The organism is Pseudoalteromonas sp. A25 (genome assembly GCF_009176705.1).
In the GTDB taxonomy this organism is placed as follows: Bacteria; Pseudomonadota; Gammaproteobacteria; order Enterobacterales; family Alteromonadaceae; genus Pseudoalteromonas.
On the sequence record NZ_AP021846.1, the window covers coordinates 3,437,843 to 3,525,000 of the forward strand.

The following is an 87,158-nucleotide window of genomic DNA, read 5'->3' on the forward strand; positions in this document are numbered from 1 at the left end:
ACATTGATCTTGGTGCGACTCGTTCAATTTTAAAATAAACACTTTATCCAGCTTTAACTCATCAATAGGTAGCATTTTCAGTCTACCTAACGAAGTTTGACCAACACCATAATCGTCTAACGAGATCATCACCCCCAGTGATTTTAGTGCTTTGAGCGTGTTGATCCCTTTTTCTTCATTCTCAATCATATCGCGCTCTGTCAGCTCGATGGTTATGAGATTGGCTGGCACTGAATACTTAACAAGCTGCGCTTCTAGATGCGGTAAAAAGTGACTATGTGCGATATCTTGCGCTGACACATTAATGGCCGCTTTCATAGTCAGTCCTTCTTTAAGCCAACTGCCAACTTGTGCAACAACCGTACATACTACCCACTGCGTTAACTCCACAATAAGTCCTGACTGTTCAGCTAAATCAACAAATAACTCTGGAGAAACCCACTCGCCATTTTCTCGCTGCCACCTTATCAACGCTTCCACTTTATCGATTTTGCCACTGTTTATATTAAGCTTTGGCTGATAAGCCATAAATAGCTGGCCATCATCATTTTGCAGTGCATGCTTAAGCTCATCAATAATTTGCAGACGCTCTAAGTGTGCTTCATCTTCACCATTTTGATAAAAATAAACTTCATGCCCATCTTGCGCTGCTGTATCTACCGCAATTAAAGCTCGGCGCACCATATCTTCTGGGGTTTGCGCTTGTTCAGGATACTGCACTACACCGATACTAAAGCGTAAAGTGATCTCTAGTTTTTGAATCATGTAATGTCGATTGAGTGCCTGCTGTAGTTGCTCAACACACTGCTGCTTTGAAGTGTTGGGTGATGCTTCTATCACGCTTAAAAATTCATCGCCACCTAAACGAGCATTGAAACCCACAAACGATTCAGTAGACTCTTTGATCCGTTGTGCAACAGCTTGGATACAACTGTCTCCAACTCGTGGGCCTAACTTATCGTTAATATGCCGAAGACCTTTGATATCAAGCGCTATCAAGTAGAAAGCACGCTCTTTATCAATATATTGTGGCAAAAGATCCAAAGCAGCGGTGCGATTATAAAAATCGGTTAAGGTGTCATGACGAGCTTGAAAGCGGATCTGCTTCTCTCGTGTTTGAATGTCTTCACCCATTTCCTGAAAAGCATCAACCAGTTCACACACTTCTTTGCTGGGCCGTGACTCTGAAATGGTTGCACGATAATTCCCTTGAGCAAACTGTTTTGCCATAACCGTTAATTGCAAAAGCGGTGTGGCTAAGTTGCTCGCTAAGATTCCACTGGTAATAAAACCCAAAATAATAGTACCAAATGACAGCAAAATAACGGTGAGCACGAGCTTATCAAACTCTTGATAATGCTCACTCAAATCGGCACTTAGCACAACACGAATTGGGTTAGCTTCTAGTCCTGGCAGTTCTAGCTTTGCACTTAGGTAGACAGGGTCTTCACTAAACCAGCGTTCCACAATTTGACTGTCTATGTACTCAAGTAGGGTCAAGTGAGGCGGATGGTCATCCAAAGTGGTTGCTTTGAGTCCGGTGTGCGTTGCGATAAAGCTAATTTCCATGCCCGTTAATTCTTTTAGCTCTTTAGCAACCGCACTATCAATTTTGAACCCTACCACGCTGTATGCGATGGTACGCGGTGCCTTAACGGGTAAAACAATTACTTGATACAAGTTCTCACTTATCACCATAAAAGAAGAACTACTGCCTTGTGCCAGTAATTGTTTTAACAACTTTGATGTATCGGTGGGCAGTGTAATGTCGCTTTTATCTGCCGATATCAACTTGCCGCGGGTATTAAATAACAGCATTAAATCAGCATCTATACGCTGGCTATGGTTATATAGCACACTGCTTATTGTATCCGCATCTTGGGTTGCAACAGCTTGTTTAAAACCAAAGTCAGCAGTTAATACTGTTGCAGCAGTCACCAACAGCCGCTCTTTTGCTTTTAAATATTGCTGATATACATTTTGTGCCACTTGCATGTCTTGCTGCACTTGGCTCTCATTAAAATGGCTGGTTGACCACCAAAAGCTTACTAAACTCGACACTGCAGTAAGCAATACTAGACCAACGCATAACATGATAATGCGATGTTTTAAGCTAGTTCCCATGATGTTCCTTAAACATTTCACCAAATGTATTACGAGGTAACGGCGCTGTTAGTTCAATTTCTACCTTGGCTTCACTCATATCCACAGGCCAATTGTGCTTAACACGCTCTGTTATTTCTTCTTTTTGCTGAGGGTGCCATACAAAGTAAGACCTCGTACTGTCTGGCAGAGTCACTTTTCCGCGCTTATCAGAAACAAAGTGAGCCGGTGAGTTTGCCACATAGATGTAGCCAACCATTGAATCATGAATATTACACCCTAGCACCACGACCCCAGGCTGCTCAAAAACGATGGGCGCTTTTGGTGTTCCTGCATATAGTTTAAGTTCAAACGGTTTTGCTGGCGAAAAAGAATAAACATGATGTCGAATATCATCACTATTAGGAAAAGACACCTGTTGCCCTTGAACAATTGTCAGTAGCTTGGGCTCAAATTGTTTTTGAACCTGATCCATAATTGCGGGTGTGTTCATAACCGACTTGTGCGGTTTACTTGCCGCAGCCCCTAGTAACTCAACCACCGCATTCTCTACTGGCTCGTCAAATTGATCGACTAACGTCAATGTCTTTGCCTGTATCGCGCTACTGAGGCAGCTTAATATCGACAAACCCAGTGCAGAAACGATGTACTTGTTAAGATTGTTACGGGGCATACCTTGCCTTTAGTTATTCTATATTAACTGTAAGTTAAATGGACTAATCAGACAATTGCAAGGCATTTAGTAGATAAGCACCAATAAACACCCAAACGGTGTTTATTGGCTAAGTCTTTGGCAAGTTAGCTATTTTCAATTAAACCATACTGGCTATCTAAAATAGCGATAACATCTGCGCGGGGGTCTTGCGGAATAACCAACTCTTTGCCAACTATTTTGCTGGCAATACCGACATAGGTATCAGATACAGACATCATCACATCGACAGGTAGCTGGTAATTTTTGGCTAACTCCTCTCGCTCCCCCATACGATCTTTATTCAACAGCACGTCCGAATCAGGCACATTATTGATCAACAATTGGCGAAAGCCTTCTTTAGAATTTTCAATAATCTTACCATCGCGATACGCAGGCCCATCCCAAATACGTGATGAGTCTGGTGTACCAACTTCGTCAATATAAATCAGCTTTTCTTGACCATCAGTATCTTCGATGTAGCCAAATTCAAACTTAGTATCAACAAAGATTTGGTCTAATTTTGCAAGTTCAGCGCTTATCAAATCGAAGCCTTGAGCCAAAAGCTTTTCATACTTGGCAACATCATCTTCTGACTTAAAGTTAAATGCACTTAAATTATCAGTGATGTTTTTTCTACTGATGTTTACATCATCAACCGCAGGTACATCATCAAGACCGGTGATAATTCCCTTCGTAGATGGTGTAATTAAAAGTTCAGGTAGTTTTTGGTTCGCCTGAAGCCCTTCAGGTAACTCAAGACCACAAAAGTTGCGAATGCCCTTGGCGTAGTCACGCCACATACTGCCAGTGATATACTGACGTGCTATGGCTTCGACTCTAACGGTACTAGCTTTGCGAACAATCCACACGTAAGGATGCGGAATATCAACAATATGATTACCAGCAAGGCCCGCTTCGTCAAACAGCTTGAACCAATGCGCCGCCACACTATTTAAGGCAATACCTTTACCTGGCACGCCGTTAAGGCCATTTTCGCCTTGCCAAATACAATCAAATGCTGAAATTCGATCAGAGATCACCATAATTGCCAGCTCGGTACCCTCTGGTACGTCATACTGTTTTTCAGCGATTAAACGCGCACTATCTTCATCAGTGAGCCAATATACTGAACGAACTTTACCGCTGTGCACAGCACCTTTGGTACGAATTGGTAGATCGTCATTAACGTCTAAAACTTTGTAGCTACTCATTATTTCTCCAAGGCCGGATGCACCTTGCTAAAGGGTGCAAAAAAATGAGGGGGTTAGGAGGCGTTATAATAATCGTTCAGCGACAAAATCACAATCGGCAACGCGACTTGCCGCACAAAGTTTAGGTTTCAACGACACAAGGTTTAGCCTCACGTTAATCTGATATACCATATCAATAAAGCAGCACTGGCGATGTACAATGATTGAAATTAATAACTTGATTTATTCGTGGCAAAAACAAGCAACGCCCACTTTGACCATCAAGAATTTACGCATTAATCAGGGTGAGCACATATTTTTACATGGCCCCAGCGGCAGTGGTAAATCAACTTTGTTAGGTTTGCTTGCAGGTATCAACTCGATACAGCATGGCGATATCGTTGTTTTAGGGCAGTCTTTTACACGCCTGTCACATGCGCAGAAAGACAAATTTCGCGCTGACCATATTGGCACTATTTTTCAAAACTTTAATTTATTACCCTACTTGAATCCGCTTGAAAACGTCATATTAGGGTGTGAATTTTCAATCGCGCGTTCCAATAAAGCGAAACAAGATGGGGGAGATATTCTCACCCAAGCTCGTCAGTTACTTATTGCTCTTGGCATTGAGCAAACGCAGTTACACTGTAATGTCTCAACACTGAGTATTGGTCAGCAACAGCGGGTAGCCGCCGCGCGAGCCTTTATTGGCCGACCTGAGATTATTATTGCCGATGAACCCACATCAGCTCTAGATACTGATAACCGTGAAGCGTTTATCAGCACCTTATTTTCTCAAGCTAGAAAATATCAGGCCACGGTGATTTTTGTTAGTCATGACAAAAGTTTAGCCAAGCTGTTCGATCGTAAAATTAGCCTCCCTAGTATTAATGGAGCAAACTAATGACCTTATTAAAACTGGCGCTCAAAAGCAGCTACAATCGTCGAACCAGTGTTATGCTCACACTGTTTACCATTGCAATCAGTGTCATGCTTCTATTGAGTATTGAACGTGTTCGAATGGATGCAAAAAGCAGTTTTAGTAATACAATCTCAGGGACAGATCTAATTGTAGGGGCCCGCACTGGAGACATTCAATTACTGCTCGCAAGCGTATTTCGCATTGGTCATAGTAATAACGCCGTTCTATGGCAAAGTTATCAAGATATTAAACATCGACGAGGCGTTGCATGGACTATACCAATCAGCTTAGGCGATAGCCATAAAGGCCACGCCGTGTTAGGCACCGATGATAATTACTTTAAACATTATCGATATGGGAAAAAGCAGCCTCTACAATTTGCTACTGGACGAGCATTTCATAACGCTCAAGAAGTCGTACTCGGTAGTGAAGTCGCCAAAAAATTGCACTATCACTTAGGTCAGAAAATTGTAATTTCGCATGGTATGGGCAATACGAGTTTTCACCATCACGATGATAACCCGATGACCATTGTGGGGATTTTAGAGCCAACCGGTACGCCAGTAGACAAAACCGTGCATATACCTTTAATTGCCGTAGAAACAATGCATGCCAAGACAAGCGCGCCCCGCGCCATCCAACGTAAGAAAAATGGCCACGATCAACATGAGACACATGACCATACTGATGATCACGGTCATCAACACGGTTCGTTAGAAAGCGCCCCTGGCGATTTAGTCGGCAGTCCCAAACAAATTACCGCGTTTCTGATGGGGTTTGACTCTCCGTTATATACCTTACAAGTTCGCCGTAATATCAATCAATACAAAGCGGAACCATTATTAGCAATCATGCCAACGGTAACATTAAAAGAGCTTTGGGAGATGCTCGATATTGTTGAAAAAATTCTACTGCTTTTTTCAATGGTGGTTGTTGTCATTAGCCTTTTAGGCATGCTCACTACATTGCTCGCCACGCTAAATCAACGTCGCAGAGAACTGGCTATTTTACGCTCTGTTGGAGCTAGGCCTTGGCATATTTTTAGTTTAATGAGCTTTGAAGCAATTATAATCACCTTGATTGGCTGTGGGTTAGGAACCCTTGGTTTTTATGTTGCACTATTTGCAATTGAACCTTTGTTACAAAGCCAGTTCGGTATTAGCCTAAGTATTAACCCTTTATCTTCCTATGAACTGACCTTGTTAGGCGTTATTATGATAGCCGGCACTTTGATGGGTCTCATACCTGCCGCTCGTGCCTATTTTTATTCATTGGCCGATGGCATGAGTATCAAAATTTAAGAGAGTATTTATATGCGATTTATATCCCTATTACTAATAGGTTTGCTTAGTTTGTCTGTACAAGCTGCTGCGCCAAAAGAAATATTTTGGGAAGATCTTATCCCTAAGGGTCACGTACAGATCAACAATCAAGATGCTGCCAGTCATGAAGGAAATGATCAAAACTGGGTGCAGCCTAACTTAGATGCCCCTGTTGTTAAAAACCTAGATGGGCAATCTGTGAGTTTACCGGGCTTTGTCGTGCCCCTTGAAGGAGATAACCAGCTTATTAGCGAGTTTTTGCTGGTTCCTTACTTTGGTGCCTGTATCCATGTTCCGCCTCCCCCCCCAAACCAAATTGTGCACGTTAAGATTAAAGGGGGCGTTCCGATAGAGAGCTTATATGATGCCATCACTGTAACTGGGGTTATCAAAGTCGAGACTTGGCAAGGTGAACTGGCTCAAACAGGTTATACCATGCAAGCCGTTGGCGTTTCTCCTTTTGAGCTGTAACTAAATAATACCTATGTAAGTGTGCCTGAATAGAGCACACTTACAATCAATATTTCCCTACCCCATTTATACATTTGTTTACATAATCCCAATAAAACAATGTGTTATTTATAGACATTAAAAAAATTACTCAGCTATAGTGTTCCTAAAATAACAACCAAAAAACAACAACTATGAAAAAAGAACTGCTTAAGTTATCTCTATTGAGTGTGGCATTAACTCATCTCAGTGGCTGTGACCTTTTTGACAATGAAGATAAGAACGTTGAACCTTATATTAAAGCTGAGCTAGCAAAGAATATTGATGAGCGCAGCCAAGTAATGGGGCAGCTACAAATCATCGACCGTGATGGTCATATAAAAACGAGCAGTGTATTACAAATAGATGGGCCCGAAGTTATTGATCTCAAAGTGAGTGATACACAGATAAGCTTTATTGCTCCCGAAGTATCCGAAGATACAGATATCAAGTTTGCCATTCGCGCAACCGATGATGACGGTGCAAGTAGCGAGCAAGTCATCATTAGCACAATCAAACAGGTTAACCGTTCACCACAAGCAAACGCACAAGTCCTCTCTTTGCAATACAATGACAGCATTGAGTTTAGCCTAACGGCTCAAGATCCAGACAATGATCAACTCACTTACTCGTTGCAAAACCCACAACAAGGTGAACTGACATTAATTAGCGAAGATAACCAAACCTATCGATATACCCCCAGTAAAAATGCCATTGCCGAACAAGTCCTCGAATTTCAGGTGAATGATGGCGAGCTTACAGACACCGCCTCAATTACACTGAGCATTATTGATACGAGTGCGCCATTATTACTTCAGAGCTACCCGAAAAACCAAAGCCCCACCTTTAATGTAGACGGCTCAATTGAACTGGCATTTTCCGACAATATGGATGCACCGTGGCTTACCAAGCAATCAGGATCACAATGCGACGGCCCTATTCAACTCAGTGCCAATGACTTTAGCAGCTGCGTAGCGTATGAGGTCACTGGAACACAGCAAGATGAGCAATATTTACTAACAATAACTCCCTCTGATAACTTAAATAGGGAAACGGTTTATCAACTCAAGCTCACCGAACAACTGACAAATTTCCACGGTACCGCATTAGCACAAGAGCAAACGATCCTTTTTAAAACTGGCTCGAAAGGCCTGCTGATCAGTGAGGTTTCAGCGTCACAATATCCGCAAGACAACCGTTGGATAGAAATTTACAATGGCACACCTCATGAGGTGGACTTAGCTAATTACAGCATTGTTGCAAACAGCGTAAAACTTGATGATTACTCACCACAAGGGGAGCGCAATTTTCCTCTGAGTTCTCAAATAATCGGCCCTGGTGAATTTATTGTTGTACAAAGTCAAATAGGCCCACATATTTGGCAAAATAGCGCCACGAGTTCAGCTCAACTTATGCTCATTGGTGACGGCGAGTACGCACCAGCTTGGGACAACTCTGGTTTTGTTGAGCTCACAAACGACATTGGCAGCATAGATTTTGTTCGTTTTGGAGAGTCCACTAAAGTACCAAACTCTGCAGAGCAATGGACTGATACTAGCTCGGCTGTTTCACTATCAGCTGCACTTGGGCAAAGTATAGTGAGATCTCAATTGCTCTCTGATACAAACTCTGCTGCTGATTGGCAAGTGGCCACCTTTATGACACCTGCTGGTCCCAACGATGTCAACTGCAGTGTTGACGATGATTTAGATGGTATTCCAGATTGTGCCGAACAACCTAACTCTACTTTTGCAGGGCTACCACTTTATGAATGGGGTGCGCGAGTTAATCAACCAGATATTTTTATTGAAGTGGACTATATGCAAAGCGATGATGCTGGTGTTCGACCACACAAAGCAGCATTAGATAAAGTAAAAGAAGCATTTGCCGAACAAGGCATTGCAGTGCACTTTGATAGTGGCGCACTTTTCCACGCAGATGAAGGGATAGCACCAAATCTTCATGACCTTGGGGGGGGGAATGAGGTTGAATTTGCTGCTAGTACCTCGTTTGCAGCCCAAGCCGATGCTCCTAGTATTTTAGATTACAAAGCAAAACATTTTGATTTGCGTCGTCGCCCTATCTTTCATTATATGTTGATGGCTAACAGCCAGCAGCCAGATGGTAGCCCTGGTTCTTCAGGTGTAGCTGAGCTATATGGAAATGACCTGATCATATCTATGGGTGGCTGGCGTTTAACAACCGACACTCCAGCAATGGAAAATCTTACTTACAACCTACAAGCTGGCACCATCATGCATGAGCTGGGACATAACCTAGGCTTACTCCACGGTGGCAACGATAATAATAACTTTAAGCCGAATCATGTTAGTGTTATGAACTATATGTACCAATTAGATGGCTTACCCACGATTGGTACAAACGAAGGAGATCGATACTTTAGAATGTTCTATCGAGGTAACGTCAATTGCTTCCCTGAGGGGGCATCGCTATTGAATGGTCCATTCGGCGCAGTTGAAAACTTTTCTATTAGCTACTCGCATGGTACCAATGAAGTGATCGATGAGACACGAATAGATGAAAGCAAAGGCCTTCATAATGCAAACTCTGGCAGTGTAGATTTTGACTGTAACGGCAGCCATGGCGATATCTTGAAAGACTTTGATGTTAATGGCGATCAAGACGGCGCAGGCATGCTAACAGATTTCGATGAATGGTCGAATTTAGTCCTTAATTTTGCTACTTACTGGAGCGGTGCAAACAGTGGTCACAATCACACACGAGATGCTAAAGTGACTCACTCAATTATGCACTCTGATAAACAACTTGTGCAAAAAGAACAGATGCCGCCCAAACATTTATTTGAATTAATAAAACAAGTGGCTAATTATGAAAAAAACTAGCATGTTGCTAGGTGTTACACTGGTAGCTGGGTGTCATCACCTAGCTACTAGCCAAGACCCATGGGCAATGACACAACAGGGGCTTACCTACCAAGGTGAGCTTATTGACCAACAACATGCTCAACAGCTTGTGTGCTCTAGATGCGAAATCAAACAACAAACCACATTAACGCCACTTGGTCCGAGCAACTATACAAAGCTATATATAGATGGTCAGTTAAAAGCACTTTGGGGAGAAACTTACAAACCGCAGTTATTTGTTCCAAATAACGTTGGTCGCACACTTATTCCTCTTAAAGCGGGCCTTCAAGCTAACAGCTGGCACGCACAATTTGGCGATAAACAGCTACACATATACAGTGCACAACCGCAACCAGTTACGTTGGGCGCTGCTGACTATACGATTTTTATTGCACCTACCACGCGCTCTAATCGCTTTACGTACACCTTACTCGTCAACTGATGCAACAGCATAGTTCACGAAAATGCTAGGATCTCAAAAATTAACAGCCCGTCTAATTGACAGCTGTACCCACTAATAATAAAAAATGCCAAATATCTGTTGCAATAACGAACAAAAAGATACATCCTGGTAACACCAAAGAGTTTTTTTTAACATCCCTGACATTGACTCAGAAATAAATCTGAACATTTTATAGGGTCATTCTCCAGACATTACTAAGGCCGCGCTTGCGGCCTTAGTTTTATCTTATATCTTTACTCTACCAGGATAGTGAATAACCGTCGGTTCAGAATAATTAGGTACATGATCATAACTAAATACTGCGTAGTATTTATCAATATCTGCATTGCCAAAATTATCAAGCGTATACTGATCTGGCCCACCGTACAGCTTTACCCCATCAAAAGGAGAGCGCGGCGGGTGAAAACGATTTCGCACAACAAAACTACCGACCAGATCATCGCTATCAGGGTTCAACCAAGTTAACTTAACAACCCCATTTTCAACTTGTGTCTGCAAGTGGCTGGGCGCAGGTAATGCCTCAACTCGCCTCTCAATATACTCAACATGCAACTTTGCTGGCTCTGCATCATGACTGTCTCGCCAACTCACAAGTGCATCACGCGCTTGTGATTCTGCTGTCGCGCGAATAATAAAGTATAACGGTGCCTGAGCTTTATGTAATCGGGCCAGCTCTTTTAAACTATAACTATCAAAAATAAAGTTATGTGCAGTGCGCTCTTTTAGTTGCTCATTGCTGATCTCATAACCGATATATTCAATTTTCTGTCTTTGCTTAACATGCTTAAAATCAACATCTTTCAGCTCCACCAACTCAACCGTAAATCGAACATCTTTGGCTGAAGTTAAACTATTGATATTGTATAAAGTTAAACAAGCTTGAGTAAATACCGTTCTATCTGGTGCTAAACATTCATTTAACTCAAATGCCAATTGCCCATAAACAATTTCACCGTCTGCATCAAACCCAGAAGCCAATTTATCTGCAACAACTTTGTCTTTGTATATGGTGTTACAACTGCTGGCCAATACTGTATCTGAGCGCTCAGGCAACTGATATATTAACTCCAAATTTGGACGATAATGTAACCCGCCACCAAATGAGCCATAGCCAATATCAAATTGCATCACTTGAGAATCATTACCTACGGGTAAACTTTGCGGCCCTTGAATACGCAGTAACAAAGTTTGCTGTGTTAGCAAAGACTCTAACAAAGCACGCTCAACCCCGTTAAATGACCAACGTAACCAAATCCCTTGAGTCATCTTATCTGATTCAATCGTCTGGCCGAGCGTATGCAGCGGTTTCGCCTCGTGAACTTTCGCAAAGTCATAAATATCATCTATCAAACTTGCATCCAAAATAGAGATAGACCATTCGCCATACTTTTCGATTTTAGCCGCAACCCGATTCATCGGGTATAAAAACAACTGCGCAGTGGCAATGTGTGAGCCTTCTGGGATAGTACTTAAATCAAAGGCCACAACCCCAACACTAACGCCTCGTTTCTTATCAACACCAATGAACATCGAGTTATAACCAAAATGCTCTTTATTTTTGCTTTGGTTGTTCTGTGATAAGTAACCCACTTGCTCACGGGCTGGAAACAAAGTTCGGCCACATTCATTGTCTGCCAAAGTGGTTTTTAAGCGCAGTTCTGGACTAAATGGTGACTTAATTTTAGTCACCTTATCTACCGCTCGGATGTTGTAAAAATAAAAGTGTCCACTCTTCAACTGCGTATCTAAAAAAGAGAGCGACTTTGTGATAGCAACTAGGTTTTCTTCTGTACACGGGCTTTTGTTATGCTCACTTCGATACACTTCAAAGTAAATATCATCACGGTCTTGATACTGCCACTCTAATTCAACGGTATCTCGACCCACATCCTTTATCGTAAATTCTGCTACGCGTGCAGGCGCTAAGGGTGAGTAGTTAATCGCTTCACTTAGCGCATATGCAACAGCGGGAATATTTTCAGCCACACTTTGCGCCATGTTTTTCATATAATCAGGGATATTGCGCGTACCAACTTCCACAACGGTGGCGATGATCCCTCTACGATAATAGTATTCGCGACCACTTCCGTGGATCAGCTGTGCCGGTGGTTTACCGCGATGAATACCATACTGACGCCCCGTTACCTTTTTTATCTCATTGTTCATATTGGCACATAGTACATTCAAGTCAGTGCCTTCAATCTCCACCTCATGGTTGAACTTATGAGCAGGGAAAAACACGTTTCCTTGGGAGTGGTAATCTAATGCTATACGAATATTTTCATGGCTTTCAACAAAGTCTCTAATCGCCGCAGTCTCTGGCTCAGAAAACGCGTGTGGCCCACCGTAGGTATTCGACTGTGTATTTTGGTTACGCATGAACTTAGCATCAAAGTTGCGATTTAAATCCACTCCAAACGTGCCGTCTGCGTTATTGCGACGGTTCTTTCTCCAAAACGAAAAGTGATTACGAGAATACTCAAAACCATCAGGGTTTAAACAAGGCACCATGTATAAAGTATTGCGTGTCAAAGCTGTTTGCAGCTTTGGGTTAAACCTGTAATTATCAATAACATATTGTATAAATGAAATAGCCAGTTCATTGCCTATCCACTCTCTGGCATGGATCGAACCGGTATACAATAGCGCAGGCTTGTCGTCGGCATAAGTCACATCTAACGACACGGTGACCAGCATAATAGGTCGCCCTTCCCACGTTTCACCGATACTCTGCAAGCGGATTAAATGGGGGTGCTCACTCATGCTTTTTTGCAAAAAATCAATGGTATCTTGATACGATGCATATTGGATTTTCATAGTATTTCCATACTGCTAGATTATTTTGATTACCGTCCTAGCATTGTCAATACATATGACAATGCTAGGAACATTGGGTAAATTCGTAATAGATAAAGCAAGTTTAGTGACAAGGCTTTGCGACTTGCTGCCAATGACTAACGATTTTCTCTAGCTTTTTATCTTTTAGATTTTTCACCACACACAGTTGCTCTGGTTTAGTATTCAACGCTTCAACAACACCATGCGCTCCAAAAGTAGTCATTATTTCGTCGACCATCTTTGCACCAACCCCTTTGACTTGTGACAAAATGTCACGGATCTGTGCATCATCAAATTGTACATGTTGATAGCTATTTAACTCCGTACCGACTTCATCACTCCCTGGCGCAACGCGTACTGCTTTAGCTGGTACCACTAGGCCTTTCAATTTAAAGTTATCTTGAAAATTCCAAACCTCACTTGGCCATTCTTCGCCCGGCTGATAAGTGGTGTCTAAAATGGGGTAGTTATGCTCATCCAATTGAGAGAATTGCTCGCCACAGTCTTGACTTGGCGTGTATTTTGAAAAGCCAATATGACGCATGGTACGTAGCAAACGGGAGTCTATTTTTCCAAGTTCTTCCCAGTTATAAAGCGGTATATTGGGCTTAGCGAAACGTCCATCACTTAATAACCACATGAGATATTGCCCAATCCAATCTCGTATGTAAGGGAATGCGGCAAAAGCCGTAGCACATTCCAATATCCGTAATTTGCCATCCTTACCCAATGCAATATCACATGCCCAGTATTCTGCATTTGCCGCTTTAGAAGCTCGCGTGGCTAACTCTAAAACATCTTTAGGCACATCTTGATAGTCCATGCTCCCGCCCTGACTGGTATTGGTTAACCACTCACCTTCAGGAGGGCGACGCCAAAATGCACATACGGGTTTGTGACCCACAAGCATGACTCGAATATCCGCTTCCATTGGCACAAAATCTTGAACATAAACAGGGTAGTAACGCTTTTGAGAAAGTAAACTGGTGGCCTCTTCATAACTATCTACTTTGTGAACAAAATAACCACCGTAGTTTGATGGACCATAAGAGCGCTTAATAATTTTCGGGTACTGAGCATGAGCTAAGTAATGCTTTGCTTTTTCAGGAATATAGAAAATCTCAGTATGCGGAGCAGGCAAATTATATTTACGGCAAAAGTGAGTGACATTTTCTTTTGACTTGTTTGAAAATTGACTATCAAGAGAAGGTAAAAAACGCACATCAGGTAAAGCCCTAGCGATTTCCCTGAACGTTTCGTAAGCTGTTGCTGGAATATTGCCTATCAGTACGTCGATCTTCTTGCGCTTTACTTCAGCAATAAAACGCGCTTTGTCGTTCCCCCAGTGATACGTGACTTGCTCGATTTTATCTGGCCAGCCTTTAAAGTTCGACTTATCAAAAAAGCGCAGTACATAGTCTAAGTATAAAAGTCCAATTTTTGGTAAAGAGGTTTTTGCAGTCATTGCCTTAAGCTACCTTAAATGAGTGAAGTGCTTGTTTTTGTTCTACGGTTTTTTCAATTAAATCCACCATGGCATCCAATTTGCTCTGATTAAAATTGATACCAAGTTGCTCTTGTTCTGGCGTTGCAAATGCTGGAATGGTATTCACCTCCAACACCACAAAACGTTCGTGTTCTCTGTCATAAATCAAATCTACACCTGCGATTTCCAATCCCAGCAATTGAGTGGCTTTAATAGCAAGCTCAACCACCTCATCACTTGGTTCTCTTACAAAAACCGAACCGCCACTGGTAATATTCGTTTTCCAGTCATCTTTGGGGGCCTTTCTGCCGTAACAACCAACACATTTTCCATCCACTACATCAATACGATAATCCGTATTGTCATAATCAATAAAACGCTCTACATAGAAGTAACGTAAGTCGGTACGACTTAAAAAAGGCAATAACATATCTAGTGCATGCTCTCCTTCAATTTTTACCACCCCGACACCGCCCCAGCCATCTGTCGGCTTGTATACCAGCTTGCCACCAAAGTCTCGGATGGCCGCTTTTAAGCCTGCAATATCATTTTTATGGCACAAGCGATAATCAGCCGTCGCAATACCATGACTGTTTAACAAATGGGAAGTACGAAACTTATCTTCTGCCAATGAGAATGCGTGAAAGTTGTTAAGTGTAGGAATAGACTCACTTAGCGCTTGATATAGGTAAAGCTGGTACTGGGTTTGCTGTCCTGCGTTATAACTCAAAAATGCATCCAAATGCTCCATAACGGTACCATTGCAGTATATTTGCCCATCTTGTGCTCTGGCATCTCGCAAGTTCAACCCAGTCGTCGTTTCAATGCCACGCTCCGCTAATGCGTGAACTAGTTTTTGCTCAATGGCTTTACCGCCACCGTTTTCGTACATCCAAATGCCAACATGAGGTGCTGTCACTGTATTCTCCTTGGTCCTAAAATAGGGGGGTATGATTACGTACTATGCCTATTGTAAAAGGATCTGTGTGACACATTTTTGACCAAATTGCGCGGACAAAATTTGTTCATAAAAGCTTCACTGAATTGCAATCGCTTGCCGCCACGATGAGCGCCAACTCAACCAAGGAAAACAGTGATGGCAACATTAAATTTCGACGAATTGGCTGCGCTGATAGAGTGCAACTCTCACAGCAAAAATAAATTAGGCATCGATCAACATGGTGAGCAGATGATCGAACTATTGGCACCATTAGGGTTTTCTCTTACGCGTTACCAAAGAGAGCACATTGGCGATCATTTACTGTTCCATACACCCAAAATCGAAGGCCGTAAGATTTTGCTACTCGGCCACCTAGACACTGTATTCCCCAAAGATACATTTACAGCATTTAATCAAGATGAACTGTGGGTTTATGGCCCGGGGGTGTGTGATATGAAAGGCGGCAATTTTGTTGCATTAAACGCACTTCGACAGCTGCGGACGCAGTTTGGCCCATTGCACAATATTGACTTTTTACTGGTAAGTGACGAGGAGACAGGCAGCGATGATAGTAAACACCTCACCTCTGAGCTTGCTAAAAACTACGATGCTTGTTTAGTGTTTGAAGCCGCAGGTAAAAATCACGAAGTAGTTATAGGCCGAAAAGGCATTGCCACCTTTGAAATTGAAATTACAGGTAAAGCCGCTCATGCGGGCAATCACTATAGTGAAGGCATTGATGCAAACTTTGCCTTAGCTAATATGCTTTTGGAGATGACTAGTCTCACCAATTTAAAACGAGGCAGCACAGTCAATGTGGGTAAAATTCAAGGTGGTATTGGTGCAAACACGATTTCACCTCATGCGAGTATGGTTGTAGAGGCTCGTTTTTCATCTTTAGAGGAGCAAAATCGCCTACTGCAAGGCATAGAAAATATTTGTTTTGCAATCGAGATAACCGGTGTAGAAATCAGCATACATGGCGGGTTGCAGCGTGGCGTGATGGCTCCTACCAAAGAGCAGCAAATATTGCTTGATGATATTGCTAAAATACTCGGTAGCCCTTTATCCACTGAGCAACGTGGTGGCGTATCTGATGCCAACGTGGTTGCCTCAATGGGTATCCCCACGCTGGATGGTTTTGGTCCATTTGGTGATGGCGACCACACTCGTGACGAACGAGCACTCAAATCCAGCTTTGCACTACGCATTGAGCAAGTGTCAAAAATATTAGCTGCTTGGTGCTTCGATACTTATGAATATGCGCCGTCACCTTCAGTCACGGATGATGCATTAGCGCAATAGTAATTACTTTTGACACTGTGGGCAGTACACGGTGCTACGCTGCCCTAAGCGGATCTCTTTTAGTTCAGACTCACAACTGACACATGGCTTGCCTTTGCGCCCATAGACCAACAGTTGCTGGGCAAAATAGCCTGGCTTTCCATCGCTTTGTGCAAAATCTTTTAACGTTGTGCCACCTTGAGTAATGGCTGCAGCGAGTGTTTCTTTAATAATGGGCGTTAATGCTTGATAACGCTTTAACGACACTTTACCAGCTTCTCGCTTAGGGTGGATCCCCGCTTTAAACAGCGACTCATTCGCGTAAATATTGCCAACTCCGACCACCACATGGTTGTCCATAATAAATTGTTTAACAGGTACTTTTTTTCCACGTGAGCGTTCAAATAATAACTGAGCAGTAAAGTCCTCAGTTAAGGGTTCTGGACCTAGCTTGGTGAATAAGACATGATGTTGCTCTGGCTCTTGCCACAAACAGGCGCCAAAACGACGCGCATCATTGAGCCTTAATGCTTTGCCATTACTGAAATGAAACTCAACGTGATCATGCTTTTTTAGTGGCTCGCATTGTTCAACCACACGTAAATGCCCTGACATGCCCAGATGCAGTATCACACTGCCTTTCTTGGTATCCAACAACAAATATTTGGCACGCCGACGTACCGAATTAATAGTAAGTCCTTCAATGCTTTTTACTTCATCAGGCACAGGCCAGCGTAAGCTTGCATTATGGATCAAAACCTTATCAACAGTTTGTTGCTCAATGTGAGGCGAAATACCTAAACGGCTTACTTCAACTTCGGGTAGTTCTGGCATACTTTACTCAATAAAAATTATTAATTCGACGAATTAAATAAGGGCAAGGGAGCGAACAATTGCGTTGCTTGCTCTGTACTTAATAGCAACCAGTGCTGCTGTTGTTTATCAAATAGGTAATATTGATCGTTGTCATAATACAATTGATAACTTAACGGTAACTCCTCAGAGGCTAGCCAAAAACGGGCTACACTGAGGGCTTTATCTGCACTTAACGACTCGTTTGCCACCTCAAGCTCGATGCTTTGCCACAAAGTGACCAAACCATGAAGCTGCTCAACACTGGCTTGCCATGGGCCATCAATACGCCAAGACGTACCAATTCGTTCAATTTTGTAGCCAGGAAATGCCAAAGTTAATACAAAACTTTGTTCTGGCAGTAAACGTTGTGGCCCAACGACGTGTTCTTCTGGGTTTAATTTATGATGTATTCCGTTTAGAAAGAATATCATTAGCAACATGGAAAAAATAACCACGTTGTTCCAAGCTTTGCGCGTTAAACCCATTACACACTCCTCGATGTCATTTTTAGAGTGTAACGGAAAATCTTGCCAAGCAGAATACACAGCTAATTTTGCTCAAAACATTTTTTATTTTCATAGATATAGCACTTATGTCTAAAATCCATGCAATTAGTATTTTATTAGCAACATTCTTTGTTAAAATAGCGAACAAAATTTTAAGGAGTTCCGTCTAATGGCAATGTACGTAGTGGGTCACAAGATCCCAGATTCAGATTCAATTTGTGGTGCAATTGCACTGGCATATTTAAAAAACCAAATCGGTGAAGAGGCTATCCCGACTCGCTTGGGTGAAGTTTCTCCAGAAACTCAGTTTATTCTTGAGCGTTTTGGCTTTGAAGCACCTGAACTAAAAATGAGTTACGCAGGTGAAGAGGTTTACATCGTAGACCACACAGAAAAAACCCAAGCACCTGATGACATCGACCAAGCCACTGTCGTAGGTGTCGTAGATCACCACAAACTAGGTGATCTAACCACGTCAACACCACTTGAGTGTTGGATCCGTCCAGTAGGCTGTAGTAACACCATCATTAAAATGATGTATGACTTCTACAATGTTGAAATTCCAGCAAACATTGCGGGCTTAATGATGTGTGCTATCTTGAGCGACACGGTTATCTTCAAATCACCAACGTGTACCACAGCAGACATCAAGTGTGTTGAAGCGCTTGCTGAAATTGCCGGTGTTGAAGACTTTAAAGAGCTGGGCATGGACATGTTCAAAGTAAAATCAGCTGTAGAAGGTACACCTGCACGTGATCTAGTAATGCGTGATTTTAAAGATTTCAACATGAACGGTAAGCTGGTTGGTATTGGCCAATTAGAAGTGATTGATTTATCAGTATTTGACCAGATCAAAGCCGACCTAGAAGCAGATATCGCGAAGCTTAAAGAAGAAGGTGGTCGCCACTCTGTGCTACTGCTACTAACTGACATAATGAAAGAAGGCTCGCAAATGCTGATCGCCTCTGATGATGAAGGCATCATTGAAACAGCGTATGGTGTGAAGCCAGAGCAAAGCCGCGTTTGGCTAGATGGCGTACTGAGCCGTAAAAAACAAGTCGTACCGCCACTGCAAGATGCGTTTGCTTAATATATTAAACGTTTAAATAAAAAGCCGAAGCACATGCTTCGGTTTTTTGTTATGGTCAAAACATGAAAACGCTATTTTTAGAGCCCGGTATACTCGCCATTCACACTCAAGTGCTAGACACAACAATGCACCAGCATGCGTTAATACAAGTCACTTTACCCGACCGGCAAAGCACTTTGAGCGTTGCAGAGCACCCTCCCATACATAATGTGATAAGCCTCTTAGAAGCGAATATCCCGCATCAGTTAACCATGCAACAAGGCTGGGTGATCCTCATAGAGCCAAGTACCCAGCTTGGCGCGCAGGCAAATAAACTGTTAGCAGACAATCACATAGTAACGTGGCCGCTCGACGCGCAAGACAATCATTCAGATAACCTCACCGACTTACTGGCACGCGTCAAACTCACTTATACCACCAGTACAGAACTGCACGATGCTCATTTAGACCCACGCATTGCTGCTTTGCTAAAACAGCTCAACCAGTGCTTTGCGCAAGACTGCCTCAAACCTGAGCACTGGCTAGCAAAAGACATTGCACAGTCATTGGGTTTATCCGAGTCTCGCTTTTTGCATATTTTTAAAGACAACATGCAACTACCATGGCGACCCTATTTACTGTGGCGACGACTCATATGTGCCATTCAGTCGCTCAGTCGCGGTGAAACAGCAACTCAGGCGGCGCATATTGCAGGCTTTTCCGATAGTGCACACCTTAGCCGAACTTTCAAAAAACAATTTGGTATCACGCTGAGAAGCGCACTAGCCGGTGTTAAAAAGCCAACTTCATAGCCAGTTTATTCAATTTTTTAGCGACACGCTCTGACATACTGCTCAAAAAATCGAGGAGTATAACTATGCAAGCGTACCTATCACACACACCTTTACTTAACTTTGAGCACCCTGATATTCAGGCACTTATCACATCACGCTGCTGGCACGAAATGGATAAACCCACAGCCCTAAAAGCCATCTATGACTTTGTCAAAGACGACATTTTTTTTGGCTACAGCGCCCAAGATACCTTAAAGGCGTCGGAGGTATTACAAGATGGGTATGGACAGTGTAATACTAAAGGCACCTTGTTAATGGCACTGTTACGTGCAGTGGGTATCCCATGCCAATTACAGGGTTTTACTATTAACAACAATCTCAAATCTGGGGTTATGCCAAGTTGGATTCTAAAGCTTGCTCCCAAAGAAATCGTTCACAGCTGGGTAGAAGTGTTTATTGAAGGTCAATGGCTTGAGCTAGAGGGCTATATTATTGATAAGCGCTACTTAAGTGCAATTCAACAGCGCTTCAAAAACCATCAAGGTCCGTTTATCGGCTATGGTATAGCAACCCCTTGCCTACAAAGTCCCAAAAATGAATTTAACGGCACAGATACATATATCCAAAAAGAAAGCATTATTAAGTCACTGGGTCATTTTAGCGAACCCGAATTGTTTTATCGCCAGTACAGTAACTTAACGGGTATTAAAAAATGGTTATATCAGGTCGCTTTTAGACACATTATAAACCTGAATATTAAACGCTTAAGGGCTGCATATACGAATTGAGTTACGGTATAGCGTATGAATTATTACATTCATGATTTAGCAGCTAAACTTACGATATCAAACATCAATTCGCATAGTTTATGGACTCTTTGCTGCGACTGCACATCATATTAAAACTTCTGCTTACCTACTTACTACTGGGCGCCCCTTTATTAGCGGCGCAACCATTGGTTTTAGTCAGTAGCGAAGGGCCACCTCATACTATTAACAACGAAGTACACAGCGGTATAGACCTTGATGTAACTAAAGCCGTTCTTAAGCGCATGGGGTACGATGTAAAGCTACTTTTTGTTCCCTTGGGTCGCGCTGAAGTGATGGTAAAAACCGCCGAAGCCGACTTAATGGCTCCTATATTTCAAACTCAAGACAGCAAAAATTTCTATATCAGCAACGCTATTGTGACCTATAAACCCATGGTGTTTTCTTTAAAAAGCGCACAATTAACACCTAATAGCATCGCCGATCTCAGTAATTATGCTGTTATCACCTTTCAAGGCGCACCTGGCTACTTTGGCGAAGAATTTCAAACAATGTCGAAACAAGCAGACTACGTAGAGTCAGCAAGAATGTCGGTGATCCCAAACTTATTGAGTAAAGGTCGCTTTGATTTCGCCGTGTTAGATAAGTATATATTTTACTACTTTTATCGTTTGAACAATAAAGAACGTTCAGTTGAGCGTTTTAAGGAGCATGCACTTATTCCGCCTGTTAACGCCAGCGTTGCTTTTAAAAGTGCAACGTTACGAGATGCGTTTAATCACGAGCTGATGCGCTTTAAAGAAGAGCAGCACTATCAAAAAATTGTAAAACACTACTTGGGCTATATTCCATTTTAACGCATACGATTAATGCCTTTCCAAATATTAACAGTAAGTATGAATACTCACAAAAATGTTCTTGCACGCACTCTATTTAACCTCAGCTGCGGATAAGAATTTTGATAGTTCACAAGAGAGACATTGCAACCCCTTCAATATCCAATGACGATATTTCGCTCACTATCAAGGCATTTTCGTGAAGTAATAGCGAGCTATTACAAATGAAAATAACGAAGAGAGTGAGCGAAATAGCTTTATTGGGCAAATTCTCTTATGTGCAGCTGAGGTTATTTACTAAAAAAGCCGCTATGCGGCTTTAACACTGGGGAAACATTCACGTTTAAAACGCAAACTTGTCTATATCTTTTATTCTCTCGCTAGCATATTCACCAGCGCTTCAATAACTGTCTCAGGGTGCTCAAACAACACTTGGTGGCTGGCATCTTCCAATGCGAAATAGTCGCCTTGTGTTTGTTCAACCAACATCTTACTCCACTGCGTACCATCGGTTTGCCACCTTATCAAACTTTGTTTTTGCTCTTCGGTTTCAGCTTTTGCGATGTCCAAACGCTCAAAGTCACTATCAATAATGCTTAGCGGTATAGTCAGATTGTCAGCGAGGTAGCGCGAAGCCTCTAAATCATCATAGTAATTCATCATCTCCTTTATACGCGTAACCTGTTTGCTAATTGCAACTCGCTGAGATGTCACCGCATCATAGTAATCCCAGTCCATTTTAAGCATATTACTTTGCGAAATAAGCCCCTCAATCTCTTCACGCTCCAGCGCAATTCGCTCAATCGTGCGCTCGGTCCATGGTCCCGCTGATACATGCTCAATAAACTCTTGTTTATACTCACGCATGTAAGACACGTACCCAGATTGATATTGACTGATAGCATCTGGTAGCAAAATATCAGGGTCAACCCAGATCATCCCTTTCGTTACTATCGATTCATTTGCAAGATTTTGGTACATAAGCGTTGCTAAATTACTGTTTGCAAATGCAATAAAAATAACTGATTCAACTTTCAAAGCATCTAACAGCTGGGGAAGATCGTGTGCAAATAACGAAAATGACGGCTCTTCAATATCACTACTCCAAGCATTGTTTAGCCTGTCTATCACATGCACCTTGCCATGCTCAGCTAGCATAGGGTGAATTAAAGCAGACCATGCAGAATCACTATGAAAAAACTTATTTGCACCCGACAACAGAACAATATCGCTTTTTCCATTACTGTGCCCCATGGTTCTTACATGGTAATCTCCTGAGTTGAGTCGGTATAGTGAAGAGTGAGCAGGCAACTGAACATCACTGCTCTGCTCAAAGAATGTAAGTACCTGCTCACTTGTATTGTAATTGTTGAAAGACCATGTGTGAAAACCACCTTGAATAGTGATGAGTTTATTCGTAATTGACATTTCATTGCTATAGGTACGAGCCTGTACTTTTTCTGCTACCATTTCATCCACATAAACGTCGTCTATTTGATTTTGCTTAGCAATTAAATCTATAGCTTTAGGGGCTGACAACAATGCAAAATTACTATGAACTAGGCCATCATAAGGAAGCGTGTTATCTCGCGTCCCCATAACCATCATATAATTTGTTGGCTCTGCAATATTGCAAACTAAAGATAGCTGCACAGACATCGGCGAAGCAACACTCGCTACTCCCTTAAATAGTTCACTGTGTTTACACAGCAAATTTTGACTGAATAAGCCACCTTGAGAAAAACCTACGGCATAGTTCTCCCCTGCTAATAAATTATACTGTCCATGCATCTCATTAATGATATCCACTACAAACTCAACATCTTTGGCATTCAGTCTATGAGCTACATTACACTCACACCCCTCATCCCATTCAACTTCTTTTGATTTTGGATAAACCACGATGTAGTCATCACTAAGCTTTTCAAACTGCGCCGCTCTTTGCATACCTTCAGCACTCCCACCAGAACCATGAAAAGCCAGCAGCAATTTATATGCTTTTTTCTCATTGAACCCGGACTCAGGAAATGCAATACGATAGTGTCGACCATCTCGCGATACTATTTTTGTCATATCATCAGGTTGACTCACACTCCCCTGTCCTGAGCCGCCACTATTATTACTTTGCGCAGAACCCGTTGTGCTGTTATTTTTATCGTTAACTTCTTTGCTACCCCCACACGCGGTTAAACAAATGGCTAAAACGACACTAGGTAATAGTCTTATCATGTTATCCTCCTCAAGTTTTGCCATTACCCTAGTTCGCTTGATACATTGATGCTTAACGGTTTTTAGATTTTATCGTTACCATTTCATTACCAAAAAATAAAAACATATTAATCATAAGTTTACAGATGAATTACCTAATAAATGACATTGAATTTGACACACTACAGCGAACGCTTAGACATCAAAATAAAACGATTCAGTTAGAAGCAAAATCGTATGAATTACTCATGGTGTTCATTGCGCACTCTAAAGAAGTGCTTTCGCGGGACAAATTAATAGCACTGGCGTGGCAAGGTAGCGTTGTCTCTGATGGGGCTGTAAATAAAGCCATTTCAAAGCTGAGGCAACACTTTGAGCAACTACGCCCCAATGTTGAATTTATTATTACTAAACCAAAGTTTGGTTATCAACTTAGTTTTGAAGCACAAAAAATTGACACAGGTGGAGATAATCATCCTGTGCACAACAACGATGTCAGCTATTTTAGTAACAAATATGCCGCGTGGTTGCTATTGAGTATGATAAGCATCACTATATTTATATTTGCGCTAAAGAGTGCAGATGATTCAGAACAATTTACCATACAACTAGAACGTATCACGGCTCGTGACGGACTTGAATATAATCTGAGCACCAGCAACCATGCCCAGCTGTTGTTTCTCTCTTCGCCTAGTGAAAAGCAGCCAAAGCAAGTTATTTTAAAATCGCTAAACGATAACGTACAGCAGGCCATTCCCATAGATAATGAACATTTAACTTTTGTCACGCTGAGCCCTTCAGGCTCAACTGTTGCATGGGTTGTACAAGACAATCAAACATGCCAAATAAAGCGATATGAACTTACTACCCACACTCAGCAATCCCTCTTTGATTGCACAGATATGCAAGATGTTAAGCTAAGCTGGCAAGCAAATGAGCAAGCAATTTTTATTCGTGCACGCAAAAATAACGCCTCTCCATATGTTATATATAAACTCATGCTAGCAACGCAGACGCTGCAACAACTGTCATTACCATTAAAACTTGCGCAAATGAAAGGTGACTTTTTACTCGCAGCTCACCCCAAGCATGATCTCATTGCCTATGCTCGCTATGTTGAATCAAGTCTCAGTGAAATACACATCGTTGATAGCCACACCTTAGAAACACGTGCAGTTTACCCGCTTAAGCACATGGTGAATGCGATAACATGGAGCAATACTACCAACGACCTCTATATTGCCGATAAAAAGTCTCTGTATCGTTTAAATTCAGACTCTGGCCAAACAGAGCTCCTTAAACAACTAAGTTATCCAATTGAATCAATAGCAGCGACAAGCCGTAAATCACAAGAGATGGTGCTCGTTAGTCAATATCAAGCCAGCTCATCAATTCAAGATTATCAGCTAAACACGCAAAATATCACTCGTATTTTTAGTAATGCCGCGCTTAATCGCCTACCAAGAAGCTATCAAAACGGTATGCTGTTTATCTCAGACATGGGCAAAGAGCATGCACTATGGCGCTATCAAGATGAGCAACTTACGCGTTTGCAGCTCCCCTTTGAGTTTGGTTTCAGCCGCTATCACCTCGCAGATAACGCAAGTAGCATGGTCTTTGAAAAACTCGGCGCCGTGTATGAATATAACTTTAGTAACAATAAGTTAGCTAAAGTGATTTCCTCCGAACACCAAACCTATTCACCCAATTATGGTATGAGTACCCAAGAGATCATCTACAGCAGTAATAAAACTGGTCAGTGGCAACTGTGGCAATACAAAAAAGAGAGCGATTCGCATCAGCAGTTAACACAACATGGCGGATATAGCGGATACGCTTACAACAACAAACTGCTCTTTAGCAAACGCAACCAAGCAGGGCTGTGGATGCTAGATGAAGGAAATGAGCAAAAGCTAATTGAAGGTTTCAGCAATATCAACTGGCTAAATTGGCAGCTTATCAACGATAACGTGTATTTTTATAGAAGAGGCTCTGGCATTTGGCAATACAACCTAAAGAACCAAATCGAGCAGTTAGTAATGAGCGAGCCACAAGGTTTTATTCATCAGTACTATGTTAGCGATGATGAAAAGCACATTCGATACGTACAGCTACAACCCATGCAAGGGGATGTACAGGCTCTGATACTCAAATAAATAATAGCCACCTAAGCGACGTTGTGATGAGTATTATACCAATTGCATTAAATTGGTGATCAGATATTGCGACAGATAAATGGCTTAGTAACAAGGCAAATATTTCGCTATGTAGTTATTCTACATGAGAAATATTTAACGCAGTTAATGAGTTATTTAGCTCGCTAGAATGATCAATGTATTAATAAAATTGGTATTAGTTAAGCTGATTGGTATTCGGTTTCGCTATGCTTATATCAGTTGAAACAAAAAACCCAGCCGAGGCTGGGTTTTTAGTATTCTGTAAAAGCAAAATTACTTGATTTTTGCTTCTTTGAAAACCACGTGCTTACGAACTTTAGGATCGTATTTTTTGATTTCCATTTTTTCAGGCATGTTACGCTTGTTCTTGTCGGTAGTGTAGAAATAACCAGTACCAGCAGTTGAAACTAAACGGATCTTATCACGCATGATTCAAGCTCCTTAAACTTTTTCGCCGCGAGCACGGATATCTACTAATACCGCGTCGATGCCTTTTTTATCGATAATACGCATACCTTTAGTAGTAGTACGTAATGTAACGAAACGTTTTTCGCTTTCAACCCAGAAACGGTGTGTTTGTAGGTTAGGTAGGAAGCGACGCTTAGTAGCGTTGCGCGCGTGTGAACGGTGGTTACCTACCACTGGGCGCTTACCTGTAACTTGACAGACTTTAGACATGTCTATGTATCTCCAATAACTTCGCTCGAGCTTAATTTTCCCTTGGACCTTAACTGCGTAGCCCCGGGGTAAATCAGAGGGCGCTCTTTATACAGCATCTACAGGCAGAGATCAAGGATCTGATCCTATCTAATCAGCTCATGTGTAAATTTGATAGCGGCCAATTATAATGATCGAATGCCCCTTAGGAAAGCAAAAACTGCATTTAAATTAAACTAATTTGTAAAAATCACTGCAAAGTGATGTTTTTTACAACTTTGTTGGCACAAGCGAGTCAAATTAGGCCTCGCTGTGCGAAAGAAATACATTGCTCACCGGCTACAATTAAGTGATCAAGCACATTAATGTCGACCAATGCCAGCGCATTTTGCAGTTTTTTAGTAATTAATTTGTCCGCTTGGCTTGGCTCTGCAATTCCTGACGGATGATTATGGGCAAAAATAAGCGAAGCCGCATTGTACTTCAAAGCCGCTTTTACTACCTCTCGAGGATAAACACTCGCGGCATTAATTGTTCCTCTAAATAGCACTTCATCCTTTATGAGTCGGTTTTGATTATCTACATACAGCGCCATAAACACTTCATGATCCAGCCCCCGTAACTGTATCGACAAATAATCGCTCACAGCATTGGGGCAACTGAATAAAGTATCTCTTTGGCAGCGCTCTTTTAAATAGCGTTTACTTAACTCCAAAACGGCTTGTAACTGCACATACTTGGCCTCTCCTAAACCTTTGAGTTCACAAAATTCACTTAAGCTGGCATTAAATAAGTTACTGAGTGTATGGTTTTGCGCTAATAATGATTGTGCTAGCTCAACAGCATTCATGCCACAAACACCTGTGCGTAAGAATATAGCCAACAGCTCTGCATCAGATAAGGCATCAGGTCCGAGATGGAGCAGTTTTTCTCGTGGGCGCGTATGTACTGGTAATGTGTGTAATTGCATCTCTAGTCCTTAGAGTCGGAGTTCCATAATCGATAAAGTGTAGTGCGCTTAGAAAAATAATCAAAACCCCTTTAGTGCCATCAATATTACTGCTGTGTTATCTTTAACGCTTATAAAAATAATTCTGGATTTAGGGTATGAGCCAACACCATAAAAAAATTGTGCTAGGGATCAGTGGCGGAATTGCAGCCTACAAATGTGCAGAACTCGTTAGACGCTTAAAAGAGCATGGCTGCATTGTAAAAGTTGTTATGACGGAATCAGCTAAACATTTCATCACACCTTTAACGATGCAAGCGGTATCGGCTGAACCCGTTGCTGACTCACTCCTAGATCCAAATGCTGAAGCTGCTATGGGCCACATTGAGCTGGCCAAATGGGCCGACCTCATTTTAGTCGCACCAGCCAGTTGCAACATTATTGCTAAAATGGCGCAAGGACTCGCGGATGATTTACTAACCACTTTATTGTTAGCCACCCCTGCACAAGTCGCTGTAGCACCTGCAATGAACCAACAAATGTATGCCCATGGTGCGACTCAAGCCAACTTAAAAACGCTTGCTTCTCGTGGTGTGAAGATCTGGGGACCTGGCAAGGGCGAACAAGCATGCGGTGATGTGGGCGCTGGGCGTATGTTAGAGCCGCACGAATTGGTAGAACTGTGCTTAGCGCCAGAACCGGCAACGGTATTGGCTGATGTCACAGTCACAATCACTGCAGGTCCCACGCGTGAACCGCTGGACCCAGTGCGTTTTATTAGCAATCACAGCTCAGGAAAGATGGGATACGCTTTAGCACAAGCTGCTTTATTACTGGGTGCCAAAGTGAATTTAATTTCAGGTCCAGTGACTATTTCCCCACCCTGTGGTGCCAAAGTTTTCCCCGTCGAAAGCGCGATACAAATGCGCGATGCGGCGCTTAAATTGGCGGGCGAATCGAATATTTTCATCGGCTGCGCAGCTGTTGCTGACTACCGAGTCGCACAAGTTGCTGAGCAAAAAATCAAAAAGCAAGGCGATGAAATGAGCATAACCATGGTCAAAAACCCAGATATTATCGCTGAAGTGGCTGCGCTGAGAAAAAACCGACCTTATACGGTAGGCTTTGCGGCCGAAACACAAAATGTTGAACAGTATGCTCAAGGTAAGTTGAAAAACAAAAACTTAGATATGATCTGTGCCAATGATGTCTCGCGCCAAGGGCTTGGGTTTAACGCCGACAACAACGCGCTCACGCTATTTTGGCCGAATGAAAGTCTCGAGTTACCTGAAGCTGATAAGCAAGCTCTTGCTATGAGCGTGTTAATGGAAATAACCAAAAGGCTTGATTATTAAGCAACTTTTTAAAGTGCTGGCACCAAGCTGAATAAAGCATTAACATAAGGCCCCGAGCAATAGGTGTGAGCTGCTTGGGGTTTGCACTGACCATAATAACGATAACGAAAGGAAAGTTCATGCCAGCGACTAAACGCAGTAATCGCAAAGAGCAAATACTACAATCTCTCGCACAAATGCTTGAAACTAGCCCAGGTCAACGCATCACCACAGCTAAACTGGCCGCTGAAGTGGGTGTATCTGAAGCCGCACTTTATCGCCACTTTCCTAGCAAAGCGCGTATGTTTGAGGGGTTAATTGAATTTATCGAAGATACCCTTTTGTCACGTATCAACCTCATTTTAGAAAACGAAAAAGAAACCCAAGGGCGCATCTACAATATCTTGATGTTGCTATTAGCGTTTGCAGAAAAAAATCCAGGTATTACTCGAATTTTAACCGGTGATGCGCTGCAAGGTGAGCAAGAACGCCTAAGAGAACGTGTACAAAGCTTGTTTGAAAAACTCGAAACGCAATTCAAACAAGTACTACGAGAGCGAAAGCTAAGAGAAGGCAAAGCGTTTGCTACCGAAGAAGGCGCATTGGCAAACCTATTTTTAGCTTACGTAGAGGGTAAAATGAACCAGTTTGTGCGTAGTGACTTTAAAGCGCTTCCTAGCAGCCAATTTGAAAAACAGTGGCTAGAGCTACAAAAGATCTGGCTTGCTTGATCTGACTTGCATAAATTAACCACCAAACAGAATAAGAGATAAACAGGACAAAGTTCCCTTTTTATCTCTTACAATACCACATTTGCCGCAACCTCCTTTAGCCATTTGACTCAGTTGTGTTACAACGAGGTATGGTTAACCACAAGTCCACACATATGAAATTCATACACTCAGTGCTCAGTGCTAGCATCGTTTTCGCTTGCACCACGCATGCTGCACCAACCGAAAAATCACTACAGTTCCAAGATATTTTTGATTTTCGTTATGCCCAAAATACTGTTCTATCTGACAACGGCCAAGTTCTATCTTTTTCCGCCAAGCCATACAGAGGCAACAGCGAAGGCCTAGTTTATGATTTAACATCCAATCAACTGATTGCAAGTGTCCCCCGAGGAGCTAAACCTCTCATCAACCAGTCTGCAACTTGGGTTACCTTTACCCAGCAGCCTTCTTTACTCGACAAAGAAACTGCATCTAAAAAAGAAAAGAAAACACTGCCAAAGAACCTGGTATTGGTAAATACCCAAACTAAGCAACAGCAAGAGTTTACAGATATTGTTGACTATCAAGTGTCTGATGACGGTAATTGGCTAGCTTATAGAGAAAAAAACAAAGCAGAAAAAACAACCGACCCAAAAAACTCTACACAACCGAGTATCCAGGCAGACAAAAAAGACCCGCTTCATACGTTAGTGATCGTCAACTTAAACGATGAAAATACACTTCGCATTGAGCATGTGGGTAACTACGCGCTAAGCCCCAAAAGCAAAGGGGTGTTGTTAAATCAACGCTCAGAAGATGGTAGTAAAAACCGTATTAGCTTTATCGAGCTGAACAACGCCAAACAACATATTTTATTTGATGAGCCAGGGATCACTATCAGCAGCTCAGCTTGGCATCCAGATGGAAACTTGGTGGCATTTTATCAGGGAAATTATGTAAATAACGACCCACTTCGTCGCGATTACCAGCTCACGCTATGGGATGCAGATAATAATTCAACACACATAATTGACAACCCAGATGGCTGGTTTAATGGTAAATCAGCTAACATCGAGTGGTCGCAAGACGGTGAACGCTTATACTTTGAAAATCGTCCTGAACTGCAAAGCAAAGTCGATGAACCGAAATATCACGATCAGGCCTCATTGACTGACTTCAATACAATTCGCGCTCAAAAAGGGTTAAAAATCTGGCACAACACAGACCCAGAAATAAAGCCTCGAGAGGTAAAAACGTGGGAGAAAACAGACAAACAACGTCATTATCAGGCGGTCTATCACGTAAATGGCCAGCGAGTATCGCAATTAACAGATGAGCAAGTCCCAAATTTAACTCTGAACACCGAAGCGCCATTCTTACTAGCAAGTAACGACCTTCCCTACTTAAAACAAATTATGTATAAGGGGTTTTATCAAGACTACTATGCAGTGCAAGTTGCAACCGGTGCTAAGCAATTGATTGTTAAAGAGTCACCTTTTAAGCCCAGCCTATCTCCCACCGGCACTCACGCCGTATATTTTGCAAATAGCCAAGTGTGGCTCAAAGATTTACATAAACAGAAAATCTCGCCGTTAACAGCCGCTGTGCGCGAGGCCATTTTTGCTGATGACAAACATGATTATCCGCAACCACAATCAGGCTATGGATTTGCGGGCTGGCAGCTTGATGGCAGCGTTGTTTATGTTTACTCCAAATATGACATATGGGCCTTTGATATCAACACCCAAAAAGCAACACGCCTCACCCAAGGTAGAGAAACAAACACCAAATACCGCGTTGTGCAACTAGACGACAAAAAGGTAGGCTTCACAAAAAATGAAACCCTTATATTAAAGGCACATAACCTTGAAAATAAGCAAACTCACATTGCCACTTTAGCACTGGCAAACGATACACTAACCACGGTACTGGCTGCTCAAGCGCGATTTGATGTCGTTAAAAAAGCTAAAAATGCCGATAAAGTTATTTTTACCAAACAAACCTATCAGCAATTCCCTGACTACTGGCAAAGTAACCTAAGTTTTGAAACACCAAAACAAATTACTGATTTAAACCCTCAGGTGAGTCAGTTTGCATGGGGGCAACAGCCCGAGTTGGTGAAATACAAAGGTTATAATGGTGAAGACCTACAAGGTGTACTGATAAAGCCAGCTGGCTACAAAAAAGGCGATAAAGTGCCTGTGGTGATTTACTTTTATCGCTACATGAGCCAACGCATGTATGATTTCCCTAAAATGGAGCTTAATCATAGGCCTAACTTCCCTATGTTTACCTCTAATGGTTATGCCCTATTTTTACCAGATATCCGCTTTGAAATCGGCCATCCGGGACCTTCATCAACGCAAACGATGATCAATGCAGCGCAAAAACTGATTGATATTGGCGTAGCACACCCGGATAAAATTGGTCTGCAAGGCCACTCATGGGCTGGTTATCAAAGTGCATTTATGGTCACACAAACTGACATGTTTAAAGCGGTTGTATCTGGAGCACCGGTATCTAACATGACTTCAGCGTACAGTGGCATACGTTTAAAGTCGGGGCTTGCACGTCAATTCCAATATGAAACGGGACAAAGCAGAATTGGTAAATCTTTAGTCGAAGCGCCTGAGCTCTACATCGAAAATTCACCAGTGTTCTTTGCTGATCAGGTAAATACCCCTATTTTAATCATGTTTGGGGACAAAGACGGTGCGGTGCCGTGGCAAGAGGGAATACAGTACTATCTTGCGCTACGCCGTCACAATAAAGATGCAATATTCCTGCAGTACGAGGGAGAACCGCATCATCTCAAGCAATTTCCAAATCAACTCGACTTTTCAATTCGCATGATGGAGTACTTTGACCATCATCTTAAAGGAAAACCAGCTGCTAACTGGATAAAACAAGGCGAAGCATATATCGCCGAATAACCCACTTCAGCCCAAGTAATTTACTTGGGCTTTTTATTGACTAGCTTATATGAAACGTAGCGTTTAAAATGTGCGTTTAGATTGATTTTAGCTGTGGCAACCCTTCGCCACTTTATATAAAGAGCAACTTCCTATGACGACAGCAACGCGTGGTAATCTTTTTATTCTTTCCTCTCCTTCCGGTGCCGGTAAATCTAGCTTAATTAAAGCGTTATTAACTAAACACCAAGACATAAAAATGTCTGTCTCACATACCACACGCGCACCACGTCTAGGAGAAAATGACGGTGAGCATTATCACTTTGTAACAGAAGCTGACTTCAATGCGCTGATCTTGAATGATGACTTTTTTGAGTGGGCCAAAGTATTTGATAATTATTATGGCACCTCTAAAGGTGCAGTTGAAACACAATTGAATGAAGGCCTAGACGTATTTTTGGATATCGACTGGCAAGGTGCCCAGCAAGTTCGTAAGCTAGCGCCTGAGGTTAAAACCATCTTTATCTTACCGCCTTCTCAGCAAGAGCTAGAAAACAGACTCAATGGCCGAGGTCAAGATTCCAAAGAAGTGATCGCTTCGCGTATGGCTCAAGCCAAATCCGAAAGCTCGCACTACAACGAATTTGACTATGTACTCGTTAATGACGACTTTGATACGACCTTAGAGCAATTAGAGCATATTGTAATGGCCGCGCGCATGGAGCTAAAAGCTCAGCAAGCACGTCATGGTCAACTTATTAGCGATCTTTTACGCTAATTTTTGATAAATTTTAACCATCCACTTGGCGAACTGCTTCCCTTGCAGTAAACTAGCCTTTTGGAAATGAATTTAACTTTGGAGTGCTTCGATGGCTCGCGTAACTGTAGAAGATGCAGTAGATGCAATTGGTAACCGTTTTGATTTAATCTTGGTAGCAGCGCGTCGCGCTCGTCAAATCGCTGTAGGTGGTAAAGACCCTATGGTTGATGCTGAAAACGATAAGCCAACGGTTATCGCTTTGCGTGAAATTGAAAAAGGTCTTGTGAACAACTCTTCATTAGACGTAATCGATCGTGAAGAACAGCAAAACCAAGAAGCTGCAGAACTTGCAGCCGTTGCAGCTATTGTAGGCGGCAACAACTAAAACGTATTTAGTTTTTATGACAATGCCAGCATTTTTGCTGGCATTGTTGTTTTATAGCCCAATAAATGCCGTACCTAAAAATAAAGTCTGGCCTAGTCGTTGGTTTCTCTTTCATTTCATCGTATATTCGTTACATATCGATAACTTCACCGGAACAATGGAGCGTGAATGTATCTTTTTGAAGGCCTAAAAAAGAAAATCTCTGAGTATTTATCGCCCGCCGACGTAGAGCTTGTACAAAAAGCGTATGTTGTAGCTCGTGAAGCTCACGAAGGTCAAACCCGCTCAAGTGGGGAACCATATATCACCCACCCTGTTGAGGTGACACAAATACTCGCGGGAATGCGCTTAGATCATGAAACGCTCATGGCAGCGCTCATGCACGATGTCATTGAGGATACTGACTTTAGTCAGCAAGATTTAGCGGAAATATTTGGTGATACCGTTGCTGAACTCGTTGAAGGCGTCAGTAAGTTAGACAAGCTGAGCTTTAAAGATAAAAAACAGTTTCAGGCTGAAAACTATCGCAAAATGATCATGGCGATGACGCAAGATATTCGCGTTATTTTGATAAAACTTGCCGATAGAACACACAATATGCGCACGCTTGGCGCCCTTCGCCCTGACAAGCGACGCCGCATAGCCCGTGAAACGCTAGAAATTTTTGCGCCTATCGCAAACCGCTTGGGTATTCACGACATTAAAAATGAGCTTGAAGATTTAGGTTTTCAAGCGCTCTACCCTATGCGTCACCGTGCGCTCAAATCAGAAGTTGCTAAGGCACGCGGTAATCGCAAAGAAGTGATCAGCAATATTCAGACCGAAATAGAATCTCGATTACAAGAATCGGGGATCCTAGCTTCTGTCAGCGGTCGAGAAAAGCACCTATACAGCATATACAAAAAAATGCTCAACAAAGAGTTAATGTTCAATGAAGTAATGGACATCTATGCTTTTAGAATTAACGTTGACAACCTTGATACCTGCTATCGAGTTTTAGGTGTAGTACATAACTTGTACAAACCGATTGAAACGCGATTTAAAGACTATATAGCCGTACCTAAAACCAACGGCTACCAATCATTGCACACCTCCTTAGTAGGGCCTCATGGTATCCCTGTAGAAATACAAATTCGTACCCATGATATGGACCACATGGCAGACAAAGGGGTTGCAGCCCACTGGATGTATAAAAAGGCAGGAGACAACGCGGGGCATACAGCCCAGCAACGAGCTCGACAGTGGATGCAAAGCCTACTTGAATTACAGCAAAGTGCCGGCTCATCATTTGAATTTGTTGAAAACGTGAAAACTGAGCTATTCCCAGAAGAAATTTACGTTTTCACACCTGATGGTCGTATTGTTGAATTGCCAATGGGTGCTACCGCTGTTGACTTTGCCTATGCGGTGCACACCGACGTTGGTAACACCTGTGTTGGTGCACGTGTAAACCGCAAGCCTTATCCTTTAAGTAAAGCACTTGATACGGGTCAAACCGTTGAGGTTATAACCAGCTCAGGCGCGCATCCAAATGCAACCTGGCTCAACTTTATAGTTACAGGTAAGGCGCGTTTAGGCGTGCGTAATTACCTAAAAAGTCAGCATCAAGAAGAAGCGATACAGCTCGGTAGACGTCTTTTGGATTCTGCCCTTGGCGAAAGTAAACTTGATGATATTCCGCAAGAAAATATCAATCGAGTTTTAGAAGAGCATAAGCTGGCTACCCTGTTAGAGCTTTTGGTTGAAATTGGCACAGGTAACATTATGAGTGTGCTGATAGCCAAGCGCTTACTGCAAACAGATGATGGTATCGAAAACGTTGCAAAACGGGCCAAAGCAGCCATCATAGGCACAGAGGGCATGTTGGTAAACTACTCGAAATGCTGCCGACCGGTTCCTGGTGATGCCATAACCGCTTATGTGAGCCAAGGTAAAGGGCTGAACGTACACCGCCAAGAGTGTAAAAACATCAAAGGTTGGGAAAATGAACGTTCTAAATACTTTGTTGTAAAATGGGAAGACAACCCAGAAAAAGAATATATTGCAGCGCTAAGAGTGGAAATTATCAATCACCAAGGTGCATTAGCAAAACTGACCAACGTGGTAGCCAGTACTCAAGCGAATATCGTTGAAATAGCTACTGATGAAAAAGAAAGTAACTTATACGTGATAGATTTAGGCATAACCGTAAAAGACCGTATTCACGTCGCTAATATTATGCGTCGCATTCGCGTAATGCCAGATGTTCAACGCGTATATCGTAAGAAATAGGATTAACAATGAATAAAGCGATTATCTCTACCGATCAAGCACCTGCTGCGATTGGTACATACAACCAAGCAGTTAAAGTGGGTACTGCTGTATACTTATCAGGGCAAATTCCTCTAGTGCCAGAAACCATGGAAATGGTGTCTGATGACTTTGCACAGCAAGCTCAACAAGTATTTAAAAATCTAACGGCTGTATGTGAAGCCGCAGGTGGACAACTGCAGGATATGGTGAAGGTTAATATTTTCTTAACCGACTTAAGCAATTTTGCCACCGTAAACGAAATTATGAGCCAACACTTTAAAACGCCATACCCTGCACGTGCAGCCATTGGTGTGAAAGAGCTACCTAAAGGGTCTCAAATTGAGATTGATGGCATCATGGAACTGCCATCCACTAACTAATAAAATTCATCCATTAGTATTATAAGCTGCATTTATGCAGCTTTTTTTATCTCTGTTCTTTGATCTTAAGCACTTGACTCTATAATATTTATTAAGCACTCTGTAACTAATACTTTTGTTTTTTGTCATAGCTAATGATTGGCTTGATACCAAATACTTAATAAGGTCGCGTAGTTTAGACGCATTACGTTTTGACCCATAACACAGGCAGGTTTTGATATTTAGTGGGTCTTTGTGATATTCATTAGACAGTTAACGCAAAGTGAGGCTTTCCAAACGCGTTAGGGGTTTATGGTAATTGGTATAACGGGTAAAGGGTGGTAAACGTGTTCAAATTGGCGCACAACGGTAATGTTTTATTAGAAGTTGCTAAACTTAATCCCCCAAATGCAGCCTTCATTGTTGAAGCGCTGGAACAATCTCCCTATGCCGACTGCGAAGTAGATCATGAATCAATCGATGCTTTTTTTAAAAGCGACCACCCAGAAAAGCAACTCGTGGTTGCCAAAAAAGTAGACGCACAACTCTCTGTTGAAGTATCTGAAGATAAAATGACCGCCACCGCACATCTCGTCACAGCCAAAGGGGGCGCTAAAATTAGTCTAGAGCAGGCAAAAAAGGTCATTATCAAAGCGGGTGTCAGTCGGGGCTATAAGCAAGCTTATTTAGAACAAGTTTTACAAAAACAATTTGAGCTCCCCCCAGGCTCAAATGCAAATGGTGTTATTGCCAAGGGCCGTCCACCCGTTGATGGTCAAGCCGCCAAACTTATCCCACACGTCACCACGATAAGAGAAAGACTAAAACAGCCAAAGCTTCGAGAAGACGGCTCGGTAGATATGCGTGACTTTGGCAAACTAGCAAGCGTAGCGCCAGGCACCTTATTAGCCTCAAAGCAGCCAGCAACACCAGGCAAAGAAGGGTATACCGTCACAGGAGATAGTATCCCAGCCAAAGACGGCGATACATTTGAATTAAGCGCGGGTGATGGTACAGAGATATCAGCAAGCAACCCGCTTGAACTTGTTGCAGCCATCGCAGGGTGTCCGTCAGATATTCAAAATGGGATGCGTGTCGATGATGTATTTACCATAGCCGATGTTGATGTACGCAGCGGGCACGTTGACTTTAATGGCAGCGTCATTGTAACCCATAATGTATCCCCTGGTATGAAAGTAAAAGCAAAGGGCGATATTACGGTCATGGGTTCAGTAGAGTCAGGCGAACTCATCAGTGGCGGTAATATTGACGTTAAACAAGCGGCAATAGGCCATGTTGACCATCAAAATAATAATCAAGGCTTAACCTGTCGATTAATTGCCGCTGGCAATATCCACTTGTCACACGGTCAATACAGTCATTTAGAAGCAAATAATATTTTTATTACCAAGCAAAGTAATCACTGCACTATTAAAGCCACGACCTTAGTACAAATTGGCGCTGATGATGCACCAAAGGGTAAGCTAATTGGCGGAGAAATACTGGATGCACAAATGGTGATTGCTGGTGAAATAGGCAGTGAGTCAGGTGCAAAAATGACCATACGATTGGCTCACACTGGTATTGATATTACCAAAGAAACCGACGAATGTTTAAAAACGTTAACTAAAACCAGTGAGCAATTAAATACTTTACAGCAAGCAATTGAGAAAGCAGATCAAGTAAAAGATGCTGAGAAAAAAAAGCAGCTTATGGCTAAGATTGGCGCAACACAAATACACTATTGTGAAGAAGCCGAAGCGCTTGAGAAGAAAATGTCTGATCTAGAGCTCAATCTAAACAACTTATTAGAAGGCACCAAGTTGGTTGCTAATCAAGCACTTAACCCTGGTGTTGAAATTCATATTTTTGATCGCGTCTATAAAACCACCCGCAGCTACCCACCATGTAGTGCCAGTCTTGTAGAAAACAAAATTGAGATAGAATTTAAAACTAGCTGATCATACTGTCTTACATTTATATACCATGGTGCCTGCAGCGTAGATAAAAAAGCGGCACACTAAGTCGTGTTACCGCTTTGCGCTACTCATTATAAAACAACACAATTAACGTAATACCTCTGAAACTTGCGCTTTGAGTTCTTCACTCCACACACCCACTTGTACTTGTGCGATATGTGCTTTTTGCAATAACAGCATTACTAAGCGAGACTGGCCAATACCCCCTCCTATGGTTTGAGGCATTTCACCGGCAAGAAGTTGTTGATGCCAGTCTTGGGCTAAACGAGCCTCATCTTCGGTGATCTTAAGCTGCCTTTGCAAAGACTCAGGACAGACACGGATCCCCATTGACGAAATTTCAAAAGCGTCTTCTAGTACAGGGTTCCACACCAGAATATCGCCGTTTAAGCCTTGATATTTTTCACACGTAGCACTTGACCAGTCATCGTAGTCAGGCGCACGCACATCGTGAATTTGACCGTCTCCCAACTCGCCACCAATACCAATTAAAAAGACAGCGCCATATTCTTGTGCAATCGCTTTCTCACGCTGCTTAGCACTAAAACCAGGGTACATTTGACGCAATTCTTCACTGTGTACAAAGGTAATCTCTTGAGGTAAAAATGGTGTTAAACCAAACTCTTGGGCAACCACTTGCTCGGTGCTTTTAATCCCCCGATACAGTGCCTCTACGGTTTGCTTTAATGTCGCTAAAGAGCGCTCTGACTTTGCACAGATAATTTTTTCCCAATCCCACTGATCAACATAAACAGAGTGAACAGGAGATAGCTTTTCCTCGTCAGGACGAAGCGCTTTCATGTGCGTATACAGCCCCTCTCCCACACTAAAACCGTAATCACCCAGAGTTTTTCGCTTCCATTTAGCCAGCGAATGAACCACTTCAAATTGCGCATCAGGTAACGTTTTAACTTTTACCGATACGGCTTTTTCAGTACCACTTAGGTTGTCTTGAATGCCATCACCTACTTTAGCCAGTATCGGTGCTTGAACCTCAATTAAACCCAGTTCACTTTCTAATTGTTGTGAAAAAACTTGTTTTACTCGGCTTATTTGCTGCTGTGTTTGACGATATGTACTTTGCATAATTAGGACCTCACTCCCAGTAAATTCTTCAATTTCATTGCCAGCGCTTTGTGGCTTGAACCTATCGTCAATAAAAAACAGGTAAATTACAATAACCATCAACAAAAATACCAAACAGCTGTATTTATCATAAAAAAATTGCGGTATATTTTGATGAATCAAAAATTAAAGTGGTAAATTTGCATGGAAAATTATCAAATCGATAATCTCGATAAATCGATTTTGCACGCATTAATGGACAATGCCCGCACACCTTACGCAGAATTAGCAAAAAGGTTTGCTGTCAGTGCGGGCACCATTCATGTGCGCGTCGAAAAAATGAAACAAGCCGGGATCATTCAAGGCACTAAAGTCACCATTAGCGCCAAAAAGTTAGGCTACGATGTTTGTTGTTTTATCGGGGTTAACTTAAAACACGCACGCGATTACCCAAGCACCATTGCACAATTACAAGAGTTTGAGGAAGTAGTGGAAGCGTATTACACCACGGGGAATTACAGCATATTTATCAAAGTGATGGCTCGTACGATAGACCACTTGCAGGATGTGTTGATCAACAAAATTCAAACCATTGAAGCCATTCAATCCACAGAAACGCTTATTTCATTGCAAAACCCCATTGCACGGGAGGTGCTTCCCTAACTTGGGCATCGTGCAATAAGTGGGTATAATCGCCGCAATTTTGATTAGATGAGCAGTAACAGATGACAGATTCGCGTTTTCATCGTGTAAAACGAGTATTAGACAGACGCCAAACCGACCTTACCGTATGTTTAGACGAAGTACACAAGCATCATAACTTGTCAGCCATTGTACGTACTGCCGATGCGGTTGGCTGTCATCATGTTCATGCAGTCTGGCCGCAAGAGCAACGACGTTTGACTAATAACACCTCGGGTGGCAGCAAAAATTGGATTGAAACGCATATGCACGATGATATTGATGCGGCCGTTGCTACAATTCGAAAACAAAATCCAGGTATTCAACTGCTTGCAACCAACTTAAGCGATGAAGCTGTGGATTATCGCGACATTGACTATACCAAACCAACCGCCATTATTGTTGGTCAAGAACGTCTCGGTATTTCTGATAAAGCGCTGGCTCATGCCGACAAGCACATCGTGATCCCGATGGAAGGAATGGTGCAGTCTTTGAATGTATCGGTTGCTGCTGCTTTGATCTTATACGAAGCACAACGACAAAGACAAGCTGCGGGGTTGTATGAACGCAACGACATGCTAGACGCGAACACCAAACATACTTTATTGTTTGAAGGTTGCCACCCAATCATTGCGAACCGTTGTGTAGAAAAGGGTTTACCTTATCCGGCCTTAGATGATGAGGGTGAAATAGTGGCTGACGAAGCCTTTTGGCATACCCTTAAATATAAAAAAGCGAAATAGCAAGGAATAGCATGACGACGCCAAACCTCTCAAACTACCCTATCACCAACCTTAAAGGCGTAGGGCCAAAGGTAGCTGAGCGTTTGGCCAAACTGGGGATTTTTACCGTTCAAGACATGCTCTTTCACTTGCCGCTGCGCTATGAAGATAGAGCACGAACCTACGCGATTGCTGAGTTAACACCACATAGCCATGTCAGCATAGAGGCGCAAATTGAACATAGCCAAATTACCTTTGGCAAAAGACGTATGCTTATTTGTCATGTAAGCGATGGCACGGGTAGGCTTACTCTGCGCTTTTTTAACTTTAATGCCGCACAAAAAAATGCCATGGCCACAGGCAAGGTTATTCGTTGCTTCGGTGAGGTACGTCGTGGTCAAGCAGGCCTTGAAATGGCGCACCCTGAATATAGCATTCGAGATTGTCACAGCGAGCCGCAAGATCCCACATTAGCAACGCTCACTGCGGTATACCCAACAACAGAGGGGTTAAAGCAACTGAGTATCCGCGCTATTGCAGACAAAGCTATTACACTGTTACAAAAGTATCAATTAGACGAGTACCTTCCACAGCAATACCGCCCTGCTGGGTTAAGCCTCAAAGAAGCCGTATTAACCTTGCATAAACCACCACAAGATACTGATTTGTCATTACTTGAACTAGGCCAGCACCCTGCGCAGCAGCGCTTGGCTTTCGAAGAGTTGTTGGCACAAAACCTAAGCTTGTTGCAACTGCGCAAACGGGGTCAGGCGGTGAAAGCGGTGCCTTTACCCCCTAACAACACCTTAGAACCTGAATTTTTGGCTAACTTGCCCTTTTCACCAACCAACGCCCAAAGCCGAGTGGTTGCAGAAATTAAACAAGACCTACAACACCCTTTTCCGATGATGCGACTCGTACAAGGAGATGTAGGCTCAGGTAAAACACTGGTTGCGGCTTTGGCTGCTTTAGGCGCTATTGCTAAGGGGTATCAAGTTGCGCTTATGGCTCCCACTGAGATCCTCTCTGAGCAACATGGTATAAACTTTACTAACTGGTTTAAGCACTTAGGTATTGAAGTGGCTTGGCTTGGCGGGAAAACCAAAGGCAAAGAGCGAGCAAGTACATTAGAAAGTATCGCCAGTGGTAAGGCTCAGATGGTGGTTGGCACCCATGCGCTGTTTCAACAGCACGTCGAGTTTTTTAATTTGGCGCTTATTATCATTGATGAACAACACCGCTTTGGTGTCCACCAGCGCTTAGCGCTCAGAGAAAAGGGTCAGTTTAACGACTGTTACCCACATCAGTTGGTAATGACCGCCACTCCAATCCCGCGTACTTTGGCGATGACGGCTTACGCAGATCTAGAAACGTCTGTCATTGACGAGTTGCCACCTGGGCGAACACCGATTACTACGGTTGCCGTCCCTGACACGCGTCGAGGCCAAGTAATCGATCGAGTAAAAACCGCTTGTTTGGATGATAAACGTCAAGTTTACTGGGTATGTACTTTAATTGATGAGTCAGAAGTGTTGCAGTGCCAAGCGGCAGAAGACGCGGCCACAGAACTCACCGAGCAGCTACCCGAGCTCAAAGTAGGTCTAGTACATGGCAGAATGAAAGCACAAGAAAAGCAAGATATTATGATGGCTTTCAAAAATGGTGATATTGATGTGCTGGTCGCAACGACGGTGATCGAAGTGGGTGTAGATGTCCCCAATGCCAGTTTGATTATCATCGAAAATCCGGAACGGTTAGGCCTGGCACAACTGCACCAACTGCGTGGCCGCGTAGGTCGTGGTGCCATTGCTTCACACTGTCTGTTACTCTACCACGCCCCACTATCTATCACGGCACAAAAACGTTTAGGTGTTTTACGCGATAGTAATGATGGCTTTGTCATTGCTGAAAAAGATTTAGAAATTCGAGGGCCTGGTGAAGTGTTAGGCACTAAGCAAACAGGCTTAGCAGAGTTTAAAGTGGCCGATTTAAATCGCGATAAAGCGCTGTTAAACCAAGTTCGGCCTTTGGCATGTAAGCTCATGCAGTCTCACCCTGAGGTTGTGGAGCCTTTGGTTATGCGCTGGCTTGGGACCAAAAGTGAACTGGCTATGGCTTAATACAGCAGGCAGATAAGCCAATAGCGCTTATCTGCCTCTGAGCTTTACTCTTTGTAACCATTAGGGTTATTGCTTTGCCAGCGCCACGTATCTTGCATCATGTCATTGATCCCACGAGCGGCTTGCCAGCCTAGATCTCGCTGTGCTTTTTCGGGAGCCGCATAGCAAGCTGCAATATCGCCTTCGCGGCGCGGTTTTATTTGATAAGGGACAGACTTACCTGAAGCCTTTTCAAATGCACTGACCATTTGTAATACCGAATAGCCAATACCAGTGCCTAAATTATAAATATGTGTACCGGCTTCATCATCTAGCTTATCTAACGCTTTTAAATGACCAATTGCCAAATCAACAACATGGATATAGTCACGCACTCCCGTACCATCCACGGTATCGTAGTCATCGCCAAAAACACCCAGTTGCGCTAATTTTCCTACTGCAACTTGCGCAATATATGGGAGTAAGTTATTGGGAATACCATTTGGGTCTTCACCAATTAAACCCGATTCATGCGCACCGACAGGGTTAAAGTAGCGCAAAATAGCAAACGCCCAACGTTCATCTGACTTAGCAACATCCTGTAAAAGCATTTCCACCATCAGCTTTGACGAACCATATGGATTGGTTGTGCCCCCTACCGGAAAGCTTTCTTTTATAGGCAAACTTTGAGGGTCGCCGTACACAGTTGCCGATGAACTAAACACCAATTTAAATACATTAGCATCGCGCATTGCATCAAGCAGCGTCAGTGTACCCTGTACATTGACCTGATAATATTCAATCGGTTTGCGTACAGACTCACCTACCGCCTTTAGGCCAGCAAAGTGAATAACTTGATTGATGTCATACTGTGCAAACACCTCAGCGAGGAAGTCTTTATCTAGAATATCCCCCTCATGAAAATGCACCGCTTTACCCGTGATTTTTGCAACTCGTGTGAGTGATTCCTGCGAAGCATTGCTCAGGTTATCGACCACAACAACCTCTTCACCTCGCTGCAATAACTCTAATACTGTATGTGAACCAATATATCCGGCTCCGCCGGTCACCAATATACTCATGGTTCGTTCCTTATCTAGAAAATTATCCTGCTATTTTAAAGTAGTTTAATAGTACTTTGCAGGGGGAAACTACGATTTCTCACAAACAAATGCTAATCGCCCATCATAATAGCTCAACCTTGAGATGCGGGTATCACAATACTGACTTAAGTTATGCCACTGAGATACCGCTTTAGGGCGTTCAAAATCACGCATATAAACACGGTTACCAATCGCATAAGCTACATGTGTATCATCTAGCCACGTGTAATCTTGCACCCCCGCAGGCATCACAAAATGATCATGTACTTGTTGTGTTTCAGCTGAAAAACTCGCAAACCAATGCTGACCGTTTTTATTGTAGGTAAATGAATATATTTGTTTTTTTTCATTAAATGCTAAAGTTCGCCCAATATTTTTTGCTATTTTTGATGGCAAATGCCCCGCCGTGTCGGTGTATTGTAAGGTATGAGGTTCGCCCAAGATAAACATCACCAAGTCATCTTTAACACCCCAAGCATGATAGCCCACAGGCTCTATATGATCGAAAATACGAGTTGCATTTTGCTGTGTATCAAAAGGATAAAACCACAACTTTTGCTTACCATCAGGCTCAACAACAACACTCGACAGACCTTCATCATGGGGGTACAAAGTAGGTGAAAACTCAGAAACAGGCGTATTGGTTAAGTTGCGACTTTTACCACTGGCAAAATCATAGAAAAACAAATCCGTTTGAGCTTGCTCACGCTCATTCACTTCTTGAGTAAAATAGACCCCTTTAGCAGTGACCAATGGTTGGTTGTGATAGCTATCCTGTGACGTTAGTGACACAACCTTAACCGAGTCATCTACTTCATTGGCGAGCAAAATTTGGCTTTTAGGCATGGCTGCCTGTACCGTATAAGTCATTGCAGAGCATAAACAAGTGAGCAGCGTGATAAGTGCTTTCATAGACAATCCTTATTATTTTTGTCTTATCATACTCGCTAGTGTATTAAACCACAAAACTTGCTATTCACCTCGCTTCGGGTAACAATCGATTTCAACAACTTTGTTAAATTTTTGAGATTATCGAGGCCAACTATGTCCCAAAAGCACCCAATTATTGCTATTACAGGTAGCTCAGGGGCTGGCACCACTACCACCACGAATGCTATCAAGCATATCTTTCGTAGTTTAAGTGCCAACGCTGCTTTTATTGAAGGCGATAGCTTTCATCGCTATACACGCCCAGAAATGGACAAGCTCAAACGAGATGCCTTACAAGAAGGTAAGCATATTAGTTACTTTGGCCAAGAAGCCAATGATTTTGCAGCACTAGAGAAGCTTTTTAGTCGTTATGGCGAACAGGGCGATGGCAAAATTAGGCGCTATCTACATACCTTTGACGATGCCGTGCCTTATAATCAATTGCCAGGGACTTTTACACCTTATCAAGATTTAGAACCCAATACCGATGTGTTATTTTACGAGGGCCTGCATGGAGGCGTAGTCACGCCTGAGCACGATGTGGCTAAGCATGTTGACCTGCTTATTGGCATGGTGCCAATTATTAACCTTGAGTGGATCCAAAAACTAATACGAGATACTAATGAACGGGGCCATTCTCGAGAAGCAGTGATGACCTCAATCGTTCGTAGCATGGATGACTACATAAACCACATTACCCCACAGTTCTCTCGCACCCATATTAATTTTCAACGCGTCCCCACTGTTGACACTTCAAACCCATTTAGCGCTAAAGACATTCCTTCACTTGATGAAAGCTTTGTTGTGATCCGCTTTCGTGGTATTGACGACGTCGATTTTCCCTACTACTTACATATGATCGATGGCAGTTTCATGTCTCGAATGAATACCTTGGTTGTGCCAGGAGGTAAGATGGGGTTAGCTATGGAGTTGGTGTTAACGCCACTGATTAAAGATTTATTGGTAAAAAAGCGCGCGCTTGAAAACATGGCTCCGGTTGACTTACCCATTTAAATTTGGGTTTAAATATGCCTTTGCTCTTTGAAAACACGCACTAATTCGGACCCAGATATTGGGATTATTTAGCTTGCGGGTATAGGCGCAGCAAACTAAACTAGTGCCCCTCTTTTTGCCGCAGTTGGAGGCGATTCATGGCCTTATCAAACATCATTAAAGTGCTAGTGGGTTCGCAAAACCCTGTCAAAATAAATGCTGCTAAAAGCGTGATCGCACGCTATTTCCCTAACCATCAGATTGATTGCCAAGGAGTACATGCCCCAAGTGGAGTGCCTGAACAACCTTTGGGAGAAGATGAAACTCGTATTGGCGCGCAAAATCGCGTCTCGCACCTACAAGCGCACCATCATGCAGACTTTTACTGTGCAATGGAGGGTGGCGCACACCAGTTTAGTTATGGTCCTGCCACATTTGCCTATGTGGTTATCGCCAATGATCAACACACCAGTGTCAACCGCAGCAGTAATTTACCCTTACCACAGCCGATTTATGATGCGCTGGTTGCAGGTGAGGAGCTAGGTCCGGTAATGGATAAAGTCTTCAACACCGAAAATATCAAACAAAAAGGCGGAGCGATTGGGCTGCTCACCAACCATGTCGCAACACGTGAAAGCACATACACCCAAGCGCTAACACTTGCTATGGCGCCATTTTTACACCCCAACTTATATAAGCACCAAAAGGCCTGTGATGAAGTATAGCCATATCCTGTTTGATGCCGATGAAACTCTGTTTAGCTTTAACGCCTTTTTAGGGCTGAAAAAATTATTTGCTCAATATGGCGTGGACTTTACCGAGCAAGATCACAATGAATACCAGCAGGTAAACGCCCCGCTATGGCTTGACTATCAAGCCGGTAGAATTGACGCCCAGACTCTACAAATTACGCGTTTTTCAAAGTGGGCTGAACGACTTACCGTGCCAGCCATCGAACTTAACGCAGGCTTTTTAGAGTCAATGGCGAGCATATGTGAACCCCTGCCTGGTGCTAGAAGCTTGCTAAAACATCTAAAAGGTAAAGCACACTTGGGCATTATCACCAATGGCTTTGCTGCCTTACAAGAAAAAAGGCTTGCCCACACCGGCTTAAGTGACTGTTTTGACTGCGTGGTGATTTCTGAATTAGTGGGCACAGCCAAACCCGACCCGTTTATTTTTGCTCATACCCTATCTTTGCTTGGCAACCCTGATAAAAGCAAAGTACTCATGGTAGGCGATACACCAAGCAGTGATATTTTAGGGGCGAATAAATTTGGTATTGATAGCTGTTGGCTACAGCACCCTGATAAAACTTGCCCTGAAGGCGTTAAGCCAACCTACACCGTGCAATCTTTACAAGAACTAGAAGCAATTCTTGGCACGGACCATTAAAACGCAAAAAGCGCAGACAATTTCTGCGCTTTTGCATATGTATCTGTGGTGACCCGTTATTATTGCAAAGCGTTACGCTGGCGTAATACTTCAAATAAACAAATACCCGTTGCCACTGAAACATTCAAACTTGATACCGTGCCTACCATCGGAATTTTCACTAGCACATCACAATGCTCACGCGTTAAACGACGCATGCCATCGCCTTCAGCCCCCATCACTATCGCGATTGGTCCTGTTAGGTTGGCATCAAAAACTCCTGTGTCGGTTTCACCAGCTGTGCCTGCAACCCACACACCCGCTTCTTTGATATCACGTAATGTGCGAGCAAGGTTAGTTACTTGAATAAGCGGAACCGTTTCGGCAGCCCCACACGCAACCTTTCGAGCTGTACCATTAAGCTTTGCTGATTTGTCTTTTGGCACAATGACCGCGTGTGCCCCCGCCGCATCTGCACTTCGTAAACAAGCGCCGAGGTTATGTGGATCGGTCACGCCATCGAGCACTAAAAAGAACGGGGTTGTTTCACGCGCGATGATCTCATCTAAATCTTTTTCGTTGTAAGTTCTGGCAGCTTTTACATTGGCAATAATACCTTGGTGTTGCTCGCCTTTAGCTTTGTTATCCAGTGCCTTTCTTTGCATAAACTGCACCGAAATACCGAACTTTCGAGCTTCATTGATCAACGGATTCAAGCGTTTATCTTCACGACCTTTAAGCGCATAAATTTCTAAAAAGCGCTCAGGTTCTTTGCCCAAAATGGCTTCGATAGAATGAAAGCCAAAAATTAATTCGTTACTCACTTTTTATGCTCCAGAGCTATTATTCTGTGTTTTACGGGCATTTTTACCAGGGCGTTTTGCCTTCACTTTTTTACCCTTGGTTTTTGACTGGCCTTTTTTCGGCGCAACACCCGCTTTTTTAGCTTTTTTCACTTTGCCTTTAGGGGTCGTCTTTTTACCCTTTTTTGGCTTACGTTCTTCTTTCTTCTCGCCTTGCTCAGCCTCTTTTTTACCAGGTATTTTACCTGCTTTGAGCTGCGCTCTCACACTTTGTGGCGCAGGCCTTGCTTGTGATTTCACTGACTGATTGCGACGCCGTGCGTATCTATCTGGAAGTTGCTCACCCGCCATAGCTAGATTGATACGTCGCTCATCTAAGCTTACAGACGCCACGACAACCTTCAGTTTATCGCCTAAACGATAGACTTGCCGACTGTGCTCTCCTACCAAGCAATGTTTGGCACCATCGTAGTGAAAGTACTCTTGACCTAAGCTAGAAATATGGATCATGCCATCAATTTGCAAGTCATCTAAGCGTACAAACAAACCAAAGTTTGTCACAGAAGACACCACACCGCTAAATTCATCACCCACATGATCTTGCATGAATTCGCATTTTAGCCAATCCGCAACTTCACGGGTCGCATCATCAGCACGACGCTCAGTGGTTGAACACTGCTCACCAAGCTGGTCCACCTCATCAGTGTCATACACATATGCACCTGATGTTTTTTGACCTTGAGTATCTAAAATACCTTTGATGGCTCTGTGTACTACTAAATCAGGGTAACGACGAATCGGTGATGTAAAGTGTGCATACGCATCAAGCGCTAAACCATAGTGACCGATGTTATCAGGCTGATATACTGCTTGCTTCATTGAGCGCAGTAGCATGGTTTGAATTAACTCTTGTTCTGGGCGTTCGCCCAATGAGTTGAGCGCCTCGGTCAACTCTAACGGTGACGGGTCGTTTGGTAATAAACTCTCAATACCCAAGTCATTTAAAAACTGCCTGAAATGACTCAGCTTTTCTTGATCTGGTTCGTCGTGCACTCGATACAACGCACTGGCTTCATGCTTTTCAAGCAACTTCGCTGCAGAGACATTAGCTAAGATCATGCACTCTTCAATTAGCTTGTGCGCATCGTTACGTACCAAGGGCACAATCGACTCAATCTTACGATGGGCATTAAATACAAAACGTGTTTCAATCGTTTCAAACTCAATCGCACCACGAGTTTGCCTAGCTGATTTTAGCGCCATGTACATTTGCTGCAAATCAGTTAAATGTGGCACTAACTGCGCGTATTGTTCGCGTAAGTGTTCATCACCTTGCAAAATCCCATGCACTTTAGTGTAGGTCATTCGCGCATGCGAATTCATGATCGCCTCATAAAATCGATAGCCTGATAAACGGCCCGCATCAGAGACGGTCATTTCAGCCACCATACACAAGCGGTCTACTTGCGGGTTGAGCGAACACAAGCCATTTGATAGCACCTTAGGTAACATGGGGATCACTTGCTCGGGGAAGTACACCGAGTTACCACGCTCTATGGCCTCTTTATCCAGCGGACTGCCTTTTGGCACATAGTGCGACACATCAGCGATAGCAACCCATAAACGCCAGCCACCTGACTTTTTACGCTCACAGTAAACTGCATCATCAAAGTCTCGGGCATCTTCACCGTCTATCGTTATCAATGGTAAGTCACGCAAATCTATACGCCCGAGCTTATCCGCTTCTTCAACTTCTTCACCGTGGCGAGCAACTTGATCAAGTACTGCTTGTGGCCAAACATGGGGAATATCGTGATTTCGCAAAGCAACTTCAATTTCCATACCGGGCGCCATATGCTCTCCGAGTACTTCTGTTACTTTACCCACTGCGTTCATATGCCTTGTGGGGCTTTGGGTTATTTGTATTTGCACCATTTGATTGTGGCGCGCGCCATTTTCACTGCCCGGCAAAATGATAATATCTTGCGTGATACGCGGATCTTCTGGCACCACAACCGCCGTACCGTACTCGACAAAGTAACGGCCAACCAACGGTGCCCGCTCGTTCTCTAACACACGCACTATACGCGCTTCTACCTTACCGCCAGAGCCTCGACTCGCCGCTTTCGCCAGTACGATGTCACCATGTAATACACCGTTCATTTGATGCTTGGCAATAAACCAATCTTTAGGCTCACCCTCAACGGCCAAAAAGCCAAAACCATCTCGATGACCTATAACCCGACCTTTAACCAAACCATCATCCGTTGGAATGACGTAGCGTTTAAATTTATTGAAGTGCAGTTGTCCATCACGCTCCATGGCGCGCAAACGACGTTTAAACGCCACTTGACGTTCATCATCTAACACATTGAGGCTATTGCAGAGTTGACTAAAAGTCGTCGCTTTATCGGCAGCTTTGATATGCTCTAAAATAAACTCGCGACTGGGTACTGGGTTTTCGTATTTGTCTTTCTCTCGACTGAGATAAGGATCCTGTTTTGACATTCACTAACTTGTTAATTGAGTTATGTTGTTATTTTAACCCAAAAGCCGAAAATGAGACAGCTCAACAGAGTGAAAGTTTTATTTACGCTAACGCGGCACTAATATGCCTAATTTGACAGTTTTTTTTTACAGCCCCCCCTTTTGCCTAGCTATGCGAGTAGCATAGAGCGCATTCACCCCCTCTCATTTGGGTATCATGGGAAAAAAGTAAAAAACAGCAAATATCAGTGCCCACATCCCAATCTTTCGTTCTTTGTGCTGCAAAAAGTGGGTATTGTGATACATGAAAGTTTGCATAATGACTGATTTCGTTGAACTTATTCAAATAGCTTAATGTTTTTATGGCGGCTATTTCAGTGACAAATGTCAACATGCTACACTGGCATTCTTAAAAACGACAATAAAGTAACTCATGCGAGCTGAACAAACCTCTCTTTTGTACCTCCACATTGCTGTACTACTTTTTGGGGGGACTGCACTGTTTTCTAAACTCATTGATCTATCAGCATTGGACATAACCGTTTATCGCACTGCTGTCGCCTTTATCGTCTTGGCTTTACTATTAAAGTTGATGGGCAAACCTCTGCGTTTAGCGCGCCCCAAAGATTACTTCATCGCGATACTACTTGGTGTTGTGGTGGGCTTGCATTGGGTGACTTACTTTGCAGGTATGCAAATGGCAGGAATAGCCACAGGGATCATTGCCTTTTTTACCTACCCAGTTATTACTGTCTTTCTAGAGCCTTTATTTACTAAACAAAAAATCAAAAACAAAGATATTATAAGTGCGGCCGTGGTAATGCTGGGTATCTATCTACTTATTCCTGAGGCTAACCTTGGAAACCAGGTCACTTTGGGTATTATTACAGGCGTCAGTTCAGGCGCTTTATTTGCGCTACGTAATTTATTGCAAAAACGCTTTTTTGTCACTTACAGTGGGCCTCATACCATGTTTTACCAAACATTGACGGCCTGTGTAATGTTAGCTGTTTTTGTAGAGGTCCCGCCAACACAGCTGCCAAGCCAAGATGTTTATTATATTTTACTCGCAGGTGCTGTATTTACGGCAATTCCTCACGCTTTGTTTGCTAGCAGCTTAAAGCACTTATCGGCGACCACCGCTGGATTAATTTCTTGCTTACAGCCCTTGTATGGGACGCTTTTGGCCTTTATGCTGTTGGCAGAAAAACCAACAATTATGACTCTCGTTGGCGGTTTGCTGGTGATCAGCGCTGCTTGTTTTGAAACTTGGTCTATCACAAGGAAAAAGCCCAATGCTAGTATTCGCTCATCGGGGAGCCAGCGGTAATTACCCTGAAAATACGCTCAGTGCCATTCAAGCAGCATTACAAGCTGACGTAGACGGTATTGAGCTAGACGTACAAAGCTGTGCTGATGATTATGCAATTGTGCACGACACGTGGCTGGATAGAACCACTAATGGCTCGGGCAAAGTTAACAAAACACCGCTTAAAGAAATACAAGCACTAGATGCGGGTAACGGTGAGTTTATTCCTAACTTGCAACAAGTGTTTGACGCCATAGGCCACAACACCATGATCAATTTAGAGCTAAAACATACTTTTAGTCTTGATCAGTTTGTTTCCTGTATTGAGCAAAATGTGCAGCAAGGTACATTTTCCCGAGAGCAATTACTGGTTTCATCATTTGATCATCATCAACTTGTGTGGTTAAAACAAAACATGCCATGGGTAAAAATTGGCGCCCTAACAGGCTCAATCCCACTGCAGTATGCAGAATTTGCACAGCGGTTGCATGCTTACAGCATTCATATCGATAAAAACTTTATAAATCATCAGTTTGTTGATGATGCAAAACAACGAGGACTAAAGGTATTCGCCTATACTGTCGATAAGCAACAAGATATCGAAGATATGCGAGCATTAGGCGTGGATGGCATTTTTAGTAATTTTCCTTGTTACGCAAAAATGATTTTATCTCGTTCTTAGCATATATTATTGATTAAAGAAGTATTTATGTTTTAACTGTTGCAATTCGATGATAGCCAGATGATCAGGGATGCAGCGTCTCAAAAGAGGACAAACATGGATAACCAAAAGCCAACAATGAGTCTGTACATGCGCCTATATAATCAAATTGAACAAAGCTTTTTTTATACCCTATCGAGAAAAATTTTCGGCAACCTCAGTTTTGTCTTTGCCTTTCAGGTGATCACTCTTGTCTGGCTGTATAGCGAACTGGATGCCAAAGATGACAGCCTCGGGTTATTTTGGTTAATGACTTTTGGTGCTGTTGGTGGTTTTGTCTTTACCCTTTTTTATATGCGCTATTTAATTGTCAGACCTGTGCGGGCGATGCGCGACAGCCTCCAACAAGCCAACCGCCAAGATGGTAACTTGAATGCCAAATTGCCAAAGTTCACTTATGATGAATTCAGAGAGTTAAGTGAGCAATACAATGCCTTCACCCAGCACCTACGAGAACTATTAGAAAAAACCTACGAAGGCGCGCAAACTGCTGCGACCAGTAATTATCAAGTCACGCATTCGATGCAACAAACAGCCGACTTTGGCGCTCAGCAAATTGATATGAGTGACTCTATCATTGCAGCCAGCGATCAAGTCACCCATAGCTTACAAAGCATTGTTGCCAATACTGATCAAGTCTACCAAGCAAATACCGAAAGCTTGCATTTTGTTCGAGGGTCATCACAGTCGTTGACTGCACTAGTTGATGAAGTAAAACAGATCACTGTACTACTTGGTAACTTTTCAAACACCGTATCGGGTTTAAAAGAGAACAGCGAAAATATTCGTAGCATTCTAAAAATGGTCGAGGAGTTTTCCGATCAGACGAACTTACTTGCGCTTAACGCCGCCATAGAAGCTGCGCGAGCAGGCGAAGCTGGGCGAGGCTTTGCTGTGGTGGCAGATGAAGTGCGCAGTCTCTCTGTAAAAGTGAACGATGCAACCCGCCAGATAAGTGATTTTATAAATCAAATGAACAGTTTAGTGGGTGAAACACATCGAGAGTCAGAGCAGCTAATTAGTCACTCTGAATCTGCTGAGCAAGCAATTAGTAAAACCTCTCAGGGCTTTACAGATATGAGCCATGACTTTGAGCGCAATCAAGCCCAACTGGAACAAATTGCCAGTGCCGTGCACCAACTAGAATCAACGCAAGCACATACCCATGAAACAGTGCAACAAATTGTTGCCCTTGCACAACAAGCTAAAACGCAAATTGATAGCGCATTGAACGATTGTCAGCGTGCTCAGCAACTCACAGAAACGACCCAACAAGAGCTACAAAGGTTTGTATAAGTTTTGCATTGGGAGCGAGCGCTAAGCTCGCTCCACACCAAATGTCAGTACATCACTAATACGGCTTTTGTTTAGTGCCAACATAATCAACCTATCAACACCTAGCGCCACGCCCGAACATTGCGGTAAACCATGTTGTAACGCCTCAATAAAACGCTGGTCAATCGCCACTTCTGATAAGCCCATTTGCACACGCAACTGGTTGTCTTGAGCAAAACGTGTTGCTTGCTCTTGAGCATCTGTCAGCTCATTGAAGCCATTGGCAAGCTCCATACCCTGATAATACAGTTCAAAACGCCCTGCAACACGTGAGTCAATGTCATCTAGCTTTGCCAGTGCCGCTTGTGAGGCAGGAAAGTGATACACAAAGCATGGCGCATCAATGCCTATTTTGGGTTCAATTTCCATACAAAACAGTAATTGTAGCAACGTATCAGGGTTACTCTCTTGGCTGGCAATATCACTGTAACCATGTTTGCTCGCACAAGATTTCAACTCATCAAGGCTTGCACTGAGTGGGTCAAGACCTAGCACATCAATAAAAACCTGCTGATAAGTAAGGCGCGTACAAGGTGCTGATTGCAAAATCAATTGTATCAGCTGTTCGATTTCATCCATTAGGGCATGCTCATCAAACCCAGGGCGATACCATTCCAACATAGTAAATTCGGGGTTATGGTGGCGCCCCGACTCTTCATTGCGAAATGCCTTTGCTAGTTGATAAATAGGCCCACTGCCTGCTGCCAATAACCTTTTCATCGCAAATTCTGGCGAAGTCTGTAGGTATAAATCCAGTCCATCCTGATTGCCAGGCCCAACAAAGCGGGTCTTAAAGCTTGCTAAGTGAACATCTGTTACACTGGCGCTACATAAGCTAGGTGTTTCCACTTCTAAGACGTTCTTACTCGCAAAAAAAGCTCTGATCTGCGCTAAGATCTCTGCCCGTTGCTTTAAAGTGGCAATGGCTGCGCTCGGAGCCCATAACTGCTGTGACATGCTGTTACTCTCGGATTGTTACTAAAACAAAAAGCCCAGCATTTAGCTGGACTTTTTAAACTCTATGCCGTTTCAATCAGGCACAAGTCATACGTTACTTAACGCGGCTTACGTACTCACCGTTGCGCGTGTCAACTTTGATCACTTCGCCGATTTGTACAAACAGTGGTACACGCACAACCGCACCAGTGCTTAGCGTCGCTGGTTTACCACCTGTACCCGCCGTATCACCTTTAAGGCCAGGATCAGTTTCAGTGATCTCTAGCTCTACAAAGTTAGGTGGTGTTACTGCGATAGGATTGCCGTTCCACAATGTGATTGTACATACATCGTTTTCAACTAACCATTTCACGTTGTCACCCACTGCTTTTTCATCAGCAGCAATTTGTTCAAACGTTTCGTTGTTCATAAAGTGCCAGAACTCACCATCGGTGTATAGATACGCTAAATCGGTATCCATAACGTCAGCGCCTTCTACAGAGTCACCAGATTTAAATGTTTTTTCTAACACTTTACCTGAGATCAATTTACGGATCTTTACACGGTTAAACGCTTGGCCTTTACCTGGTTTTACCATTTCGTTTTCTAAGATGGCACAAGGTTCGCCATCTAACATAATTTTTAAGCCGCCCTTGAACTCGTTGGTGCTATAATTCGCCATCGTATCCTCTAATCATCTTTTTTCGAGTAATAAACCTGCTAATGATACAAACAAATGAAGTAAATTTGCATAGTAACTGGCAAAAAGAATTGGCAAATGTAGTAACTTGCCCTCAAACCTTACTCAATATGTTGGGTTTAGAGGCGTATTTTGACACAAAAGATGTCGAAGCGAGACGTTTATTTCCACTGCGCGTACCACACGCCTTCATTAAAAAAATGCGCTATGGTGATAAAAACGATCCTTTGTTATTGCAAGTTATGCCTGTGCATCAAGAATTTTTAAGCAAAGCAGGCTTCAATAAAGACCCACTGCAAGAACAGCAAAGTGCCCAGCCTGGCGTGTTACACAAGTATCGTTCGCGCATTTTAGTGATGTTAAAAACCGGCTGTGCAGTAAACTGCCGATATTGTTTTCGCCGCCACTTCCCTTATCAAGAAAACCAACTTAACAAACGCACATTGCTAGATGTCGTCGAATACGTTAAACAACACCCTGAAATTAATGAGGTTATCTTAAGTGGTGGCGATCCGCTAATGGCCAAAGACGATGCGATTGCATGGCTTTTAGATCAGCTTGAACCTTTAACTCAGTTAAAACGCTTAAGAATTCATAGCCGTTTACCTGTCGTTATGCCATCACGTATCACCAGTAGCCTCTGCGCCCGCTTGGCTCAAAGCCGTTTGAAAGTTATTTTAGTTAACCACGTTAACCACGCTAACGAAATTGATGATGACTTTATTAACGCAATGAACAAGCTCAAGCAAGCACATGTCACTTTACTTAACCAAGCTGTTCTTCTAAAAGGGATTAATGATACTAGCGAAGCACAAATTACGTTGAGCGAAGCCCTATTTACCGCGGATATTCTGCCATATTACTTGCACTTGCTCGATAAAGTAGAAGGGGCGAGTCATTTTGATGTGTCGGAGACTAACGCGAAGCGTATTATGGCTGAACTGCTAGAAGCATTACCTGGCTTTTTGGTGCCTAAATTGGTAAGAGAAATCGGTGGCAAAGCAAGTAAGACACCGATTGATTTACAGCTTAATTAACAGCTAGTACAACGCAAGCGTTATACGTAGACGTTAATATTATTACCTAAACTTGCTGTGGTTGATTGTGCGGGACTTTGCGCAGCTGCGCTACTCCCAGCGGCTTCAATCAAAGCAAGTGCCGCCTTCCCTTCTGCTTGCTGCTGCTTTTTAGCTAAGTTAGCGCTGTATACTTCGCCACTTTGCCCCGCACCAGACATCACAGGCAGGTTATTTCCGGAAATATTCATAAGCGTTACCTGACTTTTTAGATGAATCCACGTAGACTATCGGCCGTTTCAACAATAACTTTAGGAAAAATATGCAAACGATCATTGAAAAATTAAATGAAAACCTAAAAGTTGTTTATCGTCAGTCACTTGATGCTGATACAAAATTAGATGAACTGCAGCAACAAGGCCATGGTAAGTTTAAAGCCTTATTTACCGAAGAAGCGGGGTTCAATTTTGAAGCGAAACGTTTTAAGCCCTATGTATTAGATGTTGCCGCTGATGTAAAAGCGTTGAGTGAGCAAGAGCAAATAGATGAAGAAAAGCTCAAAACCACCGTATTAAAACTGCAAAGCTTACTGCAGCTTTTGGCCACATTTAAGTGATTAAAACAGCGCACCCAAACACGATGCTCGGTGCGCTATAAAAGCTTTATCTTTTAACCGCGTTTACTATATGCGATGCAAACCACTGATCGAGCAAACGCTTTTCGTAATATAGCGCCCCCTGTCGGCCTGATTTTATTCTGTCTAGGAAACTCATGTCTTTAAGCTCCTCGGTAGCGCCTAACACTTGCAGCCCTTTATCATCAACCAAACTGTAACTAATCTCTAAGCGTGGGAAGTAAATATCTTTTACAACTCGCACATTATCCATATTAAAACGGGCTTCACCCGCAAGGTCGATATCGTTAAAAGTCACGTCTAGTTTGTAGCCTGCAGGCAGTTCTTCCGCAAGCTTAACAATATGCTTTTCAAATTGTTTGGCTAAGCGCTTATGAAAGGCACCTTTAACTTCATTGGAAGGATATACATCACGGTAATCGTTAAAATCTTTAAAATGTACTTGTCCCTCACCTGCCCATACACTCGAGGTAAATAATAAACACATTGCCAATGTAATCGCCTTTTGCATACCAAGTCTCCTCATGTTCTTTGTCATTTTTTAATCTAACCAACAATCCTTGTTTTGTCTGTAAGGTTTACGCACTTTTACATCTTTTCGCAAACATGCAAATTAGCTCTGAGCCTTGTTATGTGAAATACCAAACAACAGTGCATACAACACAGGCACCACGCCTAACGTTAATATGGTTGAAAACAGTAGCCCGCCCATAATGCTTAATGCCATAGGCTCCCACATTTCACCACCACCAAAATACAAAGGCAATAAACCAAGTACCGTTGTTGCGGTTGTCAATAGAATAGGCCGCATACGTGCTTGTGCAGCCATGATAATGGCCTCGACTGGTTCATCGGGGGCGTTATCTAATTCCGTTTTGATCCGCTCAAGTAAAACAATGGCATTGTTTATTACAATACCAGCCAATGAGATCACGCCCAGTAGCGTCATAAAACCAAAAAATGACTGCCCTATAAATAGACCGACAACCACACCAATAAATCCCAAAGGAATTGTGACCAGCACCAGTAATGTTTTACGAATTGAATTAAATTGTGCCACCAGCAGTAGCACAATAATTAGTACAGCAATGGGGAGCTTTTGAGCTATAGATTGATTGGCTTTACCTGAAGATTCGGCTTCCCCGCCTAACTCAAACGTATACCCAAATGGCCACTCCTGCTGCTGCGTTTCAAGCCAAGGTGTCAGCTCTGCAAACCCTTCACTTGCAGTGATCCCCTCTATTTGCGCGCCAATTACAACGGCTTTAACACGATCTCGACGAAATATTTGCGCACTTTCCCACACCACATCAACATCGGCAACCTGCTGTAGAGGTACCGAGTTTCCCGATGATTGTGAGTAAACAGCCATCGCTTTAAGCTTCGCAATATCTTGTCTATCTGATGCTACAGAGCGCAAGATCACCGGGATTGTATCTTCTTTCTCTCGATACTGAGTCAACTCCAACCCACTTAACCCGGTTTGCAGCGAGGTAGCAATATCTTCACTTGATACACCAGCTCTGCGCGCTCGTGCTTGATCAATATTGATCTCAAGCTTTTTAATAGGTAACCCCCAGTCATCACTGATCGCTTTTAAACCTGAGGTTTCGCGCATTTTTTCTTTTACCTGCTTCGCTATCTCCATCACTTTTTGCTCGTCTTCTCCTAAGATACGTACCTCAACTGGATTATTAATCGCGGCACCATTTTCAATCTTACGTTGTTTGAGCAACAGATCCGGATACTGTTGCAGTGCATAGCTTTCTATTTTATCCATCATGTCATCGATTAACATGTAAGAAGTCACCGACACCACCATCAGGGCATAATTTGAACTACTCGGTTCTGGATTATGACTAAGTAAAAAACGAGGACCACCGTTACCTATATAGGTTACCCACTTAGTGACCCCTTTATCTCTTTTGTCACCAATTAAAAGCTGCTCCGCAATGTACTGCTCAAGATCTTTAACTAGAGTTTCAGTTGCGTCTAGACGAGTGCCTACAGGAAGCTCAAGTTCAACTTTAAAGTAGCTCCTATCTGATGGTGGAAAAAATAACTTAGGAATAAACTGCAAAGCTTGAATCGCAAGAACAAACATCACGACACAGGCACCAACTGTCAACCAGCGGTGCTGCATTAAAGTACCCAATACAGCCCGATAACTTTGATAAACCGCACCACTAAATGCCTGCTGTTGAGCAGATTTAACTTTCACAAAGTAAACACACAACATCGGGATCATCGTCAGTGCTAGCAGCCATGAACACAACAAAGTTATAGTAACCACTTTAAATAACGAGGCGGTATATTCACCCGTGGCAGATTCGGCTAAAAAGATAGGTAAAAATGCCGCACCTGTTGTCAACGAAGAGACTAACAAGGGCACTTTGAGCTCTTGAGCAGAGTCGATAGCAGCCTGGGATGCCGGCTTTCCTTGCTCCATCTGAACCATGATGTTTTCAGACATCACGATGCCATTATCAACCAACATACCCAGCGCAATAATCAGCGCCGCCAAAGAAATTTGGTCGATACTGATATCAAAAAACGACATCACTAAAATACCAAACACCATACTCATAGGTATCAAACTTGCTACCACAAACCCGGTACGCAACCCTAGCGTAAATAACATCACCACAGTCACAACCAGAACAGCTTGTACTAAATTTGCAATGAAATCGTTAACCTTCTTATCGACTTCTTCTGGTAAAAACGACAATAGCTTAAATTCAACCCCAATGGGATAAACACTTTCTAAACGCGCCAATGCTTGCTTTACTTGCTTCCCTAACTCGAGGTTATTTCCTCCTTTGCGCATGGCAATGCCAATCGTCAACCCTTCTTCTGTTCCTACCCTAACTTTAGATTTGGCTGGTTCAATATGATCACGATATACCTTTGCAATATCAGACAGTAACATGACCTGTTCACTACCAGGAACGTTAATGATGGTATTGGCAATTTCAGTTACTGACTCAAAATTACCGCTGGGCTCCACAACCAGCGTTTCATCACCGACATACAGTGAACCGCCAGGATTTACAATGTTACGCGCTGCTAGCTGCTGTTGTAAGATCCCCGCTGACAATTCCAGTGCTGCTAAACGGCTATTTTCGAATTCAATAAATACCCGCTGCGCTTGTGTACCATACACTTCTACTTTTGCAGCATCTGGTAAACGTAATAGCGCGTCGCGAGCTTGCTCTGCAACTTCTTCCATTTCTCTGTGGCTGTACCCCTCGGCAGTTAGACCAATAACAATGCCAAACACATCACCAAACTCATCGTTTACTATCGGCCTTTGTGTACCTTTAGGAAGATCCGCCTCAATACTTTGTACTTTGCGCCGTAAGTTATCCCAAATAGGGCGCATCTCTTTATAGCGCTCCTTAATGTTCACGCTTACAATCGATACCCCCGTTTTTGAGGTACTCGAGACAAAATCTAACTCAGGGATCTGCTGTGCGACCTTTTCTATTTGGTCAGTTACCAATTCTTCTACCCGTTGAGGGCTTGCACCCGGGAAATACGTTACAACTTGCGCCGTACGAATAATAAAACCAGGATCATAGTCTTTAGGCATTTTGTTAAACGCCAGTATCCCAAAAACGAGCATGGCAATGATGACAACCCATGCTGTGCGACTGTTTTCTAGCGCCAATCGAGTAATGTTCACGCGTCGCCTCCAGAAAACTTCACTAGTTGCCCATCGCTCACTTTACTCATACCCGCTGAAACAACCTGCTCACCAACAGAAACACCACTTAATATTTGAAAGCCATACTCGGTCATTTCACCTATCTGCACGGCTGTTTTTACAATTTTTCCTTTGTGTTTTTCTACCTGCTCAACCGTCCAAACAAAATGTCCAAGCTCGTCTTTCAATACCGTTTTTACTGGTAAATAAATCGCTTGATGCGCGGCACTTAACTGGCTAGCAAAAACCTTTGCTGACATACCTGGCAAGATATTGTAATCAGATGGTGGGCCCATACTTAACGTCACTTCGTAAGTGTTAGTGACTTCATTCGCTTTTGTGCTTACCTCAACAAAACTTAATGGAAAACGCCTGCCTTCTATCGAAGAAAATTGAGCATATACTTGCTTGGGTGCGTCTTTGGAGACATTGATCATGACACTTTCAGGCACATTGACCTTGATATTAATCGTTTTAATATCTTGTAATGTGGCAATCGGTTGCTTCGCCTGCACCTCTTCAAAAGGCTCTATTTGTGTGCGCGCCACAACGCCATCAAAAGAGGCGTGCAGCGTTGTGTAGTCTAAGTTATTTTTAGCGGTCGCCAATTGATTTTTAGCGCTAGAATATTGCAGTTTCAGTTGGTCATAATCCGCCTTTGATATAGTGCCCGTTTTGAGCAGTTTTTCTGCTCTACCAAAATCAGCATTGGCTTTTTCAAACGACGCTTTTGCCTCATCTAAAGCGAGTTTATAGTCGGTATCATCTAACACCGCTATCACATCTCCTTTTTTGACATCTTGTCCTTGTTTAACCAGTAATTGGCTTACTTCTCCTGCAACTTTAAACGATAGCTGTGCCGAGTTAGCCGCATCAACCACTCCCGGAAACTCCTGCACAGGGCCTGTTTGAAAGGTACTTACGGTTAAGGTTCTAACAGGTCTTAGTTGAGGCGGTTTTTCGTTGGTTGCTTCATTCGGCGAACAACCGATGAGTAATACACAAGTAAACAGAGTGGGTAAGTAAAAACGAAAAAAGGCCATTATAAACTCCTGTCTTGATTGGCTAGCTAACGGTGTAATTTCAAACTCAAAGTAATCATAGTCTAGAAAATACAAATACATGCAGGCATAGATGGTTAATTTGCACTCAATAGATGACAGGTTTATCGGCTAACATGATGAAAAGCAAACAATAGCTGAAGCTAGGTAAGACTCAATCATTGCTATGGCAGCTACTGAATCAAATGCACAGGCAGAGTAATTTTGTGTGCCGGGTTATAACCGTTAGGACAGGAAGGTATGTATGTATGTATGTATGTATGTATGTATGTATGTATGTAAGCGATAAACCACCATTAACCGTATCGCTCGACATCATTATACGAGGCGCTGCTTGATTTGGCCCAAGCCATTACTAACGGATACTTTAGCATCAGCGCCATTAAATAAGACTAGATTTGGAGGTAAGTGACCAATATCGACATCATATATAACAGGAATATTGATATGACCAAGCACATCATCCAAAGCCTGCTGTGATGAGATCTCTTTGCCACAATTGTGCGTCACGGCATTGCGACCTATCAATAAACCGTTGATCTGCTCAAATACGCCCTTAAATTTCAAACTCAGCAAAGCGCGTTTAAATGCGGTTGGAGAAAGCTCGGCATTTTCGATATATAAAATAATGCCCTCTGGCGAAAAACATTGCTTCAAATGATCTAAATCCAAATACTCGCTGCCCAATAAGTATTGCAAAGTATCTAAACACCCACCAATCAATCGCCCTTGAATAGTAACGTTTGTATTTGCTGGGTAAGTTTTCCACTCAGTTTGCTCGGTGACATTTAATAAACTATTTGGATGGCTTGCAAATGACTCCCCCTGAAGCTGGTAGCCACTCGAGGCTTGCTGCTCACAGATGTAGCCTTTTTGCGCGCGCGATAAGTGCAGCAATGTTTGCCGCGTTAATATATCCGTTTCATCAGCATGAAGCTGCATCAGATTTGCGCAGTGGGCACTTGACCAGCCAAGTTTATTCATCAGCACTAGCTGCACGGTACTTATGTCTGAAAAGCCAAACACCCATTTCGGTTTAGCCGCTTTTAAGCGTGCAAAATCTAACAGCGGCAAAATTTCCATCGCAAATTCTCCGCCCCAAGGGGCGGCAATGGCGTTGATGCTGTCGTCACATAAAAATGCCATCAGCTCTGCTGCTCTTTGCTGTGCGCTCGCACTGACATGCTTAACATTGTCACGCAAACACTCACCTTCAAGCACCTCAAAGCCGCAATTTCGCAAATGACTTAACACAAGATCCAAACGGGGATGAAACTCTTTGCGCACACCACTAGAGAACGCGGTCACCGCAATTGTGCTGCCGGGTTTCAATGCTTTGGGGTAAATTAGCTGATCCATACCCGTATGCTATTTCCAATATTCTATGATTTTAGATACTTTCGAGCCGTTAAATTCAAAAACGCTAAGGTGATTTTCCAGCGTCCCCTCACGCTCTTGTTGGCGTTCTACCGATACTGCATCATGCCCCACGATCATACTCATGATCTTATATCGTGGTGTAGTTCGGTTGTAATTACCTTCTTTTAGAAATTTGACGTAGTTGTTATACAAATGCTGCCGTGAATACGTGCCACCGTAGACCTTATGCACATACTGAAAGTCATCAGTAAAATTGGCAAATAGTGCATCAACCTCTGATACTTTGGAATCTTTCATTAAAATAGCATTTTGCAGGATATTGATAGCTTTGACTCGTTCTTCAAGCTGCGCTTTTGAGAGGCTTTCAGTTTCTGTTGCCTGTACCATCAGCGCAAACATAGCCAAAAACCCCATTAATATATGTTTCATCTCTATATCCCTTTATTATTTTATTTTTAGCAAGATAACGAAAAGCAATATGCACAACAACTACGTTTTGTAAGTATATGTGAATTGAAACATTCCAGTTCACACAATAAAGCAACAAAAAACCCGGCAATTGCCGGGTTTTTTGTAGCTAGACGCTGGAGGGGATGTTTACATCATGCCACCCATTCCACCCATGCCGCCCATACCGCCCATATCTGGTGCAGCTGGCTCATCTTTAGGTAGTTCAGCAACCATTGCTTCAGTAGTGATCATAAGACCTGCTACTGATGCTGCGTACTGTAGTGCAGAACGCGTTACTTTAGTTGGGTCAAGGATCCCCATTTCAATCATGTCGTTGTATTCACCGTTTGCCGCGTTGTAACCATAGTTACCTTCGCCTGCTTTAACGTTGTTTACAACTACTGATGCTTCGTCACCCGCATTTGATACGATTTGACGAAGAGGCGCTTCCATTGCACGAAGTGCTACTTTAATACCGTGGTTTTGGTCTTCGTTGTCACCTAATAGGTCAACAAGTTTGTTCGCTACACGTACTAGTGCAACACCACCACCTGGTACTACGCCTTCTTCAACCGCAGCGCGAGTTGCGTGTAATGCATCTTCTACGCGGTCTTTTTTCTCTTTCATTTCAACTTCAGTTGCTGCGCCAACTTTGATTACTGCAACACCACCAGCAAGTTTTGCCATGCGCTCTTGTAGTTTCTCTTTGTCGTAGTCTGAAGTTGCTTCTTCGATTTGTGCTTTAATTTGTGCAACACGGCCATCAATGCCTTCTTGCTCGCCAGCACCATCGATGATCGTTGTGTCGTCTTTAGTGATCACAACGCGCTTAGCTGTACCTAAGTCTTCAATTGTTGATTTCTCAAGCTCTAGGCCAATCTCTTCAGAGATAACTGTACCACCAGTTAGGATAGCGATGTCTTGTAGCATTGCTTTACGACGGTCGCCAAAACCAGGTGCTTTAACCGCAGCTACTTTTACAATGCCACGCATGTTGTTTACAACAAGTGTCGCAAGTGCTTCACCTTCAAGGTCTTCTGCAATGATTAGTAGTGGCTTGCTGGTTTTAGCAACCGCTTCTAATGTAGGCAGAAGTTCACGGATGTTAGAGATTTTCTTATCTACTAATAGGATATGTGGGTTATCTAGCTCAACCGCACCTTTTTCAGCGTTGTTGATGAAATAAGGTGATAGGTAACCGCGGTCAAACTGCATACCCTCAACAACGTCTAGTTCGTTTTCTAACGACTGACCTTCTTCAACCGTAATTACGCCTGACTCACGGCCTACTTTTTCCATTGCATTAGCAATGATCTCACCGATTTCTAAATCAGAGTTAGCAGAGATAGTACCTACTTGTGCGATTGCTTTGGTGTCAGCACATGGTACTGAAAGCGCTTTAAGTTCAGCAACTGCTGCGATTACTGCTTTGTCGATACCACGCTTAAGGTCCATCGGGTTCATACCCGCTGCAACCGCTTTTAAGCCTTCATTTACGATAGATTGTGCAAGTACTGTTGCTGTCGTTGTACCGTCACCCGCTGCATCGTTCGCTTTAGATGCAACTTCTTTAACCATTTGTGCGCCCATGTTCTCGAACTTGTCTTCAAGCTCAATTTCTTTTGCTACAGATACACCATCTTTGGTGATCACTGGTGCGCCAAATGATTTGTCTAAAACTACGTTACGACCTTTAGGGCCAAGCGTTACACGTACTGCGTTTGCTAAAATGTTTACACCCGCTAGCATCTTAGTGCGAGCATCATTTGCAAATAAAACTTCTTTTGCTGCCATTGTTAAAATTCCTATTTAAATTTGGTTAATTCGAAAAATGAAAAGTAGGATTAGCCTACAATGCCTAAAATGTTGTCTTCACGCATGATCAGGTACTCTTGACCTTCGATCTTTTCAGTTTTTTCAACATAAGAGCCAAATAGCACGGTATCGCCTGCTTTTACTTCTAGCGCTCTTACTTCACCATTGTCGAGTACGCGGCCATTACCTACAGCGATAACTTCACCACGAGTTGACTTTTCTGCGGCAGAGCCCGTTAAAACGATACCGCCAGCAGATTTTGTTTCTTCTTCAAGACGCTTGATGATTACGCGATCATGTAAAGGACGAATGTTCATTTGTTTTGTTCTCCTAACAGTTTCTGAACAACTACAGAAAAATTCTTTAAAACTTCAGTTGCCATCATTTATGGGGGTGGTGTTTTTAAAACCCAAGTAAAAAAATGAAAATTTTTTAATCTTTTCTTTGATACTCGCCTTCGATGGTATTTGATGGATGTTCTTTATTTTGGCTGTGCGTATCATCTGCATGTTCAAATGGATGAGCAGCACCACTGTGATGTGTAAATGTCGTGTGAGATTGAGACATACTCGATTGCATTTTTACTGTGACTTGTTTCATCAGTGCTTTTGCTAACTGCGCGCGGATCGCTGGGGTTAAAAGCATAAAGCCCAAGATGTCTGTCATGATCCCAGGCGTCATCAGTAACACACCCGCGATTATCACACATAGGCCAGCAAACAACTCCGTAGCAGGCATTTGTCCCTGCGCCATTTGACCTTGTACATTACTATAAGCACTTAGCCCTTGTTGCTTCACCAACTTTGCACCGAAAATTGCGGTTAAAATTACCAACGCTATCGTTGCTACACCACCAATAATGTCACTCACTTGAATAAGCAGTGCAATTTCAATGATGGGCACCACAATAAACAATACAAATAAAATACGAAACATACTTTCTCCTAAATCAATGAAACTTAAATATGGGTCATTCGGTCTCATTTCAAGCACTGAACACCACTAAAGCTACTCAGACTTATTTTGCTTTTATCTATAGACACTTGGGATGGCTATTAGTTTGGGCTACTATGGTGAAAGTTTATTCTTTGTGAAGGTATAGAGCATGGCTCCCCAGTACAAGTTAATTATGACCACTTGCGCAAACCAACAAGATGCAAACCAACTTGCAAAACAGCTCGTTGAGCTAAAACTTGCTGCTTGCGTGAATATTTTACCAACCGTTGAGTCTGTTTATATGTGGCAAGACGAAGTGGTACAGCAAACAGAAACCAAAATGTTTATAAAAACCAAATCAGAGAAATTAAACAAAGTGATTAACACGATTAAAGAGTTGCATAGCTACGAAGTACCCGAAATACAGGTACTTGATATCACTGGCGGCAACTTGGCTTTTTTCAATTGGATGGATGAGGTACTGAGTTAATGCGCACCCTGTTGTTTATTCTTTCGCTACTATGGTTATTACCCGCTCAAGCAAACAACGATATTCTTAACAGCCTTATCGCGCCAAAACAGGATACGTTTTTACCGGTTAACGAAGCTTTTAAATTTGATTTTGACCAACAAGGCAATATTTTATTCACTGGCTGGGATATTGCCCCTGGTTATTATCTTTATAAGAAAAAACTTGAGTTCATCGCCAAAGGGGCAGACATCAAAGTGCCTGAGTACGCGAAAGGCAAAGAGATTGAAGACGAGTTTTTTGGCAAAACCGAAGTGTATTTTGATTCATTTTCGGTTGTTTCTAAGCTGAGTGATATCAGTGATGGGTCCGTTGTAAAGATCCGCTATCAGGGCTGTGCAGAGGCAGGGCTATGTTACCCCCCTGAAGTGATCACCGTGCCACTATCAACGCTTGCGATGGTTAATGGCGCAAATGAGGCAAATACAGCAAGTAACGCTTTAACTGATACGGCTTCTAAAACATCTATCACAGACAACAAAGACTCTTCAGAGCCCTCTTTTACTGAACGCTTAGCGAGTCAAAGTTTACTCACCAATTTACTCATCTTCTTTATGGTCGGTGTGGGTTTGGCATTTACACCCTGTGTATTTCCAATGTTCCCTATTTTATCTAGCTTAATTGCCGGCCAGAAGGGTCTATCGACTAAAAAAGCCTTTACCTTATCGTTTGTATATGTGCAAGGCATGGCTGTCACCTATGCCCTACTCGGTTTAGTCGTGGCAGCATTAGGAGGCCAAGTTCAAGGCTACATACAACACCCAGCGGTACTGATCAGCTTTAGTTTATTGTTTGTTTTACTGGCGATGGCCATGTTCGGGTGGTATGAAATAAAGCTACCGAGTGGCGTGATGAATAAACTCACAGCAATCAGCAATCAACAAAAAGGCGGCAACTACTTAGGTGTATTTGCTATGGGGGTGCTCTCTGGTTTAATCGCATCGCCTTGTACTACAGCCCCTCTTTCAGCGGCTTTATTATATGTAGCCCAAAGTGGTGACTACTTTGTTGGTGGTATTACCTTATACGCATTAAGCCTAGGGATGGGGCTGCCGTTACTATTGCTTGGCACATCCGGCGGAAAACTGCTCCCCAAAGCGGGTGCTTGGATGGAGCAAGTAAAGATCCTCTTTGGCTTTATTATGCTTGTTGTACCGCTGATTTTACTAGAACGGATCCTCGATTTTGACATTATCTTATGGATGGCCAGTGGCCTGATGTTAGCCACTGCCCTGTACCTTCACCATTGGCAAAGTCAGCAAAGCACGAGCATATTCAAGTCACTGTTGTGGGGCATCGCATCGCTATTATTGGTTGCGTCATTGCTCGTTAGCAAACAGCTAATTTGGCCAGCTAAAACGATTAATATTACTCAGCAAGAACAAGGGGTGAAAAAGTTTCAGTTAGTTGAAGATTTAAGTGCGCTCAGAGCTGCAATTGATGAAGCCAATGATAATGGTCAAATTGCCATTGTAGATCTGTATGCTGAGTGGTGTGTAGCCTGTAAAGAGTTTGAAAAATACACATTTTTCGAGCCAGAGGTACAAGAGCAGTTTCAACACTATGCGCTATTAAAGCTAGATTTAACGCAAAATGATGAGAAAAGTATCGAAATCATGAAAGAGTTCAATGTTTTTGGTCTGCCCACTATGTTGTTTTTTGATAAACAAGGAAATGAGCTGCCAGATCTGCGAATTACAGGCTTTATGGGGCCTGCCCCCTTCTCTTCACACCTTAAAAAGGTACGTGAACTCGTAAAATAATCCCTATTTTGTGTACACTGGCTCTCTCTAGCCAGTGTATCACGTCTGATTAGACCAGTATTTTGCTGCTATTTACCTCGAAATATCTATAATGCACCTATAAAGTGAGAAAAAGTTGCTATTTTGGTTTAAAGCGCTTAATTTAAATACTATCTTATTTATAAACGCTTTGTTTATTTCAATTTTGGGGATTTTCACGGATTATGACCGCAAAGTTAAAGATTTTAGTCTTAAATGGGCCAAACCTTAATATGCTCGGCCGTCGTGAGCCTCAAACCTATGGCACTCTAACGCTTGATGAGCTAATAACCTCACTGGATGAGCAAGCTCAACAACTCGGTGCGACCCTCTCACATCTGCAAAGTAATAGCGAAGCAGAACTTATCAACGCAATTCACGATGCGTGGCAAAAGATCGACGCCATCATCATTAATCCCGCAGCGTTTACGCACACGAGCGTAGCACTGCGCGATGCGCTGCTAAGTGTGAATATACCTTTTTATGAAGTGCATATTAGCAACGTGTATGCACGGGAACCCTTTCGCCATAAGTCTTATTTTTCTGATGTGGCGCAAGGAGTTATATGCGGATTAGGCGCAATGGGCTATCAAGCTGCACTACAAGCAGCTATAAGCACATTGCACAACAAAATTAACTAAAATTAACTAACAGGCGGGTCATTATGGATATTCGCAAGATTAAAAAACTTATCGAATTAGTAGAAGAATCAGGTATTGCTGAGCTAGAGATCACCGAAGGTGAAGAATCAGTACGTATTAATCGTTACAGCAATGCACCAGTTGTAGCACAGCCTCAGCATTATGCAGCACCAGCTCCAGCGGCTCCTGCACCTGCGGCGGCTCCTGCAGCACCAACGGCAGAATCAGCGCCTGCTGCGCCTACAGGCCACCAAGTGCTTTCACCAATGGTTGGAACTTTTTATTCAGCCGCTTCTCCAGAAGCACCTGCATATGTTGAAGTTGGTTCAAAAGTAAACATAGGCGACACGCTATGTATCGTTGAAGCTATGAAAATGATGAACCAAATTGAAGCCGACAAAGCGGGTGTGGTTAAAGCAATTCTTGTTGAAAATGGTGAACCAGTTGAGTTCGACCAACCACTATTCATCATCGAATAATCACGCAATAAGAAGGCAAACGCTATGTTAGATAAAGTAGTCATTGCGAACCGAGGTGAAATAGCACTTCGCGTATTGCGTGCCTGCAAGGAGCTTGGGATCAAAACGGTAGCAGTTCACTCAACTGCTGACCGCGATCTTAAGCACGTACTTCTTGCGGACGAAACCATCTGTATCGGCAGACCTGCCGCATCTGAAAGTTACTTGGATATTCCGCGCATCATTGCTGCGGCGGAAGTAACTGATGCTGTAGCAATTCACCCAGGTTACGGATTCTTATCAGAAAATGCTGACTTTGCAGATCAAGTTGAACAAAGTGGCTTCATTTTTATCGGCCCTCGTGGTGACACTATTCGTCTAATGGGTGATAAAGTGTCTGCAATTGAAGCCATGCGTAAAGCGGGTGTACCTTGCGTACCTGGCTCTGATGGCCCTCTAACCGAAGACAATGATCGCAATGTTCAAATCGCAAAGCGCATTGGTTATCCAGTGATCATCAAAGCGGCAGGCGGCGGCGGTGGTCGTGGTATGCGCGTTGTTCGCAGCGAAGCTGAGTTGGTTAATTCAATCGCATTAACCCAACAAGAAGCGAAGCAATTCTTTGGCAATGGCATGGTTTACATGGAAAAATTCCTAGAGAACCCACGTCATATCGAAGTGCAAGTATTAGCTGATGGTCAAGGTAACGCTATTCACTTAGGTGAACGTGACTGTTCAATGCAACGTCGTCACCAAAAAGTTGTTGAAGAAGCACCTGCGCCGGGTATCACAGCCGAGATGCGTAAGTTCATTGGTGATCGCTGTACCCGTGCTTGTATCGAAATCGGCTACCGTGGCGCTGGCACATTTGAATTCTTATACGAAAACGGCGAGTTCTATTTCATTGAAATGAACACCCGTATTCAGGTTGAGCACCCTGTAACAGAAATGGTTACCGGCGTTGACTTAATCAAAGAGCAGTTAAAGATTGCCGCAGGTCAGCCTTTGTCGATTACACAAGATGATGTCGTGATCCGTGGTCACGCAATTGAATGTCGTATCAATGCTGAAGACCCTGAGAGCTTTATACCGTCTCCTGGTAAAATCACCCGCTTCCACCCAGCCGGTGGCTTGGGTATTCGCTGGGACAGCCATATTTATGCTGATTACACCGTACCACCTCATTACGACTCAATGATTGGTAAGCTGATCACCTACGGTGAAAACCGTGATGTGGCTATTGCGCGTGCACGTAACGCGTTAAACGAGCTGGTAATCGATGGCATTAAAACTAACACGCCGCTGCATAAAAGAATTTTAGCGGACGAAAACTTCCAAAGTGGTGGTACTAACATTCACTACTTAGAGAAAAAGTTAGGTTTATAAGCAATTTAAAAAAGCCGACCCTAGTCGGCTTTTTGTTGTATCCATTTTTAAAACATGTAATTTTGGTCTAAATTTAATCATTTGATTTATAGATAGTTAAATTTATGGCATTTGCTAGTGACAAGGCTTTTAAAAGTTTTTATACTGCAACCCGCTTATGAGGATATAGAAAGTTACTTTCGTATTCTGCTTCAAGTATGGCCCCTTAGCTCAGTTGGTTAGAGCACACGACTCATAATCGTTAGGTCCCCAGTTCAAGTCTGGGAGGGGCCACCATTTTTCTCTTCATCCCTAATATTAAAAGCTCCCTGTATTAAACATCATGCTCAAAGTTAGTTGTATGCCGCATGCCACAACCTATACTCTCGTATTAGCTATGTTTCTCGTAACAGAGATTTACTGTTGGCACCACACGCATGCGATGCCAGTTTAGCTTAACCGACACAAATACCGTAACGTGGCAATATAATATCCACAATGTTTAAGCGATGCTGTTTGGCGCCATCATGAAACAGCTTCCAATCTGAGCTTAAAAACTCACGACTAAATTTATATTTATCTTCATCCCCATTAACCAATTCTGTCCCTAACGCTTTATGTTTCCAAGAGCCGACCCCTTTGGCAATATAAGATGGCTGAAAAGCGCCAACACCAAACTCACCTTTACCAATCATCTCTAGCCATAATGCAAGGCGCGTTTCACCACAGTCCATTTTAAAACTGTTGTAACAATGCATTATTTTTTCTTTTATTGGTTGCGCTAATCCCAAAGTAGGATGACCTAAATACAGTTGATAAACTTTACAAAGCTCATCGGCCGCTTCTAGAAAATCAATTGGGTTGTTACGCTCTACGTGCTCGCCCAATCCATTCGTGTAACTCCAGTGCTGATGTGGTAAATCAGGGTTAGACAACGCTTGCCCATGCCCAAGACTTGGAATATCGTCTTGAACAATGTTTTTGAAATAATTGGCGACTCTTTCCCTCCAATGAGTATCAATTTTACCATTATGATCTTTGATATGTCTGACCTTGTTTATTGGATGGTCAACACCAGCAAACCCTTGATGACCCCACGTATCGATAAAAACATGAGACGTGATCCCAAGCAGATGCAAAGCATAAGGCCTATGACGGTTTGCAATACATTCATTAACCATATCTTTTGCAACGTAAGAGTTAGGCTTACATTCGAGCTTTCGAATAAAGCTACCCGATGGATTGCGCCCTGCTGGTAATCCAGCATTACCTGGTAAAAAGTGAAATGGTATCCAAACCAACTGATTTTTAAGACTATGCAGGTTTCGATAATCCAACATTTTATGTGCTGTCGTCATACGTGAATACGTCGCACCATTATCAAACCTGATACACCCTTGATTAGTGGCATCATCAACGTACTGCGAAGCATGTGCAATAATGTTCGCTTGTTGGTTACTAAAGCCTGCTGCTCGCGCGACCACCCAAGTCATTCCAAAATGAAGATCTATTTGCATAATTTTCCTTTTAACCATTGGTAAAAGCGTACTTCAAAAGGCCTAAAGCATTCCGATACCACATTGAATTAGTTCGACTTAAAAAACGATTATCACTGCAATGAGACAAACCACCAAGGTCATATCTCGTTTCTTTTGTTACAATCGCGCTCAAAGTGCATTGTTTTAGGTATTTTAGTCTAGACTTGTTAGGTGACTGCAAAAAGTTGGCTGTGTTTGCTGTTAAAAACAGCTAACATTCATTTCAGAGCTCATGAAACCTAAATGATTAAACCGCTATACTCTATTAACATTAAATTTTGGCTCAGCATGCTAGCCACTCTCATTTTTTTAATGTTTTCGCTCCTTATAGCAATTTACACCTACAATGCGCACTTAGAAACTTTAATAGAAAGTAGCCGCATGTCTTTAAATAGAGAGCTTCCAGCACTCGCGGCAGAGATAGAACAAGAACAAGCAAATAACCACTTCGAAAATACCCAGTTTGCTATTAATACTAAAATGGCCAGTGCCAATTATCAAACCATTGTAGCGATAGACCACACAGGTTTGATCATCGCATCTTCTCATAGCAGCTCAGTTGGCTTGAGCTATCTAGGTCTAGACCTAGGCCTAGACCTACCAATACCTAAAGAAATATTCGAACAAATGCAAAGCGCTGAATATGCAACGTTGCGCTTTAATGAACAGCGTTATTTCTTTGATGCTTACCACCCATTGCCACAGCACAACAAAAGTAACGGATTGCTCTACGTGCGCTATAGTATTGCGCTGGAAGTGCAAAATTTAGTTGATCTAGCGCTTAGCAAGAGTGCCTTAATTGCGTTGAGCCTATTGAGCTTACTCTTATTTGTTGCTCTTTTTGTATATTTTTTCATTCATAAACCCATTAACCACCTAATCGACATTGGACAACACCTACAGCAATTACAACTGAGTTATAGAGTAAATATTCGAGGTCAAGGAGAGCTAAAATTATTAGCCGACAGTTTCAACAAAATGGCTGACAGTTTAGAGGAAAAAATAGCTTCACAAAAAGCAGCCGAGCAATTAGCACTATCTAAACACAACCTGCTAGAAAGCATTTTTAAAGCACTACCAGACTTATTTTTTGTAATAGACGAAAAAGGCAAAGTGATAGAGTTTCATAGCGGTAACGATAACGCGCTATTCAGCAACCAAAAAGATCTCATTGGATGTACTATTACCGAACTACTACCAGAATCAGCCTCTAGACACATTAAACGCGCTATATTTGATACAAAAACCAGCGAGCAGCTCGTCTGTGTGGAATATCCTTTAACCGTCAATAAGCAGAGCAACTTTTTTGAAGCTCGTATCTCTAGAATGCCACTCACTGATAATATAGTCATTGTTGTCAGAGATATAACGCAAAGAAAACGACAAGAAGAGATGATATTTCATCATGCTTTTTTTGATACGTTAACAAATTTGCCCAACAGGTTCCTCGTTATGGAACGGCTCACACAGCAGATAAAAGAAGCTATTCGTAGTAAAACTCTGATAGCGGTAATGTTCATTGATTTAGACGACTTCAAAAAAGTGAATGATTCTCTCGGGCATGAAATTGGTGATAAGTTACTCATAGCGTCAGCAAAGCGACTACAAAACACACTACGATTAGAAGATACCGTAGCCCGCTTAGGGGGGGATGAGTTTGTTATTTTATTAGGGAATTTACGCGACCCACTGGATGTACAACCTATCGCAGCCAATATTGTAAGAAAATTCCACACGCCGCTCAAAATAGATAAACGTGAATTTAGTATTTCATTGAGCTTAGGGGTTGCGCTTTACCCACATGATGGTGACACACCCAGTGAGCTACTGCGAAAAGCAGACTCTGCAATGTACCACTCAAAGCAACAAGGGCGAAATACCTTTTCTTTTTTTACGGAACAAATGAGCCAAGATTTAACACGTCGCCTGCAACTAGAGGAGCATTTGCGACATGCGTTACGCTTAGGCGAATTTGAAGTCCACTATCAACCACAGTTCAATATTGTGACCAATGAACTGATTGGTGCTGAAGCCCTTCTTAGATGGCACAATAGTTCCCTGGGGAATGTCCCCCCTAGCGAGTTTATTCCATTGGCAGAAAGTAACGGAGAGATCGTTGAAATTGGTCGGTTCGTCTTAAAAACTGCTATAGAGCAAGCCAAAGAGTGGTTTAACAAACTAAATAGGCCTTTTAAAATAGCAGTGAACCTATCTCCTAGACAATTTAAAGACCACAACCTAATTAACGATATTAAGCATTATATTGAACAAGCAAATATTCCCGCATCACTGTTGGAGTTAGAGATCACTGAAGGCGTATTACTATCGGGAGACGAATGCGTTAAGACTGCCCTAAAAAGCCTACATCAACTGGGTTTAGTTATTTCTATGGATGACTTTGGCACAGGTTACTCGTCACTTAATTATCTGCGACAATATCCCTTTGATATATTGAAGATAGACCAAAGTTTTGTCTGCGACTTATTAAAAAGCCAAGAAGCAAGTGAGTTAGTTAAATCGATTATTACTATGTCACACAGCCTAGGCCTTAAAGTGGTTGCCGAAGGTATTGAGACACTTGCCCAACTTAAAACATTAGAACAATATCAATGTGATATTGGCCAGGGTTTTTTGCTGGGTAAACCAATGCCAAGTAAAGACTTTGAAAATTGGATTGGGTTACCACATTTAGAGTAATACCTGTACTCCTCTTCAGCTTTTGAAAATAACTGACTATGACCCTAAGACTATTAAAAAGAATATGTTAGTATCTCAGAGCAAGAGCAAGGGTTTAGAATAATGAACGTAGAGTTACTGATCAGCAAAGCAAAACAAGTTTGTGACAATCGCGGCGCAAGATTTACGCCTATCCGCGAAAAAGTATTTCGTCTTCTAGCAAGTAAACAAGGTGGCGTTGGAGCATATGACTTGTTAGAAGAGCTAAAAGTAACTGAAGCTGCAGCCAAACCAGCAACAATTTATAGAGCATTAGACTTTTTAGCTGAACTTGGTTTCATACATAAAATCGAAAGTACTAATTCATTTATGTTATGCCAACATTTTGATCATATTCATCCTGTACAACTTTTGATTTGTGATAAGTGTGGCAACGTTGAAGAGTTACACTCTAGTGCAATTTCTCATGAATTAAACAATTTAGCGGCAGAGCGAGGTTTCATTGTTAGCGCACAAACAATTGAAGCCCATGGTAGATGTGAAAAGTGTAGAGACTAGGTGCATAAGGTCAAAAACCGCACTACACTAAAATACTGTCTCTAAAATAATATGTAATTAAGGAAGTCATATGAAGGTAGAGTTTATCAACCCTTTTTTATCGTCTTTAATCAATGTATTGGCAACTATGGCGCAAACGGAGTTAACGCCTGGGAAACCAAAAATCAAAAAAGGGGAGGTTGCCCAAGGTGACGTCTCTGGGTTAATTGGCATGGTGGGACCACAAACTAAAGGTTCTTTTTCAATTACGTTCGACGAAAGCTTAGCCATCGCAATTATGGAAAGAATGCTAGGAGAGCGTCCCGATAGTATTAATGAAGAAGTGACCGATATGGTGGGTGAAATAACCAATATGGTAACAGGTGGAGCTAAGAACTTGTTAGGAGAAAAAGGCTATGAGTTTGAAATGGCCACACCAATCGTTGTATCAGGCAAGAATCACACGATTACACACCTATGCGAAGGCGCTAAAATCATTATGCCCTTCACATCACCAGATGGTAACGCCAATATCGAAGTAAGCTTTGATACCTTATAGGAGTCACTCTCCTTGTAAGGTAGCAACAATAGTGCGCGCCGAAGCATGATCTCGGTGCTCACATAAATAAAGCCCTTGCCATGTTCCTAAAGCGAGCCTGCCATTATGAATGGGGATACTTTGGCTAGCACCTATTAACGTCGACTTTATGTGAGCTGGCATATCATCAGGTCCCTCATAGGTATGAACATAGTAAGGCGCCCCTTCTGGAGCCAACACATTAAAGTGACTTTCTAAATCCTGCCTAACTGATGGGTCGGCATTTTCATTTATCGCCAAAGAAGCTGAAGTGTGCTGGATAAACACATGTAGTAGCCCGACATGAAGATTTTTCATCTCAGGCAGCTGCTTTTCCACCTCATCGGTTATCAGATGAAAGCCTCTGCTACGCGCACTAAGAGTAATTACTTTTTGAGACCACATTTATCGTATCCACGCTTATTTAATGATTTAACATCAGTTACCTAGCTATTTCGCGTTCAAATACTCATAACTGACTCGAGGTGTTACATTGCACAACAGTTCATAAGGGATTGTACCTGCGTGCTTAGCCACTTCTTCAACCGGTAAGTTTGGCCCCCACATTTCAACTTCATCCCCGATCTGTACATTAGCTTGGTTATCACCGATATCTACAGTGATCATATCCATTGACACACTACCGACAATACTAAAACGCTGACCTTTTATGATCACAGGCGTTCCACTCGTTGCATGACGCGGATAACCATCACCATACCCCATTGCCACCACAGCAAGCATGATATCTTTGCTACTTTGCCAACGTCCCCCATAACCTACTGGTTCATTGGCTGGTAAGCGTCGTATAGCAATCACTTTGGTCGTCAGTTTCATGACTGGTTGCAAACCATGCTCACGCCCCACCTGATCCACCATAGGAGAAACACCATACAACATCAACCCAGGCCTGATCCAATCACCGTGACTTTTTGGCCAACCGATAATCCCAGCAGAATTGGCTAAGCAAATTTGCTCTTGCTTACTGTCAACCAGATGAGAAAAAGTATCAATCTGCTGTGAAGTTTTAGGGTTTTGTTGATCATCTGCACACGAAAAATGCGTCATGAGATGAATATGTGATTTCACATTCGCAGAGCTTTTTAATCTATTGTAGAAGAGCTCTAGCTCTTGTGGCTCAATGCCTAAACGATGCATACCTGTATCGACTTTGAGCCATACCGCGATAGGTGCATCTAACTGAGCTTGTTCTAATGCAATAAGCTGAGCTTCGTTATGGATCACGGCTTGAAAGTTGTTGGCTAACAAAATAGGAATATCGCCAGCATTAAAAAATCCCTCTAAAAGTACAATGGGATTAGTTAGTCCACCCGCACGAAGTGCTAAAGCTTCATCTATTCTTGCAACCGCGAATGCATCAGCACCTTGCAAATGTTGTGCAATGGTAACTAAGCCATGACCATATGCGTTGGCCTTTAATACAGCCATAACCTTTGTGTTGGGTGCAATTGACTTTATACAACGTAAGTTATGTGTTAAAGCAGATAGGTCTATTTCCGCCGCCGCTAATTTCATGCGCGACTCTCCTAGTAATCATCGTCTACCGCAGGACCTGCGTAATTATCAAATCGTGAGTATTGCCCTTGGAACGTTAACCTAACCTTACCAATCGGACCATTACGCTGTTTACCAATGATAATTTCTGCAACGCCTTTATCGGGACTGTCTTCGTTGTATACCTCATCACGATAGATAAACATAATTAAGTCGGCGTCCTGCTCAATTGACCCTGACTCACGTAAGTCTGAGTTAACAGGGCGTTTATCTGCGCGCTGTTCAAGGGTACGGTTTAACTGAGATAGTGCAATGACTGGACACTGAAGCTCTTTGGCGAGCGCTTTAAGTGAACGTGAGATCTCCGCAATTTCTAACGTCCGATTGTCTGACAAGCTAGGTACACGCATAAGCTGCAAATAATCCACCATGATCATGCTGATCCCGCCATGATCACGAGCAATACGGCGTGCACGTGAACGCACGTCTGTTGGAGTCAAACCCGAGGCATCATCAATGTACATCTTGCCTTTTTCCATCAGTAAGCCCATGGTAGAAGACAATCTTGCCCAATCATCATCATCGAGTTGCCCTGTTCTTACTTTGGTCTGGTTGATCCGACCAAGAGAAGCTAGCATCCTCATCATGATCTGCTCGGAGGGCATCTCTAGGGAGTAAATCAGCACAGGCTTATCTTGTGTCATCGCAGCATGCTCTGCCAAGTTCATCGCAAATGTGGTCTTACCCATTGAAGGACGCGCGGCGACGATAATCAAATCTGAGGGCTGCAAACCTGCAGTCATTTTATCTAAGTCTGAATACCCTGAGCTCACTCCGGTAACACCATCTTGTGGAGACTGGTACAACTCCTCAATCTTATCGACTGTTCTTTCTAAAATGCTGTGCAGGTTTTGTGGACCTTCGGTACTTTTGGTACGTTGCTCCGCGATTTTGAAAACTTTACTCTCAGCAAGATCGAGTAAATCATGGCTATCTCTACCTTCAGGGTTAAAACCCGCTTCGGCAATTTCATTTGCAACAGAGATCATTTCACGGACAACCGCCCGCTCACGCACAATGTTGGCATAGGCATCAATGTTTGCCGCACTTGGCGTATTTTTGGCAATTTCAGCTAAGTAAGCAAAGCCACCCACATTAGCTAGCTGGTTGTTCTTTTCTAACGTTTCAGAAATGGTGATAAGATCGATAGGATTACCAGTTTCCACCAGTTTTTCCATTGCTTCAAATATCAACTTATGTGTGCGCGTATAAAAATCTTGCGCTACCACAAGCTCAGCGACTCGATCGAATGCTTGATTATCTAACATCAAGCCACCTAATACCGACTGCTCAGCTTCAATGGAGTGTGGGGGAACTTTTAGTGTGTCAACTTGAAGATCTGGTTTTGCCATAACACTGCATAATTTGGAATTCAGAGGACTATTTTATCTGTTCACACAATAAGTGCAATGCTATATACCCAGCACAGTGAAATTAGAAAAGGCGCCATCATTGTAATTGTGATGGCGCTACAGGGAGGTTAGTTCTTTTTCAATTCAATACGCCCGCTGACGGTATTTATTTCAATATCTGCATCACCCTCTTTTAATACAAACTCAAGCTCTCTCGAAGGTCCCCATTTAGCTTTTTTCATTTCATGATCACTGAGTTCATTCTTAACTTTACCGCCGGCATGCATATCAATATCAAAACGTGCTGAAATATCTACAGGCAAATACAAACGAACATCACCACTGACGGTTTCCATACTTATATTTGCATTCGTCATCAGTTTTTTAACTCGAACATCGATTTCACCGTTAACCGTATTGAGCTGCAAATCAGCCAATTCATTGATACGTAAGTCTACTTCGCCATTCACATTTTCTAAGCGCACGTCTTGTGCATTGGTATCACTTTTAATATCTCCGTTCACAGCATCTAGCTTGAGCTTTCCATCTGAGTCTCTGTCGTTGATTTCACCGTTAACCGTTTCATAATGAATATTGCCACTTAACCTAGAGCCATCGATATCACCATTAATAGTTTGTAGAGATATTTTTCCTTTAAGATCATCAACCCTAATATCGCCTTTAACCGTCTTAATATAGGTGCCGCCATACAGCTGACTGGCATTAATATCAACACTCACCCCCTCAAAGTTCAACTCACTATTTTTAGGCATATGAATAGTCAGTCTTGAACCATCGCTGCTATTTTTCCAACCTTTATATTGCTTAGGCATATGAACAATAAACTCAGTTACCGAACCTTTGGTTTCGAGCTTATAACCTTTTGCCTTTTCATCCAGTGTACCCGTAACCTTAAAACTCTCTTCATCCCAAGTTTTAATCGTGATATCACCACGTTGATTTTCTATCACTATTTTTCCACTTGTGGGGACTTTAATCAGTTCGTCGATTTGCTCTGATGCAAAACCCACCACTGGTAGCAATGCTAGCCCTACTATTACTGCTTTCATATTACGCTCCTAAATTTGTTGCCAACGAGGTTCATGCACCTTGTTTATTAAATCCAATTGTTGTTGATATACCTGAGCCAGCATTTTCAATAATGCTGCATTTTCCGGGTCATTTTGCAGCGCAACTTTAACGGCTTGCTCTGCACTTTCTAATTCTTGAAGCTGCTCCTGCCAATTTGCAGTCAGCGCAGGTTGAGATTCATACTGCACCAATAAACTTTGCTTTTGCTGCTCAAAAAAAGCGCTCATATCTGTCATGGTGTTTTGTTGGGGTTGTTTTATCACAACTTGCCAAGCTAGCAACCCAGCTACCATACACGCCGCTACCCCCGTCACTTTTGGCCAGTAACTTGATTGCGAATACGAATGGCTCTGTGATACCAAAGCTCGTTCAATACCAGGCCATAGATCTCTCTTAGGTTCTATATCCTTGGTTTGTTCGAGCGACTCTTTTAAAAACTGCTCAAAATCAGGTTTATTCATTGTTGTACCACTCCTGCAATAACTGACGAGCACGATGATATTGTGACTTACTAGACCCCACGGCCATGTTTAACATAGAGGCAATCTCTTCATGCCGGTATCCCTCTACAGCATGCAAAACAAACACGAGTCTGGCACGCTCTGGTAAACGAACAACTAACTTATCTAGGCCATTTAACCCTTCACACATGTTACTTGTTTGCTCATCCATCCCACTGCCTTCAATACTAACCACTTTGTGTAACCAGTTTTTATGCTTACGCAAGTAACTTATGGCTATATTGCTGGTAACACTGTGTAGCCATGTTGAAAACTGTGATTGCCCTTGGAATTGAGATATTTTGTTCCATAACTGCACAAACACCTCTTGGGTTACATCTTCAGCATACTCAGGCGATGCTAACAATCTAAGACAAAGGCCATAAACTCGTTTTTCGTGCGCTCTATAAAGCTGTTCAAAGGCTTTTTGATCGCCCTGCTGAACTTTTAAAATCAACTCATCAATTGGCTTTTTATCTTTGTGTGACAATGCCTGATTGGCATCTATTAACATGTTATCTTCCCTTTATCTTGGTAAAGCTAGCTTGATATAAATACCATGTGCTTTCAAGTTACTAAGTTAGACGTCAGGAAGGTTTGAAAAGGTTTAAACGAAAGGAATTTTTTTAAATAAAAAAGCCCTTCAACGTGAAGGGCTCTTGGTTACTCTTGTTCTTCTTTAACAACTTCAGGTAGTCGGTAATACCACCTATCAAATGTCAGCGTAGGTTTATTCAAGCCCCCACCGCTACCACTACCTTGGCCAACTCCATAGTCAATACTCTTCAAAGCTTCGTCAAAGTGGTAATCTGCATTGCCTATTCCGCTAATAAATGAGCCTATAATACTGCCATATATACTACCGTTGCCTTGTATGCTTATAGTCGCAAGGGGAGCATAAACGACCGCATACATATCACTGTTACCGCTTAAAGACACCGACTCCCCAGCTTTAGATGAATAAATGTTAAATGCGCCATGGCCACTAGTGGCTACACCATGCTGTTCAGCAAAACCATTACCGCTGCCACTAAGTGATACGTTACCCGTGACAAATATACTCAATGAACTTCCCGCCTTAATGGTCATTGATGATCCACCTGCAAGAGTAAAGTCGCCATCTACCAAAAAGATAACATCACCACCTTGAATAACCACATTACCATTGCTGCCCACATCAAAACCTTTCATCGTAAATACATACTCGTTTGAGGTAACATCTTCCGTTAGGTCGGCGTATTGCTGGGTAAGGTTATCAAAAACATAAACCTCACTTTGTGATGCAGGTATTAAGGTTGGTGCACCTTTGGTTTTTCCGCTATTCCCTTGTAACTTTTCATAGACCAATAACTGCGGTGAGAAGGTATATAAGTCATTAGCCGCTACAGAGTAGTAAGGGTAACTATTGCTATTGCCTATAACCTCAGACATATTGTCAACAATGGCAAGCGGATCACACTCTGCGGAGCCTAACCCTGGTGCCTCAAATGGCGCTATTTGAGGGTTCACGTTAAATCGGCTTGCCGAATAATGGATTCCATTTTGATAAAACTCGCTACCGTCAGGAAAGGTACCCGTGCCACCATATTGAATGTCAAAACTATCATTATTTTGGTTAGTAATCGTGGCCCCCCACTTCATTAGGGCATTACCATTAGCACGGACATAACCAGAAATTTCACCACCTAAATGCTCAATGTTACCTACTGTTAAAACATTACCATCCACTCGCATACCATTGCCTGGTGATATCTCAACGCTACCATTTGCGGTTACGTTACCATATACATGTGAAGAACCGAGCAAATACACTGAGCCGGCTGCATTTACATCTCCTTTAATAATCGAATGCCCTTTTAACGTAACATCACCGTTAACACTAGAAGTTGTAATTACTGCATTACCAGATTTGGTCTGCTCATAAGTACCAACTGAAGAGTCATAACTGTCTATTAATCCGCTACCTTGCAAGTAAACACCTGTACAACCAGCTAATAAACTGTCGTTTACTGGCGTCGTTGACCCTTTGGTAAACTTATAATAAGCAATTATTTTGTCATTGGAGTCACCACTATATCGCTCCCCCGAACTAGTAATTACAATGAGACTCTCGTCGCTGGGGTGTGCTGCTACAGTAACATCATATTTCAAGTCATCACCTAACTCGCCACCACCGGTGTAAACTCCCTGTGTAGCGATTAGCTCATCACGAGTTAAAAGTGGGGACAGAACTAATTCGTCTCTTAAGCGTTGCGCAACAATATAAATACCCTTTTCAGATAGAAAACGTGCATTCATACTTTTTTGAAAGTTACCTGTTAGTCGCTCTTGAACTAACGTTTCTTTCATCGCGCCAAACACGACTACACCTGCCATTGTGCTCAACAGCAAGACCTTAACAAGTGTGAAACCTTTTTGCTTTTTCATCATTTACCTCATAATTACCCTAGTAGCAGCTAGGCTAATGACGATGCCATTTGCAAACTGTGTTGGTACATTGACAGGCGTAACAGTGACATCAATGAGACGTCCGCTACGACTACTACTAAATTGTAAAGCCTCTACTCCCCGCAACAGGTTTAAAGCGCCTAAACTCTCTCCAGTCACATTATTCAAAATATCGCAAGTAAGATAGTTATTACTTAAAGTATAGACCTCTTTGTATTCAATGGTAGGTACACTGCCTTGACAAGATGGACTATTTGCATTTTGTTTCACTTCTAGGGATACACCGTTTCCTGTGATGACTGGTGATTCATAAGTTTGCTTAATACTTCGCGATAAAATTTGATTTGTGTAACGTATCACTTCTTGTGCATTCGCTAACTGCCGAGTTGTAAGTACCGTATTTTTTATCGCTGAATACGACATAGCTATTCCGGCCAGTAAGAATGAACCTACTGTTAATGCAACCATCAACTCAATTAATGAAAACCCTCTTTGCATATCAGGTCCTCGTACAAGTTGATAACAAAGTCATAAAAGTGGCGTTCAGTGTGACTTGGTTTGCCCCATCGATATCTTCATTCATACGCTCATCAATCCAACTTACTGTGATAACCATCTCATTTTCATAAGCCTCGGGCACTTCCACAGAGAATTTGTTACGTAACTCCAGCGAAGGTAATAACCAGTCTCTGAACGTTTCATCTTGAAATAATGCTGGATTATCGTACTGGATGACACATAAACGTGACCAAACCCTTTCCATCGCATTTTGTCCTTGCACTAATGAAACGGTATAGTCAAAGCTGTTCGTTGCATACTGCAAAGCTCTCAACTGTGTTGCAGCCAAGCCTAACAAAGCAATGCTTGCAATGAGTAGAGAAACCATAACCTCAACGAGGGAAAACCCTTTATCTATTCGCAATTACTTTCCGCCTTATCAACCCAACTTTGCCCGCTTTTTAGAACACAAAACCTGTAATCAGCCGTACTCGTATCGTCATCAGTCACTAGCATATTTACAGCTTGGTCTAGTTCACCTGTTGAGCTGATAGTGCGATCTTCAAACCCTATTTTTATAGATGGATCCGTTGCAGAGAACTGGTTAACCGTCACCAACACCCCATTCTCTCGAGATTTTAATAACCAAGAAGAATTTTCTTTAATCAGTTGTACGCTTTTTGATTGCTTTACGGCCTCACTGCGCGAGTATTTATAAAAAGCACTCAAAAGATTTACATTATTGGTCAACCGATCTTGTTTAATTTGCGTTACAAATGAAGGCATTGCTATTAACGCTAAAATAGAAATGATTCCTAACGCTACAACAAGCTCAATCAAAGAAAAACCGTTCTGACTCACTTCGCTACCAGCAGTCATTAGCATCAGCTCCCTGAGTACCGATATGATTAATCGTCAGCGCACCACAGCGATCCGAAACTTGTATACTGCCGCTCTTAGGAGACGCAGTTAGTAAAAACTCTCTACTGGTAAAATTCGCACCACCATTGGGCTTATTCTTATGCTCATACTTAAAAGTATAGTTTTCCAACGTTGGTATTGCTTCAAATTTATCACTATCTGGATACCCACCATTTCTGGAATACAAACGCTCAAGAATGACTGCTGTTTTTAATAGCTCTTGCTGTGCTTCGGAGCGAACGCCATCACGTACAGCCTCTAAATATGAGGGGTAAGCTAGAACACCAATTATAGAAACAATCGCCGCAGCAATTAACAATTCCAATAATGAAAAGCCTTTATTTTTCATATTCAATTTACCCAAATTAAAGACAGCGCTGTCAACTGATATCTACAAGATTGTACCAGCTTATTTAATAATACTTAATTATTATAATTTGTACATCCTACATATTTCTTTAAAGTTAGCAGAAAGTATATAACGCGAAGATACTCTTTATAAAATACAAGGGCGATGCAAAGTATCATAATACCAATTGGTATAAAAACATCGGGTAGTGCCGCGCTTATCACAACCTACAAACTCCAAACGCAAAAAAGCCCGACTCTTTCGAATCGGGCTTTCTTTTTGTTATGTGCTTGGTTCGCTACGAAGTAGGATGTTCTACATCCGTAGTGGCTACTCCGTAGTGGCTACTTTCACATGGTAGCTGCCACACTATCATCGACCGAGGCCGACCCTTCGGCTACAGTGCAAAAGTTTAATAACACAGCGCGAAGCGATGACATTCCTTTTGCGCAAGGTAAAATGGGCCAGTTTGTCGAATGCCAATGAGCTCACCTCAAATGTTGGATGGCGCTGCGCTTATCAAAACCTATAAACCCCAAACGCAAAAAAGCCCGACTCTTTCGAATCGGGCTTTCTCTAATTAGGTGCTTGGCGATGTTCTACTTTCACATGGCAGCTGCCACACTATCATCGACGCTGTTTCGTTTCACTTCTGAGTTCGGCATGGGGTCAGGTGGTTCCAAAACGCTATGTTCACCAAGCAAATTCTTAGTGCAAATGTTTAATGACATCGTGCATCGCACGAGCATTCCATTTGCGCAAGGTGAATCAATTTCGCGATACCGCTTCGTCGCTCACCTTGTTTAATTCTTAAATTCGGAAATTCTGATAATTCGTAAAACACTACTCTAGTAATACTAACTTCTAACGTGCAAAACCACTTTGGCGTTGTATGGTTAAGCCTCACGGGTAATTAGTACTGGTTAGCTTAACATGTCACCATGCTTCCACACCCAGCCTATCAACGTTGTAGTCTTCAACGGCCCTTCAGTTAACTTAAAGTTAAAGTGAGAACTCATCTCGAGGCTCGCTTCCCGCTTAGATGCTTTCAGCGGTTATCGATTCCGAACGTAGCTACCGGGCAATGCAATTGGCATCACAACCCGAACACCAGCGGTTCGTCCACTCCGGTCCTCTCGTACTAGGAGCAGCCCCTCTCAATTCTCAAACGCCCACGGCAGATAGGGACCGAACTGTCTCACGACGTTCTAAACCCAGCTCGCGTACCACTTTAAATGGCGAACAGCCATACCCTTGGGACCGACTTCAGCCCCAGGATGTGATGAGCCGACATCGAGGTGCCAAACACCGCCGTCGATATGAACTCTTGGGCGGTATCAGCCTGTTATCCCCGGAGTACCTTTTATCCGTTGAGCGATGGCCCTTCCATTCAGAACCACCGGATCACTATGACCTACTTTCGTACCTGCTCGACGTGTCTGTCTCGCAGTTAAGCTGGCTTCTACCATTACACTAACCGTACGATGTCCGACCGTACTTAGCCAACCTTCGTGCTCCTCCGTTACTCTTTGGGAGGAGACCGCCCCAGTCAAACTACCCACCAGGCACTGTCCTCAATCCCGATAAGGGACCTAAGTTAGAACATCAACACTACAAGGGTGGTATTTCAAGGTCGGCTCCACACAAACTAGCGTCTGTGCTTCAAAGCCTCCCACCTATCCTACACATGTAGGGTCAATGTTCAGTGCCAAGCTGTAGTAAAGGTTCACGGGGTCTTTCCGTCTAGCCGCGGGTACACAGCATCTTCACTGCGATTTCAATTTCACTGAGTCTCGGGTGGAGACAGCGTGGCCATGGTTACACCATTCGTGCAGGTCGGAACTTACCCGACAAGGAATTTCGCTACCTTAGGACCGTTATAGTTACGGCCGCCGTT

At 42.7% G+C, this 87,158-nt stretch carries 78 protein-coding genes, 1 tRNA gene and 2 rRNA genes (2 of these 81 running past the window's edge); 39 read left to right on the top strand and 42 right to left on the bottom strand.

Features of this window, described 5'->3' with window-relative positions; genetic code table 11:
• The 3 genes from GDK41_RS14865 to GDK41_RS14875 form a co-directional block, all read right to left on the bottom strand.
• Window positions 1-2,124, bottom strand: partial view of a bifunctional diguanylate cyclase/phosphodiesterase gene (locus GDK41_RS14865; RefSeq protein ID WP_152087146.1) — the 5' portion only. Its footprint begins 192 nt before the window's first position; the window shows 2,124 of its 2,316 coding nt (coding positions 1-2,124); its start codon is at window positions 2,122-2,124; the stop codon falls past the left edge of the window.
• Window positions 2,114-2,776 (bottom strand): methylamine utilization protein, encoded by a 663-nt coding sequence (locus tag GDK41_RS14870; RefSeq protein WP_152087147.1) that lies wholly within the window; start codon window positions 2,774-2,776, stop codon window positions 2,114-2,116. The genes GDK41_RS14865 and GDK41_RS14870 overlap by 11 nt, the downstream gene beginning before the upstream one ends.
• A gap of 125 nt (window positions 2,777-2,901) precedes the next feature.
• The gene (locus tag GDK41_RS14875) at window positions 2,902-4,008 is read right to left on the bottom strand and encodes a phosphoribosylaminoimidazolesuccinocarboxamide synthase (RefSeq protein WP_152087148.1); all 1,107 of its coding nucleotides are present in this window, start codon (window positions 4,006-4,008) and stop codon (window positions 2,902-2,904) included.
• Between the two features lie 199 nt (window positions 4,009-4,207).
• Between GDK41_RS14875 and GDK41_RS14880 the strand changes: the two genes are divergently transcribed.
• From GDK41_RS14880 to GDK41_RS14900, 5 genes are all read left to right on the top strand, one after another.
• Window positions 4,208-4,891, top strand: a complete 684-nt coding sequence (locus GDK41_RS14880) for an ABC transporter ATP-binding protein (protein WP_152087149.1) — start codon at window positions 4,208-4,210, stop codon at window positions 4,889-4,891.
• The gene (locus tag GDK41_RS14885; protein WP_152087150.1) at window positions 4,891-6,210 is read left to right on the top strand and encodes an ABC transporter permease; all 1,320 of its coding nucleotides are present in this window, start codon (window positions 4,891-4,893) and stop codon (window positions 6,208-6,210) included. Before GDK41_RS14880 ends, GDK41_RS14885 begins: the two co-directional genes overlap by 1 nt.
• Before the next feature lie 12 nt (window positions 6,211-6,222).
• Window positions 6,223-6,702: a DUF3299 domain-containing protein gene (locus GDK41_RS14890; RefSeq protein WP_152087151.1), complete on the top strand. Its 480-nt coding sequence runs from the start codon at window positions 6,223-6,225 to the stop codon at window positions 6,700-6,702.
• Between the two features lie 173 nt (window positions 6,703-6,875).
• Complete coding sequence (locus GDK41_RS14895) at window positions 6,876-9,584, top strand: Ig-like domain-containing protein (protein ID WP_172971625.1); 2,709 nt, start codon at window positions 6,876-6,878, stop codon at window positions 9,582-9,584.
• On the top strand, window positions 9,571-10,047 hold the full coding sequence (locus tag GDK41_RS14900) for a hypothetical protein (RefSeq protein ID WP_152087152.1): 477 nt from the start codon (window positions 9,571-9,573) through the stop codon (window positions 10,045-10,047). The genes GDK41_RS14895 and GDK41_RS14900 overlap by 14 nt, the downstream gene beginning before the upstream one ends.
• 246 nt (window positions 10,048-10,293) lie before the next feature.
• Here the strand turns inward: GDK41_RS14900 and GDK41_RS14905 are convergent, their stop codons facing one another.
• The 3 genes from GDK41_RS14905 to GDK41_RS14915 all read right to left on the bottom strand — a co-directional run bounded on the left by GDK41_RS14905 (window position 10,294) and on the right by GDK41_RS14915 (window position 15,311).
• Window positions 10,294-12,885, bottom strand: coding sequence for a M14 family zinc carboxypeptidase (locus GDK41_RS14905; RefSeq protein ID WP_152087153.1), 2,592 nt, complete (start codon window positions 12,883-12,885; stop codon window positions 10,294-10,296).
• Between the two features lie 103 nt (window positions 12,886-12,988).
• Complete coding sequence (locus tag GDK41_RS14910; RefSeq protein ID WP_152087154.1) at window positions 12,989-14,371, bottom strand: ATP-grasp domain-containing protein; 1,383 nt, start codon at window positions 14,369-14,371, stop codon at window positions 12,989-12,991.
• 4 nt (window positions 14,372-14,375) lie between these two features.
• Window positions 14,376-15,311, bottom strand: coding sequence for an ATP-grasp domain-containing protein (locus GDK41_RS14915; RefSeq protein WP_152087155.1), 936 nt, complete (start codon window positions 15,309-15,311; stop codon window positions 14,376-14,378).
• A 177-nt stretch (window positions 15,312-15,488) separates the two neighbouring features.
• Between GDK41_RS14915 and GDK41_RS14920 the strand changes: the two genes are divergently transcribed.
• Window positions 15,489-16,637 carry a M20 family metallopeptidase gene (locus GDK41_RS14920; RefSeq protein ID WP_152087156.1) on the top strand — a complete coding sequence of 383 codons (1,149 nt, stop codon included), beginning with the start codon at window positions 15,489-15,491 and terminating at the stop codon, window positions 16,635-16,637.
• A gap of 3 nt (window positions 16,638-16,640) precedes the next feature.
• On the opposite strand, the gene mutM is transcribed toward GDK41_RS14920, so the two are convergent.
• Complete coding sequence (mutM, locus tag GDK41_RS14925) at window positions 16,641-17,450, bottom strand: bifunctional DNA-formamidopyrimidine glycosylase/DNA-(apurinic or apyrimidinic site) lyase (RefSeq protein WP_152087157.1); 810 nt, start codon at window positions 17,448-17,450, stop codon at window positions 16,641-16,643.
• A 20-nt stretch (window positions 17,451-17,470) separates the two neighbouring features.
• Window positions 17,471-17,956 (bottom strand): hypothetical protein, encoded by a 486-nt coding sequence (locus GDK41_RS14930; protein WP_152087158.1) that lies wholly within the window; start codon window positions 17,954-17,956, stop codon window positions 17,471-17,473.
• A 190-nt stretch (window positions 17,957-18,146) separates the two neighbouring features.
• Between GDK41_RS14930 and GDK41_RS14935 the strand changes: the two genes are divergently transcribed.
• The 4 genes from GDK41_RS14935 to GDK41_RS14950 all read left to right on the top strand — a co-directional run bounded on the left by GDK41_RS14935 (window position 18,147) and on the right by GDK41_RS14950 (window position 21,464).
• On the top strand, window positions 18,147-19,067 hold the full coding sequence (locus GDK41_RS14935; protein WP_152087159.1) for a manganese-dependent inorganic pyrophosphatase: 921 nt from the start codon (window positions 18,147-18,149) through the stop codon (window positions 19,065-19,067).
• Between the two features lie 62 nt (window positions 19,068-19,129).
• Window positions 19,130-19,858, top strand: a complete 729-nt coding sequence (locus GDK41_RS14940) for a helix-turn-helix domain-containing protein (RefSeq protein WP_152087160.1) — start codon at window positions 19,130-19,132, stop codon at window positions 19,856-19,858.
• Window positions 19,859-19,923: 65 nt separating this feature from the next.
• Complete coding sequence (locus GDK41_RS14945) at window positions 19,924-20,628, top strand: transglutaminase-like domain-containing protein (protein WP_152087161.1); 705 nt, start codon at window positions 19,924-19,926, stop codon at window positions 20,626-20,628.
• Window positions 20,629-20,708: 80 nt separating this feature from the next.
• Window positions 20,709-21,464: a substrate-binding periplasmic protein gene (locus tag GDK41_RS14950; RefSeq protein WP_232056473.1), complete on the top strand. Its 756-nt coding sequence runs from the start codon at window positions 20,709-20,711 to the stop codon at window positions 21,462-21,464.
• Between the two features lie 348 nt (window positions 21,465-21,812).
• Here GDK41_RS14950 and GDK41_RS14955 read toward each other — a convergent pair whose 3' ends face one another.
• Window positions 21,813-23,672: an alpha/beta hydrolase family esterase gene (locus tag GDK41_RS14955; protein WP_172971626.1), complete on the bottom strand. Its 1,860-nt coding sequence runs from the start codon at window positions 23,670-23,672 to the stop codon at window positions 21,813-21,815.
• Between the two features lie 125 nt (window positions 23,673-23,797).
• Here GDK41_RS14955 and GDK41_RS14960 point away from each other — a divergent pair, with 125 nt between their 5' ends.
• Window positions 23,798-25,807 carry a winged helix-turn-helix domain-containing protein gene (locus GDK41_RS14960; RefSeq protein WP_152087163.1) on the top strand — a complete coding sequence of 670 codons (2,010 nt, stop codon included), beginning with the start codon at window positions 23,798-23,800 and terminating at the stop codon, window positions 25,805-25,807.
• A 294-nt stretch (window positions 25,808-26,101) separates the two neighbouring features.
• Here the strand turns inward: GDK41_RS14960 and rpmG are convergent, their stop codons facing one another.
• From rpmG to radC, 3 genes are all read right to left on the bottom strand, one after another.
• A complete protein-coding gene (rpmG, locus tag GDK41_RS14965) occupies window positions 26,102-26,257 on the bottom strand; it encodes a 50S ribosomal protein L33 (protein ID WP_152087164.1) in 156 nt (51 codons plus the stop codon).
• A 12-nt stretch (window positions 26,258-26,269) separates the two neighbouring features.
• On the bottom strand, window positions 26,270-26,506 hold the full coding sequence (gene rpmB, locus GDK41_RS14970; RefSeq protein ID WP_058028557.1) for a 50S ribosomal protein L28: 237 nt from the start codon (window positions 26,504-26,506) through the stop codon (window positions 26,270-26,272).
• Between the two features lie 274 nt (window positions 26,507-26,780).
• Window positions 26,781-27,455: a RadC family protein gene (gene radC, locus GDK41_RS14975; protein ID WP_152087165.1), complete on the bottom strand. Its 675-nt coding sequence runs from the start codon at window positions 27,453-27,455 to the stop codon at window positions 26,781-26,783.
• Window positions 27,456-27,592: 137 nt separating this feature from the next.
• Here radC and coaBC point away from each other — a divergent pair, with 137 nt between their 5' ends.
• The 8 genes from coaBC (at window position 27,593) to GDK41_RS15015 (ending at window position 38,150) form a co-directional block, all read left to right on the top strand.
• Window positions 27,593-28,789 (top strand): bifunctional phosphopantothenoylcysteine decarboxylase/phosphopantothenate--cysteine ligase CoaBC, encoded by a 1,197-nt coding sequence (gene coaBC, locus GDK41_RS14980; RefSeq protein ID WP_152087166.1) that lies wholly within the window; start codon window positions 27,593-27,595, stop codon window positions 28,787-28,789.
• 119 nt (window positions 28,790-28,908) lie between these two features.
• A complete protein-coding gene (slmA, locus tag GDK41_RS14985) occupies window positions 28,909-29,499 on the top strand; it encodes a nucleoid occlusion factor SlmA (RefSeq protein WP_070986278.1) in 591 nt (196 codons plus the stop codon).
• A 155-nt stretch (window positions 29,500-29,654) separates the two neighbouring features.
• The gene (locus GDK41_RS14990) at window positions 29,655-32,414 is read left to right on the top strand and encodes a S9 family peptidase (protein ID WP_152087167.1); all 2,760 of its coding nucleotides are present in this window, start codon (window positions 29,655-29,657) and stop codon (window positions 32,412-32,414) included.
• Window positions 32,415-32,547: 133 nt separating this feature from the next.
• Window positions 32,548-33,171 (top strand): guanylate kinase, encoded by a 624-nt coding sequence (gmk, locus tag GDK41_RS14995; protein ID WP_152087168.1) that lies wholly within the window; start codon window positions 32,548-32,550, stop codon window positions 33,169-33,171.
• Between the two features lie 91 nt (window positions 33,172-33,262).
• Window positions 33,263-33,538 carry a DNA-directed RNA polymerase subunit omega gene (gene rpoZ / locus GDK41_RS15000; RefSeq protein ID WP_152087169.1) on the top strand — a complete coding sequence of 92 codons (276 nt, stop codon included), beginning with the start codon at window positions 33,263-33,265 and terminating at the stop codon, window positions 33,536-33,538.
• 168 nt (window positions 33,539-33,706) lie between these two features.
• Complete coding sequence (spoT, locus tag GDK41_RS15005; protein WP_152087170.1) at window positions 33,707-35,809, top strand: bifunctional GTP diphosphokinase/guanosine-3',5'-bis pyrophosphate 3'-pyrophosphohydrolase; 2,103 nt, start codon at window positions 33,707-33,709, stop codon at window positions 35,807-35,809.
• 8 nt (window positions 35,810-35,817) lie between these two features.
• The gene (locus GDK41_RS15010; protein WP_152087171.1) at window positions 35,818-36,210 is read left to right on the top strand and encodes a RidA family protein; all 393 of its coding nucleotides are present in this window, start codon (window positions 35,818-35,820) and stop codon (window positions 36,208-36,210) included.
• 326 nt (window positions 36,211-36,536) lie between these two features.
• A complete protein-coding gene (locus tag GDK41_RS15015) occupies window positions 36,537-38,150 on the top strand; it encodes a DUF342 domain-containing protein (RefSeq protein ID WP_152087172.1) in 1,614 nt (537 codons plus the stop codon).
• A 105-nt stretch (window positions 38,151-38,255) separates the two neighbouring features.
• Here the strand turns inward: GDK41_RS15015 and asnA are convergent, their stop codons facing one another.
• Window positions 38,256-39,254 carry an aspartate--ammonia ligase gene (gene asnA, locus GDK41_RS15020; protein WP_152087603.1) on the bottom strand — a complete coding sequence of 333 codons (999 nt, stop codon included), beginning with the start codon at window positions 39,252-39,254 and terminating at the stop codon, window positions 38,256-38,258.
• Between the two features lie 183 nt (window positions 39,255-39,437).
• Between asnA and asnC the strand changes: the two genes are divergently transcribed.
• From asnC to recG, 3 genes are all read left to right on the top strand, one after another.
• Window positions 39,438-39,896: a transcriptional regulator AsnC gene (asnC, locus tag GDK41_RS15025; protein WP_152087173.1), complete on the top strand. Its 459-nt coding sequence runs from the start codon at window positions 39,438-39,440 to the stop codon at window positions 39,894-39,896.
• Between the two features lie 62 nt (window positions 39,897-39,958).
• Window positions 39,959-40,657, top strand: coding sequence for a tRNA (guanosine(18)-2'-O)-methyltransferase TrmH (gene trmH / locus GDK41_RS15030; protein WP_152087174.1), 699 nt, complete (start codon window positions 39,959-39,961; stop codon window positions 40,655-40,657).
• An 11-nt stretch (window positions 40,658-40,668) separates the two neighbouring features.
• Complete coding sequence (gene recG / locus GDK41_RS15035) at window positions 40,669-42,756, top strand: ATP-dependent DNA helicase RecG (protein WP_152087175.1); 2,088 nt, start codon at window positions 40,669-40,671, stop codon at window positions 42,754-42,756.
• 44 nt (window positions 42,757-42,800) lie between these two features.
• On the opposite strand, the gene galE is transcribed toward recG, so the two are convergent.
• Both galE and GDK41_RS15045 read right to left on the bottom strand, forming a co-directional pair.
• Window positions 42,801-43,817 (bottom strand): UDP-glucose 4-epimerase GalE, encoded by a 1,017-nt coding sequence (gene galE, locus GDK41_RS15040; protein ID WP_152087176.1) that lies wholly within the window; start codon window positions 43,815-43,817, stop codon window positions 42,801-42,803.
• Between the two features lie 69 nt (window positions 43,818-43,886).
• Entirely contained in the window at window positions 43,887-44,750 is an 864-nt protein-coding gene (locus GDK41_RS15045) for a hypothetical protein (protein ID WP_152087177.1), read from the bottom strand.
• 132 nt (window positions 44,751-44,882) lie between these two features.
• Between GDK41_RS15045 and GDK41_RS15050 the strand changes: the two genes are divergently transcribed.
• From GDK41_RS15050 to yjjG, 3 genes are all read left to right on the top strand, one after another.
• On the top strand, window positions 44,883-45,782 hold the full coding sequence (locus GDK41_RS15050; protein ID WP_152087178.1) for a phosphoribulokinase: 900 nt from the start codon (window positions 44,883-44,885) through the stop codon (window positions 45,780-45,782).
• Between the two features lie 137 nt (window positions 45,783-45,919).
• Window positions 45,920-46,486, top strand: a complete 567-nt coding sequence (gene yjjX / locus GDK41_RS15055) for an inosine/xanthosine triphosphatase (RefSeq protein WP_152087179.1) — start codon at window positions 45,920-45,922, stop codon at window positions 46,484-46,486.
• On the top strand, window positions 46,476-47,156 hold the full coding sequence (gene yjjG, locus GDK41_RS15060) for a pyrimidine 5'-nucleotidase (protein WP_172971627.1): 681 nt from the start codon (window positions 46,476-46,478) through the stop codon (window positions 47,154-47,156). The genes yjjX and yjjG overlap by 11 nt, the downstream gene beginning before the upstream one ends.
• A 59-nt stretch (window positions 47,157-47,215) precedes the next feature.
• Here yjjG and rlmB read toward each other — a convergent pair whose 3' ends face one another.
• Both rlmB and rnr read right to left on the bottom strand, forming a co-directional pair.
• Entirely contained in the window at window positions 47,216-47,959 is a 744-nt protein-coding gene (rlmB, locus tag GDK41_RS15065) for a 23S rRNA (guanosine(2251)-2'-O)-methyltransferase RlmB (RefSeq protein ID WP_152087181.1), read from the bottom strand.
• A gap of 3 nt (window positions 47,960-47,962) precedes the next feature.
• Window positions 47,963-50,446, bottom strand: a complete 2,484-nt coding sequence (gene rnr / locus GDK41_RS15070; RefSeq protein WP_152087182.1) for a ribonuclease R — start codon at window positions 50,444-50,446, stop codon at window positions 47,963-47,965.
• Between the two features lie 412 nt (window positions 50,447-50,858).
• On the opposite strand from rnr, the gene GDK41_RS15075 reads away from it, so the two are divergent.
• The 3 genes from GDK41_RS15075 (at window position 50,859) to GDK41_RS15085 (ending at window position 53,751) form a co-directional block, all read left to right on the top strand.
• Window positions 50,859-51,755: a DMT family transporter gene (locus GDK41_RS15075; RefSeq protein ID WP_152087183.1), complete on the top strand. Its 897-nt coding sequence runs from the start codon at window positions 50,859-50,861 to the stop codon at window positions 51,753-51,755.
• The gene (locus tag GDK41_RS15080; protein WP_152087184.1) at window positions 51,721-52,416 is read left to right on the top strand and encodes a glycerophosphodiester phosphodiesterase; all 696 of its coding nucleotides are present in this window, start codon (window positions 51,721-51,723) and stop codon (window positions 52,414-52,416) included. The genes GDK41_RS15075 and GDK41_RS15080 overlap by 35 nt, the downstream gene beginning before the upstream one ends.
• Window positions 52,417-52,533: 117 nt before the next feature.
• The gene (locus GDK41_RS15085) at window positions 52,534-53,751 is read left to right on the top strand and encodes a methyl-accepting chemotaxis protein (protein ID WP_172971658.1); all 1,218 of its coding nucleotides are present in this window, start codon (window positions 52,534-52,536) and stop codon (window positions 53,749-53,751) included.
• A 21-nt stretch (window positions 53,752-53,772) separates the two neighbouring features.
• Here the strand turns inward: GDK41_RS15085 and epmA are convergent, their stop codons facing one another.
• Window positions 53,773-54,747, bottom strand: coding sequence for an elongation factor P--(R)-beta-lysine ligase (epmA, locus tag GDK41_RS15090; RefSeq protein ID WP_152087185.1), 975 nt, complete (start codon window positions 54,745-54,747; stop codon window positions 53,773-53,775).
• Window positions 54,748-54,841: 94 nt separating this feature from the next.
• Entirely contained in the window at window positions 54,842-55,408 is a 567-nt protein-coding gene (gene efp, locus GDK41_RS15095; RefSeq protein WP_152087186.1) for an elongation factor P, read from the bottom strand.
• Window positions 55,409-55,449: 41 nt separating this feature from the next.
• Here efp and epmB point away from each other — a divergent pair, with 41 nt between their 5' ends.
• Entirely contained in the window at window positions 55,450-56,463 is a 1,014-nt protein-coding gene (gene epmB, locus GDK41_RS15100; protein ID WP_152087187.1) for an EF-P beta-lysylation protein EpmB, read from the top strand.
• A 20-nt stretch (window positions 56,464-56,483) separates the two neighbouring features.
• Here the strand turns inward: epmB and GDK41_RS15105 are convergent, their stop codons facing one another.
• The gene (locus tag GDK41_RS15105) at window positions 56,484-56,693 is read right to left on the bottom strand and encodes a hypothetical protein (RefSeq protein ID WP_152087188.1); all 210 of its coding nucleotides are present in this window, start codon (window positions 56,691-56,693) and stop codon (window positions 56,484-56,486) included.
• A gap of 71 nt (window positions 56,694-56,764) precedes the next feature.
• Here GDK41_RS15105 and GDK41_RS15110 point away from each other — a divergent pair, with 71 nt between their 5' ends.
• Window positions 56,765-57,058 (top strand): prephenate dehydrogenase, encoded by a 294-nt coding sequence (locus tag GDK41_RS15110; protein ID WP_152087189.1) that lies wholly within the window; start codon window positions 56,765-56,767, stop codon window positions 57,056-57,058.
• 46 nt (window positions 57,059-57,104) lie between these two features.
• Here GDK41_RS15110 and GDK41_RS15115 read toward each other — a convergent pair whose 3' ends face one another.
• The 8 genes from GDK41_RS15115 to GDK41_RS15150 form a co-directional block, all read right to left on the bottom strand.
• Window positions 57,105-57,587, bottom strand: a complete 483-nt coding sequence (locus tag GDK41_RS15115; protein ID WP_232056474.1) for a DUF3016 domain-containing protein — start codon at window positions 57,585-57,587, stop codon at window positions 57,105-57,107.
• 102 nt (window positions 57,588-57,689) lie between these two features.
• Entirely contained in the window at window positions 57,690-60,761 is a 3,072-nt protein-coding gene (locus GDK41_RS15120) for an efflux RND transporter permease subunit (RefSeq protein WP_152087190.1), read from the bottom strand.
• Window positions 60,758-61,825 carry an efflux RND transporter periplasmic adaptor subunit gene (locus GDK41_RS15125; RefSeq protein ID WP_152087191.1) on the bottom strand — a complete coding sequence of 356 codons (1,068 nt, stop codon included), beginning with the start codon at window positions 61,823-61,825 and terminating at the stop codon, window positions 60,758-60,760. The genes GDK41_RS15120 and GDK41_RS15125 overlap by 4 nt, the downstream gene beginning before the upstream one ends.
• 336 nt (window positions 61,826-62,161) lie before the next feature.
• Window positions 62,162-63,202 (bottom strand): S66 family peptidase, encoded by a 1,041-nt coding sequence (locus GDK41_RS15130; protein WP_152087192.1) that lies wholly within the window; start codon window positions 63,200-63,202, stop codon window positions 62,162-62,164.
• Between the two features lie 9 nt (window positions 63,203-63,211).
• Window positions 63,212-63,652, bottom strand: a complete 441-nt coding sequence (locus GDK41_RS15135; RefSeq protein ID WP_152087193.1) for a hypothetical protein — start codon at window positions 63,650-63,652, stop codon at window positions 63,212-63,214.
• 168 nt (window positions 63,653-63,820) lie between these two features.
• On the bottom strand, window positions 63,821-65,467 hold the full coding sequence (gene groL, locus GDK41_RS15140; protein ID WP_152087194.1) for a chaperonin GroEL: 1,647 nt from the start codon (window positions 65,465-65,467) through the stop codon (window positions 63,821-63,823).
• A gap of 50 nt (window positions 65,468-65,517) precedes the next feature.
• Window positions 65,518-65,805 (bottom strand): co-chaperone GroES, encoded by a 288-nt coding sequence (locus GDK41_RS15145; RefSeq protein ID WP_070986334.1) that lies wholly within the window; start codon window positions 65,803-65,805, stop codon window positions 65,518-65,520.
• Between the two features lie 115 nt (window positions 65,806-65,920).
• On the bottom strand, window positions 65,921-66,424 hold the full coding sequence (locus tag GDK41_RS15150; RefSeq protein ID WP_152087195.1) for an FxsA family protein: 504 nt from the start codon (window positions 66,422-66,424) through the stop codon (window positions 65,921-65,923).
• Between the two features lie 169 nt (window positions 66,425-66,593).
• Between GDK41_RS15150 and cutA the strand changes: the two genes are divergently transcribed.
• The 6 genes from cutA (at window position 66,594) to GDK41_RS15180 (ending at window position 71,495) form a co-directional block, all read left to right on the top strand.
• The gene (cutA, locus tag GDK41_RS15155) at window positions 66,594-66,914 is read left to right on the top strand and encodes a divalent-cation tolerance protein CutA (RefSeq protein WP_152087196.1); all 321 of its coding nucleotides are present in this window, start codon (window positions 66,594-66,596) and stop codon (window positions 66,912-66,914) included.
• Complete coding sequence (locus GDK41_RS15160; protein WP_152087197.1) at window positions 66,914-68,716, top strand: protein-disulfide reductase DsbD; 1,803 nt, start codon at window positions 66,914-66,916, stop codon at window positions 68,714-68,716. Before cutA ends, GDK41_RS15160 begins: the two co-directional genes overlap by 1 nt.
• A gap of 203 nt (window positions 68,717-68,919) precedes the next feature.
• Complete coding sequence (aroQ, locus tag GDK41_RS15165; protein WP_152087198.1) at window positions 68,920-69,375, top strand: type II 3-dehydroquinate dehydratase; 456 nt, start codon at window positions 68,920-68,922, stop codon at window positions 69,373-69,375.
• Between the two features lie 23 nt (window positions 69,376-69,398).
• Window positions 69,399-69,854, top strand: coding sequence for an acetyl-CoA carboxylase biotin carboxyl carrier protein (gene accB / locus GDK41_RS15170; RefSeq protein ID WP_152087199.1), 456 nt, complete (start codon window positions 69,399-69,401; stop codon window positions 69,852-69,854).
• A 24-nt stretch (window positions 69,855-69,878) separates the two neighbouring features.
• Complete coding sequence (accC, locus tag GDK41_RS15175; protein ID WP_152087200.1) at window positions 69,879-71,219, top strand: acetyl-CoA carboxylase biotin carboxylase subunit; 1,341 nt, start codon at window positions 69,879-69,881, stop codon at window positions 71,217-71,219.
• A 199-nt stretch (window positions 71,220-71,418) separates the two neighbouring features.
• Window positions 71,419-71,495 (top strand) — tRNA-Ile (locus tag GDK41_RS15180).
• A 158-nt stretch (window positions 71,496-71,653) separates the two neighbouring features.
• Here the strand turns inward: GDK41_RS15180 and GDK41_RS15185 are convergent.
• The gene (locus GDK41_RS15185) at window positions 71,654-72,715 is read right to left on the bottom strand and encodes a DUF6765 family protein (protein WP_152087201.1); all 1,062 of its coding nucleotides are present in this window, start codon (window positions 72,713-72,715) and stop codon (window positions 71,654-71,656) included.
• Between the two features lie 402 nt (window positions 72,716-73,117).
• On the opposite strand from GDK41_RS15185, the gene GDK41_RS15190 reads away from it, so the two are divergent.
• From GDK41_RS15190 to GDK41_RS15200, 3 genes are all read left to right on the top strand, one after another.
• Window positions 73,118-75,433 (top strand): EAL domain-containing protein, encoded by a 2,316-nt coding sequence (locus GDK41_RS15190; RefSeq protein WP_172971628.1) that lies wholly within the window; start codon window positions 73,118-73,120, stop codon window positions 75,431-75,433.
• Window positions 75,434-75,535: 102 nt separating this feature from the next.
• Entirely contained in the window at window positions 75,536-75,970 is a 435-nt protein-coding gene (locus GDK41_RS15195) for a transcriptional repressor (protein ID WP_152087203.1), read from the top strand.
• Window positions 75,971-76,040: 70 nt separating this feature from the next.
• Window positions 76,041-76,508 carry a chemotaxis protein CheX gene (locus tag GDK41_RS15200; RefSeq protein ID WP_152087204.1) on the top strand — a complete coding sequence of 156 codons (468 nt, stop codon included), beginning with the start codon at window positions 76,041-76,043 and terminating at the stop codon, window positions 76,506-76,508.
• 3 nt (window positions 76,509-76,511) lie between these two features.
• Here the strand turns inward: GDK41_RS15200 and GDK41_RS15205 are convergent, their stop codons facing one another.
• The 13 genes from GDK41_RS15205 to GDK41_RS15265 all read right to left on the bottom strand — a co-directional run.
• Complete coding sequence (locus GDK41_RS15205; protein WP_152087205.1) at window positions 76,512-76,931, bottom strand: secondary thiamine-phosphate synthase enzyme YjbQ; 420 nt, start codon at window positions 76,929-76,931, stop codon at window positions 76,512-76,514.
• 45 nt (window positions 76,932-76,976) lie between these two features.
• On the bottom strand, window positions 76,977-78,062 hold the full coding sequence (alr, locus tag GDK41_RS15210; RefSeq protein WP_152087206.1) for an alanine racemase: 1,086 nt from the start codon (window positions 78,060-78,062) through the stop codon (window positions 76,977-76,979).
• 11 nt (window positions 78,063-78,073) lie between these two features.
• Entirely contained in the window at window positions 78,074-79,453 is a 1,380-nt protein-coding gene (dnaB, locus tag GDK41_RS15215) for a replicative DNA helicase (protein WP_152087207.1), read from the bottom strand.
• 128 nt (window positions 79,454-79,581) lie between these two features.
• Complete coding sequence (locus GDK41_RS15220) at window positions 79,582-80,523, bottom strand: DUF4097 family beta strand repeat-containing protein (RefSeq protein WP_152087208.1); 942 nt, start codon at window positions 80,521-80,523, stop codon at window positions 79,582-79,584.
• 9 nt (window positions 80,524-80,532) lie between these two features.
• Window positions 80,533-81,006 carry a hypothetical protein gene (locus GDK41_RS15225; RefSeq protein ID WP_152087209.1) on the bottom strand — a complete coding sequence of 158 codons (474 nt, stop codon included), beginning with the start codon at window positions 81,004-81,006 and terminating at the stop codon, window positions 80,533-80,535.
• Window positions 80,999-81,559 (bottom strand): RNA polymerase sigma factor, encoded by a 561-nt coding sequence (locus tag GDK41_RS15230; RefSeq protein ID WP_152087210.1) that lies wholly within the window; start codon window positions 81,557-81,559, stop codon window positions 80,999-81,001. The genes GDK41_RS15225 and GDK41_RS15230 overlap by 8 nt, the downstream gene beginning before the upstream one ends.
• A 149-nt stretch (window positions 81,560-81,708) precedes the next feature.
• Window positions 81,709-83,475, bottom strand: a complete 1,767-nt coding sequence (locus GDK41_RS15235; protein ID WP_172971629.1) for a polymer-forming cytoskeletal protein — start codon at window positions 83,473-83,475, stop codon at window positions 81,709-81,711.
• Entirely contained in the window at window positions 83,476-83,991 is a 516-nt protein-coding gene (locus GDK41_RS15240; RefSeq protein ID WP_152087212.1) for a PilW family protein, read from the bottom strand.
• A gap of 1 nt (window position 83,992) precedes the next feature.
• Window positions 83,993-84,415: a type IV pilus modification PilV family protein gene (locus GDK41_RS15245; RefSeq protein ID WP_152087213.1), complete on the bottom strand. Its 423-nt coding sequence runs from the start codon at window positions 84,413-84,415 to the stop codon at window positions 83,993-83,995.
• The gene (locus GDK41_RS15250; protein WP_152087214.1) at window positions 84,406-84,870 is read right to left on the bottom strand and encodes a pilus assembly FimT family protein; all 465 of its coding nucleotides are present in this window, start codon (window positions 84,868-84,870) and stop codon (window positions 84,406-84,408) included. The genes GDK41_RS15245 and GDK41_RS15250 overlap by 10 nt, the downstream gene beginning before the upstream one ends.
• A complete protein-coding gene (locus tag GDK41_RS15255; RefSeq protein WP_152087215.1) occupies window positions 84,857-85,261 on the bottom strand; it encodes a type IV pilin protein in 405 nt (134 codons plus the stop codon). Before GDK41_RS15255 ends, GDK41_RS15250 begins: the two co-directional genes overlap by 14 nt.
• 586 nt (window positions 85,262-85,847) lie before the next feature.
• Window positions 85,848-85,962, bottom strand: a 5S ribosomal RNA gene (gene rrf, locus GDK41_RS15260).
• Window positions 85,963-86,153: 191 nt separating this feature from the next.
• Window positions 86,154-87,158 (bottom strand): 23S ribosomal RNA (locus GDK41_RS15265); it runs 1,880 nt beyond the window's last position.

Coding starts and splice junctions, on each gene's coding strand:
- GDK41_RS15235 (WP_172971629.1), bottom strand. CDS start 83,475: ATGATGAAAAAGCAAAAAGGTTTCACACTTGTTAAGGTCTTGCTGTTG.
- galE (WP_152087176.1), bottom strand. CDS start 43,817: ATGAGTATATTGGTGACCGGCGGAGCCGGATATATTGGTTCACATACA.
- GDK41_RS15115 (WP_232056474.1), bottom strand. CDS start 57,587: ATGCAAAAGGCGATTACATTGGCAATGTGTTTATTATTTACCTCGAGT.
- GDK41_RS15200 (WP_152087204.1), top strand. CDS start 76,041: ATGAAGGTAGAGTTTATCAACCCTTTTTTATCGTCTTTAATCAATGTA.
- GDK41_RS15010 (WP_152087171.1), top strand. CDS start 35,818: ATGAATAAAGCGATTATCTCTACCGATCAAGCACCTGCTGCGATTGGT.
- GDK41_RS14930 (WP_152087158.1), bottom strand. CDS start 17,956: ATGGGTTTAACGCGCAAAGCTTGGAACAACGTGGTTATTTTTTCCATG.
- GDK41_RS15220 (WP_152087208.1), bottom strand. CDS start 80,523: ATGAAAGCAGTAATAGTAGGGCTAGCATTGCTACCAGTGGTGGGTTTT.
- GDK41_RS15255 (WP_152087215.1), bottom strand. CDS start 85,261: ATGAAAAATAAAGGCTTTTCATTATTGGAATTGTTAATTGCTGCGGCG.
- dnaB (WP_152087207.1), bottom strand. CDS start 79,453: ATGGCAAAACCAGATCTTCAAGTTGACACACTAAAAGTTCCCCCACAC.
- slmA (WP_070986278.1), top strand. CDS start 28,909: ATGCCAGCGACTAAACGCAGTAATCGCAAAGAGCAAATACTACAATCT.
- GDK41_RS15050 (WP_152087178.1), top strand. CDS start 44,883: ATGTCCCAAAAGCACCCAATTATTGCTATTACAGGTAGCTCAGGGGCT.
- gmk (WP_152087168.1), top strand. CDS start 32,548: ATGACGACAGCAACGCGTGGTAATCTTTTTATTCTTTCCTCTCCTTCC.
- GDK41_RS15250 (WP_152087214.1), bottom strand. CDS start 84,870: ATGACTGCTGGTAGCGAAGTGAGTCAGAACGGTTTTTCTTTGATTGAG.
- GDK41_RS15125 (WP_152087191.1), bottom strand. CDS start 61,825: ATGGCCTTTTTTCGTTTTTACTTACCCACTCTGTTTACTTGTGTATTA.
- asnC (WP_152087173.1), top strand. CDS start 39,438: ATGGAAAATTATCAAATCGATAATCTCGATAAATCGATTTTGCACGCA.
- yjjX (WP_152087179.1), top strand. CDS start 45,920: ATGGCCTTATCAAACATCATTAAAGTGCTAGTGGGTTCGCAAAACCCT.
- radC (WP_152087165.1), bottom strand. CDS start 27,455: ATGCAATTACACACATTACCAGTACATACGCGCCCACGAGAAAAACTG.
- GDK41_RS15080 (WP_152087184.1), top strand. CDS start 51,721: ATGCTAGTATTCGCTCATCGGGGAGCCAGCGGTAATTACCCTGAAAAT.
- rpmG (WP_152087164.1), bottom strand. CDS start 26,257: ATGCGTGATAAGATCCGTTTAGTTTCAACTGCTGGTACTGGTTATTTC.
- efp (WP_152087186.1), bottom strand. CDS start 55,408: ATGGCGAATTATAGCACCAACGAGTTCAAGGGCGGCTTAAAAATTATG.
- GDK41_RS15135 (WP_152087193.1), bottom strand. CDS start 63,652: ATGAAACATATATTAATGGGGTTTTTGGCTATGTTTGCGCTGATGGTA.
- GDK41_RS15110 (WP_152087189.1), top strand. CDS start 56,765: ATGCAAACGATCATTGAAAAATTAAATGAAAACCTAAAAGTTGTTTAT.
- GDK41_RS14920 (WP_152087156.1), top strand. CDS start 15,489: ATGGCAACATTAAATTTCGACGAATTGGCTGCGCTGATAGAGTGCAAC.
- GDK41_RS14990 (WP_152087167.1), top strand. CDS start 29,655: ATGAAATTCATACACTCAGTGCTCAGTGCTAGCATCGTTTTCGCTTGC.
- epmB (WP_152087187.1), top strand. CDS start 55,450: ATGATACAAACAAATGAAGTAAATTTGCATAGTAACTGGCAAAAAGAA.
- mutM (WP_152087157.1), bottom strand. CDS start 17,450: ATGCCAGAACTACCCGAAGTTGAAGTAAGCCGTTTAGGTATTTCGCCT.
- GDK41_RS14945 (WP_152087161.1), top strand. CDS start 19,924: ATGCAAGCGTACCTATCACACACACCTTTACTTAACTTTGAGCACCCT.
- GDK41_RS15240 (WP_152087212.1), bottom strand. CDS start 83,991: ATGCAAAGAGGGTTTTCATTAATTGAGTTGATGGTTGCATTAACAGTA.
- GDK41_RS14955 (WP_172971626.1), bottom strand. CDS start 23,672: ATGATAAGACTATTACCTAGTGTCGTTTTAGCCATTTGTTTAACCGCG.
- GDK41_RS14875 (WP_152087148.1), bottom strand. CDS start 4,008: ATGAGTAGCTACAAAGTTTTAGACGTTAATGACGATCTACCAATTCGT.
- GDK41_RS14870 (WP_152087147.1), bottom strand. CDS start 2,776: ATGCCCCGTAACAATCTTAACAAGTACATCGTTTCTGCACTGGGTTTG.
- GDK41_RS15190 (WP_172971628.1), top strand. CDS start 73,118: ATGTCTTTAAATAGAGAGCTTCCAGCACTCGCGGCAGAGATAGAACAA.
- GDK41_RS15075 (WP_152087183.1), top strand. CDS start 50,859: ATGCGAGCTGAACAAACCTCTCTTTTGTACCTCCACATTGCTGTACTA.
- GDK41_RS15160 (WP_152087197.1), top strand. CDS start 66,914: ATGCGCACCCTGTTGTTTATTCTTTCGCTACTATGGTTATTACCCGCT.
- GDK41_RS15205 (WP_152087205.1), bottom strand. CDS start 76,931: ATGTGGTCTCAAAAAGTAATTACTCTTAGTGCGCGTAGCAGAGGCTTT.
- cutA (WP_152087196.1), top strand. CDS start 66,594: ATGGCTCCCCAGTACAAGTTAATTATGACCACTTGCGCAAACCAACAA.
- yjjG (WP_172971627.1), top strand. CDS start 46,476: ATGAAGTATAGCCATATCCTGTTTGATGCCGATGAAACTCTGTTTAGC.
- recG (WP_152087175.1), top strand. CDS start 40,669: ATGACGACGCCAAACCTCTCAAACTACCCTATCACCAACCTTAAAGGC.
- GDK41_RS14885 (WP_152087150.1), top strand. CDS start 4,891: ATGACCTTATTAAAACTGGCGCTCAAAAGCAGCTACAATCGTCGAACC.
- aroQ (WP_152087198.1), top strand. CDS start 68,920: ATGACCGCAAAGTTAAAGATTTTAGTCTTAAATGGGCCAAACCTTAAT.
- GDK41_RS14900 (WP_152087152.1), top strand. CDS start 9,571: ATGAAAAAAACTAGCATGTTGCTAGGTGTTACACTGGTAGCTGGGTGT.
- GDK41_RS14890 (WP_152087151.1), top strand. CDS start 6,223: ATGCGATTTATATCCCTATTACTAATAGGTTTGCTTAGTTTGTCTGTA.
- epmA (WP_152087185.1), bottom strand. CDS start 54,747: ATGTCACAGCAGTTATGGGCTCCGAGCGCAGCCATTGCCACTTTAAAG.
- accC (WP_152087200.1), top strand. CDS start 69,879: ATGTTAGATAAAGTAGTCATTGCGAACCGAGGTGAAATAGCACTTCGC.
- rnr (WP_152087182.1), bottom strand. CDS start 50,446: ATGTCAAAACAGGATCCTTATCTCAGTCGAGAGAAAGACAAATACGAA.
- GDK41_RS14910 (WP_152087154.1), bottom strand. CDS start 14,371: ATGACTGCAAAAACCTCTTTACCAAAAATTGGACTTTTATACTTAGAC.
- coaBC (WP_152087166.1), top strand. CDS start 27,593: ATGAGCCAACACCATAAAAAAATTGTGCTAGGGATCAGTGGCGGAATT.
- GDK41_RS14895 (WP_172971625.1), top strand. CDS start 6,876: ATGAAAAAAGAACTGCTTAAGTTATCTCTATTGAGTGTGGCATTAACT.
- GDK41_RS15105 (WP_152087188.1), bottom strand. CDS start 56,693: ATGAATATTTCCGGAAATAACCTGCCTGTGATGTCTGGTGCGGGGCAA.
- GDK41_RS14960 (WP_152087163.1), top strand. CDS start 23,798: ATGAATTACCTAATAAATGACATTGAATTTGACACACTACAGCGAACG.
- GDK41_RS14935 (WP_152087159.1), top strand. CDS start 18,147: ATGGCAATGTACGTAGTGGGTCACAAGATCCCAGATTCAGATTCAATT.
- GDK41_RS15225 (WP_152087209.1), bottom strand. CDS start 81,006: ATGAATAAACCTGATTTTGAGCAGTTTTTAAAAGAGTCGCTCGAACAA.
- GDK41_RS15085 (WP_172971658.1), top strand. CDS start 52,534: ATGAGTCTGTACATGCGCCTATATAATCAAATTGAACAAAGCTTTTTT.
- GDK41_RS14880 (WP_152087149.1), top strand. CDS start 4,208: ATGATTGAAATTAATAACTTGATTTATTCGTGGCAAAAACAAGCAACG.
- GDK41_RS14905 (WP_152087153.1), bottom strand. CDS start 12,885: ATGAAAATCCAATATGCATCGTATCAAGATACCATTGATTTTTTGCAA.
- groL (WP_152087194.1), bottom strand. CDS start 65,467: ATGGCAGCAAAAGAAGTTTTATTTGCAAATGATGCTCGCACTAAGATG.
- alr (WP_152087206.1), bottom strand. CDS start 78,062: ATGAAATTAGCGGCGGCGGAAATAGACCTATCTGCTTTAACACATAAC.
- GDK41_RS14940 (WP_152087160.1), top strand. CDS start 19,130: ATGAAAACGCTATTTTTAGAGCCCGGTATACTCGCCATTCACACTCAA.
- GDK41_RS15195 (WP_152087203.1), top strand. CDS start 75,536: ATGAACGTAGAGTTACTGATCAGCAAAGCAAAACAAGTTTGTGACAAT.
- accB (WP_152087199.1), top strand. CDS start 69,399: ATGGATATTCGCAAGATTAAAAAACTTATCGAATTAGTAGAAGAATCA.
- GDK41_RS14950 (WP_232056473.1), top strand. CDS start 20,709: ATGGACTCTTTGCTGCGACTGCACATCATATTAAAACTTCTGCTTACC.
- rpmB (WP_058028557.1), bottom strand. CDS start 26,506: ATGTCTAAAGTCTGTCAAGTTACAGGTAAGCGCCCAGTGGTAGGTAAC.
- GDK41_RS15230 (WP_152087210.1), bottom strand. CDS start 81,559: ATGTTAATAGATGCCAATCAGGCATTGTCACACAAAGATAAAAAGCCA.
- spoT (WP_152087170.1), top strand. CDS start 33,707: ATGTATCTTTTTGAAGGCCTAAAAAAGAAAATCTCTGAGTATTTATCG.
- GDK41_RS15130 (WP_152087192.1), bottom strand. CDS start 63,202: ATGGATCAGCTAATTTACCCCAAAGCATTGAAACCCGGCAGCACAATT.
- trmH (WP_152087174.1), top strand. CDS start 39,959: ATGACAGATTCGCGTTTTCATCGTGTAAAACGAGTATTAGACAGACGC.
- GDK41_RS15150 (WP_152087195.1), bottom strand. CDS start 66,424: ATGTTTCGTATTTTATTTGTATTGTTTATTGTGGTGCCCATCATTGAA.
- GDK41_RS15145 (WP_070986334.1), bottom strand. CDS start 65,805: ATGAACATTCGTCCTTTACATGATCGCGTAATCATCAAGCGTCTTGAA.
- rpoZ (WP_152087169.1), top strand. CDS start 33,263: ATGGCTCGCGTAACTGTAGAAGATGCAGTAGATGCAATTGGTAACCGT.
- GDK41_RS15045 (WP_152087177.1), bottom strand. CDS start 44,750: ATGAAAGCACTTATCACGCTGCTCACTTGTTTATGCTCTGCAATGACT.
- asnA (WP_152087603.1), bottom strand. CDS start 39,254: ATGCAAAGTACATATCGTCAAACACAGCAGCAAATAAGCCGAGTAAAA.
- GDK41_RS15185 (WP_152087201.1), bottom strand. CDS start 72,715: ATGCAAATAGATCTTCATTTTGGAATGACTTGGGTGGTCGCGCGAGCA.